Consider the following 113338-nt stretch of genomic DNA (forward strand, 5'->3'; position numbering starts at 1 on the left):
AACGCGCTCTCGCGCCGCGGCAAGGGCGTGCAGACCCGGGTGCTCGACGTCGGCGATCTCGAATACAACCTGGATACCCTGGAAGTGCGGCGTCGCGGCAAGCTGGTGCAGCTCAACCCGACCGCGCTGAAGATCCTGCAGGCGCTGATGGAGGCCTCGCCGGCGGTGGTCACCCGCCAGGACCTGGAAACCCGGGTCTGGGGCGAGGAACTGCCGGATTCGGATTCGCTGCGCGTGCACATCCACGGACTGCGCGCGGTGATCGACAAGCCCTTCGACGTGCCGCTGATCCAGACCCGCCACGGGATCGGCTACCGCATCGCCGCGCCCGATGGCGCAGCCTGACGAACCCGCGCCCGACCCGAGCGACCGCAGCAGCCAACGGGGTCGACGCTACCGCAGGCGGCTGCGCAGCCGCATCATCCTGTCGTTCGTGCTGCTGGGGCTCGGGCTGACGGCCCTGTTCGCCTTCATGACCCAGGAGGCGCGCAACCGCGTCGAGAACGCGCTGGTCGAAGACGTGATGAACCGCAACATCGACGAGGCGGCGCGCCAGTTCGCGATCAATCCGCAGGCGCCGATCGCCCCGGTCACCCAGATTCGCGCCTTCATCTACACGCCGGACCGTTTCGATTCGGTGCGAACCAACCGCCCGGAGTGGTACGACCTGCCCGATGGCATCCACGGCATCAGCGGCACCGACGAGGCCGGCCAGCCGATGGCGTACAAGCTGGCCGTGCGCAAGACGCCGGAAGCCTGGTTCTTCCTGGCCTACGACATGACCCAAGCGGTGAAGGGCGAGGAGCAGTTCCGGCGCGCGGTGTACGGCGCGGTGATCCTGTTCACCCTGCTCTCGCTGCTGATCGGTTGGTGGTCGGCGTCGAGGGTGATGAGTCCGGTGTCGGAACTGGCCAAGCGGCTCGGGCGCAGCGGTGGCAGCACCTCGCCGCAGCCGCTGGCTCCACATTTCCCCGATGACGAGGTCGGCGAACTGGCCAAGGCCCTCGACGACTACGCCGTGCGCCTGACCGAGGTGGTGCAGCGCGACCGTGAGTTCAACGCCGATGTCAGCCACGAGCTGCGCACGCCGCTGGCGGTGATCCGCGGCGCGGTCGAACTGCTGCTGTCGCGACCCGAACTCGATACCAAGACCCGCGACCGGCTGCTGCGGATCCAGCGCGCCGAACAGCAGTGCACCGACCTGATCAGCGCGCTGCTGCTGCTCTCGCGCAACGAGCGCGGCCACGGCGCGACCGACGTGGCCAAAGTGGCCGAGCAACTGTTCGACGCGCACCGCGGGCAGCTGGGCAGCAAGCCGCTGCAGCTGCGGGTCGAGGGCGTGCACGGCCAGGTGGTGGTGGACGCGCCGGAATCGGCGGTGACCGTGGCCTTGGGCAACCTGGTCGGCAACGCGGTGAAGTACACCCGCGAAGGCGAGGTCGTGGTGCGCCTGCGCGGCAATGCGGTGGACGTGGTCGATTCCGGCCCGGGCCTGAGTGCGGAAGATGCGGCGCGCCTGTTCGAGCGCGGCTACCGCGGCACCCACGCCGAGCATTCGCAGGGCGGCGGCATCGGCCTGTCGATCGTGCGCCGCCTGTGCGCGCTCTACGGCTGGCATGTGCGGGTGGTGCCGGGCCAGGTGCAGGGCGTCGTGGCGACGCTCACCTTTGCGCCGGAACAACCTCCGGCCGACTGAGACGCACTCCGGGTCCCGCCGCGCATGCCATCATCGCGGTGGGCTTGAAGGGAGGGCGGCGCGATGCCGGCATCCGGGACGGGCGGGACGGTCGGCCGCTGGCGCAGGTGGGTCATCGGCCTGCTGTGCGCGCACGCCGCCGCGTGTGCCGCGCCGGCGACCGGCGCGGGCGGCCGCGAGGTGGCGCAGCGCCAGCACATGGTCGAACAGCAGCTGGCCGGGCGCGGCATCGACGATGCGCGGGTGCTCGAGGCGATGCGCAAGGTGCCGCGGCACCGGTTCGTGCCTGCCGAATTCGCCGCCCAGGCCTATCTGGACCAGCCGCTGCCGATCGGCCACGACCAGACCATTTCGCAGCCCTACATCGTCGCGCTGATGACCCAGCTGGCGCGGCCGCAGCCGGGCGACCGCGTGCTCGAGATCGGGACCGGCTCGGGTTACCAGGCGGCCGTGCTGGCCGAACTGGCGAGCGAGGTCTACAGCATCGAGATCGTGACGCCGCTGGCCACGCGCGCGGCCCTGCTGCTGCGCAGGCTGGGCTATTCGAACTTTGCGGTGCGCAGCGGCGATGGCTACGCGGGGTGGCCGGAACACGCGCCATTCGATGCCATCGTGGTGACCGCGGCGCCCGAGCGCGTGCCGGCGCCGCTGCTGGAACAGCTGCGGCCCGGCGGGCGAATGGTCATTCCGGTCGGCCCGATCCACGCGGTCCAGGAACTGCGCGTGATCGAGAAGCGTGCCGATGGCAGCGTGCGCGAGCGCGTGGTGACGCCGGTGCGCTTCGTGCCGCTGACCGGATCGGCGGCCCAACGGGATCGCGGCGGGCCCTAGGCGGCGTCTGCCGCTCCACGACTCCACCCGGCCCGGGTGCCGCCGTGGGCGGGCGCAACCTCGGAGGAGATCGGCGCGCGTGCGACCTGTCACGCGCGGTCGAGTCCGGGCCGCGACGCGCGGCCCGGCCCGAAGTGCGTCCTACACCGCTTCCAGCCAGCCGTGCCTGTCGGGGGTGCTGCCGTCGAACAGGCCGAAGAACAGTTCCTGGATCCGGCGCGTCACGGGGCCGGCCTTGCCCGCGCCCACCTGGCGGCCGTCGACCGAACGGATCGGCGTGATCTCGGCGGCGGTTCCGCACATGAACAGTTCGTCGCACAGGTACAGGTACTCGCGCGGCAGGTCACGTTCGAACACCTCCAACCCCGCTTCGCGGGCCAGGGTGATGATCGAGTTGCGGGTGATGCCGTTGAGCAGGGCGGCGCTGACCGGCGTGGTGTGCAGCGCACCGTCGAACACCAGGAACAGGTTCTCGCCAGCGCCCTCGCTGAGCAGGCCGGTCGAGGCCAGGGCGATGCCCTCGCCGAAGCCCAGGCGCCGCGCTTCGCGTGCGACCAGGGTGCCGGAGAGATAGTTGCCGCCGGCCTTGGCGCCGGCCGGGATCGTGTTCGGCGCGAAGCGCTGCCAGCTCGACACGCAGGCGTCGATGCCGTTCTCCAGCGCCTCCTCGCCCAGGTACTTGCCCATCTTCCAGGTCGCGACCGCGACGTCCACCGGCGTCTCGGCCGACAGGCCGAAGCCGCCCAGCCCGCGGTAGGCCACCGGGCGCAGGTAGTCGGTGGTGTTGTTGTTGGCGGCGATGACCTCGCGGCAGGCCGCGTTGATCTGTTCGAGCGAGTACGGGATGTCGATCTCGTGGATCTTGGCCGACAGGTACAGGCGCCTGTTGTGGTCGTTGAGGCGGAAGATCGCCGGGCCGCTGGCGGTGTCGTAGCAGCGGATGCCCTCGAACACCGACGAGCCGTAGTGCAGCGCGTGCGACATGACGTGGGTGGTCGCCTCGGCCCAAGGCTTGATCGCGCCGTTTTGCCAGATCCATTGCGGGTACTGCATGGAACGCCTCGATACGTTTGAAACCGTCATTCTGCCCGATCGAGGGCGGCAGCCGGGCATCGCGGTGCCGTCGCACCCGCCGCGGCGGCCCGCGCATGGCGCGGGGCTAGAGGGTCAGCCACCAGCAGTCGAGGTGGCGGCGCAGCGAGAACATCGTCCGCAGCGGGGTGATGCGGTCGTTCATGCTCTGCTCGACCACCAGGCCGGTCGGCGCGCGGCGCGCGCCGGCGCTGCGGCCGGCGGCGGCCAGCACCGAGGGCGGGAGGTCCGGGGCCGCCGCAGCCGCGCCCGAGTCGGGTCCCGGCTGCGCGCGTTCGGCGGTCCGCCAGGACAGCGAGCTCCTGACCGGGGCGACCACGGCGGGCGTCGGCGGTGCGGGCTGGACCGGGACGATGCCGACCAGCGGCCGGTTCACGATCCCGTCCAGGCGGCCCATGATCGAGAGCGCGCCGCGCGAGGAGGTGCCCGGCCAGTGGTAGATGCCGGCCAGGCGATTGACGTCGCGGTTGTCGATGGCGGCGGTCAGCTCGAACACCAGGTCCTGCAGGTTGCGGCTGCAGTCGCGCCGGATCAGGCGCCCGTCCTGCTGCACCATGCCCTGGCGCGGTGCGCGCTCGGTGGCGCCCAGGTCCCTGCACTGGCGGTCGGTGTAGACGTGGCCGCCGTCCGCGGTGACGCAGCGGCGGATCTGCGCCTGCGCCTCGCCGCCGAACATCGGCAGGGCAACCAGGATGCAGCAGGCAAGCAGGACGGCACGCATCGGGCCAGCCTAGCGCCGGCACCCGCGGGCGGGAAGGGCAGCGCGTCGCGCATTCAGCGGCGTGTGCGCAACGGCTTGCTGCCAGGCGGCCTCAGCGCATGCGCGCGAGCACCGCCTGGGTCGGCCGGGCGAGGTTGAGCGTGTAGAAATGCAGGGCCGGCGCGCCGCCGGCGACCAGGCGTTCGCACAGGCGCGCCACGACATCGGCGCCGAATTCGCGGATGGCCTCGGCATCGTCGCCCAGGGCCTGCATCCTGCGGCCGATCCAGCGCGGGATCTCGGCGCCGCACTGTTCGGAGAAGCGGCGCAGCTGGGTGAAGTTGGAGATCGGCATGATGCCCGGCACGATCGGCACCTGTACCCCGAGCGCGCGCACCGCGTCGACGAAGTGGAAATAGGCGTCGGCGTTATAGAAGTACTGGGTGATCGCCGCATCGGCGCCGGCGTCGACCTTTGCCTTGAAGTGGCGCAGGTCGGCGAGCGCGTCCTCGGCCTGCGGATGGGTCTCGGGGTAGGCGCCGACCTCGATGTGGAAATGGTCGCCGTGCTCGTCGCGGATGAAGCCGATCAGGTCGGCGGCGTAGCGCAGGTCGCCCGGCTGGCCCATGCCCGAGGGCAGGTCGCCGCGCAGCGCCACGATGCGCCGACAGCCCAGTTCCCGGTACCTGTGCAGCAGCGCCGCGATCTCCGCACGCGTGCCGCCCACGCAGGACAGGTGCGGCGCCGCGTCCAGGCCGTGGGTCTGGAGCAGGCCCTGGACGGTGTCGGCGGTGTAGCTGAGGGTCGAGCCGCCGGCGCCGAAGGTGCAGGACACGTAATCGGGCGCGTGGGCCTTGAGCCTGCCCACGGTGCGGTCGAGCTGCGCGCGCTGCTCGTCGGTCTTGGGCGGGTAGAACTCGAAGCTGATCGGGGTCATCGTCGGCGGCCCGGGCGGGATCGGCGGGCATTATATCTCTATATCGCGATGGATGAGTAGAGTTGCCGGGCGAGGGAGCGGCCGCCGCCCGCGGCCCGCGGCCCGCGCGGCGCCCGGAGTTGCGGTTGCGCGCCGGCGGGAGCGGCTAAGCTGCCGGGCGGCCCCACGACCGTCTCCGCATGCGCATCATCCTCACGCCATTCGCCCGCGCCCGCCTGTTCCCGCGCGAGCCGCGCGGCAATACCGTCCGCGACTGCACGCCCGGCGAGTTCGAACAGCGCCTCAACGACGAGCCGCCGCTGAAGGTGCTGCCGGGCTATGCGCCGTTCTGCCGCCTGCACGTGCACCGCAACTGGACCTCCACCCGCTGCCTGACCGTGCCGGTCGACGACGGCAACCGGCACCTGCTGCGCTCGGGATACGAAGCGCGCACGAAGGCCGAGCTGCCGGTGCTGGTGCGCTGGTTCGAAGGCGTGGAGCCGCCGGTGGCGGCCTACTTCGTGGTGATCCTGTACAGCGCCGCGCAGCTGGAGAAGGAGGGCGCGCCGATCGACGGCGACTGGGGCATCGTCGGCTGCCTCCATACCGCGACGCCCGAAGAGATCCCGATGGCGCCGGTCACGTTGATGCGCAACGCGCTGGGCGTGGAGGAGGGCGGCTCCGGCGTGCCCCTGGACCGGGAGGCCTACCGGCGCAGCGTGGCGTTCTGGGAACACAACGCCAACTGGCGACCCTGAACGCGCGGCTCACGCCACCACCACGTCGCCCACGCGCTGCGTTCACCGCGGTTGCGGGAAGGTTCCGGTCCTGCCGTCGCTGCCGGCGGACCCCCGTCCCCCCACCGGAGAACCGCATGCTGGCCACCACCTATCGCCGTCCGCGCAGGATGCGCATCGAACACGTCGCCGAGCCGGAAATCGAACATCCCAACGACGCCATCGTGCGGGTCACCCGTTCGTGCATCTGCGGCTCGGACATCCACATCTACAACGGGCTGGTGCCCGACACGCGGGTGGGCACGATCATCGGCCACGAGTTCACCGGCGTGGTGGAGGAGGTCGGTCCGTCGGTGCAGAACCTCAAGGTCGGCGACCGCGTGCTGGTGCCGTTCAACATCTTCTGCGGCAGCTGTTACTTCTGCCAGAAGGAACTCTACGGCAACTGCCACAACACCAATTCGCAGTCCAGCGCGGTGGGCGCCTTCTACGGCTATACGCATACCGCGGGCGGTTACGACGGCGGCCAGGCCGAGTACGTGCGCGTGCCCTTTGCCGACGTCGGGCCGACCGTGATTCCCGATGACATCCACATCGAGGACGCGGTGCTGCTGACCGACGCGTTCCCGACCGGCTACCAGGCCGCCGAGATGGGCGACATCCGGGAAGGCGAAACCGTGGTCGTGTTTGGCGCCGGCCCGGTCGGCCTGTTCGCGGCCAAATGCGCCTGGTTCTTCGGCGCCGGCCGCGTGATCGTGGTCGACGAACTGGACTACCGGCTGGAGTTCGCCAGAGGTTTCGCACATTGCGAAACCGTCAACTTCCGCGAAGTCGACGACATGGCCGTGCACATCAAGAAGATGACCGACTGGCTCGGGGCGGACGTGTGCATCGACGCGGTCGGCTGCGATGCCTCCGGCAGCGCGCTGCACAGCGTGACCGGCAAGATCATGATGCTGCAGGGCGGGTCGGCGATCGCCCTGCACTGGGCCATCAACAGCGTGCGCAAGGGCGGGCGCGTGTCGATCGTGGGCGTGTACGGCCCGACATTCAACGCGATCCCGATCGGCAACGCGGTCAACAAGGGCCTGACCCTGCGCATGAACCAGGCCAGCGTGAAGCGCCACCTGCCGCGCCTGATCGAGCACATCCGCGCCGGCCACATCTCGCCGCGCGAGGTCATCACCCATCGCGTGCCGCTGGAAGACGTGGCCGACGCCTACGACATCTTCGTCAACAAGCGCGACAACTGCATCAAGCCGGTGCTGATCCCGCCGACGGCGCGTGCCAGCGCGTGACGACCGGCCCCCGACAGGAGAACACGATGGACAACGCCGCCCGCTTCAACCACATCCCCGGCTGGGGTTCGGACATCCCGCGCGAGAACCGGCCGGCCGTGCCGATGGAGCGCACGCCGCCGCGGCTCGACGTGCCGTGGAGCGACCCGCCGCCGCAGCAGCCCAGGACGGTCGAGGTGCTGCGTTCGATCGAGCGCCCCGAGCATTCGCGCACCTTCGGCACGCGCCTGCCGCCCAGGGGGCTGAGCGGCATGATCCGCCGCGCCGCGTTCCGCCACAGCGAAAACGACCTGCGGCACTGGCTCATGCTGGTCGCCGCCGACCGCGTGAACGTAGCCGAGGGGCTTTGCCAGGACGCGAAGCGTTCGCCGGTGAAGCTGGCGGCGGTGGGCGTGGGAGTCGCGGCGCTGGTGTGGTGGCTTGCCTCGGACTGATCCGCTCCAGCCCCGCGAGCGCGTCGACATAGCCGAGGAAGTGCTGCAGGTAGGCCGGCGCGGCGTCCTGCAGCAGGGCGATGGCGCGATGCACCAGCACTGTGGAATGCATGGGGCCGGCATCTTCCGGCACGTCGGCCAGGATGTGCTGGAGATGACCCGCCGTGCGCAGGCGCGACCAGGTTTCGCGGAACGCATCGAGCGCGGGCAGGGTGGCAAACCCGTTTGCATCCTGGAGTGGCAACCGGGACGCATTGGCGGCGGACGTCTCCGCCTCGACCGCGTCGGCCGCGCGCACGTGCGACGTCGTGGCGGAGGCGTTGCGGACCCGTGAAAGTCGTAGCAGCAGCGTCGACAGCGCCCTTGCGCCGGGTCTATCCGCGGCCGTCGCATCCTGCGTGGGCGTGGACGTGGACGTGGACGTAGGCGTCTTCGACTGCAGCTCCGCTTCGATCAGCGCGCGCAGCCTGTCGTCCAGCAGCTGCCGCGCGCTGCCGTTCAGGCGCGCGGCGCGTGCCGCGAGCGTCTCGATGCGATGCCGGCGCAGGGTGTCGCGCGGTGCCGCGGGGCACTCGCGCAGGGCCAGCAGCAAGCCGGCGATGTCGTCCCGCTTATCGCCCATCGCCGGCGTCGTCGCGCTGCCGCGGACGCGGCATCGGCGCAATCTCCACGCGCCGGTTGCGCGCGCGTCCGGCCTCGTCGGCGTTGGAGCTGACCGGCTGCTGCGGGCCGAAGGCCGCGGCGAACACCGAGTCGGCCGCCAGGCCCTCCTCGATCAGCACGCGCGTGACGGTGAGCGCGCGCTGCGCGGACAGCTCCCAGTTGTCGGCATAGCGGCGGTTGCCGCCCAGCACCGGGCGATCGTCGGTGAAGCCGCTGACCATCAGGATCTCCTCGCGCGCGGCGAGGTAGTCGGCCAGCGGTTCGGCCAGCTCGCCGAGCAGTTCGCGACCCTCGTCCTGCAGCGCATCGGAGTTCAGCGCGAACAGCACGTTGCCGCGGATCCCGATGCGGCCGTCGACCAGGGTGACGCGACCGGCGGCGAGCGGCACCGCCAGCGCGCGTTCCAGCGCCTGCCGCTGTGCGGCCGCGTGCGCCTGTTCGCGTTCGACCTGTTCAAGCTTCGCGGCGGTGTGCAGCTGCATGCCGACCACGCCCAGCAGGACCAGCACGAACACGCCGAGCATCACCGCCATCAGGTCGCCGAAGGCGGCCCAGATGGTCGCGGTGTCGCCGGTGTCGGCCTCGAGTCCGGCGCTCATGCCTGCGCGGCCTGGCGGCCGTCGGCCACGCGCTGCAGCTCGGCGATGATCTGTTGCTGCGACAGCACGCTCAGGTCGACCACCTCGCGCGCCTGCGCCACGTAGTAGGCAAGCTGCTCGTCGCTGCGCGCGAGCGAGCCGTCGAGCGCGCCGGCGACCTGCTGCAGGCGCTCGAGCAGGGCCTCGTTGGCCTGGCCGAAGCTCTCGACCGCCGCGCCGAAGACATCGCCCAGCCCGGCGACGTCCACCGCGCTGGCGGTGAGCTGGCCCGCGGCCACGTCCAGGCGCGCGGCTTCGGCTTCGATGCGCCCGGCCAGCTGCGCACCGGTGCGCTCGAGCAGGTCGGCCGAACTGGCGACCAGCGCGTCCACCGCGGCGCGCTGTTCGCCCGAGGCATGGTTCACCGCGTCGAGCAGGGTCTGCAGCGTGGCCAGCAGGCGCGTGCGTTCCTCCAGCATCGCGGTGTCGCGCACCATGCTCTCGGACAGCGACTGGCGCAGTTCGGCGACCACTTCGGCGGCCGCGCGCGGCGCTTCGGCGGCGGTCTGCATCAGGCGCGACACCTCGGTGATGGTGGCGCCGGCATGGACCTGCGCCTGCGCGGCCATCTCGCCCGCGGTGCGCTCCAGGGTGGCGCAGACCTCCTGCTGGCGGCTGGCGACCAGGTCGCCGGTCTGTTCCCAGCGCCCGGCGAGCTCGCCGGCCATCGTCTCGAAGGCGCCGCTCCAGGCCGCCAGCCGCGCCTCGTCGCCCGACGCCAGCGCCGCCTGCAGGTCCCCGTGCGACTGCCGCAGCGCGCCCACGAGCTGGGCGGCATGCCGTTCGAAGCCGGTCGCAGCCGCGGCCAGCGCGGCCTCGTTGCGCGCGGCGAGCGCCTCGTTCGCCGCATCCTGGCGGACCAGGGCCTCGGCCAGGGTGGTGGCGAGGCGGCTGCCGCCGGCGTCCAGGCGCGTGGACACGCCGTCCAGCAGGCCGCTGGCCTGGCGTTCGTGCGCCTGCGCCGCGCGCTCGAAGGTCTCGCGCAGTTCGCCCGCCAGCCCCGCGTTGGCGCGCTGCTGCTCGGCGAGCGCGGTGCTCCAGCTTCGCGCCGCCCGCTCGCTCGCCGCCTCGAAGCCGGTGGCGAGCGCCTGCAGCTGGCTCTGCACCGCCCCGGACACGGTCTCGCGCAGGGCGCCGGTTTCGCGGGCGATGCCGGCCAGGGTGGTTTCGATCACAGGCTGCAGCGCGCCGGTGACCGCGCGGCTGCTCTCGGCCACGCTCGCCGCCAGCGACTGGCCGACCGAACTGGCCAGCTGCGCGTAGCTGCGCTCGACGTTGGCATGGAAGGCGTCCTGGCGCGCCTGCAGCTGCGCGTCGGCGGCGCTGGCGCGGGATTCCAGGGCAAGGGTCATCGCCTGCAGGCGGTCGACCAGCGCCGGCATCAGCTCGGCCTGCCGCTGCAGCAGGACGAAGGCCTGCTCGCGCTGGTGGGCCTGCGAATGCGGGCGCAGCGGGCCGGCGATGGCCGCGTCCAGGCCGGGGACGGCCAGCAGCCGCTCGCGCCGCACGAGCGTGACCAGCATGGCCAGTGCGGCGGACGTGGCCACGCCGGCGATCGAGGTGCCGAACGCGAGCGCCAGGCCGCGCACCGGATTGGCCAGCGAGCCGCGGATCGCATCGAGGTCGACGGCGCTGTCCAGCGCCAGCCCGGTGCCGCGCAGCGTGGCCATCATGCCCAGCAGCGTGCCGAGCATGCCCAGCAGCACCAGCAGGGCCGCCAGCGATGGCGCCAGCACCGGTGCCGGCAGCGCGGCCTGCCCGCCTTCGATGCGCAGGCGGACCGGATTGCGCAGCGCCGGATGCAATCGTGCCAGCCACGCCGGCAGGTCCGCGCCGGCGGTGTCGGCGTCGTCCAGCGCGGCGGCCAGGCTGGCCGTGCCCTGGCGGTAGCGGTGCAGTTCCAGCACGCCGGCCAGGTAGCAGGCGAGGATCAACACGACCACGCCCGCGCCGAGCAGGCTGCTGCCCAGGTAGCCGGCGCCGATCCAGCCGGCGATAGCCAGGCCGGCAAGGAAGATGCAGGGAAAGAGGAGGCGGTAGGCGCGTGCGGTCATGGACTCGGGTCGGGAGTGCGAAGCGCGGCAAGCAGCGCGTCGACGGGTGAGAAACGCAGGTCGAATTCGGCGAGCAGCAGCTCGCGCATGTCGAGGCGGAAGCGGTCGAGCCACGCATGCGGCGCGGGACCCGGAGCGGATGCAGGAGGAGCCGGCGCCGCCTCGCGCATCCGCTCGAAGTGCGCGGCCAGCAGGTCGGGCACGCCGGCCAGCAGGGCGTGTTCGCGAGGGGCGAGCACCTGTTCCATCGCCGCATCCACCTCGCCCACGCGGGCGAGCGGGGGGCGCGCGGCGAGCATGTCGCGCAGGCGGCCGCGCAGGCGGCCGGTGGCGGTGAGCATCGCGCGCTGGTGGGCCAGATAGCAGCTGCGCAAGGGCGCGAAATCCGCGACGTCGCCGGCGCGCGCGGCATCGGCGCCGACAATGGCCAGCAGCGGGTCATTCGCGATCGCCTCGCGCAGCTGCGCGCGCAGCTGCAGGCAGACCGCGTCCTCCGCCGCATCGAAACGCGGACCGTCGGCGGGCGCATCGAGACGCTCGTCGAGCGCGCCCGACAGGGTCACCGCGCGCGGCCAGTCGATCCACTGGGCGAGGGTCGCCGCCAGCGGCGGCCCGTCGCCCGCACGCGCACCGGCGCCGGCCACGCGCGCCAGCAGACGCACGAAGACGGGACCGGCGAGCGGAGCCGGAGGGGAGACGCTGGTCATGCCTGGCGGGGTCCTGAAAAAGAACCGGGCGCCACGTGGCGCCCGGCTGTCGTGCCGCGGATCGCGCGGACTCAGTAGCGGTAGTGCTCCGGCTTGTACGGCCCTTCCACCGGCACGCCGAGGTAGTCGGCCTGTTCCTGGGTCAGCTTCGTCAGCTTCACGCCGATCTTCTCCAGGTGCAGGCGCGCGACTTCCTCGTCGAGCAGCTTGGGCAGGATGTAGACCTTGTTGGCGTACTCGTCCTTCTTCTCCCACAGGTCGATCTGCGCGAGCGTCTGGTTGGAGAACGAGTTCGACATCACGAAGCTCGGGTGGCCGGTGGCGCAGCCCAGGTTCACCAAGCGGCCTTCGGCGAGCAGGAACATCGCGTTGCCGTTGGCGAACACGTACTTGTCCACCTGCGGCTTGATGTTGACGATCTCCAGGCCCGGCAGCGCGCGGAGCGCATCGACCTGGATCTCGTTGTCGAAGTGGCCGATGTTGCAGACGATGGCCTGGTCCTTCATCGCGGTCATGTGCTCGACGCGGATGATGTCCTTGTTGCCGGTGGTGGTGACGTAGATGTCGGCCTCGCCGAGGGTGTCCTCGATGGTGGCGACCTCGTAACCTTCCATCGCCGCCTGCAGCGCGCAGATCGGATCGATCTCGGTGACGACCACGCGGGCGCCGTAGGCGCGCAGCGAGGCGGCGCAGCCCTTGCCCACGTCGCCATAGCCGCAGACCACGGCGACCTTGCCGGCCAGCATCACGTCGAGCGCGCGCTTGAGGCCATCGGCCAGCGACTCGCGGCAGCCGTAGAGGTTGTCGAACTTGCTCTTGGTGACCGAGTCGTTGACGTTGATCGCCGGCACCAGCAGCTTGCCGTCCTGGGCCAGCTGGTAGAGGCGGTGCACGCCGGTGGTGGTCTCTTCGGAGACGCCCTTCCAGTCGGCGACGACCCTGGTCCAGTAGCCCGGGCGCTCGCTGGCAACGCGCTTGAGCAGGTTCTTGATCACCTGCTCCTCGTGGCTGCCCGAGGGCGAGTTGACCCAGCTCTCGTCACCCTGTTCCAGCTCGTAGCCCTTGTGGATCAGCAGGGTGACGTCGCCGCCGTCGTCCACAACCAGCTGCGGGCCGAGGAAGCCGCCACGGCCGTCGGGGAAGCTCAGCGCGTCGAGCGTGCAGTCCCAGTATTCCTCCAGCGTCTCGCCCTTCCAGGCGAACACGGGGGTGCCGGTGGCCGCGATCGCGGCGGCGGCGTGGTCCTGGGTGCTGAAGATGTTGCACGAGGCCCAGCGCACGTCGGCGCCGATGTCCTTGAGCGTCTCGATCAGCACCGCGGTCTGGATGGTCATGTGCAGCGAGCCGGTCACGCGCACGCCCTTGAGCGGGGCGGTGGCGGCGTACTTGCGGCGGATCGACATCAGGCCGGGCATCTCGTGCTCGGCGATGTCCAGTTCCTTGCGGCCCCAGTCGGCCAGCGAGATGTCGGCGACCTTGTAGTCGCCTTCCTGGGAGAAGGTCTTGACCTGTGCGTTCATGTGGTGCTCCGTCTTCGGGAGTCCGCGCGGGACTCATGTTGACGGGCGCCGTTGTCGCAGATGCTGCCCGTCGAGCCTGGCCGTGGATTTCCGCGGTCGCAGCGCCCCTCGGCGGGGGCGCGAATTGTATCGCTTCCGGCCCCGGCGAGGCTGAATCGGCGGGCGCGCCGCGGTCGGTCCACCCCGGCCATGACCATCGCCATGGGGCTGCCGGCACCCGCGCCGATATGCTGCGGGGCTGGATTCCAAGAGGAGCGTCTGGCATGGCAACCGGTCTTCTGCGGCACGTCCGTCCTCTGTTGCTGCTCGCCGCGCTGGCCGCGCCGCTGCCGCTGCTGGCGCAGGCGTCCACGGCGGAAAGCGGCCAGGAGGGCGGCTACCGGCTGCCGGCGCCCGAGTTGCGGGCCATCGTCGACGCACCGGCCGCCCCGCGGCTGTCGCTGTCGCCGCGCCGCGACCTGCTCGCGCACATGCGGGTGCCGGCGCTGCCGGGCATCGAGGTGGTGGCCCAGCCCGAACTCAAGCTCGCCGGCCTGCGCATCCACCCGCGCACGCACTCGGCCAGCGCCTTCAGCTTCATCGACGATCTCAGGCTGCAGCCGGTCGACGGCGGCGCCGAGCGCCGCATCGAGGGCCTGCCGCAGCCGCTGGCCCTGTCGTCCATGCAGTGGTCGCCCGACCAGCGCCACATCGCCTTCAGCCACGTCGATCCGCGCGCCGGTCGCGTGGAGCTGTGGCTGGTGGACGTGGCCGCGGCTCGCGCCAGGCGCCTGACGGATCGACCGCTGGGCAGCGTCACCGGCAGCGGCTTCGACTGGCTGCCCGACAGCAGCGGCCTGCTCGCGCTGCTGCGTCCGCAGGGGCAGGGGGCGCCGCCGGCCGACGATGGCGTGCCCGCCGGCCCCAACATCCAGGAAACGCGCGGCGGCGGCCAGGTGCAAAGCCTGCGCACCTACCAGGACCTGCTCGGCAATGCCCATGACGAGGCCGTGTTCGCGTACTACATGACCAGCCAGCTCGCGCGCGTGGGCATCGATGGCGGCGTGCGCACGATCGGTGCACCGGAGATGTACGTGGGCGCGTCGGTGTCGCCGGACGGTCGCCATCTGCTGCGCCAGCGCATCGAGCGCCCGTTCTCCCATCTCGTGCCGTACTCGCGCTTCCCGCGCCGCATCGACGTCGCCTCGCTGGACGGCCAACTGCTGCACACGGTGGCGACCCTGCCGCTGGTGGAAGGCCTGCCGACCGGCAACGACGCCGTGGCGACCGGCGTGCGCCGTATCTCGTGGCGGGCCGATGCGCCCGCGACCCTGGTCTGGGCCGAAGCCCAGGATGGCGGCGATCCGGCGCGCGAGACGCCGGTGCGCGACCGCGTGTTCGCGCACGCGGCGCCGTTCGCTGGCGAGCCGCGGGTGCTGGCCGACCTGTCGATGCGCTACGCCGGCATCTCCTGGGGCCATGGCAGCCTGGCGCTGCTGTACGAATCGTGGTGGAAGACCCGGCAGATGCGCGAGTGGCGCCTGGCCCCGGACACCGGCGCTGCGCCCGCGCTGCTGCGCGAAGGCAGCTACGAGGACCGGTATGCCGATCCCGGTACGCCGGTCATCTGGCTCGACGAGCGCGGCTTCGCGCGCCTGCTGACCACCGACGGCGGCGAGACCATCTACCGCATCGGCGATGGCGCATCGCCCGACGGCGACAGGCCCTTCCTGGACCGCCAGGACCTGGCCGACGGCCGCACCGAACGCCTGTTCCATTCACAGGCGCCCTGGTACGAAGTGCCATTCGCCGTGCTCGATGCCGGCGCGACGCGCATCCTCACCACGCGCGAATCGCCGACCGAACCTGCGAACGTGCTGCTGCGCGACCTTGCCGATGCGGCCGAGCCGGTCGCGCTGACCGATTTCCCGCATCCGACGCCCGCGCTGCGCGACGTCGTCAAGGAGCAGATCCGCTACACCCGCGCGGATGGCGTCGAACTCACCGCCGACCTCTACCTGCCAGCCGGCCATGACGTCGCGCGCGACGGGCCGCTGCCGATGCTGATGTGGGCCTATCCGCGCGAGTTCAAATCCGCCGCCGCGGCCAGCCAGGTCCGCGGCTCGCCCTACCGCTTCAACCGCATCAGCTACTGGGGCCCGCTGGCCTACCTCGCGCAGGGCTATGCGGTACTCGATGGCCCGACCATGCCGATCGTGGGCGAGGGCGATGCCGAACCCAACGACAGCTACGTCAGGCAACTGGTGGCCAGCGCGCAGGCCGCGGTGGACGAGGTGGTGCGCCGCGGCGTGGCCGACCGCGACCGCATCGCCATCGGCGGGCATTCCTATGGTGCGTTCATGACCGCCAACCTGCTGGCGCATTCGGACCTGTTCCGCGCCGGCATCGCCCGCAGCGGCGCCTACAACCGTTCGCTGACGCCGTTCGGCTTCCAGGCCGAGGAGCGCAACTACTGGCAGGCGTCCGACACCTATCACGCGATGTCGCCGTTCAACCACGCCCACCGCATCGACGAGCCGGTGCTGATCATCCATGGCGAAGAGGACAACAACTCCGGCACGTTCCCGATGCAGAGCGAGCGGCTGTTCGCCGCGATCAAGGGCCTGGGCGGCACCGCGCGCCTGGTGATGCTGCCGCGCGAATCGCACGGCTACCGCGCCCGCGAATCGATCCTGCACATGCTGGCCGAAACCAGCGACTGGCTGGAGACCCACGTGCGCGACGCGAAGCCGCGCTAGTCGGGACAGCAGAGAACTTTCGCGATCGTCGCCGGCAGGCCGTCCGGCGGTGCCGCGCCGCTGGACGGGATCGCCGACCCATCACCCTGCACCAAAGGAAACGGGCCGCTCGCGCGGCCCGTTCCTGTTTCATGTCCGTCCTGCCGGGGCAGGCAAGCGGTTACTTCAGCTTCGCGGCCTTGCGCAGTTCCTCGGCGCGGTCGGTCTTCTCCCACGAGAACGCCGTGGCGGTGTGCTTCTTGCCGACACCGTCGACGTAGGAGATTTCCTTCGGCTTGCGGCCGAAGTGGCCGTAGGCGGCGGTGGGCTGGTAGATCGGGTGCTCCAGGTCGAGCATCCGGGTCAGGCCGTAGGGGCGCAGGTCGAAGTGGCGGCGGATCAGCTTCTCGATCACGTCGTCGGCGACCTTGCCGGTACCGAAGGTGGTGACCGAGATCGAGGTCGGCTCGGCCACGCCGATGGCGTAGCTCACCTGCACCTCGCAGCGGTCGGCCAGGCCGGCGGCCACGATGTTCTTGGCGACGTAGCGCGCGGCGTAGGCGGCCGAACGATCGACCTTGGACGGATCCTTGCCCGAGAACGCGCCGCCGCCATGGCGGGCCATGCCGCCGTAGGTGTCGACGATGATCTTGCGCCCGGTCAGGCCGCAGTCGCCCACCGGTCCGCCGATCACGAACTTGCCGGTCGGGTTGATGTGCACCTTGTTCTTCGCCAGCGCGTCGAGCCACTTCTTCGGCAGCACCGGCCTGAGGATGTGCTCGCGCACCGCCTCGACCAGGTCCTTCTGCTTGATGTCCGGATCGTGCTGGGTCGAGAGCACCACCGCGTCGAGGCCGAGCACGCTGTTGCCGTCGTAGCGCAGGGTGACCTGGCTCTTGGCGTCGGGGCGCAGCCACTTGAGCTTGCCGTTCTTGCGCACCTTGGCCTGCTGCTCGACCAGCCGGTGGCTGTAGTACAGCGGCGCGGGCATGAACTCGGGCGCCTCGTTGCAGGCGTAGCCGAACATCAGGCCCTGGTCGCCGGCGCCCTGCTGTTCGGGCTTCTTGCGGTCCACGCCCTGGTTGATGTCCGGCGACTGCTTGCCGAGCATGTTGATGATCGCGCAGGTGTGTCCATCGAAGCCGACGTTGGAGTTGTCGTAGCCGATGCCGTTGATGACCTTGCGCGCCAGGCCCTCGATGTCGACCCACGCGCTGGTGGTGACCTCGCCGGCGACGATCGCAGCGCCCGTCTTCACCAGCGTCTCGCAGGCCACGCGCGCGCGCTTGTCCTGGGCCAGGATCGCGTCCAGCACGGCATCGGAAATCTGGTCGGCGATCTTGTCCGGATGGCCTTCCGAGACCGATTCGGAAGTGAACAGGTAGCTGGACATCGGCTATATCCTTCAATTCGGATGAAAAGATGGGTGCGGATGATACACGGGCCGCCCCCGCCGCGCATCCAGGGATGGGTTCCCTTGGCAAGCCCGGCCAGGGCGCCGGGCCAGCATGCCCCCGCGGCCCGGTGCGGCTAGCCTGGGGGGAGCGTGTGTGTGGGAGCGACCTTGGTCGCGAATACCCTTCGCGCGCAAGCGCGCTCCCACGGACGCACTGCCGTTAGACGGGATATCTGGCCAGACAAGCCGCGCCGCCGGCTTCCCCAAGCCGCTCACGCACCAGCTCCAGCGGCTGCCGCCAGGCGCTGTGGTGCTGCCGTGAGCGCCCCTCCTGTACGAAGGAGGGATGCGTGAACAACCCCTCCCACTGCCGCGCCGCCGCTTCGGGCAGGGACCGGTTGACGTAGGCGAAGTGGTACCAGGCGTCGTCCTTGCAGCGGTTCATGCTCGCCAGCAGGCTGCGGTCGGCGGTGGCGGCATACGTCGGCGCCTCGTCCCAGGCCGACAGCTCGGCCGCGCACAGCGGGCTGTCCGGATCGAAGCCGTAGTGCAGCAGCAGCTTGCGGAACTGGTCGCGGGCGTGGACATGCAGCATGCGCAGGTCGGCCGCACGGCCAGGCAGCACCATGCCCGCGCCGGTGGCGGCGTTGAGCAGCACCACGAACGGCTCGCGGTCGAGGAAGTCGACGTCGGCATACCACTCGCCCAGCGGGTTGGCGGGCGGCGCCGCCGGCTCGGGTGGCCTGGCGGGCTGGCGCAGGCGCTTGCGCAGGCGCGCGGTGGCGCGGATCAGCATCGGCATGGGTTTCAGGATCTGCGACCGCTTCGACCAATGCGGCGATGATCGCCGCCGGGGGGCGCGGCAGACAAGGACAACGCGGGCAATGCCGGGAATGAACTGGATGGGCGATGCCGCCGCGCGGTACAGCGGCTGCCGTACCGCCTGCTGCGGGCGAAACAGACCGGTGTTCTGGCTGCAGACATCGAGCGACCCGCTTCTATCCCGACTTCGTGGCCGAACTCCAGGACGGGCGGCTGTTCGTGGTCGAGTACAAGGGCGCCGACCGCTGGAGCAACGACGACTCGCGCGAGAAGCGCGACATCGGAGCGGTCTGGGCGGCTGCCAGCGACGGGCGCTGCGTGTTCGCGATGGCGACCGATGCGGCCACGGCGGGCGCGCCGGTCGACGCTCAGCTGCGTGCGGCCATCGGTGCCTGAAGACGGGTTCGGACGGTTATACGCAAAACGGTATTGATTGCGTATAACTTCAGGCATAGGCTTGCCAGTGGAGTCCCCGGAGTACGCCAATGGCCCGGTTCGAACCGCTTTCGGCTTCGGCGCAGACAGCGTATGCGCAGCTGCTGGATGCCGTGCACTCGATTGAACTGGCCCGTTCGGTGGCGAACCTGCCCGGAACATTCGCGCGCAAGCGGGTGAAAGGGCGGACCTACTGGTACTACCAGTACATGGAGATCTCCGGCCGCAAGCGGCAGGTCTACGTCGGTCCCGACAACGAACGTGTCCTGGCGCTGGTGGAAAAACATGCTTCAGACGGCGCCCAGCCGGCGATCGAGCGCCTGGCGCGATCGGCGGTGGCGCTGGGCAATATGGCGGTGACGGGCCGGCACTTCCGGATCGTGCAGCGACTGGCCGACTACGGTTTCTTCCGCAGCGGAGGCGTGCTGGTCGGGACGCATGCCTTCCTCGCCTACGGGAACATGCTGGGCGTGCGCTGGAAGGATGCCCTGCGCACGCAGGACGTGGACTTCGCGCATGCCGGCAAGGCGCTGTCCATCGCGTTGCCTGCGGACCTGGAGCTCGATCTTCGCAGCGCGATCGAGTCGCTCCAGATCGGGCTGCTGCCGATCGAGCATACCGACGGCACGACCGGCGCGACGTGGCTGGATCCAAACGATCCGGAGTTCCGGATCGATTTCCTCACGCCGCTGCATCGTGGCGGCATGGAGCCGTTCCGGCATCCGCAGCTGGGCATCATGCTGCAGCCGCTGAAGTTCATGGAATATCTGCTGCAGGATGTCGAGCAGGCCGTGCTTCCGGGATCATCGAGTGCGGTGCTGGTCAACGTGCCCCATCCTGCACGCTATGCGTTGCACAAGCTGCTGGTGGCCGGCGAGCGCCCGGCATCGCGGGCCGCGAAGTCGAACAAGGACGTGCAGCAGGCCGCTTCCTTGCTGGAAGTGATGGTCGAACAGGCGAACGCCTGGCAGATGGAGGAGGCGTGGTGCGACCTGCTGCGGCGCGGGCCGGGTTGGCGCACTCGCGCGCAGGGCGGCCGAAACGCTCTTGCGCGCGCTGCGCCGGACCTGGCTCTTGACTCGCTGTTGCCCGTTCCGGGCGATTGACGGTCAACGCAGCGCGAATCGCCGGCGCAGCCCTGGTTCTGAAGGCGACGCTCCCCATGGGCTGCAGCAGCGGACCAGCTGCGACCGGGATGCGCGTCACGCCAGATGCAGCCCCGCCACCCCGGCTACGCCACTCCCTGCAGGAAGGGCAGGTGCGCTGGGGCGCGCCTAGAATGCGCGACATGGATTCACTCTCCCAACTCCTGCTCGGCGCCTCGGTCGCCGCCGCCGTGGTGCCGGCGGCGCATCGCCGCGCCGCCATGCTGGCCGGCGCCGCGCTGGGCACGCTGCCCGACCTCGACTCGTTCCCCATCGCGCTGTTCACCGACGATCCGGTCGCGCTGATGACGCTGCACCGGGGTTTCAGCCACTCGCTGTTCGTGCTGCCGCTGCTGGGATGGGCGATCTGGGCGTTCTTCCGCAGGCGCGGCGGCCGGGTGGCGCAGGCGCCGCGCGGCTGGTTCTGGGCGATCCAGCTGGCGCTGGTGACGCATCCGCTGCTGGATGCGTTCACCGTCTACGGCACCCAGCTGCTGTGGCCGCTGGCGACGCCGCCGGTGATGTGGTCGAGCGTGTTCATCATCGATCCGGGCTACACGCTGTGGCTGCTGGTGGGCGTGGTCGTGGCGGCGTTCGCGGGTCGCAGGCCGCTGGCGCGACAGGCGCTGGTGGCCGGGTTGGCGCTGAGCTGCGGCTACCTGGGCTGGTCGCTGCTGGCCAAGGGGATGGTGGAGCGCGAGGCGGCGCGCTCGCTCGCCGCGATCGGACGGCAGGACGCGCCCCGGTTCTCGGTGCCGATGCCGTTCAATACCCTGCTGTGGCGGGTGGTGGCGATGACGCCCGACGGTTTCGTCGAGGGCGAGCATTCGCTCGTCGCCGACGCACGGCCGATCGCGTTCCGCCACCATGCCTCCGAGGTGGATGCGCTGGCCGCGGCCGCGGAGATTCCGGCGGTGTCGCGGCTGGCGTGGTTCAACCGCGGCTTCATGAAGGCGCAGGTGCGCGACGGGCGCCTGGTGCTCAGTGACCTGCGCATGGGCGCCGAGCCCGACTACAGCTTCAACTTCGCCGTGGCCGAGCGCGATGGCGATGGCTGGCGCGCGATCGCGCCCGAGCAACTGGCCTGGCCCTGGGAGGCGCGCAGGCGGCTGGCGCAGATGTGGGACCGGATCTGGACCGAACCGGCCGGCCCGCCGCAGCAGGCCGGAAGCGGCTGAGTCCCGTCACGCTGGCCGGTCGCGCTGCGGCGGCTCAGCCCGGAAACCAGTAGCGGGTCAGGTGGAAGAACACCGGTGCGGCGAACACCACCGAATCCATCCGGTCCATCATGCCGCCGTGGCCTTCGATCATCCGGCCCCAGTCCTTGGCGCCCAGGCTGCGCTTGACCGCCGACAGCGCCAGCCCGCCGCAGACGCCGGCCGCCACGATCACCGCGGACATGCCCGCCGCCTGCAGCGGCGTGAACGGCGTCATCCACCACAGTGCGGTGCCGATGCCGACCGCGGCGAGGCCGCCGCCCAGCAGGCCCTCGACCGTCTTGGACGGACTCACCGTGGGCGCCAGCTTGTGGCGGCCGAACAGTTTGCCGAACACGTACTGCATGACGTCGCTGATCTGCACCACGAGCATCAGGTAGAGCAGCAGCAGCTGGCCGGTCCCGGCCGGCGCGTCCGGATGCAGGATCATCAGCGCCGGCGCATGGCTGATGCAGTAGATCGCGATCATCACGCCCCACTGGATCTTGGTGCTGCGCTCGAGGAAGTCGGTGGTGTCGCCGCCGAACACCGCCAGCACCGGCAGCGCCAGGAAGGCGTAGACCGGGATGAAGATCGCGAACAGGCCGTACCACTGGTCGAACACCAGCCAGTACTGGATCGGGATCAGCAGGTAGAACGCCGCCACCAGCGGCAGGTGGTCGCCGGCGCGCGTCGGCGTCAGGGTGATGAACTCGCGCAGCGCGAAGAACGAGATGGCGGCGAACACCACGAGCGTGGCCACCGGTCCAATGGCGAAGCAGGCGCCCAGCACCGCGACCATGCCCCACCAGGCGCGCACCCGCGCGTTGAGGTTGCGCACTCCAGGCCCGCCACCGTCCGGTCCGCGCCGCGACAGCAGCCAGCCGACCGCCGATGCCACCAGCAGCAGGGCGACGATGCCGCCGAACACATACAGCGTCTTCGTCTGCGGGCTCATGCCAGCACCTCCACCGCCGAACGGGCACGCGCCAGGAACGCCTCACGGTCCTCGCCGGGAATCCTCGCCAGCGGCGCGCCGAAGTTGACGTTGCAGTACAGCGGCAGCGGCAGCGGCAGCAGCGCGCCCTTGGGCAGGCTGCGGTGCAGGGTGTCGAGATAGACCGGCACCAGTTCGACGTGCGGATACTCGCTGGCGAGCTTGAACAGTCCGGGCTTGAACGCCTGCGGCAGCCGCTCGTTGCTGCGCGTGCCTTCCGGGAACAGGATCAGCGAGTCGCCCTGGTCGAGCGCGGCGCGGACGGGCGCCAGCGGGTCGGCCCCGGGATCGGCCCGCTGGCGGTCGATCAGGATCGCGCGCAGCACGCGCCCCGACAGCCAGCCGCGCAGGCCCGGCTTGTCCCAGTAGTCGCGCGCGGCCACGGGGCGCACATCCGCGCGCAGGTGCGGCGCCAGCGCCGACCAGATCGCCACGGTGTCGAGGTGGCTGGTGTGGTTGGCGAAATAGATGCACTGTCCCTGCGGCGGTGCGACCCGCCACTGCGCGCGTGCGCCAACCATCGTGCGGGTGAAGCCGACCAGCGCCGCGCCGCCGAGGCGCGCGATCAAGGCGCGCGCTCCAGCCGGCCGGCGATCGCCCGCAGCCGCGTGGCGCAGGTGAGCAGCGAGCCCGCCGCGACCACCAGCACCGCCACCACCAGCGCATGGCGGCTGCCCGCCAACATCGCCTCGAACGGCGCCGCCACGCAGGCCAGCGTCATCAGCGCCATGCGGTGCTGCTTGGCCATCGGTCCGCGGAAGTCCTGCGCCTGGCCCAGCGCGCCGCCGAGCGTGCGCACGTACGCGGTCGCCGCGGCCAGCAGCGCCGCCAGCCAGCCCGCCCAGGGCAGTCCGGATGCGTAGCCCAGCGCGACCAGCAGCAGGCTGTCGGCGACGCGGTCGGGCACTTCGTTGTACAGCGCGCCGGTCGGGGTGGACTTGCCGCCTTCCACCGCCACCATGCCGTCGAACAGGTTGCACAGCAGCCGCAGCTGGATGCCGAGCGCGCACAGCCACGCCCCCCACGGCGGCAGCCACAGCAGCGCGGCCGCCCCGGCAGCCGCGAAGGCGATGCTCAGCACCGAGATCGCATTGGGCGTCAGCGGCGAGCGCGTCAGCAGCGCCGCGATGCGCTGGACGAGCGCGTTGCCGCGCGCCCGGATCGGCCGGCGCGACGCGTCCGGGTCGTGGTCCCGCAATTCCATGTGCCGCTCCCCGTGCCGGTCGGTTCCCTCCGGCGCGTTGCGCATCTTGGGTGCGGTGGCGGGCGCTGGCAAGCCGGCGCAATGCTCAGGCCGCGGCGGACAGCTCCGGGGCGACGCCCGCGACCAGCGCGTCGAAGTAGTCTTCGGTCAGCCGCAACTGCGCGTCCGCCGTCTCGGCGCGGTTGACCACGCTGCGGAAGGCGGCGTTCTCCGGGCGGTCCTTCGCGTACCAGCCCAGGTGCTTGCGCGCGATGCGCACGCCGGACTGCTCGCCGTAGAAGGCGTGCAGCGCCTGCAGGTGGCCGAGCAGGATGTCGCGCACCGTGGCGGGCGAGGGTTCGGGCAGTTGGGTGCCGGTGGCAAGGAAATGCGCGACCGACGCGAAGATCCAGGGCCGGCCCTGCGCGGCACGGCCGATCATCACCGCGTCGGCGCCGGTGCGCTCGAGCACCTCGCGTGCCCTGGCCGGCGAGTCGATGTCGCCGTTGGCGATCACCGGGATGCGCAGCTGCGCCTTGATCGCGGCGATGGTCTCGTACTCGGCCTGGCCGGTGTAGTGCTGGTCGCGGGTGCGGCCGTGCACGGTGAGCGCGGCGATCCCGCTCTCCTGCGCGATGTGCGCGATGGCCGGCGCGTTGCGGTGCGCGGCATCCCAGCCGGTGCGGATCTTCAGGGTCACCGGCACGTCGACCGCGGCGACCACCGCCTCGAGGATGCGGGCGACCAGCGCCTCGTCCTGCATCAGCGCCGAGCCCGCCCAGGCATTGCACACCTTCTTGGCCGGGCAGCCCATGTTGATGTCGATGAGCTGCGCGCCCTGATCGGCGTTGTGGCGGGCGGCCTCGGCCATCACCGCCGGCACGGTGCCGGCGATCTGCACGCTGACCGGATCGGGTTCGCCGGCGTGGTCCATGCGGTGCAGCGACTTGCGTGTCGTCCAGAAGCGCGGGTCGCTGGTGGTCATCTCCGACACCGCCAGCCCGGCGCCCAGCCGCTTGCACAGCTGCCGGAACGGCTTGTCGGTGACCCCCGCCATCGGGGCGAGGACCACGCGGGGCTGGATGCGGTAGGGGCCGATCTGCATCGCGGCATTGTAGCGGTGGCGGTGCGCGCGCCGTGCCGGGGCGCAGCGGCGCGGTCCACGGCCGGGCGGACGCCGAGCGCAGGATCCCGCAGCGTCCCATGCCCATGTTCGCGCCATCGCCGTCGGGCCCCATGCGCGCGCCGATGCGCTCGGCAGGATGCCTACCGGGGTGCGGCGGCCGACAGCCTGGGCATCGAGGCGGCCGCGCCCTCGTGTTCGGTCGACAGCGCGGCGTAGTGGCTGGCGAAGCGCACGTGGTCGGCGAACACGCGGTCGGGCGCCGTGGCCAGGGAGCTGGCCAGCGCGCCATTGAAGGCATCGCCCGCGCCGGTGGTGTCGACCGTCGCGGCCTCGAAGGCCGGCACGCGGTAGTGCGCGACGTCGTCGCCGCGGCACTTGTCCTCGCGGTGCGAGATGAAGGCGCCCGCCGCGCCCAGGGTCACCACCACGGTGCCGCGCGGCAGCAGCAGCCGGCACAGCCGGTGCAGGCGCGCGTCGTCGAAACCCGCCACCCGGGCCGGGTCGACCTGCTCGCCGGCGTGCCGCGCCAGCAGCGCGGCGAACTCGGTTTCGTTGGGGGTGAGCAGGTCGGCCACCGCAAGCAGTTCGCGCGTGCTCGGGGCATTGGCCGGCGCCGGGTTGAGGATGGTGCGGATGCCTGCCGCACGCGCCAGCCGCATCGCTTCGAGCACGCTGTCGACCGGCGATTCCAGCTGCGCCAGCACGATCCGCGCGGCGGCGATGGCCGCGGCCTGGCGCGCGATGAACTCGGCCGACAGCACGCCGTTGGCGCCCGGACCGATGACGATGCTGTTGCTGCCGTCGCGGCCCACGTAAATGCCCGCGGTGCCGGTCGGCGCGTCGCCGGACTCCGCACGCAGATCGATGCCGTCGCGGGCGGCCAGGCCACGCGCGAGCTGGCCGCCCGCGTCTTCGCCCAGCGCGCACACGAAAACGGTGTTCGCGCCGCTGCGCGCGCAGGCGGTGGCTTGGTTGAAGCCCTTGCCGCCGGGGCCGGTGGCGTAGCTGCCGACCAGGGTCTCGCCCGGGCGCGGCAGCGCCTCGCAATGCCAGACGTGGTCGACGTTGAACGAGCCGACCACGACGACCTGGGCTGCAGCGGACATGGTCACGACGTCCCGCGGTCCCGGCTCACGCGCCGAGGTTGGTCAGCACGCCGGCGATGGTGGCCGTCATCAGCGTGGCGATGGTGCCGCCCAGCACCGCGCGCAGGCCGAAGCGCGCCAGGTCCTGGCGGCGGTCGGGCGCCAGTCCGCCGATACCGCCGATCTGGATCGCGATCGAGCTGAAGTTGGCGAAGCCGCACAGCGCGTAGGTCGCGATCAGCCGGCCCTGTTCGCTCAGCGCCACGCCCTCGACGCGGCCGTTGACGATCTCGGCCAGCTGCAGGTAGGCGACGAATTCGTTGATCACCACCTTCTGCCCGATCAGCGAGCCGACCACGCCCGCGTCCTGCCAGGGCACGCCGATCAGCCAGGCGATCGGCGCCAGCACCCAGCCGAAGATCGTGGCCAGGTCCAGCGGGCGGCCGATCGCCGCCTGCAGCCCGGTGATCTCGCCGAGCCAGGTCAGCGGCGCGTTGACCATGGCGATCAGCGCGATGAAGGCCAGCAGCATCGCACCGATGTTCAGCGCCAGGCGCAGGCCGTCGCCGGCGCCGGCGGCGGCGGCGTCGATCACGTTGCTGGTGGTCTTCTCGACCTCCATCTTCACCGTGCCGCGGGTCAGCGGCTCGCCGGTTTCGGGGATCAGGATCTTGGCGATCACCAGCGTGGCCGGCGCGGCCATGATCGAGGCGGCCAGCAGGTGCTTGGCGTAGTAGGCCTGCTCGACCGGATCGCCGCCGCCGAGCATGCCGACGTAGGCCGCCAGCACGCCGCCGGCGATGTGCGCCATGCCGCCGATCATCATCGTGATCAGCTCCGACTCGGTCATGCGCGAGATGTAGGGGCGCACGGTGAGCGGCGCCTCGGTCTGGCCGATGAACACGCTGGCGCAGACGCTGGTGGTCTCGGCGCCGGACACGCGCATGACCTTCGTGATCGCCAGTGCCATCACCCGCACCACGAACTGCATGACGCCCCAGTGGTAGAGCACGCCCATCAGCGCGGCGAAGAAGATGATGGTCGGCAGCACCTGGAAGGCGAAGATGAAGCCGTAGGTCTCCACGTTCATCAGGCTGCCGAAGATGAACTCCGAGCCGGCGTTGACGAAACCCAGCAGCCGCACGAAGCCGTGGCCGAGCCAGTCGAACACGTCGCGCCCGCCCGGCACCAGCAGCACCAGTGCGGCGAACGCGATCTGCAATGCGATACCGGTGGCGACCAGGGGCCAGTCGACCCGCCGCTTGTTGTTGGAGAACAACCAGACAAGCCCGATCAGCACCGCCAGCCCGAACAGGCCGAAACCGACGCGCAGCAGTGCATCCATCCCTTTCCCCGGAGCGATTTCGTGCGAAACAGACGCGGCAGCCTAGAGCAGCGGGCTGTCCGCGGCAACTGCGACGAGGCCGCGCGGGCAGGGGTTTCGAGGGTCGCGCGAAGGGTCGGCGGGCGTGATCGGGGCCTGCGCGCGTCATTCCGAACGCCGCGGTGATTCCGGCGAGGTCGAACCATCCCGCCTCGTGGCGCCAGGCGGAAGCGGCGGTTTCCCGACGCAGGGGCGAGAGCCGGGTGCCCCCGCCCGCAGTCCGCGCCGCTACGCGTCGCGCGCGATCACCCGGTTGCGGCCGGTGCGTTTGGCCTCCTGCAGGCGCCGGTCGGCGCTGCCGAGCAGGGCCGAGGCGGTGGCACCGTCCTGCGGGAACGCGGCCAGCCCGGCGCTGAAGGCCAGGGTCACCGGCTCGCCACCGCGCTCGGCGGGGAAGGGCTGGGCGGCCAGGCTGCGGCGGAAGCGGTCGATCCGCTCCCAGGCGCTGCCGATCGGGCACAGCAGCACCAGCACGAACTCCTGGCCGCCGATCCGCGCCAGGTGCTCGTCCTCGCCCAGCATCCCGCCCAGGTGCTCGGCGATGTGGCGGATCGCGCGGTCGCCGCCGAGGTGCCCGATCTGCTCATAGACGCGGCGGAAGTGGTCGACGTCGACCAGCCCAATGGTCACCGTGCGGCCGTCGCGGCGCGCGGCCTCGAACATCCTCGGCAGGCGCTGCAGCAGCCACGCCCGGTTGGGCACGCCGGTCAGGCCGTCGCGTCCGGACAGTTCGATCAGCCGCTGCATGCGGTAGACCACGGTGCTGGTGAGCAGGGTCATCATCGCCAGCAGCAGCAGGCGCTGGCCCTGTCCGGCCAGCGACGGGGCGCTGCCGTTGATCGCCGGCACCGCGGCCGGAGTGAAGGCCAGCACCACGCAGGCCAGCACCGCGTACTGGACGATCGCCAGGCCGCCGACGAACGCGGTCAGGCGCCCGTCGCTGCGCAGCGCGGTGAGCGCGATGGCGAACAGGTAGAAGCACCACACCACCAGGCTGTCCAGGCCGGCTCCCGGTTCGCCGAGCGAGAGCATGACCAGCACGCCGGTGGTGGCGGTGATGTCCCAGGCGCCGGTGGCGTAGGGCAGCCAGTGGTGGCGACGATGGTTGCGCGCCAGCGCCAGCCACACCTGCGCCATGATGTTGACGAACACGGCCGCGCCCAGGCCCAGCAGCGTACGGGTGGTGTCGGCGCCTTCGAACGCCGCGGCCAGCGGCAGCACCAGCACCAGCAGCGACAGCAGCGCCCGCACCTTGGCCACCAGCAGCTCGCCGCCGGCGCCGAGTTCGAGCATCACCTCGTCGGGGCGGCCGAACAGCGTGGCGAGGACGCGCTTGAGCGGGACGGGTTCGTGCATCCGGGCGGCATCGGTCGGCGGGATCGCCGCGCGAGGATACCGCGCGTGCCCCGCCGCGGCGCACGGCCTCGCATAGACTGTCCGCCATGACCGTGCAGGAGCAGGTGTGATGCGCTATCGCCGACTGGGGAATTCCGGCCTGCAGCTGTCGGCACTGTCGCTGGGCGCGTGGCTGACCGCGGGCACGCGCCTGGGCCGGGGCGAGGCGCGCGAGCTGGTCGCGCTGGCCTGGGACAGCGGCATCAACTTCTTCGACAACGCCGAGAACTACGCCCACGGCGAGGCCGAGCGGGTGATGGGCGACGTCATCGCCGACCTGCGCCTGCCGCGCGACGGCTTCTGCGTGTCGAGCAAGGTGCGCTTCGGCTCTGCGGCAGATCCGCGCCCGACCCAGGCCGGGCTGTCGCGCAAGCACGTGCGCGATGCCTGCCACGACGCGCTCAGGCGCCTGCGCGTGGAGTACCTGGACCTGTTCTTCTGCCATCGCCCGGATCCCGACACGCCGGTCGCCGAAACCGTGTGGGCGATGGACGCGCTGGTCCGGCAGGGCAAGGTGCTGTACTGGGGCACCTCGGAATGGCCGGCGGCGCTGATCCGCGAAGCCATCCATGTCGCCCGCAGCCACCATCTGCATGCGCCGACGATGGAGCAGCCGCAATACAACCTGCTGCGCCGCGACCGCGTCGAACTGGAGTACGCGCCGCTGTATGCCGAGCACGGCCTCGGCACCACGGTCTGGTCACCGCTGGCCTCGGGCCTGCTGACCGGCAAGTACAACGACGGGGTGCCCGAAGGCAGCCGCTTCGCCCATCTGGGCGCGGACAGCCCGCTGCACGATCGCGAGCGCGGCGCCGCGCGGCTGGAACGCGCGCGCCGCTTCACCGCGCTGGCAGCCGAGCTTGGCGCGGCGCCGGCGCAGCTGGCGATCGCCTGGTGCCTGCTCAACCCGCACGTGTCCACCGTGCTGCTTGGCGCCAGTTCCACGGCGCAGCTGCGCGAGAACCTCGGCGCGCTGGCGCTGGTCGATCGCTTCGACGAGCCGGTATGGCGTCGTCTGGAGGCGGCGACGCGATAGCGGGGTCCATCGGCGGCAGGGATGCCACCCGCGCATCGGTTCTGTCTGCCAATACGTACTTTGGCTGGGGCTTCTTTGATGGATCACGATGCGTGCTGACGATGCAGCGCCAATGCGATCCCGTTGAGCCCTACCGGCCCGCGAAATCGAGCAGCGGCGAACAGCCTTAGCCAGTGCGCCGATCGACGGCAGTTGACAGTCTAATGAGAATCATTAGCATCAACGTTCCCGCTTGCCGAGGATCCCCCGATGCTGCTGAGCCACGCGTCCCCCGCGCCGCCCGCGACCGAACCGCCGCACGAGTCCGCACGCGGCCCGGCCGCCGCGGCCGAGATCGACAGCCTGCGCCTGTTGCAGGGCCAGCGCGAGCTGCGCATCCGCCACGGCAACGAGTACTACCGCCTGCGCCACACCCGCAACGACAAGCTGATCCTCACTAAATAAGTCCAGACCCGCGGCCACCTTCCGCCGCGCCACGCCCGCAAGCCCCGACCCGCCACCGCGGCCACCGCTGCGGCGTGTCGACCTGGACGTCGGATCGCAGCTGGCGTCCGCTGCCGAGGCGCGAGTACACCAGGCGCGACGACTACAACGCGATGAACGTCCAGAACCGCCACACCGTCGTCCCCGGCGGCTGGACGCACGAGCAGGACAACACCAAGACCGTGCGCCGTGCGGACGGCAGCACCGAGAGGACGATCGCGCGCGAGTCCGGCTTCAACGATTACCAGAAGGCCACCGATGTCGATTTCGCCCCGGCGTATGCGTACTGGAACGCGACCCGCGACTACTGGGCGCGGGTGCGGGCGCGCTGGGACGCAGCCCTGGCCGACCCCGCCGGACTCCGCATGAAGACGAAGATCGACGGGATGGCGATGATCATGCCGCTGTTCAACCAGGCCGGGATCGTCGAGGCAGGCGGGACCGTGCAGGACGCCGACATCGACCGGGTGTTTGCCGAATGGGTAGAGCGGGCGGACGCGGAGTTGCCGGCCGCCGGAAAGGGGCGAGGTTCGTAGCCCGGGCGGTGGTTCGGGGGCGTCGCTCTTCGCTTCAACCGCGGCAGCCGCCCCCGCAAAACGCGCTCCGGTGTGCTGTGCTCCCGCCAGCTCAGCCCATCGCGTCGATTCCGTCCGTGGTCCCGTTCGCCAGCTCGCGCACCGCGAACCCGATACGCCCACCATCTTCCGCGTCGAATGCGACGCTGGGCGGCCGCGGCGGCGCCGGTGGCGGTGGCGCATCCATCGGGCGGGGCGCGGCCGACGGTGCGGGCGGCGCTGGCGGAGACGGCGGCGCTGGGGGTGCCGGAGGCCAGGCCAGCTTCGGCACCACCACCTGGGTTCGGCCGGGCTTGCGGTCGCGCAGGTAGTCGACCTGCACGCGTGCGCCCTCGTCCCTGCCGCGCAAGCGCGCCATCACCTCGCGCGGAGTCGTGACCGCGTCGCCGTCCACGCGCCGGATCACGTCGCCGGCCTGCAGGCCTTCCATGTCGCCGGTCGACAGCACCAGGACGCCGCTGTCGGTGCCGAAATAGCGCCCCAGCTGCGAATCGACCGCGGCCAGGTTCAGGCCGTTCCAGCGGAATGCCGACAGCAGCCGCGGCGTCCTGCAGTCCTCGCCGCTGCAGTCCGCGCCCTCGCGGCTGAGGCGGATGACCTCGCGCCGCACCTCGGGGGGGATGCCCGGTGCCGACCTGAGCGCCAGCAGTCCTGCGTCCAGTTCCTTCCGCGCCACAGCGCGCGCGTGTTCGACATGGCCGTCATCCAGCCATTCGAAACGGCCACCGTCGCCGGTGGTGAACGCGAACGCGCGGCCGCCCGGCTGCGGCGCGACCGTCGCGCTGGCGGTGCGGCCGTCGCGCAGGTAGCCCAGGCGCGCGGGCTTGCCGGACTGCAGCTTGCCCAGCAGGGTGCGCGCATTCTGCATGCGCAGTTCGCCGCTGCTGCCCAGGATCGGGGTGCCGTCCACGGACACCAGCCGGTCGCCGCTGCGCAGCCCGGCCTTCGCCGCGGCGCCGTCGGGAGTGACGCCGGTAATGCGCACGCCGGCCTGGTCGTCGCCGCTGAGCAGCACGCCGACCATTGGACGCGACCGCGCCTGTGCGATCCGCTCGCGCGCGGCTTCGGCGATAGAGCCCTGTCGCCCGGAGAGTTCGGCCACGCGCTGCGCGGCCCTGCGCAACGCGTCGTGCGCCTGCTCGAGCTCCTTCGCGGCGGCGGCATCGTGCGTGGCCTGCTGCGCAGGGTCGTTCGCCGACGCGGTGCCGGCGAGCAGGACGGCCAGGGTGGCGGCCAGCAGTGGGAGAGGTCTGGGGTTCATGGCGGATCCCGATGAGGAGAAGTCAGTCGACGAGGACCAGGGCGCCGTCGTAGCGGGTGCCCTGCGCCGCCAGCCAGCGGCGGTTGCTTTCGAAGCCGGTGAGGCTGCGCAGGCCTTCGACGCGCTGTTGCCACAGCGCCACCTGCGTTTCGCGGTCGAGCCCGGGCCGGGCCAGGGCGGCGTCGATGGCCGCCAGCCGCTCTTCATAGGCCTCGGCGAGCACGGCCGCGGTGGCGCTGGAGACGCGGTCGTCGCGCGCCACGGCAAGCAGCGCCTCGAGCTGCGCGGATTCGAAGTACAGCTGTTCGAGCGGGTCGGCCGGCGAGGTCGCCGGCGGTTGCGTCACGGCCATCGCGGGTGGCGTCGCAGGATCGATCGCCATGCGCCAGGGCAGTGCCACCGCAAGCGACAGCGCCATCGCGCCCGCCGCCCAAAGTGGCCAGCGGGCGCGCCGCCGGCTGCGCACGACGCCGTGGACGCGCGCGTCCAGCCGCGCCGACAACGCATGCCAGCCGCCGGGCGGGGGCGCTTCGGGCGGCAGCGCCGCGAACGCCTGGGACCAGTCGCGGGGCGGGGAAGGGTGGTCAGACATGGGTGGGTTCCTGTGCCGGCAACGGTTCCGGCTCCAGAAGCGCACGCAGGCGGCGTGTGCCGCGCGCAAGCTGCGATTTGGAGAAGCTGGTGGTGCGCGCCATCAGCGCGCCGATCTCTTCGTGGGTGTAGCCCTCTGCGTGGTACAGCCACAGCACGCTGCGGGTCGGCGCGGGCAGGGCGGCCAGCGCACGCTGCAGCGCCGCCGCATCGGCCGCCGCCGGTGGCGGCGCGGCGAGTTCGTCGGCCGGCTCGTGCAGCTCCAGTTCGGGTCCGTCCGGATGCAGGCGCGCGCGCCGCAGCCGCATCAGCGCCTCGTTGACCGCGATCTGGCGCAGCCAGCCCCAGAACGGACTGTCGCCGCGGAAGCCGCCGATCCGGTCGATCACCTTGAGCATCGTGTCCTGCAGCACCTCGGAAGCCTCCTCCCGGTCGCCGCAGATGCGCAGCGCCATCGTGAACACCGGCCGCTCGAACCAGCGGTAAAGCTGCTCGAGCGCCGCACGCTCGCCGGCCCGCGCGCGGACCAGCAGCGCCGCGGGCACGTCGATGGCGAAGCTGGACGGGGCTGGTGGCTGGGGCGGCATGTACGGATATGGATGCGGCAGCGGCCGGAAGCGTCGCAGGCCCGGCGCGGCGATGCGCATGGCATCGGTCGGGGGCGGTCACACCCGGCCTGCCGCCGGCGTCACCGCCCTATACTGGAAATCACCTGATCGGAGGGGTATCCCATGGCTGGAGGCGTGTTCCTGACCGCGGTGCTGCTGGTGGCGGGCATCGTGATCCTGTTCAAGACGGTGCGCATGGTGCCGCAGGGCTACGAGTGGACGGTCGAGCGCTTCGGCCGCTACACCCACACCATGACCCCCGGCCTGCACTTCCTGGTCCCGGTGGTCTACGGCGTGGGGCGCAAGGTCAACATGATGGAGCAGGTGCTGGACGTGCCCAGCCAGGAAGTCATCACCAAGGACAATGCCGCGGTGAAGGTCGACGGCGTGGTGTTCTTCCAGGTGCTCGATGCCGCCAAGGCCGCCTACGAGGTGTCCAACCTCGAGATCGCGATGATCGCCCTGGTGCAGACCAACATCCGTACCGTGATCGGTTCGATGGACCTGGACGAGTCCTTGAGCAACCGCGAGACCATCAACGCCCAGCTGCTCAACGTGGTCGACCAGGCCACCAATCCCTGGGGCATCAAGGTCACCCGCATCGAGATCCGCGACATCCAGCCGCCGCGCGACCTCATCGACTCGATGGCGCGGCAGATGAAGGCCGAACGCGAGCGCCGCGCCGTGATCCTCGAGGCCGAAGGCCATCGCCAGTCGGCGATCCTGCGCGCCGAAGGCGAGAAGCAGGCCGCGATCCTCGAGGCCGAGGGCGAGAAGGAGTCCGCCTTCCGTGAAGCCGAGGCGCGCGAGCGCCTGGCCGAGGCCGAGGCCCGGGCCACGCAGATGGTGTCGGACGCCATCGCCCAGGGCGACGTGCAGGCGATCAACTACTTCGTCGCGCAGAAGTACGTGCAGGCGTTCGAGAAGCTGGCGACCGCGCCGAACCAGAAGTTCGTGCTGATGCCGATGGAGGCGACCGGCATCATCGGCTCGATCGCGGGTGTGGCCGAACTGGCCAGGGAAGCGCTGGCCAAGCAGCAGTCGGCGCCGCCGCGCAATCCGCCGCCGCCGCGTTCGACCTTCCCCGGCGAGGGCTGAGCGATGGACCTGCGCTGGGACGTGGTGGCCTGGGCGACGGTGGCGCTGCTGCTGTTCGCGGCCGAAGCGCTCGCGCCGGGCGCCTTCATGCTGTGGATGGCCTTCGCGGCGGTCGCGGTGTTCCTCGCGGTGCTGGCGGTGCCGGGGATCCCGCTGCTGGCCCAGGTCGCCGCATTCGTGGTGCTGAGCTTCGTGTCCATCCAGGTCTACCGCACTTGGTTCCGCAGCCGTGCCCGCGAGAGCGACCATCCGACGCTGAACCGGCGCGCGTTCCAGCACATCGGCCGCGTGCTGCCGCTGGAGCAGCCGATCGTGGCCGGGCGCGGACGGGTCAAGATCGGCGACGCGTTCTGGCTGGTCGAAGGTCCGGACCTGGCGATGGGGACGCCGGTGCGCGTCGTCGGTACCGACGGCGTGGCGCTGCGCGTGGAGCCGGCGGAAGGCTGAGGAACGGACGGCGGGTAGATCCTCCGCGCCGGAAAGACGTGCGGACCGGCAGACCGGTTCTCGTCGCATCGATTCGGCCGCATCACGCCATCGGAAAGACCGCGGCTCTGCAGTGAAGAGGCGGCAGGAGCCACCGAGCACATCGAGGGCGATTGTGTAACAGCCGCCGCCATCGCTAGCGTGCCCGGCCATGGGACACGATCACGACCACGCCAGCGCCGCCAGCATCCGCCACGAAAAGCCGTTGTGGTGGGCGCTCGGGCTGATCTTCGCCTTCATGCTGGTCGAACTGGCCGCCGCCTTCGCGACCAACAGCCTGGCCCTGCTCTCGGACGCCGCGCACATGGCGACCGATGCGCTCGCGCTGGGGATCGCGCTGGTCGCGGTGCGGCTGTCGCGGCGGCCGCCCGATGCGCGACGCAGCTTCGGCTACGTACGCACCGAGGCGATGGGCGCGATGCTCAATGGCCTGCTCCTGTTCGGCCTGGCCGGCTACATCCTGTGGGAGTCGGCGCAGCGGTTCCTGCAGCCGCCCGAGGTCGCCTCGACCGGCATGCTGGTGGTGGGCGTGGCGGGCCTGGCGATCAACCTGATCGCGATGCGCCTGCTGCACGCCGGCAGCGGCGAGAGCCTGAACGTCCGCGGCGCCTACCTGGAAGTGTGGGCCGACATGATCGGCTCGGCGGGCGTGATCGCCGCTGCGCTGGTGATCCACTTCACCGGCTGGCAGCTGGCCGACCCGATCATCGCCGCCGCGATCGGGCTGTGGGTGCTGCCGCGCGCCTGGACGCTGATGCGCCAGGCCGGGCACGTGCTGATGATGGGCGTTCCCGACGGCGTCGACCTGGCCGAAGTGCGCACGGCACTGGCCCGCCTGCCCGGCGTGGCAGGGGTGCACGACCTGCACGTGTGGTCGCTGGCCTCCAGCCGGGCGGCGATGACCGCGCACCTGGTGGTGGACGCGGCGGTCGATCCGAACGCCGTGCGCCAGCGCGCCGCGAGCCTGCTGCGCGAGCGTTTCGACATCGACCACGCCACCTTGCAGATCGAGGGCGCAGGCGACTGCCATGGCAGCGGCTGCGACGCCGGTCCCGCCGCGCCCGGAGATGGCGGCCACGCCCACCACGACCACGGTCACCACCACTGAGGTGCGCGGCGGCGCCGGTCCCGCGCCGGTGCGATCTGGGATAATCGGCGCATTCCCGCAACCGGATCGCGCCATGACCCGCAAGACCATTCTCAACGACAGCCACCGTGCGCTCGGCGCCCGGATGGTCGACTTCGGCGGATGGGACATGCCGATCCACTACGGTTCGCAGATCGACGAGCACCACCAGGTCCGGCGCGATGCCGGCATGTTCGACGTCAGCCACATGACCGTGGTCGACCTGCACGGCGGGCAGGCGCGCGCCTTCCTGCGCAGGCTGGTCGCCAACTCCGTCGACAAGCTCAAGCAGCCGGGCAAGGCCCTGTATGCCTGCATGCTCAACGAGCAGGGCGGCATCATCGACGACCTGATCATCTATTACCTGGCCGAGGACTGGTTCCGCCTGGTGGTCAACGCATCCACGCGCGAGAAGGACCTGGCCTGGATCGGCGCGCAGGCCGGACCGTTCGGCGTCGAGGTGCGCGAGCGTCCGGAGCTGGCGATGATCGCGGTGCAGGGGCCGAATGCGCGCGAGCGGGTGCTGGGGCTGATCGAAGGCGAGGATGCGGAGGCAGTCGGGGCGCTCGGCAAGTTCGCCGCGCGCGATGTGCCCGGCACGCGCTTTGGCGACCTGTTCATCGCGCGCACCGGTTACACCGGCGAGGACGGCTTCGAGGTGATCGTGCCCGAGGCCGGCGCGCTGTCGCTGTGGGATGCGCTGCTGCAGGCCGGGGTGAAGCCGGCTGGCCTGGGCGCACGCGACACGCTGCGCCTGGAGGCCGGGCTGAACCTCTACGGCCAGGACATGGACGAGACGGTCTCGCCGTTCGAAGCCGCGCTCGGCTGGACCGTGGCGCTGGACGAGGGGCGCGACTTCATCGGCCGCCCGCAGCTCGAACAGCACAAGCGCGACGGCGCACCGCGGCAGATGGTCGGCCTGGTGATGGACGAGAAGGGCGTGCTGCGCCACGGCCAGCGTGTGCTGACCGGCAGCGGCGACGGCGAGATCCTCTCTGGCACCTTCTCGCCCACGCTGGGCAAGGCGATCGCGTTCGCGCGGGTGCCGGCCGGCGACGTGTCCAAGGACGTGCGCGTCGACATCCGCGGCCGCGAGGTGCCGGTGCGGGTGGTCCGCTTCCCGTTCGTCCGCGACGGCAAGGCGCTCTGACCCGATCCGACCGGCGGCGGTTGCGGCGGCGCCTCCGGCCTTGGCTACACTATCCGTCCCTTCCCCTGAAGCCCGTACGAGAGCGGAGTCCCTGATGAGCGAGATCCCTGGCGACCTGAAGTTCATGAAGTCCCACGAGTGGGCGCGTGTCGAGGGCGACGGCAAGGTCACCGTCGGCATTTCCGACCACGCGCAGGGCCTGCTCGGCGACCTGGTGTACGTGGAGCTGCCCGCGGTCGGCGACAGCGTCGAGGCCGGTACCGCCTGCGCGGTGGTGGAGTCGGTGAAGGCGGCGTCGGACGTGTACGCGCCTGTCTCGGGAACGGTCACCGCGGTCAACAACGCGCTCGCCGACAAGCCCGAGACGATCAACGAGGACGCCTACGGCGAGGGTTGGCTGTACGTGGTCGAGGTCAGCGAACCCGATCAGCTCAACGACCTGCTCGGTCCGGACGACTACGCCGAGCTGCTCGAGGAAGACGATCACTGATCCATCACGCGACGGGCGTTCGACCCGTCGCGCATGCGGACGCCGCCACTGCCGCGGCGTCCGTTTCCTGCCACCGCAGGAACACGCACCCGCCATCCGCGCTGCGACTTTGGTTCGAGCCGAACCGGCGAAACGACCTCGCGACCTCCCTTCGACGGCATCGTCCGCACCGAAAAAGTTTGCGCACTTTTCGCGCAAACGGTCTTTGTGCGCCGCGCAACGCGCCCTTTCGAAACCTTTTGTTCAACCGCCGTACCGCACCGGTCGAAGGCCTTCGGCTGCGCCTCGAAGACCTTGCGCGACGATCGACGTTGCGTGCGAGCGCGCGCACCTGTTTTTCAAAACACGCTTGTTTTACGCGCTTTCGTTTCGATGCAGCGCAACCGGCGCGAACATGCGCCAGGCTTTCGCGCGACCGCGATGCATCCCCGGCGGTGCGTGCGTGGACGACGCCGCCGGATGCGTTGCGAAGAATTCGTGGCGCGGGGTGTTGACAGTTGAAAAAACCGTGATTAGGTTTCGCCCAACAGACGTTGCCGCAGAAGCGAGTGAGTCAGCACACAGCGAAAACGCGCAGCAAAAAAAACACCTCCGCCCCGAACTTCTACAAGGTGGATGAAGGCACCGTCTCCGCTGCGAAAACAAGACCACCTCTTTCCAGACACCTGCGCCGCATCGGGCCGCAGGTGTTTTCGTGTTACCGGGACCGCGTCCCCCCGAACGCGTTGTCCCTGCCGTATCCGTTCCGGCGCGCACGGCGCGCCGGCGGTTGTGCACGGGTCCGATACCCGCGCGCTGCTTGACCACTGGGCAGTAGTACTGCAAGTCAACTGACGAGGAGAGCCATCCCATGGCCGCGAAGAAAGCTGCAAAGAAGAAAGTCGCCAAGAAGGCGACGAAGGCACCTGCCAAGAAGACCGCCAAGGTCGCGAAGAAGAAGGTAGCCAAGAAGGCCGCCAAGAAGACGGTCCGCAAGGCCGCCACCAAGAAGGTAGCCAAGAAGGCCACCAAGAAGACCGCCAAGAAGGCGGCCAAGAAGACCACCAAGAAGGCCGCCAAGAAGAAGGTAGCCAAGAAGGCGGCGAAGAAGTCGACCCGCAAGGCCGCCAAGAAGGCGACCAAGCGTCCTGCCAAGAAGGCCGCGAAGAAGGCGACCAGGAAGGTAGCCAAGAAGGCCGCCAAGAAGTCGCCGGCCAAGAAGACCGCCAAGAAGGCGGCAGCGAAGAAGACCACCAAGAAGGCAGCGGCCAAGAAGAGCCCGCGCAAGGCAGCCAAGAAGCGGACCGCCAAGAAGAGCGCGGCCGTGACCATGCCGCCGATGCCGACGCCCCTGATCTGATACCCCGATCAGCCGTAACCGAAGCTCCTTCTCCGCGTGCCCAGGCGGAGAGGGAGTTTTTTTTGGTGTCTTGCGTTCGGGTTGGCCCCGTCGGGCAAAGCCCGGATGGGGCCTGGCCATCGAAGGCCCGCAGTGGGACCCGCCGCGACCGGCTGGTCGCGTCGCTGCCAGGGCGCTTCGTCCGCGGCGGAGGTCCGCAGCGCCATGCAGCCGCGCCTCCCCGGGATCAGCCGCAGCCGTGGCGGCCTTCAAGTTCGACATGCAAGGGTATCCGGCGCGCTGTGCCGAGGCTTGTGCTCGCCGGCCGGGTTGCGATGTGCGCGACGCGGCGCCTGGTGGGCTGGGCCGACCGCTGCGTCGCGCCCGGCAACTGCGCCGGGAAACGAAACACGCGCCGACCGCGCGGACCAGCCACACGCCCGCGCAGGAAGAGGTGTCTGCTGCCTGGCCGGACTGCATCGCTGCCAGGCGTGTCCGGCTCGTCGGACGAGGTCAGCGTCGCCTGCACGCTCCGGGGGCGGCGATCTCACGCGTCGTCATGCAAGGTTGCTTTCGCGATGTGCCTGGGCTCGAGGCCAGCGCTGCCTCAGCGCGGGCCGGCTTCGGCCTTGTCCGACTGTGGGCCGCCGCTGGCCGGCGTCTCCGCGCGGTCGGAGGCGTAGAGCGTTTCCATGTCGATATCCACGTCCAGCCACTGCTGCGCGGGCAGGCCGATGGCGCGATCCAGGATCGTGGGCAGCAGCCCCGAGGGCAGCGAGCTGTTGCTGTTCCACAGCACCACCACGCCCAGGTCGCGCTCGGGCAGCATCGCCATCAGGCCCCGATAGCCCTGTACCGCGCCGCCATGGAAGACGAGGCGGTGGCCGGCATAGTCGTACACGCGCCAGCCCAGCCCGTAGCCTGCGGAGTTCAGGCGCTCGCGCCGCCAGGAGCTGCCGCGGATTTCTCCGGGTGTGCCCACGATCGGCGCCTGCAGCGTCGCCAGCAACGGCGCGGGCAGCACGTCGGGACGGTGGCCGCCCTGTGCGAGCAGCCACTGCGCCATGTCGCTGGCGCTGGCATTGACGCCCGCGGCCGGGGCCAGGCGGTAGTAGGTCGGCTTGGGCATGAGCGACTTCCAGCCGCCGCCGGCGCGCACGTGCGGCCTGGCCCAGCGCGGGCTGGCGGTGATGCCGTCCAGGCCGAGGCTGGCATCGTTCATGCCCAGCGGCTTGAAGATGCGGCGCGTCACCGACTCGCTGTAGAACTGTCCGCTGGCGGCGAAGACCACGTCGCCCACCAGGCTGAAGGCGACGTTCTGGTAGCCGTAGCATTCGCCGGGGTCGCAGGCCATCGGCGCCGCCGCGAACCGCTGCACCAGGCTGTGGTACTCGGCATTGCTCTCGATGTCGCGGTCGTAGGTGTGGTGGCGCAGGCCCACCCGGTGGCTGAGCACGTCGGCGACGGTGAGCCGCTGCGCGGCGCCCGGATCGGCGAACTGCAGGCTGGGCATGAAGTCGGCCACGCGGCTGTCCCAGCGCAGCGCGCCTTCGGCCACCAGCATGCCGGTCACGGTGCCGGCGAACGACTTGGACAGCGATGCGAGCCGGAACACGGTGTGGGCGTCCACCGGCTCGGCATCGGACACATCGGTGATGCCGTAGCCGCGCGCGCTGAGGATGCGGCCGTCGTGGACGATCGCCATCGCCAGGCCGGGCACGCGCTGGTTGGCGACCAGGTCCTGCGCCATCGCCTCGAACAGCCGTACGTCGAAGCCTTCGGCCAGGGGCAGGCGCTTGACCTCGGCCGGAAGCGGGACGGGGCGGTCGGACGGCACCACCGGGACGATCGGCGCGGGCGTCGTCACATCCGCCGCGGCGGGTGCGTCACTGGTCCACGGCAACGGTGTCTGTGCGGCGACGGTCAGTGCGATCGCCGGCAACAGGCCGAGCAGCAATGCGCGATGCAGGCGTGTGCTGCGCGGCCGGGGAAGGTTCGCTTTCATCGGGACTGCCCCCTGCGTATGCTCTCGCTGCAGGCGATCATATGCGCCTGTTACCGCACTTGCATGAACAAGGGGAGGAATCTTCGTGAGTGGATTGATTCTGCTGGCGATCCTGGTGGGATTCGCGGTGCTGCTGGGCGGTTGGGCCATCGGCATCTACAACGGCCTTGTGACCGCGCGCAACGCGTTCAGGAATGCATTCGCCCAGATCGACGTGCAGCTGCAGCGGCGCTTCGACCTGATCCCCAACCTCGTCGAGACGGTGAAGGGCTACCTGACCCACGAGCGGCAGACGCTCGAGGCGGTGATCGCCGCGCGCGGCGCCGCGGTCTCGGGCCTGTCCGCGGCCAAGGCCAATCCGGGCGATCCTGCGGCGATGGCCGAACTCGGCCAGTCGCAGGGCATGCTCAACAGCGCGCTCGGCCGGCTGCTCGCGGTGGCCGAGGCCTACCCGGACCTCAAGGCCAACCAGAACATGATGCAGCTCACAGAAGAGCTGACCAGCACCGAGAACAAGGTCGCCTTCGCCCGCCAGGCCTACAACGACTCGGTCATGGCCTACAACAACCGGCGCGAGGTGTTTCCCTCGAGCATCGTCGCGGGCATGTTCAACTTCGCGCCTGCCGCACTGCTCGACATCCCGGCCGATCGCGCCGAGGTGCGCGAGGCGCCGAAGGTGCAGTTCTGAAGAGCCGGGATTGGGGATTGGGGATTCGGGATTGGAAAAGGCGGGAGGTTGCACCCGCCGTCCGCGCTCCGGTGCGTGCCGCTCCTGACCTTCCGAATCCCCAATCCCCAATTCCGAATCCCCACGCCCGATGAACTTCTTCGAACGCCAGGCGCAGGCGCGCCGCAACACGTCGCGGCTGGTGCTGCTGTTCGCGTTGGCGGTGGTGGGGATCGTGGTGGCCGTCGACCTGGGCGTGCTGCTGGTGTTCGGCGGCGACCCCGCGCTGCTGACCCTGTCGACGCTGCTGGCACTGGGCGTGGTCGGGATCGGTTCGCTGTACCGCGTGGCCTCGCTGCGCGGCGGCGGCGAGGCGGTGGCGCAGCAGATGGGCGGGGTGCCGGTGGCCGAGGACACCACCGACCTGCACCTCCGTCGCCTGCGCAACGTGGTCGAGGAGATGTCGATCGCCTCGGGCGTGCCGGTGCCCAAGGTCTACGTGATGGAGCACGAACCGGGGATCAACGCCTTCGCGGCGGGCTATTCGACCTCCGACGCGGTGATCGCGGTCACCCGCGGCGCGCTGGACCGGCTCAACCGCGACGAGCTGCAGGGCGTGATCGCCCATGAATACAGCCACATCCTCAACGGCGACATGCGCCTGAACATCCGCCTGATCGGCGTGCTGTTCGGGATCCTGATGCTGGGCCTGATCGGCCGCAAGATCCTGCAGCACGGCGGCACCGTGCGCGGGCGCGGTGCGATGCCGGTCCTGGTCGGTGCGCTGATCGCGCTGCTGGTCGGCTACGTCGGCCTGTTCTTCGGACGCATGATCAAGGCCGCGGTCAGCCGCAGCCGCGAAGTGCTGGCTGATGCCTCGGCGGTGCAGTTCACTCGCCAGACCAGCGGCCTGGCCGGCGCATTGAAGAAGATCGCCGGGCTGCACGACGGGTCGCGCCTGGCCGAACGGGCCGACGCCGAGGAGGTCAGCCACATGCTGTTCGGCGACGGCACCGGCCTGCGCGGCCTGTTCGCCACCCACCCGCCGGTGCTGCAGCGGATCCAGGCGCTGGAGCCTTCGTTCCGGGCCGAGAGCCTGGAGCGGCTGAAGGCGCAGTGGCTCACCGTGCCACCGAGCGGTCTGGAAGAGGACGTGCAGATGGGCCTGGCGGGGCCGGGGCACGGTTCGCTGCCGCAGCTGTCTGCGCGAATCGACCTCACGCCGCCGATGGTGTCCTCCCAGGTCGCCGATCCGCGCGACGACGACTATCGTCGCGCCGACACGATCGTGGCGACGATGCCGGACGAGCTGCGCGCGATGGCCGGGCGCCGCGACGGCGCCGGGATGCTGCTGCTGGGACTGCTGCTGGATGGCGACGCCGACGTGGCCGACCGGCAGCGCAGCGAGATCGTCGCCAGGCTGGGCGTGCAGGTCGCCGCGGAAGCGCGGCGGCTGCGCGAGGAGTTCCTGGAGGCGCTGCATCCGTTGCTGCGCATGCCGCTGGCAGCGCTGGCCTTCCCGGCCATGCGCCTGCGCCCGCGTCCTGAACTCGCCACCTTCCTGGACACCGTGCACGCGGTCGTGCATGCCGACGGCCGCGTGAGCCTGTTCGAGTACTGCCTCGGCCGCCTGCTGGAAGTCCAGCTGCGCGAGGCGCTCGACCCGGGGCGTTACGCGCGCTTCGGCCGGCGCAAGCCCGGCAACGTGCGCCGGGAATTCGCCACCCTGCTTGCAGTCGTCGCCCATGCCGGCAATCCGCAGGATCCCGAGGCCGCGCGTCGCGCCTATCTGGCCGGCATGCAGCGCGTGCTGCCGCGCGACCACCTGCCGTACGCGCCGCCTGCCGAAGGCGTGCTGGCACTGGACGCGGTCTGGGAGCCGCTGGACGCGCTCGATCCGCTGGCCAAGCAGGTCACGGTCGAGGCGATCACCGCTGCGGTGTCCCACGACGGCCGCGTGTCGGTGGCCGAATCCGAGCTGCTGCGCACGATCTGCGGCGTGCTGCATTGCCCGCTGCCGCCGATGCTCGAACGTCACTGAGGCGGGCCCGGGCGCGCGTGCGGCGCGTGCGCGCAAGACAACTGGCTGCGCGGATCCGAGGCCACGGCCACAGGCACGCGGCCTCGCCCGCGAGAACGGCCACCGGCAACGCCTGCCCCTTCATTCCGGTTCGGCGAAGGAGAGCGGGGTGGCCTCCGGCGTATGCACGATTTCGACGAGGTGCTCGGCGCGGTCGTCCTCCAGCGCGATGACGAAGCCCTGCTGTTCGACGCCATCGACCCGCAGGCCGACCGGCGTCGCGCCGGCTGGCTGCTGGCGCACATGGATCCTGTAGACACTGTCGCCGTAGCGATAGCGCAGGGAATAGCCCGGCCAGCCGGCCGGGATGCACGGCGCAATCTGCAGCGTGTCGCCGCGGCGCTGCAGGCCCAGCAGCGATTCGACGACCAGCCGGTACATCCAGCCGGACGAACCGGTGTACCAGCTCCATCCGCCGCGGCCCACGTGCGGCGCGACCGCGTAGACGTCGGCCGCGACCACGTAAGGTTCGACCTTGTACGTCGCGATCCCGGCGGCGTCGCGGGCGTGGTTGATCGGGTTGATCATGCCAAGCAGTTCCCATGCCCTGGCGCTGTCGCCCACGCGGGCGAAGGCCATCGTCGCCCAGATCGCGGCATGCGTGTACTGGCCCCCGTTCTCGCGCACGCCAGGCACGTAGCCGCGGATGTAGCCCGGGTCCTGCGCGGTCGTGTCGAAGGGCGGGTCGAGCAGTTGGATCAGGCCGGCGTCTCGTCGCACCAGGTGCGCATCCAGCGACGCGAGGGCCTGTCGCGCGCGTTCGGGCGCACCGGCGCCCGACAGCACCGACCAGCTCTGGGCGATCGAGTCGATCCTGCATTCGTCGCTTTCGGTCGAGCCGAGCGGGGCGCCGTTGTCGAACCAGGCACGCCGGTACCAGGCGCCATCCCAGCCGTGCGTCTCCAGCGCCTCGCGCAGCCGCTCGGCCGCGGTCCGGCATTCATCGGCGAAGCCGTGGTCGCCGCGCATCCGCGCCAGGGGATCGAAGCGCCCGAGCGCGTCGTACAGGAAGAAGCCCAGCCAGACGCTTTCGCCGCGCCCGCGCTCGCCGACCCGGTTCATGCCGTCGTTCCAGTCGCCCGTGGCCATCAGCGGCAGGCCGCGCTCGCCCAGCAGCCGCATGCCCCGCCGCAGGGAACGCACGCAGTGCTGGTACAGGTCTTCGCTCAGGCCAGAGCGCAGCGGCAGGTCGTAGTACGACTCCTCGTCGGGATTGACCGGGCGCCCCTCGATGTAGTGCACCCGCTCGTCGAGCACGCCGGCATCGCCGGTCAGCTCCACGTAGCGCGCCGCGGCCACCGGCAGCCACAGGTAGTCATCCGAACAGCGCGTGCGGACGCCCCGGTCGAGCGGCGGATGCCACCAGTGCAGCACATCGCCTTCCGGGAACTGGTGCGCCGCGCTGCGCAGCAGGTGCTCGCGCGCGAGCTCTGGCTGGGCGTGCAGCATCGCCATGGTGTCCTGCAGCTGGTCGCGGAAGCCGAACGCACCGCCGGACTGGTAGTAGCCGCTGCGCGCCAGGTAGCGGCAGCCGATGGTCTGGTACAGCAGCCAGCCGTTGGCGAGTACGTCGACGGCGGGGTCGGGCGTCTCCACGCGCACCGTGCCGAGCGTGCGCAGCCAGTGCATGCGCAGCGCATCGAGCGCGTCGTGCGCCGCGCCGGAACCGCGCGTGCGGCGCGCCAGGGCGACCGCGTCCCCCCAGCTGCGCCCGGCTCCCAGGCGGAACACCGTCTCGGTCTCGCCGCCGATGGCGATCAGGACCGGAACCTGGATGGCGGCGCAGGGATCCAGTCCCGCGCCGAGCCGGCCCGACAGGCGCTGCCGCTGCAGGGCCGCGGGCGCCTGCATGCTGCCGTTGCGACCGAGGAATTCGACGCGGTCGGCGGTGATGCTGCGGCCCTCATGGCCGACGCCATGGGTGTCGGCATCGAAGAACGCGACCCGGTCGGCGAACTCGGTGTTGTAGGTGTTGCGGGCGGTGAGCACACCGCTCGCGCCGTCGATTTCGCTGATCACGTGCATCCGCGTCCGCGCGCCCAGGTCGCCGAGGACCCATTCCACGTAGCCGGTGGCCGACAGGCGCCTGGGCCGTCCGGACCGGTTGCGCAGGCGCAGGACGCTGTACTTCACCGCCTGCTCCAGGTCGACATAGATCCACAGTTCGCTGGCGATGCCGTCCTCGACGTGCTCGAAGACGCTGTAGCCGAAGCCGTGGCGCGTGCGGTAGCTGCCTTCGCCGCGGACCGGCCAGGGCATCGGCGACCACACCTTGCCGGTATCCTCGTCGCGCAGGTAGAACGCCTCGCCGCTGGTATCGCCGACCGGGTCGTTGTGCCAGGGGGTGAGCCGGAACTCGTGCGCGTTCTCGGCCCAGGTGTAGCCGGGCGTGCTGTCGCTGACCACGCAGCCGAAACCGGCGTTGGCCAGCACGTTCGACCACGGCGCGGGCGTGACCCCGCCCGGTCCGGGCTCGATGATGTACTCGCGGCCGTCGGCGGAGAACGCGCCGGTGCCGTTGTCGAGGATCCGCTCCTCCGTGGCGGCATCGAACGGCCACCGGTCGATGGCGTCCGCCTGCAGATCGCCGTCGCCGTCGCCGATCAGGTCGTACTGCACCGGATGGGCCACCAGCAGCGGCCCCGGCGTGGGCGCGGGCGGCCTGCGCGCGGCCTGCTCGCCGAGCGATCCGTCGGCATCGCTGACGATCACCCGTGCGACAGACTGCAGCAGGATGCGATCCTCCTGCGACAGCTGCTGGGCGGGACGCACGAAGATGCCGCCGGGGCGATCGATCACGTTGGCTTCCACGCCGGCCGCGACCAGGCCCATGATCTGGTCCTGCAGCTGCTGCCGGTAGCCGGCATGGTCCTCGTTCCAGATCACCAGGTCCACGGCCAGGCCCTTGAGCCGCCAGTAGGCGTGCGCCTGGACCATCTGCCGGACCAGTTCGATGTTGGCCCCGTCGGCGATGCGGACCAGCGCGATGGGGTGGTCGCCCGAGATCGCCTGCCCCCACAGCCCGGACTGGCCGCGCCGGTTCTGCAGCAGCACTGCGTCTTCCGCGCGCAGTGCGGCGTTGGCGAAGACCATGTGCCCGGCGAGCTGCTCGTAGAGCTGCGCGTCGGCCTCGCTGGCGTTGATCTGGCGGCGTACCACCTGGCAGTGGGTCCAGGCCAGGTCGAACACCCGGTCGGCGAGCCGGCGGTCGCGATACTTGTCCACCAGAGCATCGCAGCCGTCCCTGGCTCTGGCCACCCCGGTGACCATGTCGATGGTCGCCGCACGCCCCGGCTGCAGGGTGATCCGGCAGCGGATCGCGACCACGGGATCGAGCACCGAACCGGATGCGTTCGACAGCGACTCGGCGTGCGTCAGCGCCTGCGGCGCAAGCAGCGTGCGGCCACGCCCGAGGAAGCGCGAGCGGTCGGTCTCGTAGGAGATCGCGACGATGTCCGCGTCGTGCACCGCGAGCAGGTGGAACATCCAGGGCGGCGTTTCGCCATGCGCGCGCGGCCGCCGGGTACAGACGATCGCCTGCTTGGCCTCGACCAGCTCGGTCTGCACGAACAGGTTGCTGAAGGCGGGGTGCAGTTCGTCCGAGATGGCCGGGGCGAGCACCACCTCGGCATAGGTGGTGACTTCGATGGTGCGGGCGGTGCGCGCGTGATTGGTGATGCGCAGGCGGCGCAGCTCGATGTCGTCCTCGGGCGATATCGCGATCTCGGTGTGCGACTCGAAGCCACGTTTGCGGCCGCGGAACTCGGCCTTGGCATCGGAGAAGATCGCCTCGTAGCCGTCGACCGGCACGGCCGTGGGCTGGTAGGCGGTGGACCAGAATTCCCCGCTCTCCACGTCGCGCAGGTAGCAGAAGCTGCCCCAGTGGTCGCGGGTGCCGTCCTCGCGCCAGCGCGTGACCGCGAGGTCGCCGACGCGGCTGTAGCCGCCGCCGGCACCGGTCAGCATCACGTGGTAGCGGCCGTTGGACAGCATCTGGATCGAGGGGCGACGGGTGTCTGGCGTACGGAACACGCGGAGCTGGCCGACATCCACCTCGCCAACCGGCGCCGCCGAAGCGACCTCGGCCGAATGCGGATGGAACGCGCCGGTGCGCGGGATGCGCTCCTGCAGCAGCAGCAGGGTCGCCTGGAACTCGGGATCCTCGACGAAGCGCTTCTGCATCGGCTGGTCGCGCAGCAGGTAGTCGAGCGCCAGCAGGCCCATGCCCTGGTGGTGGGCCATGAACGAACGGACCACGGCATGGCCCTGCCCGCGCGGCAGGCGCGCAGGCGTGTAGTCGATGGCCTCGTACAGCCCGAACATCCCGCCAAAGCCGGCCGCGGCCAGCCGCTGCAGGTTCCCGCACGCGGCTTCGGGAGAGACCATCAGCGCCATCATGCTGGCGTAGGGCGCGATCACCAGGTCCTGCGACAGGCCGCGCTTGAGGCCGAGGCCGGGGACGCCGAACGCGCGGTACTGGTAGTTCATGCGCGCGTCGACGAGGTTGTAGCCGGACTCGGAGATGCCCCACGGCACGTTGCGCTGGCGTCCGTACTCGATCTGGCGTTGCACCGAATGCTTCGCGGTCTGGTCCAGCAGCGTCCCCGCGTAGCTGGGCATCACCAGCTGTGGCATCAGGTACTCGAACATCGATCCGCTCCACGACAGCAGCGTGGAGGCGCCGTCGACCTCGGTCAGCAGCCGACCGAGCGCGAACCAGCTCTCCTTCGGCAGCTGGCCCTGGGCGATGCCGACGAAGTTGGCGAGCCGCGCCTCCGATGCCAGCAGGTCGTAGTAGCCGGCATCGAGGCGATGGTCGTCGACGCTGTAGCCGATCGACAGCAGGTGGCGGCTGCGATCGTAGAGGAAGCGATGGTCCATCAGCGCGCACTGGCCGGCGATGTGGGCCAGACGCTCCAGCTCGGTGATGCGTGCCCGTGCCGCAGCGCGGGCACCGCCGCGGAGCGGGTCGGCGGGTGTGTCGCCCGTGGCCACCTCGCGCAGCGTCGGGATGTGGTCGGCCAATTCGGTCATGGGCGAATGCGTCGCGGCAGCCTGTGCGGCTGGTGCGAAACGCTGCAGATCCTCGCGCGCGGCCGCGCACTGTGCGGCGAGCGCCCGCGACCAGTACCCGGCTTCGTCCGGCCCGGTCGCCTGCTCTGCGGCCAGCGTGGCGGACAGCGCCTCGAGTTCGGCCAGCTCGCGGTGCGCCGCGGCCACCGTGCGCGCCGGTACGCTGCAGGCGGCCTCGAGGCGGTCGGCAATGGTCTCCATCGTCCCGACCGCCGGTGCGTCCGCCGCCGTTTCCACGACCAGCCCGAACGTGTCGCGCAGGCCCCCGAACACGCATGGCGAGAGCACCGGCGCCTCACGCAACGCCAGCAGCCCCTGGCGGAGCGTCAGCAGGTGGCCGGCCAGGTTGCCGCTGTCGACGGCGGAGATGTACCTCGGCGCGAGCGGCTCCAGCGTGGCGGTGTCGTACCAGTTGTAGAAATGGCCGCGGTAGCGCGGCAGCGATTCGAGCGTGCGCAGGGCATTGCCGGTGCGCTCGAGCACCCCGGCCACCGGCAGGTAGCCGAAGTCGTACGCAGCCAGGTCGGCCAGCAGCGACAGGCCGATGTTGGTCGGCGAGGTGCGGCGCGCGACGACCCGGCTCGGATGCTCCTGGACGTTGTCCGGGGGCAGCCAATGGTCCTGCGCGGTGACGTGGGTCTCGAAGAATGCCCAGGTGCGTCGTGCCAGGCGCCCGAGGAACTGCAGCTGCGAAGCGCCCAGGTGCGAGCCCGGATGGGCCCGCGGACGCCCCAGCCACCACATCAGCAGCGGCGACGCGGTCCAGAGCGCGAGCACCGGCGCCGCCACCCACAGCGCCGCCGGCTGCACGCGAAGCAGCAGCGCGAGCGTGGCTGCGGCCATCGCGGGTGCGACCCACATCGCGCGCAGGGAATCGGCAAGGGTATCGCCCAGCGTTCGCTCCACCTCGCTCGAGGGGCGCCACTGCAGCAACCGCCGCCGCGCGATGCACATCCGCCACAGCGTCCGCACGATCGCATCGAGGCTGAAGAACGCCTCATAGGGCAGGCACGCAAGGCTCACCGGCGCGTGCGCGAAATTCCGCCCCGTCGCCGCCCAGGTGTGGCGCAGGTGCGCCATCAGGGGCATGTCGGCCGGACGCTTGCACAGGTCGACCAGGGAGGCCAGCAACGCTGGCAGCAGCAGGATCGACAGCAGCCACAGCGTCCAGGCCACCGGATCGGCGGCCAGTGCCCAACCCAGGACCAGCAGGGCGGTCAGGGCGCCGGGAAACAGGCTGCGACGCAGGTTGTCGAGCAGCTTTCCCCGAGAAAGCATCGACAGCGGATTGCGCTCGCGCGCCTTCGTGGGCGCCGCCGCCGCGGGCTGCAACGGCACCAGCGGCAGCAGCCAGGGCAGCAGTTGCCAGTCGCCGCGGATCCAGCGGTGCCTGCGCTTGACATCGACGGCGTAGCGCGCAGGGTAGTCCTCGTACAGCTGGACGTCGCTCACCAGCCCGGCGCGTGCGTAGCAACCCTCGAGCAGGTCGTGGCTGAGGATGCGATTGTCCGGCATGCGCCCGGCCAGCGCATGCTCGAATGCGTCGACGTCGTAGATGCCCTTGCCGACGAACGATCCTTCGCCGAACAGGTCCTGGTACACGTCCGACACGGCCCGCGTGTAGGGATCGATGCCCGGCTCGCTGCCATACAGGCTGGCGTACCGGGAATGACGCTGCCCGCTCATGCTGATCCCCACGCGCGGCTGCAGGATTCCGTACCCGCGGGTGACCACCCGTCGGTGCGGATCGAAACGCGCACGGTTGATCGGATGGGCCAGGGTGCCGACCAGCTCGCGCGCGGCATCGCGCGGCAGCTGGGTGTCGGTGTCGAGGGTGATCACATAGCGGACGTCGCCGAGCGATGCAATGTTGCCGGCCACGCGCACGAAGGCGTGTGGCCCGCCGCCGCGGAGCAGCGCATTGAGCGCGGCGAGCTTGCCGCGCTTGCGCTCGAAGCCCATCCAGATCCGTTCGCGCGGGTTCCAGGTGCGCGGGCGATGGAACAGGAAGAACCGGTCGTGGTGCTCCGGCGCGTAGCGCGCGTTGAGCACGTCGATCCCGCGCTGCGCCGCGTCCATCAGCGCCTCGTCGCCGGGGAGCTGCTGCTCCGCGGCATCGAAGAAGTCGGTCAGCAGTGCAAAGTGCACATGGTCGTCGCGGTTGGCGAGGAAGCGCACCTCCAGGTCCTCGACCTGCGAGGCGATGCTGCCGGTACTTCCGAACATCGTCGGCACCACGACCAGGGTCCGCATCTCCGCCGGAACGCCGCTGGAATAGTCGAGTCGTGGCAAGGCATCGGGTCGGACCAGCCAGGTGGCGACCCGGTTGACCAGCGCCACGGCCAGTTCGCTGTACGCGATCACGCACAGCCCCAGCGCCAGCCAGAGCCAGCCGCGCCCGTCCGCCGGAAAGGCGCCGCGCAGGGTCGCCCAGGTGAACACCGCCACCACCAGCGCGCCGGGCACGGTATATGCCAGCAGCGGCAGGCGCCGGGCGGTCCGGCGCACGCTGCGGGTGACGCCGCGCAGCGCCAGCGCGTCCTCCAGCTCGCCGCGGCCCTCGTCGACCAGGTAGTAGCCGACGTGCGCGGCCAGCACGTGGTTGCCGTCGCGCGTGGCATGCGCCTGTGCCAGCTCCAGCACCTGGGTGGCCACCGCGCTCTCGGCCATTCCGCCGCGGCGCGCGATCAGTTCGATGTTCTGCCGGTAGTTGTCGCGGGTGGCGAAGTCCATCGCGCCATAGGTGCCCGAGGGGTCCCGCCGCAAGGTGGCGTCGACCACGCTCAGGGCCTCGACGAAATCGCGCCAGTCCATCATCGCCAGCAGCCGCAGGCTGGAGATGCTGTTGCTGATCGAGACCTGGGCCGCGGCCTGTTGCTGGGTCTCCGCCTGCACCATCTGCTCGATGCTCTGGCCGGCGTCGGCCAGCCACTGCTCGACCCAGGTCAGCGGCAGCGCCAGTTCGGAACTCCTGCCCTGCAGGCGACGCGCGAACTCGGCGACGAAGGAACTGCTCGCCGGTGGCTGCGACCGCACCATGTCCGCGATCACCAGGACCAGATGCCTTGGATCGGATTCGGCGATGTCGCACAGCCGGTCCGCCCAGACCTCGGCGTGGCTGCGATCGATGCGGTCTTCGATCACCCGCGTGCCGATCCGGCGCAGGTTCTCGATCAGCGCAAGACGCAGCATGATCGGGATCGCCCAGAGCTCGCCGAGCTTGAGCGGCGTCGTCGCCTGGTAGGCGCCGATGAACCGGATCAGGCCCTCGGCATCGAAGCGGCCGTCGCCATGGGAGATGGCGTTGAGCGCGAGGTCGTACACGCGCGGCAGGCCCGCGGACGGGCCGTGGTGGAGCTGCGGCAACTCGCGGCTGTAGCCCTTGGGCAGGTGGCGCCGGGCGATCGCGATCTGCTCTTCGACCAGGTAGATGTTGTCGAGCAGCCATTCGCCGGCGGGGGTTGCCGTCCGGCCGGCCCGCACCGCTTCGGTGAGCAGGGAGCAGGCACGGTCGAGCAGTTTCTGGTTCTCGCCCAGCCGGGCCAGCAACAGGTCCGGTCCGGACCTGCGCCTGACACGGTGGGATCTGGCCAGGATGCGGCCGTGGACCTCCATCTGCTCCGCACTGAACAACTGCGCGCGCAATGGCGGTTCGCGCGTGGCGACCTCGGCCCGCGCCATGCCGCGCAGCCGGAGCCTCCGCCACCACCGCAGGCTCCAGCGAAGCCAAAGCGCCAGTCGGTCCATCGGAGGGGCATTGCGCATTCGTCATCGTAGTGCACCGGCACGCCGCGCCCGTGAAAGGGCGCAAGCACTGCATTTCCGGTGCGGCAGCGGGCGACACGCTGTGCCCAGGCCACTGGAACGGGGAGGCAGATGGAGCGACCGCGCGCGTCGCGCCCGCTGCCGCCGCGCCCGCGAGGGAAGCGAGGTCAGGCGTGGGTGCGGATCAACGCCGCAGCGCGCTCCGCGATCATGATCGTTGGCGCGTTGGTGTTGCCGCCGGGCAGGGTCGGCATCACCGAGGCATCGACCACGCGCAAGCCTTCTACGCCGTGAACGCGCAGTTCGGGGTCGACCACGGCGGCGTCGTCCCTGCCCATCCGGCAGGTGCCGACCGGGTGGTAGACGCTCTCGGCGCGGGCGCGGATGAAGGCGGCCAGTGCGGCGTCGTCCAGGTCGTCGCGCTGCGGCTGGATCGGTGCGCCGCGGTAGGGGTCGAACGCAGCCTGCGCCAGGATGTCGCGCGAGAGGCGGGCGCATTCGACCATCATCCTCAGGTCGAATCCCTCCGCATCGGAGAGGTAGTTCGCCTCGATCCGGGGCGCGTCTCCGCCGCTGTCGCTGGCCAGCCGGATCCGGCCGCGGCTGCGCGGCCGCAGGAAGCAGGCGTGCAGGGTGTAGCCATCGCCCGCCAGGCGGCGCCGGCCGTGGTCGTCGAGCATGGCCGGCACGAAGTGGAACTGGATGTCGGGGCGCATGTCCGTGGCCAGCGACGAGCGCACGAAGCCGCCGGCCTCGGCGATGTTGCTGCTGCCTGGGCCGCGCCGGCCGCGCAGGTAGTAGTCGAAGGCCAGGCGCAGTTCGCTGGCGCGGTCGTACGACACGCGCCGGGTGGCATGCCGCAGCGTGCAGATGTCCAGGTGGTCCTGCAGGTTGGCGCCCACGCCGGGTGCGTCGTGCAGCACGCGGATGCCGTGCCGTCGTAGTTCCGCCGCCGGCCCGATGCCCGACAGCATCAGCAGCTGCGGCGAGTTGATCGCGCCGCCGCTGGCGATCACTTCGCGCGCCGCCGGCTGGTGGAATGCCCGGCCGCGCACGCTGTACACCACGCCCGTCGCGCGCCCGCGTTCGAACGTGATGCGCTGTGCCTGCGCGCCGGTGACGACGTGGAGGTTCGGCCTCTGCCGGGCAGGCCGCAGGTACGCCACCGCCGCCGAGCAGCGCGCACCGTCGCGCTGGGTCACTTGGTACAGGCCCACGCCGTCCTGCACCGGCCCGTTGAAATCGTCGTTGTGCGGGTAGCCGGCCTGCACGGCGGCTTCGATGAAGGCGCGCGACAGCGGATTGACGTGGCGCAGGTCGCACACCGACAGCGGGCCGCCGTCGCCGTGCAGCGCGTCGCTGCCGCGCGCGTTGGCCTCGCTGCGGCGGAAGTAGGGCAGCACGTTGTCCCAGTGCCAGCCCGTGGCGCCCAGCGCGGCCCAGTCGTCGTAGTCGCCAGGTACGCCACGGGTGTAGCACATGGCGTTGATCGAACTCGATCCCCCCAGCACCTTGCCGCGCGGCCACCACAGGCGCCGGCCGCCCAGCTCCGGCTCGGGGGCGGTGTCGTAGTTCCAGTTGATGTCGGTGCGGTGGACCAGGCGGGCGAGGCCCGCGGGCATGTGGATGAAGGGATGCCAGTCGCGCGGGCCGGCTTCGAGCAGCAGCACGCGCGTGCCGGGATCCTCGGACAGGCGGTTGGCGAGCACGCAACCGGCGGAGCCCGCCCCGATCACGATGTAGTCGAAGACGGGGGTGGTCGCGGAGGAGCTGATGCGCATCGGCGCACGGTAGGTCCGGGTCCTAGAGCATATGCTCGGCGGCTGGAATGCGCCGCCGCATTCGGCTACCGTTTGCGCGCCCCACGCGTGGAACCCAGATGAGCAGCGCACCCGAACACGACGTTCCCGCGGGCCGGGCGGCGCGGTTTCGCGCTGCGTTCGCCGAATCGCCGCCGCTGCTGTGGTCGTTCCTGTACTTCTTCTGCCTGCTCAGCGGCTACTACGTGCTGCGGCCGGTACGCGAGGCGATGGCCGCCTCCAGCGACGTCGAGGCGGTGTTCCCGCCGTCGCTGATCGCCTTCTTCGCCGACCGGGGCGTGGCGCTGGGCGAGTTCACGCTGCAGTTCATCTTCACCGCGGTGTTCGTGATCATGCTGCTGCTGCAGCCGGTCTACGGCTGGCTGGTCAGCCGCTTCGCGCGGCGCGTGTTCCTGCCGGTGATCTATGGCTTCTTCATCGCCACGCTCCTGGGTTTCTACGCGATGTTCGACAGCGGCATGGCCGGTCGGGGGCTGGCCTTCATCCTCTGGATCACGGTGTTCAACCTGTTCGCGGTGGCGGTGTTCTGGAGCTTCATGGCCGACGTCTACAGCAACGTCGAGGCGCGGAAGTACTACGGCTACATCGGCGCGGCGGGCACGGTCGGCGCGTTCGTGGGCCCGATCCTGACGCGGACCCTGGTCCAGCAGGTGGGGATCGCGAACATGATGCTGGTCTCGGCCGTGCTGCTGAGCCTGTGCGTGGTGTGCATCCTGCGCCTGCGCCGGTATGCGGTGGCGCGCGAACTCGAGCGTGGGCAGGCCAGCGGCGAGAAGCCGATGGGCGGCGAAGTGCTGGCCGGCCTGAAGCTGGTCGCGCGCGAGCCGCTGCTGCGCTGGCTGGCGCTGATGGTGGTGCTGGGCGTGGGCATCGGCACCCTGCTGTACAACGAGCAGAACCGGATCGCACGCACCGCCTTCGCGACCGCGGAGGAACGCGCCGCGTTCTTCTCGACCCTCGACCTGGCGGTGAATTCGCTGACCCTGCTGGTGCAGCTGCTCGTGACCCGCGCGCTGATGTCGCGCTTCGGCATCGCCCCGGCGCTGCTGATCCCGGGCGCGGCGATCATCCTGGGCTTCTCCGTCCTCTCGGCTTCGCCGCTGCCGCTGATGGTGGCGATCGTGCAGGTGGTCACGCGCGCCAGCGAGTTCTCGCTGGCCAAGCCCGCGCGCGAGACGATCTACACGCGGGTCGGCCGCGAGTGGCGCTACAAGGCCGGCGCGGCGATCGACACGGTGATCTACCGCGGCGGCGACCTCGCCTTCGTCTGGCTGCACAAGCTGCTGGCCGCGTTCGGCTCGAACGTCGTGTTCGGCGCGGGACTGGTGATTGCCTCCGGCATGACCTTCAGCGCCTGGCGGCTCCTGCGCGAGGAAGCGAAGTTGCCACCGGAACGCGCGCCACGCGCCGCCGGGCAGCGCGCCGGGACAGCCGACGCCGGCTGAGCGGATGCCGCCGCCGGCAACCGCACGCGACTCAGCCGTGCAGCAGGGGCCAGGCGAACAGCAGCGCGCCGGCGGCGAACAGGGCGGTGAGTGCGTGGACCAGCGGATGATCGATCCGCAGCCAGATCAACTGCGCCGCGACGCGGATGATCCAGAACACCGCCATGCCGGCCATGACGGCCCGTCCCAGCGGCGTGGCAACCAGCTCGGCCGGATACAGCAGGCACAGCAGGCCGACGCCGGTGAATACCCAGACCAGCTGCAGGTTCGCGATCTGGATGATCGCGCGATTGGGCCCGGTGGTGTCCTGCAGCGTGCGCGGCCAATCGAACTGCCGCCAGAAGCCGAGGTGGAACAGGGCGAAACCGAAGCTGTGCGCTGCGCAGAGCAGCAGGAGGGGATTCACGTCCATGGAACGTCCTCAGCGGCGGGAATGAAAGTGTCGTCGTCCCTGTCGCGCAGCTGCGGCACGTTCTGCGGTGGACCTCAGGTCCGGCGCGGCGACAGCCACATGCGGATGGTCGCCCGGAATACCATCTCGCCAGCGGCATCGAACACCTCCACGCGCACCGGACACTCGTGGCCTTCGCCGATCTCGCCGGCCGCTTCGGTCGGCGTCGCCACCGCGCGCATGGTGCCGCGCGCCTTCTTCAGGTATTCCACGCTCATGCCGCGCGGGATCCAGCGCATCGATGGCGGGATGCTGACCTCGGTGGTCAGCCCGCCGATGAACTCCGCCAGGTTGCACAGGGCGATGGCATGCACCGAGCCCAGGTGGTTGCTCACGCGCCGGCGGTGGCGCAGGGTGGCCTCGCCACGCCCTGGCGCAAGCGACACGATCCGTGGCGCGATGCTTGAAAAGTAGGGTGCCTTCCAGCAGACCAGGCGCGAGAACAACCACCGGCCCAGCGGCCTGGCTTCGAATGTGCGGTACAGCGACAGGATTCGGGAGGTCATGGGATCCCGCTGCGATGCGCCCTGCCCGGGCGGGGCAGGGCTGGAAGGAAGAAATACCGCCGTGGGGGCGCGACGCTCACCAGTCCGGCATGCGCGACGGAGTGCGTCGCCATCAGTGGAGACCGGCGCGGCGGCGCCACGCGGGTCTCCTCGTCCCGGCACGCGGACCGTTTGCCGCTAGGCCGCTTCGCGCGGCTGGCGCTTGTGCTGCGGCAGGTCGTAGTAGCTGGCCGCGCGCAATTCGTGCGTATCGAAATCGTCCACGGTGATGGTGTCGAGGGTCAGCTCGCGCAGCTCTTCCAGCTGCCTGCGTTCCTCGGCGGTGATCCAGCCCTCGCGCACGCCCTCGTCCAGCTGCGACTTGAAGTCCAGCGCTTCGATGTCGCTGGCCTTGAGCGCCTTCAGGAACTTGCGCTCCACCGGCTCGGCGGCGATCGCCTTGGCCAGATAGCTGTCGATGCGGCCGCCCATGTTGTTCGCGCACGGGGTCAGGAACACGCCCTGCGCCAGGCGGTCGCGCGCTTCGTTCGGCGCCATCAGCGAGGCGGCGACGCGATGGCTCAGGCGGTCGCCCGGCGGCACGGCGCGGCGGCCCAGCGGGAACACCACCGGCCACAGCAGCCAGCCCAGCGGCTTGATCGGGAAGTTGCGCAGCGCCTGCGACAGCGCCAGTTCGATCTGGTGCGCGCTGTTGTGGAAGGCCCAGGCCAGCAGCTGGTTGTCCGATTCCGGCGCGCCGGCGTCGTGGTGGCGCTTGAGCACCGCGCTCATCATGTACAGGTGGCTGAGCACGTCGCCCAGGCGTCCCGACAGCGATTCCTTGAACTTCAGCTTGCCGCCGAGCGCGCCGAGCGACACGTCGGTGAGCAGCGCGAGGTTCGCCGCATAGCGGTCCAGCCGGCGGAAGTAGCGGCGGGTGTTGGCATCGCCCGGCGCCGCACCGATCTTCGAGCCGGTCAGGCCGAACCAGAACGAGCGCACCGCGTTGGAGATGGCGGCGCCGACGTGGCTATAGAGCGCGTCGTCCAGCGCCTCCAGGCCGGCCTTGCGGTCGGGATGCTGCGCCGCCTTCATCTCCTTCATGATGTACGGGTGGCACAGGATCGAACCCTGCCCGAAGATCAGCAGGCTGCGGGTCATGATGTTGGCGCCTTCGACCGTGATCGCGATCGGCGAGGCTTGCCAGGCGCGGCCGCCGAGGTTGCGCGGCCCCAGGATGATGCCCTTGCCGCCGATGATGTCCATGAAGTCGCTGGCGACCTCACGGCCCATCGAGGTGCAGTGGTACTTGGCGATCGCCGATGGCACCGACGGCACGTCGCCGCGATCGACCGCCGCGGCCGTGGCCTGCGACAGCGCGCTGATCGCATAGGCCTTGCCGCCGATGCGTGCCAGCGCCTCTTCCACGCCCTCGAAGCGGCCGACCGACAGGCCGAACTGCTTGCGGATGCGCGCATAGGCGCCACCCACCACGGCCGCGAACTTCGCGCCGCCGCTGGCGGTGGAGGGCAGGGTGATCGAGCGGCCCACGGCCAGGCACTCGTTGAGCATGTTCCAGCCCAGGCCGGCCTTTTCCACGCCGCCGATCAGCTGGTCCAGCGGCAGGAACACTTCCTGGCCGCGGACGGGTCCGTTCTGGAACGGCGAATTGAGCGGGAAGTGGCGGCGGCCGACGTCGACGCCTTCGGTGTCGCGCGGCAGCAGGGCCAGGGTGATGCCGATGTCGCGGGTGTCGCCGATCAGGCCGTCCGGGTCGTACATGCGGAAGGCCAGGCCGATGATCGTGGCCACCGGCGCCAGGGTGATGTAGCGCTTGTCGAAGGTGAGCTTGACGCCCAGCACCTGCGTGCCGTTCCACTCGCCCTTGCAGACGATGCCGAAGTCCGGGATCGAGGTCGCGTCGGATCCGGCGAAGGGTCCGGTCAGGCCGAAGCAGGGCACTTCCTGGCCGACCGCGAGGCGCGGCAGGTAGTAGTCCTTCTGCTCCTGGGTGCCGTAGTGCATCAGCAGCTCGCCGGGACCCAGCGAGTTGGGCACGCCGACGGTCGAGCTGACCACGCTCGAGGCCGAGGCCAGCTTCTGGATCACCTTGTGATGGGCGAGCGCCGAAAAGCCCAGGCCGCCGTATTCCTTCGGGATGATCATCCCGAAGAACTTGTTGCGCTTGATGAAATCCCACAGCTCCGGCGGCAGGTCGGCGTGGACGTGGTTGATCTCCCACTCGTTGGTCATCCGGCACAGCTCTTCGACCGGGCCGTCGAGGAAGGCCTGCTCTTCGGAAGTGAGTTCGGGCCTGGGGTAGGCCAGCAGCGTGTTCCAGTCCGGGTCGCCGGAGAACAGCTCGCCCTCGAAACCCACCGAACCGGTTTCCAGCGCGATGCGTTCGGTCTGCGACAGCGGCGGCAGCGCCTTGCGCAGGAAGCCCAGGGCCGGCGCGGTGAGCAGCGGCTTGCGCACGAACGGCAGCAGCAGCGGCACGGCGACCAGCGCGAGCAGTGCGCCGGCGACCACGGTGGCGGTGCGGTCGGCGCCGAGAAACCAGCATGCGACCAGCGCGGCGGCGCTGATTGCGACCCAGGTCGTGAGGCGCACGCGATGGTAGGCCGCGAATGCGCCGACAAGCAGCAGTGCGATGAAGGGAACGACGACGCTCATCCGATGCCTCCAGAAAGGAAATATTGGCCCGCGCACCAGCAAACCGCCGTGACGGGCTGACCGTACGGTCGAGTATGGTCAGGCGGACTGGACTTGTCAACGCACCGCATGATGGGCCACGATACGCTTCCCGACGGCAGCGTATGGACAACGATCGACATGGCCAGATCCGCACCCAAGGCCGCTGCCAGCGCGCCCGCCGAGTCCGCTGCAGCCGCCGCTTCCAAGCCCGAGCGCACCGGTCGACTGAGCGCCGAGGACTGGGCCCAGGCCGCGCTGGAGTTGATTGCCGAGCAGGGCGTGGCAGCCGTGGCGGTCGAGCCGCTGGCACGCCGGCTGGGCGTGACCAAGGGCAGCTTCTACTGGCATTTCCCGTCGCGCGAGGCCCTGCTGCAGGCGGCGCTGGAGCGCTGGGAGACGGTCGAGCAGCAGGCCGTGTTCGGCACCCTGGAGCGGGTGCCCGATCCGCGCGAGCGCTTGCGTTCGCTGTTCCAGATGGTCGCGCACGAGTACCAGTCGCACGTGATCTACAGCGCCCTGCTCAAGGCGCTGGACCATCCGGCCGTACAGCCGGTGATCGACCGCGTGTCGAAGCGGCGGCTCGACTACCTGACCGCCTCGTTCCGGCAGACCGGACTGGGCCGCGAGGACGCGCTGCATCGTGCGCGGCTGACCTATGCCGCCTACGTCGGCTTCCTCCAGCTCAACCTGCAGCTGCACCAGGCGCGCATGCCGCAGGAGGAGTTCGAGGCCTACGTCGAACACCTCACGGCCACGCTCGTCCCGGCCTGACGGCAGGCATGGGGCGCGCCGCCATGGTGCCTTCCGGGCGTGCCGCGCGGGCCGCGGCGCGATGAGCGTTTCGATCGATCTCGTCAGCGCGCTCAAGCGCGGGCTGCGCGCGCAGGGCCTGACCTACCGCGAACTCGCGCAGCGGATCGGGCTGAGCGAGGCGGCGGTCAAGCGCATGTTCTCGCGCCGGGCGATGAGCCTGCTGCGCCTGGAGCAGATCTGCGAGGTGCTCGGCATCGGGCTGGCCGAACTCGGCGCCGATGCCGGCCGCGGCGCCGAACCCATGGCGCGCCTCAGCGAGGCGCAGGAACGGGCCCTGGTCGACGATCCGGCCCTGATGCTGGCGATGTTCCTGAGCATCAACCGCTGGCGGCAGGACGACGTGATGGCGCATTTCGCCTTCACCCTGCCGCAGTGGACGGGCCTGCTGGTGCGTCTCGACCGGCTGGGCATCATCGAACTGCAGCCCGGCAACCGCGCGCGGCCGCTGACCGCGCGCAATTTCCGCTGGCTGACCGACGGGCCGATGGAGCGCCATTTCCGCGGCACCCTGCTCGGCGACTACTTCGCCGATCCTTTCGACGGCGAACAGGACCGGCTGCTGCTGCTCTCGGGCGCGCTCAGCCCCGAAGGCGTCAAGCAGATGAAACAGCGGCTGGAAGAGGTGGCCCGCGAATTCGACGGGCTGCTGGCGCGCGATGCCGCGCTGCCCGCCGAACGGCGCGTGGGCGTGAGCCTGGTGCTGGCGCAGAAGCCGTGGCTGCTCAGGCTATTCGCACCCTACCGCCGCGCGCGCGACTGATAACGCTGTCATCCGGTTTGTGCGGCGTTGCAGCGAGCGCGCCCGTCCTCCCCACGCATAGACTGTTTCAATTGAGTTGCACTTTGCCGGCGATTCGCCGGACTTTTGGAGAGGACATCGATGAATGCACTTCCGCGCCCGCAGGCAGCGCCTGCGTCGGGCAGTCGTCTGGCCGCGCTCAACGACTGGGTGGCCGGGATCGCGGCCCTGACCCGCCCCGACCACGTGCACTGGTGCGACGGCAGCGACGCCGAATACCGGGCGCTGGTCACCGGCATGCTGGCCGACGGCACCCTGGTCGAGCTCGACCAGGCCACGCACCCGGGCTGCTACCTGCACCGCTCCGACCCGGACGACGTGGCGCGCGTGGAGCACCTGACCTTCGTCTGCACCCGCGAACGCGACGACGCCGGTCCCAACAACCACTGGATGGCGCCAGGGCAGGCGCACGCGAAGATGGATGCGCTGTTCGCCGGCTGCATGCGCGGGCGCACGCTGTACGTGGTGCCGTACTGCATGGGTCCGATCGACTCGCCGCTGTCGCGCTGCGGGGTGGAGATCACCGACTCGCCCTACGTGGTGGCCAACATGCGGCTGATGACGCGCATGGGCGCCGCCGCGCTGGAGCGCATCGAGCGCGAGGGCGCGCAGGGCCAGCCGTTCGTGCGCGGCCTGCACTCGACCGGCGAACTCGACCCGGACCGCCGCTTCATCATGCATTTCCCCGAAGAGCTGTCGATCAAATCCTACGGCTCGGGCTACGGTGGCAACGCGCTGCTGGGCAAGAAGTGCCATGCGCTGCGCATCGCCTCATGGCAGGCGCGGCAGGAAGGCTGGCTGGCCGAACACATGCTGATCCTGGGCGTGGAGACCCCGCAGGGGCAGACGCACTACATCGCCGCCGCCTTCCCCAGCGCCTGCGGCAAGACCAACCTGGCCATGCTGATCCCGCCCCAGGCCTACCGCGAGCAGGGCTGGAAGGTGTGGACGGTGGGCGACGACATCTGCTGGATGCACCCGGGCGAGGATGGCCGGCTGTGGGCGATCAACCCCGAAGCCGGCTTCTTCGGCGTTGCCCCCGGCACCTCGGCCAGCACCAACCCCAACGCCCTGGCGACGATCCAGCGCGATACGATCTTCACCAACGTCGCGGTCACCGCCGACAACCAGCCCTGGTGGGAAGGCCTCGACGACCGCGTCCCGGCGCTGGACTGGCAGGGCCGCCCCTTTGATCCGGCCAACGGTCCGGCCGCGCATCCCAACTCCCGCTTCACCGTCAGCGCCAGGCAGTGCCCGAGCTGGTCCCCCCATGCCGAAGACGCGCAGGGCGTGCCGATCTCCGCGATCGTGTTCGGCGGCCGCCGCGCCACGCTGATGCCGCTGGTGTTCGAGGCGCGTGACTGGGTCCATGGCGTGCGCACCGGGGCCTCGATGGGCTCGGAAACCACGGCCGCGGCGACGGGTGCGGTCGGCGTGATGCGCCGCGACCCGATGGCGATGAAGCCGTTCTGCGGCTACCACTTCGGCGACTACTTCGCGCACTGGCTGTCGTTCGACAGGCCCGGCGCGCGGCTGCCGAAGATCTTCCACGTCAACTGGTTCCGCAAGGACGCCGACGGCTGCTTCCTGTGGCCGGGCTTCGGCGAGAACATGCGCGTGCTGGAGTGGATGGTGAAGCGCGTGGAGGGCCGGGCCGCCGCCGTCGACAGCCCGATCGGACTGTTGCCGGAGGCGGGCGCGATCGCCTCGCCTGCCTGCAGTACGGAGGACTTGGAACGCGTGCTGCAGGTCGATGCCGCTGCGCTCAGGCAGGAACAGGTCGAAATCGCACAGCACCTGCACGGCTTCGGGCAGCGGCTGCCGCCCTCGCTGGCCTGATCGGCGAAGGCCGGGCGGACGGCGGCCTTGGCCCCGTCGTCGCGGCACGACGCGCCTCCCTGGCGCGCGCTGGTCAAACCGGCGCGCGCTCTGGATAGAATGCGGCAACTCTCCTGGAGGCGTCGGGTGTCCGAGACCACGCAACTGGCGTCAATGGTGGACGCGGCCGGAGCAGCGGCGGCGGCCGGTCGTTGGCAGGAGGCCGAGCAGCTGTGGTCGCGCGTCCACGCCGCCGACCCGGGCCATGTGCAGGCGCTCTTCAGCCTCGGTGTCCACGCGTTCCAGCGTGGCGACGCACAGGCGGCGCTGGAATACCTGCAGCGGGCACGCGCACGCGCTCCGCGCGATCCGATGATCCTGCTGACCATCGGTCGGGTCCATCGAGAGGCCGGGGAGACGGAGCTGGAGTGGGGCTGGCTCATCGGCGCGCTGGAGATCGACCCGTACTTCCTGCCCGCGCTGCTGGGCAAGGCCGAGTTCCTCGAGCGGCAGGGCCGGGCGCGGGTGGCGGCCGCGGCTTTCCGTGACGTGCTCAAGGTCGCACCCGATGAAGCCGCATGGCCGGCGCCGCTTCGACGACGGCTGTCGCACGCGCGCGGGGTCGTCGAGCAGGACACGCGGGAACTCGCGGAGTTCCTCGGCCATCGCGTGGCAGCCACGCAGGCCACCATCGATCGCGCATCGTCCGCGCGCTGGGACGAGGCGGTCTCGATCCTCGCCGGGCGGACCCGGCCGTACCACTCGCATTGCAACCAGCTGCACGTGCCGCGGCTGCCTGCCATCACCTTCTACGATGATGCCCTGTTCCCATGGATGCGCGAACTCGAATCGCGCACCGGCGCGATCAAGACCGAACTGCAGGAGATGCTCGCCAGCAAGGGCGAGGACTTCGTACCGTACATCCAGTACCGCCCGGGCGACCCCGTGAACCAGTGGGACAAGCTCAACCACTCGCGCAACTGGAGCGGATTCCACCTCTACGCGCATGGCGAACCGGTGGCCGAACACCTGGCGCAGTGTCCCCTCACGGCGGAGGCGCTGGCGTTGGTGGACGCGGTGGACATCGCCGGCCTGTGCCCGAATGCGATGTTCTCGGCGCTGGCGCCGGGCGCCCACATCCCGCCGCACACCGGCGAGACCAATGCGCGCCTGGTCGGGCACCTGCCGCTGGTGGTGCCGGAACGGTGCAGCTACCGCGTCGGCTACGACTGGCGGCAGTGGCAGGAAGGCAAGTGCTGGGTGTTCGACGACACGATCGAGCACGAGGCGCGCAACGAGAGCGACCAGCTGCGCGTGATCCTGATGTTCGACGTATGGAACCCGCTGCTCAGCCAGGCGGAGCGGGAGATGGCAACGGCAATGGCGAGCGCCATGCGCGACTGGCGAGCGGCTGGCGATCCCGCCGCGACCACGGAGCAAACCGGATGAGGAAGATGCGGACGGTCCTGACCACGATCCTGGTGTTTGCGGCGGCGCCGCTGGCCGCGCAGCCGGCGGGCCATGCCTGTGCGATGCAGCCCGACCCGACCGCCCGCCTCGCGTGCTACGACCGGGCGTTCCCGCCGCCGCCGGAGGTGCAGGAGGCCGCCAGGCAGCAGGCGGAAGCCGGGTTCGGCCTGGGGTCGGCAAAGGCCCGACAGGATGTCAGTGAGCCGGTGGCTGTTGGGGAAGACGCGGACAGCATGCAAGCCCGCGTCGAGAGAGTGGACTACCACGGCGGTGGGCTCCGGGTGTTCGTGCTCGAGAACGGGCAGTCCTGGATGCAGACCGATTCGCGGAGCATGGGGCACGTCCAGCCGGGCGACCAGGTGCTGGTTCGAAAGGGCCTCATGGGTGGCTACCTGCTGGTCATGCCCAATGGGGTCGCTGTTCGCGTGAAGCGCCTACGCTGAGCCGGGACGTGACGGCGTTCCGCGCACAGGCCCTCGACGGAGCCGGGGCCGCGCGCTTCCGGCATGCCGCAAGCCTGTTGCAGGCAGGGGAGACCGCGAAAGCGCTTGCCATCGCCGAACACCTGGCTGCGCAGACGCCGCATGCCGCGGACGCCTGGCAGCTGCTCGGCATGTGTCTGGACGGAAGTGGCCGTCATGCGCAGGCCGTGCTCGCCTTCGAGCGGGCACTCGGGCTTGCCCCAGGTAACGCGGTGGTGGTGAAGAACTACGGCCTGTGTCTGGCGCGCCAAGGGCGTGCGCTGCGGACTGATGGGCAACTGGAGGCCGCGGCGCCCGTGCTGCGCAGGGCCGTGGCGCTCGCGCCATACCAGGTGTCGGCCTGGGTGGACCTCGGCGCCGTGCTGCGGATGCTGGGGCATATCGACGAGGGGCTGGTCGCGTTCCGCAGGGCCGAGGAACTGCTGCGCGGACGAGGGCCTGTTCCAGCCGAACTGCGCGATGCGATCAACGGCACCCTGGTCGATGCGGGGCGCCCGACGGAGGCCCTTCCCGCGGCGCGTGCGCTGGTCGCGGAAAATCCCGGCTATGCGCCTGCGCACGAAACGCTGGCCCACCTGTTGTGGGAGTACGGGCGGGCGCTGGCGCCAGACGAGGATCCGCTGTCGACTTTCCTCATGGCAGCCCGCGACCGGCCGGATAACCGTGAATTGCAGCTGGCGCTCGCGCGCATGCTGGTGTCGGCCCAGCGCGCCGACGAGGCGCTGGAGATCGTGCGTGCGCAGCGGGAGCACGAACCGGACGATCCGCACCTGCAGTGGTTTGCCGCCGATGCACTGGATGCGCTGGGACGCCACGACGAAGCGTTCGCGCTGTACGAGCGGGCCGCACGCAGCGGTCTTGCCGATGTGCCCGCGTTTCTCAACGCCTGGGCTCGGCATGCATTCCGGACGCGGCGCATCGAACTGGCCGGCGAATGCGCGCAGCGGGTCTTACGGATCGATCCCTGCAATCAGGAAGGCTGGAGTCACCTGGCGATCGTGTGGCGGCTTGCCGGCGACGAACGGGAACACTGGTTGTGCGACTACGAGCGGCTGGTTGGCCAAGTCTGGATCGAACCCCCGGCCGGGTTCGATGATCTCGAGGCATTTCTTGCTGCGCTCTCGACGACCCTTGAACCCCTGCATGGCGCGGGGCGCGAGCCGGTCAATCAGAGCGTGCGCGGCGGGACGCAGACCGCCGGCCGCCTGTTCGGGCGGAATGATCGCGTCATCGGCGCCGCCGAAGAATCGGTCCACGCCGCAGTCGAGCGATGGTTGGCCGGGCTTCCCGATGACCCTTCACATCCATTCCTGTCGCGCAAGGGTGCTTGCGCGCGCTTTGTGGGCTCTTGGTCGGTTCGACTGCAGTCGTCGGGGCGGCACGCCAACCATATCCATGCCGAGGGCTGGCTGAGCTCGGCCTTCTACGTGGCGCTTCCACGCAGCGTGCTGGCAGCGGATGGTGGATCGCAGGCAGGCTGGATCCAGTTCGGGCAGCCCCTGGAGGAACTGCGACTCGACCTGTCGCCCCGCTGCTGCATCCGCCCTGCACCGGGCCGTCTGGTCCTGTTCCCCTCCTACATCTGGCACGGTACGGTGCCATTCGAGGACTCGCACCCCAGGCTGACCATTGCCTTCGACATGCAGCCGGGCAGCCCGGCTTGAGTCGCAAGGTGGCAGCCACGCGACACCGGCCGGACCCTCGTGATATACCGGCCGGACCGCCCAGATCGCGGTCATATTCGAGCATCGAGGATACTGCCATGCGCCTTCTTTTCCCCGTCCCCCGTTCCCGGGCGTTTTTCCGCTCGGGCTTCCTGTACTGCGGCCTCGTCGTGGCGACGACCCTGTCTGGTTTCGGCCAGGTATCGGCGGCCGTCCAGAACGCCGCCGAGCAGGACGACGTGACTGAGGCCGGATCCAGGCCCAATGTGGACAAGAAGGGAAAGATCTGCAGAACCGAGGAAGTCACCGGCAGCAGGATGCCCAAGCGCGTCTGCCACACGCCTGAGCAGTGGGAGGCACGCGAGAGGGCGGGGCGCGAAGCCGTGCGTGAACTCGATGCACGATCGGTCGGTCGACAGGAAGGCGCCTGACCGCACCGCGCCGACCCGCCTCGACGGCGACCGGCATTGCAAAAGAAAGGCGGCGGGCTGGGCCCGCCGCCTTCTTTACATCGACTAGCTACGACTCCGGATCAGAACTTCAGCGACACGCTGCCGAAGACGTAACGGCCGACCTGGTCGTAGCCACCCAGCGCGTTGGCGTTGGCGGACAGGCCGCTGTCGCCAGTGAACGGAGGCTCCTTGTCGAACACGTTGTTCACGCCCAGAGTCACCGTGGCCTGGCCGAAGCTCACGCTGCCGTTCAGGTCGAGGTAGTTGTAGGACGGAACGCCGCCCTCGATCCAGATGACGTCGCTGAGCGGGGTGCCGTCCACGTCGTTGTAGTCCATGCCGGCGATATGGCGCCAGCGCATGCCCACGGCGTAGCGATCCCACGAGTAGCGCACCGAGGCGACATGGCGCCAGTCAGGCGTCTGACACAGGAAGGTGTCGTTCACCAAGCCCTTGCAGTCGTAGCCGGTGCTCGGCTCGGCCGCCAGCGTCTGGGTGAAGTCGTCCAGAACGTAGTTGCCCACCAGCCCCGCGTTCAGGCGGCCCACGCCCAGTGCGAAGGAGTAGTCGACAGCCAGGTCCAAGCCGGAACGCTTGTACACGCCGATGTTGTCGGGCAGGTTGTTGATGTGCCCGGTGCCCGGATCGGAAGCGAGGCCCACCCAGAGGTCGTACTCGCCAGCGCGGGCGTCACGGCGGATACGGTCGCAGTACAGCCCCTGTTCCATGCACAGGATCTGGATCGTGTTGTAGCCGATGCCGCCGATCGCACCTTCGATCTCGACGTTGTACCAGTCCAGCGACAGATTGAGGTTCTCGATCGGCTCGACCGCGAAGCCGAACGTGTAGGTGTCGGCCACTTCCGGTGCCAGGCTCGGGTTGCCGCCCGTCTGCATGTTGTACTGGTTGGCGGGGTTGCTCGGGACCGACCCGTATGCAGAGAGCGGAACGCCGGTGCGGGCGCACTGCTCGGCCGTGTATGCCGGGTTGACGCCAGCACACAGGTCCGTACCGCCGGCGTTGAGTGCGATGCGCTGCGTGTAGTACAGGTCGTTCAGGCCCGGAGCACGCACCGCACGGTTGTAGCCTGCGCGCAGCAGCAGCTTGCTGTCCCACAACATGCTGCTCAGGCCGAGCTTGTAGGTGTCGTAGTTGCCCGAGGTCTCGTCGTCCGAGTAGCGATAGCCCAACGAGGCGTCGAAGCGGTTGAAGGCACCGTCTCCACCCACGTAGATCGGCAACGCGGCTTCGAGGAAGAAGTCGTTGACGCGGTTGGACGCGTTGACCGGCAGGCTGGCGGCGCCGGCGCCGGCGAAGTTGCCCGCCGCCGAGTCGCCGTCGTATTCGGTGTAGTAGGAGTAGTCGCGCTGCTCCATACCCACCGCCAGGCCGATTTCCTCTCCGGCAGCAGACGGGAAGCCGAAACCCAGGTAGCCGTTCGCTTCCGCCGAGAACGCGCGGTAGCTGGTCTTGTAGATGCTGAAGCTGGTGCCAGCCATCGCCGCAGCAGCCTCGGGGGTGATCTCGTCGGTCCAGATGTCGTACGGCTGGCAGCCCGGGAACGTGCCGTACACCGGGTCGGTGCAACCCAGTGCGGCGGCCGAGATCCTGGAGATCAGGAAGTCGTTCTTGCCGATGTCGATGGTCTTGGTCTTGCCGGACAGCAGCGAGACGTCGTAGGTCCAGGACGAGTCGAACAGAGCGCCACGGACGCCCGCGGTGATGCGGTGGGTGCTGTCATCGCTGTTGCTGGCGCGCGGGCCGCCTTCCACGTTGCGCTTCCACATCGTGATGCGGGCCATGTCCGTGGCGACGCCGGCGTCGGCGCAGAGAGTGCCGATCAGCGGGTTGTCGCAGGACACGTTGACCGGGACGCCGAAAGCGCCTGATTCCGCGATCTGCAAGTCGGAGCTACGCTCGAGGAACAGTGCCTCGATATAGGGCTCGAAATGCTCGTTGATCTCGTAGCTGCCCATGAAGCCGGCAGTGATGCGCTTGTCGGGACGCTGGTAGAAGTTGATCGGCGCGTAGTTGTAAACATACGTGCCGTTCTCGTAACCACTGCCGTTCCAGATGTAGTTGGCGTTCGTGCCGGTCGGCCACGGAACGACGGCGCCGTCCTGATACTGGTTGACGGTGAAGCGGCCGGGGTCGGCCGTGCCGGAGCCACCGCATTGCGGTGCGTCGAACCAGACCGAACAGTGGGAGTAGTCGCGCTGGCCGTGATAGAGGGCATCGTTCTCGCGCCAGGTCAGCCAGCCGACCGCGTGACCCTTGTTCTCGGCAAAGCTGCCACCGACCACGATGTCGGCATTGCGGCTGATGCCGTCGAAGCCGGAGTTGCCCGTCGGAGCTTGGTAGCCCGCTTCCTCGTTGAGGCCCTGAAAGTAGGAGTTGTCGTTGTCGTGCTGGTAGGCCGAGTAGCCGAAGTTGAGGCTCACGCCCTCGAACTTGTCGTCCAGCACGAAGTTGACCACGCCGGCCACGGCGTCGGCGCCGTAGATGGCCGAGGCACCGCCGGACAGGATGTCCACGCGCTTGATCATCGCCGCCGGAACGATCGACGGATCGGTGACCTCGTTGCGGCTGGCAGGCAGACGGCGGCCGTTGACCAGCGTCAGCGTGCGCTCCGGACCCAGGCCGCGCATCGAAATGGTCGCATGGCCGTAGGAACCGTTGTTCTCGAAGTTGTCGAAACTCAGGTCGACCTGCGGGTACTGGTTGACCAGGTCTTCCACCGTGGTGGCGCCGACCTGGTTGAACTCCTCAGCAGTGATTTCAGTAATCGGACTGGAGGCGGTGAAGGTCTGGCTCTTGATGCGCGAGCCGGTGACGGTGATGGTGTCAAGGCTCGTCGGAGTCTGCTGTGTCTGCTGTTCGCTGGAGTCTTGGGCGACTGCCGTGCCGGTGCCCGCGAGTACGAGGGCGCTGGCCGCAAGCGAGAACGCAATTGCATCGCGAAGCTTGTTCCTCTTCAGTCTCATCTCTCTCTCCAAGTGAGCTGGGAGTTATCCCAGAGGGAACCCGGCCGATGGAGTCAAATAAGACGCCAAATCCGGCAGGGTTGCACCCGATACTAGCGGGGTTCAGCTTGGAATTAAATACTCGTTAAAAAGAAACTTTTCGTTAAATCGTGTGTCGCGCTGCGTGGTAGGACGACACGTTCGCGACGGCAGACGCCCAGTAGGGACAAAAGGCGTGGACGAGGGGTGGTGCGGGCAAGCGATGTTCGTACGCGCGGCAGCCTTGTCAGCCCGCGGGTCCGGGCATCATGGCTTGCATGTCGATTCCGGCCGCGGCGAGCGAATCCCTCAAAGGAGCCAGCTGCCTTTCGTAGCGCTTCCAGCGCCCGATCGACGAGCTGTACAGCGGCCTTCGCACCTGGGCGGCGCTGGCTGTGGCTACGGGACTGGTGTTCTCCTGAAATGCCAGGCAACGTTCGTCCCATTCCAGGCCGCAATGGGACAGGATCACGCGGCTGTTGGTTTCCTGGTCTTTGACCAGTTGCTCGTAGCTGACTTCAAGGATTCTTCCGGGGAATATCCGGTTCCAGTGCGTCATCAGCCTGTGGAACAGGACGTAGTAGTGCCCGATGTCGAGCAGGTCGTACGAGTAATCGAAATAGGGCGATTCGGGTGCGAACAGTTGCCTGAAGTTGCTCAGGCACGTGTCCAGCGGATGTCTGCGAACGCAGACCAGCCGGGCGTTGGGAAGCGCATTTGCGATGTACCCAAGGTAGAGGTAGTTCTGCGGAAGCTTGTCGGTGAAGAATGGCAGCGCTCCCCTGAGGGCACGTGTACTCTCGATGTAGTCCTTACCGAGCTGGTGCCAGTCCATGGGGCGTCTTCCCGCAGCGAGAATGTGGTCAGGGTTGAACATCTCGAACGAAGGGCCCCCCATCGAACGCTTCCATGCTGATGGGAAGTTGTGCAGTTCCCCTGCCGATTGCACCAGCGGATGGCTCGACAATATCCGGTCGACCAGCGTTGTCCCGGTGCGGGGCATCCCGACGATGAAGATCGGATCGGGCGACTCCTCGCCCTTGCCTGACGGATGCCGGTGGGGAGGGAGGCCTGCCGACAGGGCGTGGAAGAGCGCCGCTTCCTTGTCCCTCGAGTATCGGAGCAGCTTCCTGGGGGCGCTCTTGCCAACGGTATAGCACTGGAAGGCGCGGTCGTAGTCACCGAGGTCCTCCAGCTCCTTGCCCAGTGCCATGTTCAGGAAGGTCGTAGCAGTAACCCGGCCGCTCGACTGCGCCGCCAGGTCGGTCAGACGCCTGACGTGATTGGACCCGGTCGTCTGTTTGCGCAGATGTGACAGTGAGTGATGCGCACGCCAGTGGTGGGGGTCGATCCCGACCGCGGCTTCAAGCTCCCGCTCGGCCCCGGCCAGATCCCCGTTGAAGGTGAGAGCCGTTCCCAGGTTGAACCGTATTGCCGCATCGTCAGGTGCCAGCTCGCTGGCACGGCCGAACGCCTGCACCGCCTGCGCATAGGCGTGGCACTGCACGAGGACGACTCCGAGCATGTCGAAGCCCGCGGCGTTATCGGGCGCCAACAGATTCTCGGCCCTGTTGGCCGCATCCAGCGCGGCGCGATACTGCTGCGATGCCGCGCATGCCCGCGCAAGGTACAGGCTGAAATCGGAGCGGGCCGGGTCCATCGCCACGGCGTGTTGCAGATGATCCTGCGCAGCGCGCGCATCGCCCAGTTCAAGCGATGCAACGCCAGCGATAAAACGCAGCTCAGGGTCCAGTGAGTCGAGGCCAATCAGGTGCGACGCAAGTTCGAGAGCCTCGCTCCAGCTTCGACGATTGAGGCTCTCTATAGCCTGCCTTTTGGGACTACGGGGGGCGATGGTCATGTGGATCACCAGGTCTGGGCGCAGTGGCCGGCGCACGGGCGCCGCGGCAGCGGAAATCGTTGTCGCGCAAAAAACTACAGCCCCTTGCGGGGCTGTAGTCAAACGTCAGCGAAGCTCGATGGATCAGAACTTCTGCTGGTAACGCGCGTAGACGAAGCGGCCGATGTCATGACCACCGTAGAACGCGTAGCCAGAGTTCGGCGCCGAGTAGTAGATCGGCGGATCGCGATCGAACACGTTGTTCGCACCGAATGCGATGCGCGCGTTCCAGGGCGTGGCCACGCTGAACTGCAGGTCGTGGAACGTGATCGAGCCCACTTCGTTCTGCGGGACGATCGTGCCGAGCGTATCCGGCGCCTGGTAGTTCGGGATCGAGCAACGCTCCTCGAAGTAGCACTCTTCCTTGGTGCCGGAGTTGTAGCGCATGCCCCAGTTGACCGAGAAGTCGTTGAGGGTCCAGCCCAGGTTGAGGTTGGAACGCACCCGGAAGCTGCCTTCGAAACCGTTCTCCTGCGACGGCACTTCGTCGATGTCGTTGGTGGACTTGGTCTCGTACTTGCTGACGTAGGTGGTCGCCCACTTGGCGTCGAAGCGGCCGTAGTCCGTGTCCAGACGATAGTTCATGTCCAGATCGTAGCCTTCGGTATCTTCGTAGCCCGAGTTCCGGCCGCCATAGGCCAGGTTCGCGACGATATTGCCCAGGCTCGGATCACGCGAGAACAGCGCGCAGCGGCTTTCGATCAGCGCGACGTAGCAGTCGTTCATGATCTCGTTCGGCGTGTCGGCGACGATCGTGTTTTCGATCTTGATCGTCCACCAGTCCAGTGCCACCGAGAAGCCCTCGACGTAGCTCGGGCTGTAGACCAGGCCGACCGTCTTCGACTTCGAGAACTCGGGCTGCAGGAACGGGTTGGAGCCCGAGGTGAACGGAACTGGCGTCTGCGCCGCCGGACCGTTCGTGGGCACGAAGCCCTGCTGCAGCTGGCGGTAATCGGCCGGCACGTCCTGGAGGCAGCGGGCGGAGCCGCGGGCTTCGCCGTAGACGCTGTCGCAGGGATCGCGGAAGCCCGTGGTGAAGGTATCGGACGTTCCGCCGTACAGGTCGCCGATCGTCGGAGCACGGAAGCCCTCGGCATAGGTGCCGCGGACCAGCAGGTCGTCCATCGGACGCCACTTGACGCCGAACTTGCTGTTGGTCGTGTCACCGAAGGTGTCGAAGTCCGAGTAACGCGTCGCCAGGCTCAGGCTCAGCTCCTGCGCGAATGCAGCGTCGGCGAGCACCGGAATGCTGAGCTCGGCATAGACCTCGTCCAGCGAGTACGAGCCGTAGGTGGGGCCCGACGCCAGGTTGGTCGAATCGCCGGACTGCGCGATCGCATCCGGAGTGAAGCCGCCCTCTTCCTTGCGGTGTTCGACGCCGACAGCGAAGCCCAGCTCACCTGCGGGCAGAGTCCACAGCGAACCGGCCAGGTTGGCGAAATAGTTGTTGGTCTCGGTCCTGCCCAGCGCGTGTTCCTGCTTGTAAAGGAACGCCTGCACTTCCGGATCGGCCAGCGAGTTGGTCACGGCGCCGGTGCCGAAGCCCGCGAAGGGGTTCCACGGCACGCAGCCGGCAACCACGTTGCCCGGGGTGCCGCAGACGATCTGACCCTGGCCGTTCATGAAGGACGGGCCGACGGCAAGGCGGATGTTCGGGATGTACAGGTTGCCGTTGTTGACGATCTGGGTATCGTTCTCGTTGAACATGTACCCGACGTCCCAGTCGAAGAAGCGCTCGCCGATCTCGAACGAACCCTCGAGGGCGGCGGTGAACCGCCACGTGGTCTGTTCGGTGTCGGTCGTGCGCGGCACTTCCCAGCCGCGGCGACGCCAGTTGACCGCGGACGCGCCGCCGGTCGGGTTGAAGTAGCTCAGCGCCGACATCGGAGCACGGATCGCGGCTGCCGTCGACTGGGTCGGATAACCCGCGATCTGGCGCGAAGACTCACGCTTGGTGTAGCTCATGTCGGCCACGAAGCGCACGTTGTCGGTCAGGTCATAGGTGGCGCTGGTGAACAGCGAACGACGCTCGAGCGGCGTCATCAGGTGCATCTGGTCGCTGGCCTTGCTGGTGTCGGCGGTGGTCTGCTCGTGCCATCCATCGGTGCCCAGCGCGTCGCTGCCGCGATCGGCCACGAACCAGGGGTCGGTCGCTGCGGCGCCGGGCAGACGCCAGTTGCCCCACTGGCCAACGACCGTGGTGCTGTACTGCGGATAGCCCGGGTAGCTGTCGTTGGAGAACCAGCGGTCGCGGGCCCAGACGCCGTCTTCCTTGTGATACTCCGCGCCGATGGTCAGCGAGCCGCGCTCGCCAGCCATGCCGATGACGAAGTCGTAGGTCTGCTTCTGGCCGTCGCCCTGGTCGTACTGGCCGAAGTAGGCATTGGCTTCGGCGCCTTCGAAGTTGCGGCGGGTGATGATGTTGATCACGCCGGCCATCGCGTCCGAACCGTAGATCGACGAAGCGCCGTCCTTGAGGACGTCGATGCGCTCGACCATGGCAGTCGGGATGGTGGAAACGTCCTGGAAGCCGTCGGGGCTGATGCCCAGGCGCTTGCCGTTCACGAGGACCAGGGTGCGCTGGGCGCCCAGGTTGCGCAGGTCGATGTACTGGCCGCCCGCTTCCTGGTTGGCGGTGAGCGGAGACGTGCGGCTGAAAGTGGGCGAGCCGGCAGAGGGGATGTTCTGCAGGATGTCGGCAACGGTGTTGAAGCCACCGGCCTGGATTTCCTCGCGGCCGATCGTCACGACCGGCTGGGCGGTCTCGACGTCAACCTGGCGGATGCGCGAACCCGTCACCTGGATCCGATCCAGGGTGGTTGCAGGCTCGGCTGCGGTTTCCTGGGCGAAAGCCGCTCCAGTGCCGGCGATCGTGGTGATGCCCGCGGCGAGCGCGAATGTAATCGCGTCGCGGAGCTTGGTGGTCTTCAAAGTCATCTTTCTCTCCGAGTGAGTCTTGCTACGTCTCAGGGCACCTGCCGCGGCGTCAAAGACGACACCAAAGCCGGCAAGGTTGCGGCCGATACTACAAGTGCTCGGGGAAAAATTAAAGTGTCGTTAACAATTCGCCTGTAATTCGTGACGACAGGCGAGGGGCGACTGGAACGCGTTACAGATCCTGCTCGTACCGCACGTAGGGCACGGCGCCCTCGTCGCTCGTCTCGCCATTCGGCGAGAACGGATTGCGGCCGCGGGTAATCACGTTTTCCGCGCCCACGGTGAGCTGGCCGCTCCACGGGGTGCGCCAGGTGACGCCAAGGCCCAGGCCCTCGAAGCGGGGCTGGCCGGGGGTTTCGATGACGCGGCCGATCACGTTGGCGCTGAAGGCGCCATAGCCGCCGCCCACCGTGAGGCTCTTGCTGCTCCAGCGGTCGCTGATATCGGCAGGCGCCTCGGCGTAGGGGATCAGCGTGGCCTTGGCCACGGTCCCGGCGATGGTGACGTAGGCGGCGTCGCCGATGTTCTTCTGGGCGAAGACGGTCAGGTCGTTGAGATCGAGCTCCTGCGCGCCCTGCTGTGCATCGCGCGTCAGCCAGACCGGCAGGCTCTGGCTGCCCTGGCCCAGGCTGACGCCGAAACCGCCGCCGGGCCGGTGGAATGCGGCCGTGGCGCTGGCGCGGTGATTGCCCTCGGACCCGCCCACGGAAGCCAGCTGGCAATGGTCGACCAGGCTGCTGACGGCGCTGAACACGCCGCTGCGCTGGTTGCACAGCAGGGCCAGCGAGTTGCCCGACTCCAGTCCGAAGGTGGCGTCGAGCGAACTGGCGCCGGAGCGCCAGCGGGCGCCGGCGCGGTTGCCTTCGCTGGTGGGTTCGAGCAGGAGGTAGGCCTGCACCTTGCCGCTGCTGTGGTCGACGACCGGAAGCACCGTCTGGTCACGCTTGACCTGCGCATGCGCGCCCGCTGCGAAGCCGAGGGCCAGCAGGAGGGCGGTCATCAGTCGGGCAGGGCGGCGTGGCATGTTGGCTATCGACCCGCGAGCGGGGCAGGAGTTCCTTCTCGATCCGGGAAACGATGCTAGCGCATTTATGTTTATTTAACAATCATCCCGCACAACCTACCTGCACCCCTACTGAACGCGGTCGGGGGCGGCCGTATCCGGCTGGGGCGCGGAGAGCAGTTCCTCGACTTCGGGACCGGTGAATTCATGGCGTTGCCCGCAGAATTCGCAGCGGATCCGGGCCGCGCCATCGATCACCGAGGCGCGCGCCTCGTTCGCACCCAGGCTGCGCAGCATGCCTGCCACCCGTTCGCGCGAGCACGAACAGCCGAACGCCAGCGCACGTCCGCCCAGGGACTGCACGCCTTCCTCGTGGAACAGGCGCGCCAGCAGGGTCTCGCCGGGGGTATCGAGCAGTTCGGCCGGGGGCAGCGTGTCGAACAGCGCGCCGGCGCGGGTCCAGCCGTCGGGGTCGCCCTCGTCGCCCGGCAGCTTCTGCAGCATCAGGCCGGCGGCGCGGTCCTGGTCGGCCGCCAGCAGCAGGCGGGTCGGCAACTGTTCGGACTGGCGGAAGTAGTCCTCGAACGCACCGGCCAGCGAATCCGACTCCAGCGGCACCAGCCCCTGGTAGCGCGCGGGATCGCGCCCGTGCCGCCCCGGGTTCTCGATGGTGATGGCGAGCAGGGCGCCGTTGCCGAGTTCGCGCAGGTCGCGCGAGACCGGCGTGGGGTCGTCCTCGGACAGCTGCGCGATCGCACGCAGCGTGCCGGACGCCGTGCACTCGGCGAACAGCGCGCGCAGCCGGTGCTGGCCGCGCAGTTGCACCGACAGCCGCCCTTCCACCTTGGCATGGCCGGTGAACAGGGCCGAGGCGGCGACCGCCTCGCCAAGCAACTCGGCCACCGCCGCGGGATAGTCGTCGCGGCTGCGGATCGGCTGCCAGGCCTGCTCCAGGTGCACGTGCACGCCGCGCACGCCGGCGCCGGGCAGGAGGAACCGGGTCAGCCGGTCGCTGGCCGCGGAATCAGGGGAATCGGTCATCGGGTTCGCTTCGTACGGGCGGGGCATGGTCGAATAGTGCGGGCGCAAATGTCGCGCCGGAGTCGAGATTGGGGCGAACAGACCATGCCGCAAGCCTTGCCGGGAGGCATCCCGACCGAGCCTGCCACGCGACCGCGCAGGCGCTGGCTGCGCAGGCTGTTGCTGTTGCCGCTGTGGCTGCTGCTGTTCACGGTGCTGCAGGTAGTCGCGCTGCGCTTCGTGGACCCGCCGTTCTCCGCGTTCATGGCGATCCGCCAGGTCGAGGCCTGGATGCAGGGCGAAGGCGGCTACCGGATCGCCCATGACTGGCGGGACCTCGAGGACATGGCGCCGTCGCTGCCGGTGGCGCTGATCGCGGCCGAGGACCAGAACTTCGCGATCCACTCCGGCTTCGACCTGCGCGCGATCGAGCAGGCCCGCAAGCGCAACGAGCGCGGCGGGCGCCTGCGCGGCGGCAGCACGATCAGCCAGCAGCTGGCGAAGAACCTGTTCCTGTGGCAGGGCTCGAGTCCGCCCTCCCGCTGGCTGCGCAAGGGCGTCGAGACCTGGTACACGGTGCTGCTCGAAGCGCTCTGGCCGAAGCGCCGGATCCTGGAGGTCTATGCCAACGTCGCGGAGTTCGGCGACGGGGTGTACGGAGCGCAGGCCGCGGCGCGCACCTTCTTCGGCCGCGACGCGTCCGCGCTGGGCACGGCCCAGAGCGCGCGACTGGCGGCGGTCCTGCCGAGTCCCAAACGCTACAGCGCGGCCAACCCGGGCCCCTACGTCCAGCGGCGCACGCGTGCGATCGAGCGCAACATGCGCCAGATCGGCGGGACGTCCTATGTCGACGCGCTGGATTGAGGCGCTTCGACAAGGCCGGCACGAAACCGCGCCCGCCTCGGCTACGATGCGCGCCATGAGCCATGACCTGCTGACCGTCGTCATTGCCGCGCGGGACGAAGCCCAGGCGCTGCCGCTGCTGCACGTGCGCCTGGCGCGGGTGCTGGATGCGCTGGCGGACGACCATGTGGAAGGCCGGATCCTGTACGTGGACGACGGCAGCCGCGACGGCACCTGGGACGTGATGCGCGGCCTGGCCAATGGCGACCGTCGCGTCGCGCTGCTGCGGCTGTCGCGCAACTTCGGCAAGGAGGCGGCGCTTACCGCCGGCCTCGACCGGGTCGAGGAAGGGGCGGCGATCATCCTCGACGCCGATGGGCAGGACCCGCCGGAACTTCTGCCGCGTTTCGTGGCGCTCTGGCGGCAGGGCTACGACGATGTCTACGGCATGCGCGAACAGCGCGATGGCGAGGGCTGGCTCAAGCGCGCCAGCGCCCATGTCTTCTACCGCGTGATCCAGCGGCTGTCGAGAACGCCCATTCCGACCGACACCGGCGATTTCCGCCTGCTGTCGCCGCGCGCGCTGGCGGCCTTGCGGCAGTTGCGCGAGCGCCACCGGTTCATGAAGGGGCTGTTCGGCTGGATCGGCTACAACCGCGTCGCGCTGCCCTACCGGCGCGAGGCGCGGGTGGCCGGGCACAGCAAGTTCAACCTGTGGAAGCTGTGGAACTTCGCGCTCGAGGGCATCACCAGCTTCTCGACCGCACCGCTGCGGCTGGCCACCTACCTGGGCCTTTTCGTGGCGCTGCTCGCCTTCGCGTACGCGCTCATGATCGTGACCAAGGCGCTGTTCTACGGCGACCCGGTGGCGGGCTGGCCGACGATGATGTCGGTGATCCTGTTCCTGGGCGGCGTGCAGCTGGTGGCGCTGGGCCTGATCGGCGAATACCTGGGCCGGCTGTACGAGGAGTCCAAGCAGCGCCCGCTGTACCTGGTCGAGGACTGGCGTCCCACGCCCGCCGGAGTATGCTCGGCCGCATCGCAGCCATCGGGAGGGAAGCGCCATGCGTACGGTGCGTCAACTACTGGAAGCCAAGACGCCTGAACTGTTCGCCGTCGCCCCGGACGCACCGGTCATCGATGCGATCCGGCTGATGGCGGCCAAGGGCATCGGCGCGGTGCTGGTGATGGACGGCTCCCGCCTGGTCGGGATCCTGTCCGAGCGCGACTATGCGCGCAAAATCGTGCTCGAGGGGCGTTCGTCGAAGGACACCCCGGTCAGCGCGATCATGACCGCGCAGGTGATCACCGTCGGCCCCGACCATGGCGTCCCGGGTTGCATGCAGCTGGTCACGCACAACCGGATCAGGCACCTGCCGGTGATCGAGCAGGGCGCGGTGGTGGGCATGATCTCGATCGGCGACCTCGTGGCCGCGGTGATCGAGGACCAGCAGCACGAACTCGACCAGCTGCAGCGCTACATCGCCGGCTGAGCGTCAGCGCGTGATGTCGTAGTGGAAGGGCATCCGGAATCGGACGACGACCGCTTCCCCGGACCGCGTCGCCGGCTCGAAACGCCAGTACTGCAGGGCGAACAGCGCATGTGCGCACATCTTTTCGTCTGCATCGGGATCGGGTGAAGCGTCGCTGGCACGGCCGTCGACATCGATGCTGAAGCTCACATGGCAGCTGCCGGTCTTGCCGGACAACAGGCGGCTTGCCGGGTAGATCGGCACGAAGGCTTCAAGCACCCGGGGCGGCGTGTCATAGGTGTCGGAGGACTGCCCGCCGAGTACGGTGTTGAGCTGCTCGATCTGCGGCGCCGTGAGGGGAGTCAGTTCCCGCGGAACGCGGTCGAGCGCGTGCGTCGCCGAGGCGAATGAGGCAAACAGGCAGGCGATGGCCAATGCGTTGCGGAACATGGGTCGCTTCTCCTGGCGGATGGATGGCGTCCGGTATTGTCGTGGATCGGCGCCTACTTCGCGTAATCGCCGCCGCAGTTGCTGTCCTCGCCCGGTCCCAGTTCCAGCGTGGCCAGCAATGCAGCCGGTGGCGCGATGCTGCCCAGTGCCAGGGCGAAGGCCCCGCGCAGCCCGAGGCGGGCGAAGTCGGGGCGGAAGCTGGGATCGGCGAAGGTTCCGCCCACGTGCAGGGGCGAGCGCAGGGCGAGGATGCTCCGGTCCTTGGGGCGCGGGCGCAGTTCCAGATCCAGGGTTTCCTCGCCCAGGTCGATCTGGCCCTTGCCCACGATGATGGTGTCGGTGGTGTCGAAGGCCAGCGCGCGCGAATCCATCACGCCCTGCTTGACGCCGAAATCGGCGAAGGCGCAACGCACGGGCACCTTGCGGTCCTTGCCGATGAGGTACTTCACCGTCTCGTAGATGTCGATGCCGGCGAGTTCCACGAGCAGGTTGCTGATCTCGCCGCGGCCCATGCCCACCGCCACGTCGCCATCGGCGCTGGCCAGCATGGCCGCGACCGAATTGCCGGTGCCGGCGAGGTTGAAGCTGCCGGCCAGGCGGCCGACCGTGTCCTTGGCCAGTTCCACGTCAGGGAACAGCCGGGCCAGCTCGACCTGGCGAAGCGCGGCCTTGACCCGGGTGTGGATGGTGTCGCGACGCGCATCCATCCGGACGTCGGCGCGGATCTCGCCGCCGGCGATGCCGAAGTTGAGCGGGTCCAGGCGCAGCAGCCCGGCTTCCAGCAGCAGGTGCGCGTCCATGTCGTCGATGGGCAGGTCCGGCGCGTTGATGCGGCGCGCGCGCAGGCGTACGTCCGCGTCCATCGAGCGCAGCTTGTGCAGCTGATAGGGGTGCGAAGGCAGGACCTTGCCCCGGGCGGCCTGTTCCGCGGCCTGGGCGGCGAGGACCGGGTCGAGCTGCTCGCCTTCGGCGTCCGGGGCCGCGCCGACGAAGCCGGCGAGATCGTCGAAGTCCAGGCGGTCGGATACCAAGTCGGCCTTGAAGAACAGGCGTTCGCCGCCGGTAGTGACCGCGGCCGACCCGCCCAGGTCGCTCTGGCCGACCTTGCCGGTGAACGTGTCGTAGTGCCAGGTAGTGCCGTCGCGGGTGAGGCGGCCATCGACCGAGTAGGGCGGTGAATCCGGGAGCGCGAGGCCCAGCAGCGGATACAGGTGGGCGAGGTTGCGGCCGGAGAGCGCGAACTGCACGTCGAAATCGCGCAGCCGGAACGGATCGATCAGACTGCCGCGGGCGTGCGCGCGGGTGGCGCCGGCGCGCGCGCGCAGGTCGAGACGATAGGGACGTTCGGTGTCCTGCAGTTCGAGCGGCGATTCGGCGGTGCCCTCCAGGCTGAACTCGTTGCCGCTCCACTCGCCGCTTCCCTCGAGCGCCATGGACGGCGCCGCGCCCGCTTTCGATGCTTCCTGGCTGGCCAGCTCGATGTCGATGGCGGTCTCGCTGCGCGCATCCTCGAAGCGCAGGCGGCCCTCGTCGACCCACAGCCTGCGCAGCTGCAGCGGTTCGCCGCCGTCATCGTCGAAGCCGAAATCCCAGTTGCCGGGTCCGCCTTCGGGGCCGGTTTCCAGGCGCACATCGGGCCGCAGCAGGCGCAGTTCGGGCAGGCGCAGCCTGCCGATGAGCAGCGGCCAGAACTCGAACTGCAGCACCAGCCGCTCGGTGGTGGCCATGTCCGCATGCGCCGACCACTCCGGGTTGCCCAGGCGCAGGCGGTCCGCGGTGACCGTGATGACGCGGCCCAGGTCGACGTCGAGGTCGCCGGCAATCTCGAATTCGCGACCGGTGCGCGCTTCGACGACGGCCTCGACCGGCGGCTTGAACCAGTTCCAGTCCCAGAGCAACACCAGCAGCACGAGCAGCGCGGCGATCACGCCCAGCACCGCCAGCGTGCGTCGTGATGGCCGGCGGAACCGGATCGCGCTGCGCGCGTTGGGGGCTGGGGTGGGGCTGGACATGGCGCCAGACTTGCGCGCGTCGCGTCATCCCTGCGCGAAAGCGATGCGAAGGGTTCAGTTTCGCGAGGCCCGCGTGGTCAGGGCTGGGGCACCACCTGGGCCAGCACCGCCACGTAGTGGCAGACGCTGCCGCCAATGCAGAACAGGTGCCAGATGGCGTGCGCGTAGGGCAGGGATTCGCGGTGGTAGAAGAACGTGCCCAGGGTGTAGAACGCGCCGCCAGCGATCAGCCAGCCGAAGGTCCAGGCGTCGAGCGTGGCCATCACCGGCTTGATCGCCACCAGGACCAGCCAGCCCATCGCCACGTAGATGAGCGTGGACAGCCGCTTGAAACGGCCGGTGTAGAACAGCTTGAACACCACGCCGGCCAGGGCCAGCGTCCAGATCGCGGCAAACAGGCCCCAGCCCCAGGATCCGCGCAGTCCGATCAGCGTGAAGGGGGTGTAGGTGCCGGCGATCAGGAGGTAGATCGCACAGTGGTCGAAGACCTTGAGCCGGCCTTTGGCGACCGGATGCTGGATCGAGTGGTACAGCGTGGACGCCAGGTAGAGCAGCAGCAGGGTGACGCCGAACACGATGGCCGCGCCCAGCTGCCAGCCGTCGCCGTGGATCGCGGCCAGCGTGATCAGGACCGCGCCGCCGGCCAGCGCCGCGGCAGCGCCGAAGCCGTGGGTCAGCGCGCTGGCGACCTCGTCGCGCAGATGCGCAAGGCGTGCGGCGCGCCGGCGCGCGCGCACTGCGCGGAACTCGCTGTGGGGAGTGCTCACGTCCATACGTTACCGCATTGCCGCGGGGCGTGGGAGCGCCACCGGGCTGCGTTCACGGCTGGCCCGGTGCCTGGGGTCGGGCGGCCCGGGACGTGGCGGCGGCGCTCGCTTCGACGTCCTCAGCCGGCCGCCACCGAATGCGCGTGCTCACGGGTAGCCATGAACTCGACGCCGGGCGAACGTTCCTGGGCCAGCTGCAGGTTGACCCGGGTCGGCGCGAGGTAGACCAGCTCGCCGGCGGCGTCGATCGAGAGGTTCAGCGCGTGCTTGTCGCGGAACTCCTCCAGCTTCTTCCCGTCGTCGCACTTCACCCAGCGTGCGGTCGCCACCTGCACCGGCTCGAAGATCGCGTCCACGCCGTACTCGTCCTTGAGCCGGTAGGCGACCACGTCGAACTGCAGCACGCCGACCGCGCCCAGGATCAGGTCGTTGCTCATCAGCGGGCGGAAGAACTGGGTGGCGCCCTCTTCCGACAGCTGCGCCAGGCCCTTCTGCAGCTGCTTGAGCTTGAGCGGGTCGCGCAGACGTGCGCGGCGGAACAGCTCCGGCGCGAAGTTCGGGATGCCGGTGAAGCTCAGCGACTCGCCCTCGGTGAAGGTGTCGCCGATCGAGATGGTGCCGTGGTTGTGGATGCCGATCACATCCCCGGGCCAGGCCTCGGCCGCGATCTCGCGGTCGCTGGCCATGAAGGTCAGCGCATTGGCGAGCTTCAGTTCCTTGCCGCTGCGCACGTGGAAGGCCTTCATGCCGGCGGAAAAGCGCCCCGAGCACACGCGCATGAAGGCGACGCGGTCGCGGTGCTGCGGGTCCATGTTGGCCTGGATCTTGAACACGAAGCCGGTCAGCCTGTCTTCCTGCGGCGCCACTTCGCGCCCGGTGGTCGCACGCGGCCGCGGCGACGGCGCGTGCTCGACGAAGAAGTCCAGCAGCGGCTGCACGCCGAAGTTGTTCACGCCCGAACCGAAGAACACCGGCGTCTGCCTGCCCTCGAGGTAGGCCTGCTTGTCGAACGGATGGCTGGCGCCCTGCACCAGCTCGAGCTCGTCGCGCAGGTTGGCCAGCATGTCCGCGCCGATCCGGGCGGCGAGCTCGGGCGCGTCGAGCGAGGGAAAGATGGTCGAATCCTGGCGGGTGAAGTTGCGGCCCTGCTCGTACAGGTGCACTTCGCCGGTGAGCAGGTGGACCACGCCCTTCAGGCGCTGGCCCATGCCGATCGGCCAGGTCACCGGCGCGCACTGGATGCCGAGCACCGATTCGACCTCGTCGAGCAGGTCGATCGGATCCTTGCCCTCGCGGTCGAGCTTGTTGATGAAGGTCATGATCGGCGTGTCGCGCATGCGGCACACCTCCATCAGCTTGATCGTGCGCTCCTCCACGCCCTTGGCCACGTCGATCACCATCAGCGCGCTGTCCACCGCGGTAAGCACGCGGTAGGTGTCCTCGCCGAAGTCGGCGTGGCCGGGGGTGTCGAGCAGGTTGATGATGCGGCCCTCGTAGGGGAACTGCATCACCGAGGAGGTGACCGAGATGCCGCGCTCCTTCTCCAGCGCCATCCAGTCGGAGGTCGCGTGGCGCGAGGTCTTGCGCGACTTGACCGAGCCGGCCATCTGGATCGCGCCGCCGAACAGCAGCAGCTTCTCGGTCAGCGTGGTCTTGCCCGCGTCGGGGTGGGAGATGATGGCGAAGGTGCGGCGGCGCGCGGCTTCAGTGGCAACGTCGGGCATGGCGATACCCGCCGCGGTGGCGCCGGGAGGTCTGCGGAAAGCCGGAAATTATACGGCCACGCGCGGTGAAGGGCCGGCTGGGGATACGGGCGTGCCGGATGCGGCCCGCGGCGTCCGCCTGCTGCATGCGGCCGCGACGTCGCCCACTGGCGTGGACCCGCACCGCCGTGCCCCAGCTTCCTCCGATCCGGTGTCGCCCGTCGGGCCTGGCGGTCCGGCCTGTGGTGGCGACCCGCGACGATCGAGGATCCCGCCCGAAAAGCCCGCCGCGCCTACCCGCCCGGCGTGGCCTCGAAGCGCAGGATGCCCTGCGGCCCGAACATCCGGAACGGCACCGACTCCAGGCGCATGCCGCGGTTGGCGTGGACCACGAAATGCAGGTGCGGGGCGGTGCTCAGCCCGGTGTTGCCGGAGCGGCCGATGGTCTGGCCGCGACGCACGTGCTGGCCGGTGCGGACCAGTACGCCGCCGGTCTGCAGGTGGGCGTACAGGGCCATCGTGCCGTCGTCGTGCAGCACGCGGATGAAGTTGGCGCGCGCCAGCAGCGCGGCCTCGTCCTCGTCGGCCCCGGCCTCGTCGAAACGGGCCTCGGCCTGCATCACCACGCCGTCGCGTGCGGCGACCACCGGGGTGCCGACCGGTGCGGCAAAGTCGACCGCATGGCGGTTCTCTGCGTCGTGGTGGCTGTAGCCGCCGCCCCAGGCCTGCTGGATGCGCAACGGTGCCGACGCCAGGGGCCAGGCGTATTCGACGTCGCGCGGCCGCGCGTTCGGCGATCCCGGCACCGCGACCACGCGCAGGCGCGGGTTGCCCCGCGCGATGCGCGCCAGCAGCGTGGCCGAGCGCGGCTGCACGGTGCCGCGCGCGGGCAGGGGCGGATCGCTGGCGACGGCCGCCTCGCCCTCGGCGTGCAGCATCACCTCGATCGGGCCGGCGAGCAGGTTGTCGATCCAGGCGAGGGCGCCGTCGGCGTCCGGCTCCACGCGCAGGCGGGCCACCGCGGCGGCTTCGGCCGGCAGGGCGAGGCGCTCGACGGCGCCGGCGCGCGGGGTGCCGTCGACCCGGTCGGCGTAGTGGACGCGGCCCTGCGCGTCGGTCCAGCGATAGACCGTCGAGGCCTGCGCGGCGGCGGCCATCGCCAGCGCCAGCGCCGCAGTGGCGATCGCCAGCCGGTGCCGGCTCATTGGATGCAGGCCGGGTCCAGGTCGAGCGCGCGGGCGACATCGCGCAGGTCGAAAGCGGCGACCGCGCGGTCGCTGTGGACGGCGAACAGGGCGCCGGCCGGAAAGCGCGCGGTGGAGGCCGCGTGCAGCACGACGCCGTCGGTCCAGGCGGTGACCTGCCCGCTGAACGCCCCGCGTGGGGCCAGGCTGACCCGGTCGAAGACCCGGAACACCGTCAGCGGCCGCAGCTGGTCGACGGCGATCCAGTAGCCGGTCCCGGCGGTGCAGGCCCACAGCGCGATGCCCTCGGGTTCGGCCAGGAACGTCCCGGGCTGCAGCCCGCCACCGGTGAAGCGGCCGTCCAGGGTGTATTCGCGCAGCGCCGTGCCCTGCCGCGCATCCTCGTCGGCGACCAGCAGGCGGTCATGCGCCGGGTCGCCGTGCAGCGATTCGACGATGTGCAGCGCGGTTGCGGGCGCGGTGTCGCCGAACGCGCCCAGGTGGTGCGCCTGCGGCGGATCCCCGATCTGCAGGTCGATGCGGAAGCGGTGCACGCGACGGTCGAGCTGCGACAGCGGCGGCACGGTCCTGAAATCGGCCCCGTCCATGAAGCTGTCGGTGACATAGACCTGGAGTTCGCCGGGTTCGGGTTCATGCGCCCACAGCCCGTAGGGGCTGCGCAGCAGGCCTTCGCCGAAGCTGCCGAGCGGGCGGAAACCGGGCAGCGACAGCATCTGCACGCGGCGGTTGTCGCGTTCGGATACCAGCAGCAGGTCGCCGTGGACGAACACGCCGTTGGGCCGCAGGAACTCGCCTTCGCCGCTGCCGCGGCGGCCGACGCCGCGCAGCTGCTCGCCGCTGTCGGCGTCGAACACCACCAGTTCGTGGGTGTTCTTGGCGGTGGCGATCAGCCACACCGCGCCGTCCTCGGTGGGCCAGGTGGCGAGCGAGTCGAGCTCGTCGTCAGGATTCTCGATGGTGACGTACCGCTCGGGCACGGTGGCGACCTCCGCCGGCGGCGGGGTCGCAGGGCCGGTGGCGATCACCGGGACGCGCGGAGTCGCGCAGGCAGCCAGCAGCAGGGCCGCCACGAAGGGGAGGGCAGGACGCATGGCGCGGATTATCGCCGCAAGTGCGGCCCAAACGAAGTATCGCTTCATCGGCATGAAGCGATTGACAAGCGGCCGGGACGCTGGCAACCTGCACGCATCCATCGAGACCGGCTGAGGGACAGGCCCGAAGAAGCCGGGGCAACCTGATGGAGGCGACCGCAAGGTCGGCTCTGTCGCGGTGCCAAGTCCTGCGGGGACCTGTGCGTCCACCGGAAGATGGTTGTGCGGCGCCCCTCGCGGGTGGATGCGCATCTGGCCGGCCAGCCCGGCAATCTTCCGATCCCCGCAAGCCTCGTTGGCCCTTGCTGCCAACCGGATTGCGCCATGGGTCTTGTCCACGCCACCGCCAGCCACCGTCCGCCGCCTGCCGCGGCGACGACGGATGCGCGCGTGCCTGGCGCCGAGGTGGCCGGGCCGCGTCGCGGCGTGCTGGAACCGACCCTGGCGCTGCGCCATGCCGGGCCGCGCCAGGTGCGCCTGGCCTGGGAGCTCAGCGGACCGGCCGGTGCGCCGGTGGTGCTGGTGGCCGGCGGCATTTCCGCGCACCGCCACATCGCGGCCAACGCCGGATTTCCCGAGGCCGGCTGGGCCAACGACCTGGTGGGCGCCGGGCGCACGCTCGATCCGGCGCGCTGGCGCATCCTGGGCTTCGACTACGTCGGCGCCGATGGCCGGCTCGACACGCCGATCGACACCGCCGACCAGGCCGACGCCGTCGCCGCCCTGCTCGATGCGCTGGGCATCGGCGCGCTGCGCGCCTTCGTCGGGTACTCGTACGGCGCCCTGGTCGGATTGCAGTTCGCGATCCGCCACCCGCAGCGGCTGGACCGGCTGGTCGCGGTCAGCGGTGCGCACCGCGCCCACCCCTACGCCGCGGCCTGGCGCGCGCTGCAGCGCAAGGCGGTCGCGCTCGGCCAGCTGCAGTGCGCCGACGTGCAGGGGCTGTCGTTGGCGCGCCAGTTCGCGATGCTCAGCTACCGCACGCCCGAAGAGTTCGAGGAGCGCTTCGACGCGCCGCCCGAAGTGGTCAACGGCCGCGTGCGCGTGGCCGCCGAGGACTACCTCGACGCCGCCGGCGCGCGCTTCGTGGCGCGCACGCCGGTCAACGCCTGGCTGCGCCTGTCCGAATCGATCGACCTGCACCGCATCGACCCCGCGCAGGTGCGCGTGCCGACCCTGGTGGTCGCGGTCGAGGGCGATCGCCTGGTGCCGCTGTCCGATTCGGTGGCGCTGGTCGAGGCGCTCGGCATTCCCGGCCAGCTGCGCGTGCTGCGCTCGCCGTATGGCCACGACGCCTTCCTGAAGGAAACCGACCGCATCGACGGCATCCTCGCCGGCGCGCTGCGCAACCCTGGAGAACCCGCATGACCGCCAGTTCCACGCCCGTTGCCAGCCACGGGGCCTGTCGTCCCGCCACCAGCGCGGTGCGCGCCGGCATCGACCGCGATACCGCGCATGGTGCGGTGACGCCGCCGATCGTGCTGTCGAGCAACTTCAGCTTCGAGAGTTTCGGCAACAAGCGCGAGTACGACTACACCCGCAGCGGCAACCCGACCCGCGACCTGCTCGGCGAAGCGCTGGCCGAACTCGAGGGCGGCGCCGGCGGCGTGGTCACCGCCACCGGCATGGGCGCGATCACCTTGGTGCTCAACGCGCTGCTGGCGCCGGGCGAGAAGCTGGTGGTGCCGCACGACGCCTACGGCGGCAGCTGGCGCCTGTTCAACGCGCTGGCGGGCAAGGGCCATTTCGAACTGATCACCGCCGACCTCACCGATCCGCGTTCGCTGGCCGCGGCGCTGGCGCAGTCGCCGAAGCTGGTGCTGATCGAAACGCCCTCCAACCCGCTGCTGCGGGTCACCGACCTGCGCTTCGTGATCGAGGCCGCGCATCGCGCGGGCGCGCTGGCGGTGGTCGACAACACCTTCCTGTCGCCGGCGCTGCAGAAGCCGATCGCGTTCGGCGCCGACGTGGTGCTGCACTCGACCACCAAGTACATCAACGGCCACAGCGACGTCGTCGGCGGCGCCGTGGTCGCCGCCACGCCCGAACTGCACGAGCGGTTCACCTGGTGGGCCAACGCCCTGGGCATCACCGGCTCGCCGTTCGACAGCTTCCTCACCCTGCGCGGGCTGCGCACGCTGGACGCGCGGCTGCGCGTGCACCAGGAGAACGCGCAGGCGATCGCCGCACAGCTCGATGCGCACCCGGCGGTGGCGAAGGTGCATTACCCGGGCCTGGCCTCGCATCCGGGGCACGCGGTGGCGGCGCGCCAGCAGAACGGCTTCGGCGCGATGCTCTCGCTCGAACTCGACGGTGGCGTCGATGCGGTGCGCGCCTTCGTCGACGGGCTGCGCCATTTCACCCTGGCCGAGTCGCTGGGCGGCGTGGAAAGCCTGGTCGCGCATCCGGCCTCGATGACGCATGCGGCGATGACCGCCGAGGCGCGCGCGGCGGCGGGGATTCCCGATGGCCTGGTGCGGCTGTCGATCGGCATCGAGGCCTGCGAGGACCTGCAGGCCGACCTGGCCGCCGCCCTCGATCGCGCGCTCGCGCAGACCCGGCCCGGCGCTGCTGGCTTGCGGGTGGACGCATGAGCACGGTGACCCCGATCCGTCCCTCGGCCCCCGCGCGCAGCGGACGCCTGGCGCTGCTGGGTACCGGCGTGGTCGGCAGCGCGGTGGTCGAGCGCTACCGCCAGCTGGTGGAGCGCGGCGTGCCGCTGCCGGCGTTCGCCTGGCTGAGCAACTCGCGGGTACAGGTGGCGGCCGGCGACTCGCCGGATGCAGCCATCGTGCAGGCGCGCTCGGCGCCGCGCAGCGCCACCCAGGTGCCGCCGTGGGCCGAGGGCGAATCGCTGGCGCGCGGCGACATCGTCATCGATGCCACCGCCAGCGACACCGTGGCCGGTTGGCATCCCGAATGGCTGCTGCGCGGGATCCACGTGGTGACCGCCAACAAGCTCGGCAACGGCGGCGACCTGGCGCGCGCGCAGGCCATCGTCGATGCGCAGCGCGAGGGCGCGCGCTACGGCGATTCGGCGACGGTCGGCGCGGGCCTGCCGCTGCTGCGCCTGATCCGCGAGCTGGTCGCGGGCGGCGACCGCATCCATGCGGTGGAGGGCGTGCTGTCGGGTTCGCTGGCCTGGCTGTTGTCGCGCTACGACGACACCCGGCCGTTCTCCGACCTGGTACGCGAGGCCCGCGACGCCGGCTATGCCGAGCCTGACCCGCGCCAGGACCTGTCGGGCGAGGACGTGCGTCGCAAGCTGCTGATCCTGGCGCGCGCCGCCGGGCTGCCGCTCGAGGCGCGCGAGATCCGGGTGTCCTCGCTGGTGCCGGACGCGCTGCGCGATGCCGCCGCCGACGCGGTCGACGCCCAGCTCGCGGCGCTGGACGCGCCGCTGCGCGAGCGCTTCCTCAATGCCTACCGCAACGACGCCCGGCTGTGCTTCGTTGGCCGCTTCGACGCCGAACGCGGTGCCAGCGTCGGCCTGCGCGCGCTGCCGCTGTCGCACCCGCTGGCCAGCGGAAGCGGCACCGACAACCGCGCGGCGATCTTCAGCGACCGCTACAGCGAGCAGCCGCTGGTGCTGCAGGGGCCGGGCGCCGGTGCGAAAGTGACTGCGGCGGCGCTGCTGGACGACGTGCTGCGGATCGCGAACGGCTGAGGGAGCGGCCGCACACTTCCCTGCGGCTGATGGCGGCGCGGGGAAGTTTCCGCGAAGGGGGGCAGGCGCGACGTGACGTGCGCCCTCGCGACCTCCCTCTCCCTCCGCTGCGAGGCGGAGAGCGAGGCACCGCGGACCTCAGCACTCGATGATGTTCACCGCCAGCCCGCCGCGGCTGGTTTCCTTGTACTTGTCCTGCATGTCGCGGCCGGTCTGGCGCATGGTGCGGATCACCTTGTCCAGGCTCACCTTGTGCTGGCCATCGCCGCGCAGGGCCATGCGGCTGGCGTTGATCGCCTTCACCGATCCCATCGCATTGCGCTCGATGCAGGGAATCTGCACCAGTCCGCCGATCGGGTCGCAGGTCAGGCCGAGGTTGTGTTCCATGCCGATCTCCGCCGCGTTCTCGATCTGGCCCGGGGTGCCGCCCAGCGCGGCGGTCAGGCCGGCGGCGGCCATCGAGCAGGCCACGCCGACCTCGCCCTGGCAGCCGACCTCGGCGCCGGAGATGCTGGCGTTCTCCTTGTAGAGGATGCCCACGGCCGCGGCGGTGAGCAGGAACTCGAACACGCCGCGTTCGCTGCTGCCGGGGCAGAAATGGTGGTAGTAGTGCAGTACCGCCGGGATGATGCCGGCCGCGCCGTTGGTGGGCGCGGTGACCACGCGGCCGCCGGCGGCGTTCTCTTCGTTGACCGCCAGCGCGTACAGGTTGACCCAGTCGAGCACGGTCAGCGGATCGCGCATCGCCGCCTCGGGACGCGCGACCAGCTCCTTGTGCAGCGCCGGCGCGCGACGGACCACGTGGAGGCCGCCGGGCAGGGTGCCTTCCTCGCGGATGCCGCGCGCCACGCAGGCCTGCATTGCCGCCCACAGCTCGCGCAGGCCCTGCGCGATCTCGGCCTCGCTGCGCCAGCTCTTCTCGTTCTCCAGCATCAGCGCGGCGATGCTCAGGCCGTGCGCCTGCGCCTGGGCGAGCAGTTCGTCGCCGCTGCGGAACGGGTAGGGCAGCGGCGTGGTGTCGGCGACGATGCGATCCTTCGCCGCCTCGTCCTGGTTGACCACGAAGCCGCCGCCGACCGAGTAGTAGTCGCGCGTGGCGATCACCGCGCCGGCCGCGTCCCAGGCGGTGAAGCGCATGCCGTTGGTATGGTGCGGCAGCTTCTGGCGCTTGTTCATCGCCAGGTCCTGCTTCTCGTCGAAGGCGATCCGGTGGGTGCCGCCCAGGACGATGCACCGCTCCCCGCGGATGCGCTCGAGCGCGGCGGGGATGATGTCCGGGTCGATCAGGTTGGGCAGGTGCCCTTCCAGTCCCATCAGCAGCGCCTTGTCGGTGCCGTGGCCGCGGCCGGTGAGGGCCAGCGAGCCGAACACCTCGGCGCGCACCCGCGCCACCTCGTGCAGCCGCCCGGGCTCGACCAGCCAGCGTTCCACGAAGCGTGCGGCCGCGCGCATCGGGCCGACCGTGTGCGAGGAGCTGGGGCCGATGCCGATCTTGTAGAGGTCGAAGGTGCTGACGGACATTCCGGCGTTCCTGGTGCGAGCGGCCATTGTATTGGTTGCTGCCGTAACGGCTGCGCTACGGTGCCGGGCGCCGGCCGGTCCGTTACGCTTCGCCGGTCCCTTCCGCCCGGCGCCCCGCATGTCCCGCTACATCCTCTACCAGCGCGACGACTGCCATCTGTGCGACCAGGCCCTCGAACTGCTGGCGCGGGCCCGCTTCGCCGAGCCGCGCAGCGTGTTCATCGACGACGATCCGGAACTGGAGGCGCGCTACGGCCAGCGCGTGCCGGTATTGCGCGACACGGCCACCGGCAGCGAACTGGACTGGCCGTTCGATCCGGCTGGCCTGCAGCAGGCCGCCGGCCGGTGAAGGCGATGGCGCTGCTGGCGGGCATGGCGTTCGCCGCGGGCGCGACCGGCGCCGACGTGCACCTGGGCAAGCCTGGCGGCGGCGAACCGTCGCGTTGGCAGGGGCTGACGGTGGGCGCGGTGCTCGATCCGGCGCAGGTGGAACGCATCATCGTGCTGCGCGCGGTGACCAGCGCCCCGCGCGAACTGGACCTGGCCAACCTGCGCCGCATGCTTGCCGACAGCGCCCACCTGCCGCTGCAGCCGCCGTCGATGGCGCCAGCGCCGCCGTGGCGGCCGCGCGACGGCATCTGGCATGCGGTCGTGCTGATGCGGTCGGGGCAGGTGTTCGACCTGGAGCTGCATGCCGACGGGGCCGGGCTGCGCGCCTGCCTCGCCGCCGAGGATGGCGCGCGCGGCTGCTTCCAACCCCCGCCCGCGGCCTGATCAGGGTGCCGGGTGCAGGTACACGCGCGTGCTGATCGCCACTTCGTCGGGAATCACGCCGGTGTCGGACCAGTCGCCGCCGCCCACGCCGAATTCCAGGCGCCTGACCGTGGCATGGCCGGAGAGCAGGGCCGGCGTGCCCGCCGTCCAGGTGAACTCCAGCGTCACCGGCCGGCTCACCCCGCGCAGGCTGAGGGTGCCCTCGGCCGCGTAGCGGTTGCCGCCGAGGGCGCGGAAGGTCTCGGCCACGTAGCGGGCGCGCGCGAACCGGGCGACGTCGAAGAAGTCGCCGCCCGACAGGGTCGAATCGCGGTCGGCGTTGCCGGTGCTGGTGCCGGCCAGTTCGATGGTGACATCGAGCCGCGAATCGCCAAGCCGCTCCGGATCGAAGCTCAGGCGGGTGTCGAAGCCGCCGAAGCGGCCGGTGAACACCTCGCCGTCGTACCTGGTGGCGAAGGCCAGCGAGGACCCGGGCGCCTGCACGTACTCGGCGGCATCCGCGGGCGCGGCCAGCATCGCCACCAGCATGGCGGTGACGGCGGCGGGCGTGGTGAGTCGGTTGGACATGATCAGGATTCCGGGCCGGGGCGGGGGCGCGTGCTGCGGCGGGGCAACATGCGCACGAGGGTGTCGTCACGCTGGAAAAGGTGGTGGTAGAACGCGGCGCCCGCATGCGCGGCCACGGCCGCGACCAGCACCCAGAACAGCAGGCCATGGGCGTCGCGGGCGAGGTCGGCCAGCCATTCGTTGGGTCCGGCCAGCTTGGGCATGTCGAACTGGCCGAAGTAGCGGAACGGGCGCAGTCCGCTGGCCGAATCGTAGAGCCAGCCCGACAGCGGCATGGCCAGCACCAGCGCGTACAGCAGCCAGTGGGTGAGGTTGGCGATGGCCGCCTGCCAGCCCGGCGTGCCGGCGACCGGCGCCGGCGCGCCCGCATACAGCCGCCATCCCAGGCGCGCGAGCATCAGCGCCAGCACGGTGATGCCCAGCGACTTGTGCGCGGTGTACACCCAGAAATACTTCGGCGTGCGCGGCAGTTCGCCCATGGTCAGGCCGACGATCGCCAGGACCAGGATCAGCAGCACGATCAGCCAGTGGAACGCCTGGCTGACGGCGCCCCAGTGTTCGCGGGAGTTGCGCAGGCTCACGGTCGGGGCTCCGGTTCGGGAATGGGGGGCGGGTCGGTCCGGTCCCGGGCCGCATCGTCCGCTTCGGCTGCCTCTGCTGCCTCTGCTGCCTCTGCTGCAGGGGCATCGGCCGGTTCGCTGCCGGCGTCCTCGCCGGCGTCGGTGCCGCGCACGCGCGTGGCCTCGGCCTCGATCCGCAGCTCGACCGTATCGCCGATCATCGAACGCCAGGCGGTGATCCCGAAGTCCGCGCGGCTGAGCGTCGCCGTCGCCGAAAAGCCGACGGTGCGCCGGAACGGCGGCAGCGGGTGGCGACGGGCGCCATTGAGCCGCACCTCCAGCGCCACCTCGCGGCTCACGCCGCGCAGCGCGAGCAGTCCATGGACGATGGCCCGCTGCGCGTCCAGCGGCTCGACGCGGGTCGAACGGAAGGTCGCGACCGGATGCGCGTCGGCATCGAGCAGGTTGCGCGCCAGCGTGGCGCGGTTCCAGTCCTCGTCGCCGAAATCCAGGCGCTGCAGCGGGATCTCCACCTCCACGCGCGCGCCGGCCCAGTCGCCGGGGCTGAAGCGCAGGATGCCGCTGCTGCCGGAAATCGTGCCCAGCGCGGTGGAGAAGCCGGCATGGTCGACCGCCACCAGCACCCGCGTATGCACCGGATCGAGGGCGTAGCGGGCCGGCTCGGCATGCACGATTCCGGCCAGGCCCAGCATCAGCCAGGCGATCGCGGACAGGCGCGGCAGGAAACGGGGCATCGGCGGCTCGCGGGGCGGACGGATCCGTGGCCTGCATTCTAGGCCGCCGCGGCGGGCGGCATCCGGGCTTGCGCCGGCAACGGAGCGTTGCGAGGATGCGGGGCCGCGTGCGCAGGCGCGCCAGGGACAGGCACGGCGAGCGGGGAGGCCGGATGCGGGCGATCGCCTTGACAGTGGTGGTGTGGTGGCTGGCGCTGGCCGGCGGCCCGGCCGCTGCCGTGGAACCGCTGTCGCCGCCGCAGCTGCCGATGCCGCGCCAGATCAGCGTCTACGAAGGGCTGCCCTCGAACCGGATCAATGCGCTTGCCGAGGATCGCCAGGGCTATCTGTGGATCGCCACCCGCGACGGCCTCGCGCGCTACGACGGCGTCGGCTACCGGATCTGGCGCGTCGGCGACGGCCTGAACGACAACCATGTCTGGATCGTGTTCGTCGACGCTCGCGACCGGGTCTGGGTGGGCACGCAGAACGGTGGCCTGGCGATGCTCGATGCGCGGCGTCGCGGTTTCGTCCATTTCGACCGCAGCACGCACCCGCAGATCGGCAGCAACGATGTCTGGTCGGTGGCGCAGACGCCCGATGGCGCGATCTGGTTCGGCACCGCCGACGGCGGCCTGCACCGGATCGACGAGGACGGCAGCATCCGCCGCTTCATGCCCGAGGCGGGCAACCCGCGCAGCCTGCCTTCGCCGGCGATCACCTGGCTGCGCGTGGACCGTCGCGGCCGGCTGTGGGTGGGCACCTACCAGGGCCTGGCGCGCTGGACCGGCGACGGCTTCGACCGCCTGCTGCAGGACGTGCAGCCCGCCCCCCCGGTCAACGCGCTGGTGCTCGACCGGGACGGCGACCTGTGGATCGGGACCACCAGCAGCGCCTGGGTCTACCGCGACGCCAGCGGCAGGATCGAGGCCGCACCCTGGCGCGACCCGGTGCTGGGCCAGCCGGTGCTGAGCATGCTGGTGCAGGACCGCCAGGGGGCGCGCTGGCTGGATACGCGCAGTGGGCTGGCGCTGGAGCGGGGAGGGCGGATCGAGGACGTGCCGCTCTACAGCAACACCAGCCGCGGCCTGGTGCGGCCGGCCTGGTCGACGGCGCTGGAGGATCGCGAAGGCGGCCTGTGGCTCGCCAGTTCCGAGGCCGGCCTCTGGCACCTGCCGGCCAACTGGCGCAACTTCACCGTGTTGCGGCGCCGGCTCGATGACCCGGCATCCTCCGGCAACGCCTTCGTCCACAGCGCCGCGCCGGCCATCGACGGCGGGTTCTGGCTGGTCGGTACCGGCGGCGTGCTCGACTGGCTGGACCCGCACACGGCCCAGGTGGAGCACCGCGCCAGCGGCGTCTGCGGCGACATGCTGCCGTACGCCGTGCGCGAGGTGCGCGATCGCAGCGTGTGGATCGGCTGCCTCGGCTCGGTGACCCGCTACGAACCGCGCAGCGGCAAGTTGCAGCGCTGGCATCACGGCGATGCGGTCGATCCGGCATCCGCGGGCGTGGTCTCGCAGATCGTCGAGGAGCCGGACGGGTCGATCTGGGTGGCATCGGCCGACGCGCTGCAGCTGCGCGCACCCGACGGCCGCGTGCTCCAGGCGATGCCGGCGGGCGGCCCCGAAGGATTCCCGGCAGGCAACGCCCTGCAGCAGGTCTCGCGCGGTCCCGATGGCGCGCTGTGGCTGGCGACCGCGCAGGGGCTGCTGATGTGGAACGCAGGCGCGCGCATGTTCGAACCGGTGCCGGGCGGGCCGGGCTGGCAGGTGTTCGCCTTCGGTTACGCCCCCGACGACACGGTCTGGGTCGGCGGCAGCGGCATGCTGGTGTCGTACCGCTGGACCGGCGCGGAACTGGTCGCCGAACGCACCGTCGATGCGCGCCATGGCCTGCCGGCGGTCGCGCCGGGCGGACTGGCGGTGGATGCGCTGGGCGTGGTGTGGATGAGCACGCCGCGCGGACTGGTGCGCTACGACGCCCAGCGCGAACGCCTGCGCGTGTACAGCGTGCTCGACGGCCTGCCCAGCCAGCAGTTCAGCGACTATCCGTTCGAGCCCTCGGCGCGCGGCCACATCGCGGTCGGCACCGCCGATGGCCTGCTGCTGTTCCATCCGCGCCACGTGCAGGTCGGCGAAGGCACGCCGACGCTGGCGATCGAGTCGGTGCGTGCGCGCCGGGGCGAGGAATTGCTGGATTTCCCCGCCGACGCGCCCATCGTCCTGCGCCACGACGACCGCGACCTGACCGTGGTCGCGCGCCTGCTCTCGTTCACCGATGCGCACGCGCACCGCTACCGCTACCGGCTCGAGGGCTACGACCCGGACTGGGTGGAGGTCGGCGCGTCGGGCGAGCGCATGTTCCCGAGCCTGCGCCACGGCACCTACGCGCTGGAAGTGCAGGCCCGCACCGCCGACGACGAATGGACGCCGGTGCAGCGCCTGGATTTCGTGGTCGACGAACCCTGGTGGCGTACCGGCCTGGCGACCGCGGTCTGGATCCTGGGCGCGCTGGCGCTGCTGGGGCTGCTGGCCAGCCAGTACCGCGCCCGGCTCAAGCGCCGCCATGCCTGGCAACTGGCCGAGCACAAGCGTGAGCTGGCCGAGCAGGCCTCGCTGGCCAAGACCCGCTTCCTGGCCACGCTGGGCCACGAAGTGCGCACGCCGATGACCGGCGTGCTGGGCATGAGCGAACTGCTGGCCGCCACCGACCTCGACGCGCGCCAGCGCGGCCACGTCGAGTCGATTCGCCGCGCCGGCGAGCACCTGCTGCGCCTGGTCAACGACGCGCTCGATCTTGCCCGCATCGAGGCCGACCGCCTGCAGCTCGACCAGCAGCCGTTCGACCTGCACGCGCTGGTGCGCGAGACCGTGGCGTTCTGCGCGCCGCAGGCGCAGCAGCGCGGACTGGCATTCGACGAGGAGATCGCCGCCGACGTGCCGCACTGGGTGCTGGGCGACGCCGGCCGCGTGCGCCAGATCCTGCTCAACCTGCTGGGCAACGCGGTCAAGTTCACCGAGCGCGGCAGCGTCGGCCTGCAGGTGCAGGCGATGCAGCCCCCGGGCGTGCGACTGACCGTGCGCGACACCGGGCCCGGACTCAACGAGGAGCAGAAGCAGCGGCTGTTCCGGCGCTTCGAGCAGGCCGAGGGCGCCCGCACCAGCGCCCGCTATGGCGGCAGCGGACTGGGCCTGGCGATCTCGCAGGAGCTGGCCGCGGCGATGGGCGGGCGCATCGACATCGACAGCGCGCCGGGCCGCGGGACCGCCTTCATCGTCGAACTGCCCCTGCAGCCCTGCGCGCCACCGTCGGCGCTGCCCGAACCGCAGGCGGTCGCCAGCGCGGGCGAACTGTCGCTGCTGCTGGTCGAGGACGACCCGACCATCGCCCGCGTGGTCAGCGGGCTGCTGGAAGCGCAGGGCCATCGCGTCGTGCACGTCGCGCACGGGCTGGCGGCGCTGTCGGAGATGCCGCTCCACGCCTTCGATGCCGCCCTGCTGGACCTCGACCTGCCGGGCATCGATGGCCTGACCCTGGCCCGGCTGATGCGCGCAAACGGCTTCGGCGCGCCGCTGATCGCGGTCACCGCGCGCGCCGATGGCGAAGCGGAAGCCGCGACGGCCGACGCCGGCTTCGATGCCTTCCTGCGCAAGCCGGTGACCGGCGCGATGCTCGCCGCCGTGCTGGCCGAGACGGTCCGGCGCTGACCGCGGGCCTGCGCGGCGGGGCGTTTTCCTACGCCATCCGCCGCGCCTGCCCGATGTCGCCGATGGCACCGGGCCGGCGAGACTCGGGTCCGTCATCGCTCCGGACTTCCGCCATGCCGGTCCGCCTCGCCGTGCTGCTGTCGCTCCTGCTGGCCCTGTGCGCCGTTCCCGGCCGCGCGCAGCCGCCGTCGCTCATGCTCGCCCGGGATTACCAGGCCGGCGTCGCGGTCGGCGACTACTGGGTCAGCGAGAAGTTCGACGGGGTGCGCGGACGCTGGGACGGGCGCGCGCTGTGGACGCGCGGCGGCGGACGGATCGCGGCGCCGGACTGGTTCGTCGCGAACTGGCCGCCGGTGCCGATGGACGGCGAACTGTGGATCGGGCGCGGCCGGTTCGACGAGGTGAGCGCGCTGGTGCGCGCGCAGCGTCCGGACGACGCGGCGTGGCGACGGGTGCGCTTCATGGTGTTCGACCTGCCCGCACACCCCGGCGGCTTCGACCAGCGGCTGCAGCGCCTGCGCGTCCTGCTCGCGGGCGCGGGCGTGGCCTGGCTGCGGCCCGTCCCGCAACAGCGTTTCGCCGATGCCGCGGCGCTCGAGGCGCGGCTGCAGGCGGTGGTCTCGGCCGGTGGCGAAGGCCTGATGCTGCATCACCGGCACGCGCTGTACCGGGCCGGCCGCAGCGACGGGCTGCTCAAGCTCAAGCCCTGGCAGGATGCGGAGGCCCGCGTGGTCGGCCACACCGCCGGCCGCGGCAAGTACGCGGGCATGCTCGGTGCGCTGGTGGTGGAGCGGCCGGACGGATTGCGCTTCCGCCTGGGCAGCGGCTTGTCCGATGCGCAGCGCGCGTCGCCGCCCGCGGTGGGCAGCCACGTGACCTATCGCTACAACGGCCTCACCGGCAAGGGCGTCCCGCGCTTCGCGCGGTTCCTGCGCGTGCGCCACGAACTGCCGCCGCCCGATCCCGAGTAGGAATCCGGGCACGCGCCCGCCGCGAGGCGGGACGCGACGCCGTCGCTCAACGCGCGCTGTAGGCGTGCACTTCGTCGACCAGCGCCGCGACGTGGTCGGGGTTCATGTCCGGCGACATGCCGTGGCCGAGGTTGAACACGTGGCCGTCGCGCGAGCCGCCATTGCCGTCGCGCCAGCTGTCCAGCGCCCGCCGCACCTCGCGGCGGACCGCGTCGGGCGAACCGTACAGCGTGGTCGGGTCGAGGTTGCCCTGCACGGCGACCTTGCCGCCGGTCCGGCGCGCGGCCTCGCCAAGTTCCACCAGCCAGTCCACGCCCACGCCCTCGGCACCGCTGGCGGCCAGGTCTTCCAGGTAGGCGGCGTTGCCCTTGCCGAACAGGATCAGCGGTGCGCGCGCCTCGCCGTCGCCGCGCTCGAGCTCGCGCGCGATGCGCTGCAGGTAGGGCAGCGAGAACTCGCGGTACATCGCCGGCGACAGGACGCCGCCCCAGGTGTCGAACACCTGCAGCGCCTGCGCGCCGGCCGCGCGCTGCGCGGCCAGGTAGGCGATCACCGCGTCGGTGTTGACCGACAGCAGGGCATGCAGCGCCTGCGGGTCGTTGAGTGCCATCGCCTTGATCCGCGCGAAGTCCTTGCTGCCGCCGCCCTCGACCATGTAGCAGGCCAGCGTCCAGGGGCTGCCGGAGAAGCCGATCAGCGGCACCGCGCCGTCGAGTTCGCGCCGGATCACCCGCACCGCGTCCATCACGTAGCGCAGTCCGGTTTCCATGTCCGGCACGCCGAGCTTCGCCACGTCGGCGGCGCTGCGCACCGGGCGCTCGAACTTGGGGCCTTCGCCCTCGACGAAATACAGGCCCAGGCCCATCGCATCGGGAATGGTGAGGATGTCGGAAAACAGGATCGCCGCGTCCAGCGGGAAGCGGCGCAGCGGCTGCAGCGTGACCTCGCAGGCGATGTCCGGGTTCTTGGCCATGGCCAGGAAGCTGCCGGCCTGGCGGCGCGTCTCGCGGTACTCGGGCAGGTAGCGCCCGGCCTGGCGCATCAGCCAGACGGGAGTGTGGTCCACGGGCTCGCGGCGCAGGGCGCGCAGGAATCGGGCGTTCTTCAGGGGGCTGGTCATGGCGTTTCCGTGTCCGGCGATCGATCCGGACCTGTGATGGGGGGAGGGGCCGCGCAGCGCGACCGGGATCCGCCGGGCATGGACGGATCCTGCATGTCGTCGGGATAGGCGGGGGATGAGGCTTGTTGTCGCCGCCGCCGGTACGCCGCAGCCGTCACCTGGGCGCACCCGCGCCTTCGGCGTACATCAGCTGGAATCCGCGCTTGAGCTGCACGTCGCGCGCGTGTTCGAGCGCGGCCAGGGCGCTGGCGTGGTCCAGGTACTGCTCGCGCCGCAGGGTGCTGCGGCCGCCGGTCTGGCCGGTTTCGCGCAGCAGCGTCCACGCCCCCAGCAGGTCCTGCTGCAAGGTCAGCTGGACGAAGCGCGGGGCTTCGCGGCCATCGGGGCGTTGTTGCAGGAGCAGGCGCATGGGGCGGGCATTGTACGTCGCGCGGTGGCACGGGCCGGCCGCGGGCCGGGTCTCAGGCCCGCAGCACGTCCCGCACCACGTCCTCGGGCACGTCGGCCTCGACCCGGGCGCGGCCGGCGGCCTCCCAGACGATGAAGCGCAGGCCGCCGGCCTGGGCCTTCTTGTCCAGGCGCATGTGGCCCAGCAGGGCTCCCGTGTCCAGGCCAGCGGGCGGATCGACCGGCAGGCCGAAGCGCTGCAGCAGGCCACGCAGGCGCGCGGTGTCGGCTGCGCCGGCCAGGCCCAGGCGTTCGGACAGGCGCGCGGCCTGGACCATCCCCACGGCCACCGCCTCGCCGTGGATCAGCCCGCCATACCCCTGTTCGGTCTCGATCGCATGGCCGAAGGTGTGGCCGAAGTTGAGCAGGGCGCGCTCGCCGTGCTCGAACGGATCGCGCTCGACGATCGCGGCCTTGTGCGCGCAGCTGCGCGCGATCGCCTCGGCCAGCGCGCCGTCGTCCATCGCCAGCAGCGCCGCGGCATTGGCGTCGAGCCAGTCGAGGAAGGCGGCATCGATGATGGCCCCGTACTTCACCACCTCGGCCAGGCCGGCGCGCAGTTCGCGCGCGGGCAGGGTGCGCAGGGTGGCGGTGTCGGCCAGCACCGCGCGCGGTGGATGGAAGGCGCCGACCAGGTTCTTGCCCTGCGGCAGGTCGACCGCGGTCTTGCCGCCCACCGAGGAGTCGACCATCGCCAGCAGGGTGGTCGGCAGCTGCACGCAGTCGACGCCGCGCATCCAGGCCGCCGCGGCGAAGCCGGCCAAGTCGCCGACCACGCCGCCGCCCAGGGCGTACACGGTGGCGTCGCGGCGCGCGCCGGCGCGGGCGATCGCGTCGATGGCCTCGCCGAAGCGCGCCAGCGTCTTGGAGGCCTCGCCGGCCGGCAGCGTCCAGTGTCCGACCCGCAGGCCCGGGCGCGCCGACCGTAGCGCGTCGAGCACGCGCTGCAGGTAGAGCGGGGCGACCGCGTCGTCGCTGACCACGAAGGCGTCGCCGCCGCGCAGGGTGGCGGCGAGCAGGGCGCCGTCGTCGAGCAGGCCGGGGCCGATGGTGATGGTGTAGGCGCGGTCGCCGCCGACGGCGACCTCGCGACGTGGCTGGGTCATGCGCTGGCGGTGTCCTTCAGCTGCGGATCCGGGCCGCGATGCCAGCGCGCCTGCAGCAGGCGCGCCAGCTGCACGGCCGCCTGCGGCGGGAACCAGGGGTCGGTGTCGAAACGCAGGTCGGCGATCTCCTCGTACAGCGGTGCGCGCTGCGCGGACAGGCGCTGCAGCACCTGCTCGCGGTCGTCCCCGGCGATCAGCGGGCGGCTGCGGTCGCGGGCCAGGCGGTCGAGCTGGCGCGCCAGACTGACCTGCAGGTACACCACGAAGGCGCGCTCGCGCATGCGCTGGCGGCTGCCGGCATCGAGCACCGCGCCGCCACCGGTGGCGATCACCTGGCCCTCGTCCAGCAGAAGGTGCGCCAGCGTCGCCGATTCGCGCGCGCGGAAGCCGGCCTCGCCCTCGCATTCGAAGATGGTGGGGATGGTGGTGCCCGTCCGCGTCTCGATCTCGCGGTCGGCATCCACGAACGCCAGGCCGAAGCGCCCGGCCAGGCGCCTGCCGATCGAGGATTTGCCGGCGCCCATCGGACCGACCAGCAAGAGGTTGGGGGCGGGATTCATGGTCCGGATCGTAGCAGGCGCCGGTCGCCGCCGACCGCGCCGGAGCAGTCGCCCATGGGTCCGGGATGAACCTCCGGATCGCATGAAACAACTTGTCTCACATGCAACTTCATCGTCCCGTGATGCGGGGACACGTCGTCGCTTGCGCGATCGCGGCTGAAGCCGCGCCGCGGCGTGCGGACAAGGGCATAGGCGTTGCCTTAACACCGGTCGTCGCATCCTGTCGCCACCGTGGCACTGTCGCCGCAATGCAAGGGAGCCACGCCATGGCGGTCGCCAAGATCATCGAAATCAATTCGTCGTCGAAGACCAGCGTCGAGGATGCGGTGCGTTCGGGCCTGAAGAAGTCCGCCGAAACCGTCAAGAACATCCAGGGCGCCTGGCTCAACGAAACCAAGGTCGTCACCGACCCGGACGGCAACATCGTCGAGTGGCGCGTGAACATGCGGGTGACGTTCGTGGTGGAGTGACGCGGTCAATCGCCGCCGGCTGGATCTCCTTCGGCCAGCAGTGCCTGCAGGCCCGCGATTTCATCGGCGTCCTCGCTGCCGAGTGCGACCAATTCAGGCACCGCGTCCGCGAGCAGGCGGCGGCCGTTCCCAATGTCGCCTGAATGCATCAGGATCCGGCCCCGAAGCGCGTTCAGGCGGTGTTCCCAGCCCGGTCTGGAGTCGCCGGCGGTGAGCGCGGCGATATCAAGACCGTCCAGCATGTCCAATGCCTGGGCGAAGTGGCCGTCGTCGACCAGCATCGTCACCAGCGAATAGCGGAAGCTGTGCGCGGCGACGTTGTCCTCGCCGTAGTGCTCACGCAGGCCGCGTTCGGCCTGGCGGATGTAGTCGAGCCCGGCCTCGCGGTCGCCACAGTCGCGTTCCTTGAAGCCGAGGTTTCCGGTTTCAACCAGCGTCGATTGCAGGTGCTCGCCGTAACGCGCGGCCATGCGTTCGCGCACCATGCGTGCGATCGGCAGCGCCAGCGTGCAGTCGCCTGCGGCATCGTGGATGCTGGCGACAGTAGACATCTGGATCAGCGTGGAATAGTGATCCTCGCCGAGGGTGCGTTCCGAAGTGGCCGCTGCGGCCATCGCCAGAGGCAAAGCCTCGTCGTAACGGCCAAGGTTGCGCAGCGCTCGCGCCAGCATGATCTGATGGCCGGCGACCCGGTTCTCGCCGATGCGCCCGGCATCGAACAGCGGGTCTTCGAGCATCGCGCGAAGCAGCGCGATGCCTTCCTCCGGCTGCCCCTGCCGGATCGTGCTGTCGGCAAGGTTCTCCCGGATCGTGGCGGCGGTCGATGCGGCGTCCGGCGCGACGACGCGTTGCAGTTCGTCGGCGCGACGGAAGGCTTGCAGCGCCGGTTCGATTTGCAGCTTCTGGAAATGGAAGACGCCACGCGCGTAGGCCGCCTCCAGTGCGATTTCGTTCTCGCCCTGCAGTCGCGTTCCGGCGGCGGTGTCAGTGTCGTCCAGCAGTTCCAGTGCTTCGGCAAACTGGTCGGCTGCGTTGGCGTAGGCCAGGCTGCGCACCAGCAAGTAGCGGGTCTTGAGAGTGATGTCGTCCGTGGCGCCGAAGGCGTCGGTGTGGTTGCGCGTGGCCTCGCGCAGGTGGTGGACGCCACGGTCGCGCTCGCCGAGCGCCTGCCAAGCCTGGCCGAGCACCGAGTGCACGCCGCCGCGCGTGGCGGGATCGTCGGCGAAGCGCGCGCCGATCCGGCTGGACGCACGTTCCAGCACGTCGTGCATGCGCGGATCCGGCGCGAAACCAGACGGCCCGGGCACGGCCATGCCAAGCAGGTCGTCGGCGAGGAAGCGCGTTACCGCCTCGGCGCGCGCAGCCTGCATCGCGGCAGCTTCGCGCTCCCGCTCGCTGCGGTACCAGAACAGACTGCTGGCCAGCAGGCCGATGCCGAGCACGGCAATCGTGGCGGCGATCCACGGCCGCCGCGTGCGGGTGCGTTCCAGCGCCTGGCGCATGGCGACGGCCGCGCGTTCATCCGTCTCGAGGCGGATACGTTCGGCGCGACGCTCGGGCAGGTGCCGCAGGCGCCCGGCCAGTTCAGCGGCGTCGGCGATGCGCCGTGCCGGGTCGCTGTCGGTGGCCTGGGCGATGTCCTCGCGCAGCAGCGGGTCGTCGATCTCGCGCTCCCAGCCCGGCGCCATCGGCCGGCGCAGGTCGCCGACCAGCCATTGGTAGAGGATCACGCCCAGGGCATAGACGTCGCTGCGCACCGTCGGCGGCTGCCCGGCGACCAGTTCCGGGGCCAGGTACAGGGGAGTGCCGGAAGAGCCGGAAGCATCGTCGACGGTCATGCCCAGGCGGGTGATGCCCAGTTCCTCCAGCCGCTCGGGCTGCAGCAGGCGGCTGCTGCCGAAGTCGGTGAGCCGCGGCCGCCAGCCGTCGCCCTGCGGCGCGACCAGGACGTTGGCCGGCTTCAGGTCCTTGTGCAGCACGCCGACGCTGAGCGCGGCGGCGGCCGCGTCGGCGATCCCGATGAAGAAGGCGATGCGCGCGTCGCGGTCCATCGCCGCCAGCCGATCATTCTCCGCGGCCCATTCCGGCAGCGCCTGGCCGCCGTACTCGCATTCGAGGAAGAACGGTTGGGTCTCGAAGTTCCAGTCGATCACGCGCACGAAATCGTCGCGCTCGCCCAGGGTGTCGCGCAGCACCCGCATCAGCGTGGCTTCGCGCTTGATCGCGGCGAGGTGCTCGCCGGCGAGGCTGAACTTGAACACGCGCGCCTCGCGGCTGCGCGGCTGGCGCGCCAGCCACACCTCGCTGCCCAGGGTCCGCCCCAGCGCGCGCTCGAGTACGAAGTGCGGGCGTCCGGGCACGGGCTGGCCGGCCTCGAACTCCAGTTCGCCGGCCAGGCGCTCACCGACGGCGATCCGCTCGACCGGCCCGTCGAAGCGGTAACCCACACGCGGCACGGTGACGATGCGGGTCTCGCCGCCGGCGTCAAGCACCTTGCGCAGCTTGCCCACCGCCGTCGCCAGCACGTGGTCGACGGTGACCCGCCCCGCCCAGACGGTCTCGAACAGCTCGTCCTTGGTCACCACCTCGCCGGCGTGCTGCAGCAGCAGGGCCAGGACCTGCAGCGGCCGCTGCTCGACGTCCACCGGCAGGCCGGAGACCCGCAGCTCGAAGCGGGCCTCGTCGAACTCGATGCTGCCGAAGCGCCAGCGGTAGAGATGGGGGCGAGGCGTGGGCGCGGACATGTGCCGATCATAGCCGGTGCGCCAAGCGATTGATTGTCCTGGCGTATCGACGGGCTTGAAGGTTCCTTGAAGGTGCCGTGAGGACAACGCCGGTCCTGCTCCCGAAGCATTGCGCCGTCGCCGCTCCCGGCGGTCGGGCAAGTGCGCCGATGAAGCACGCGTGGTCGAGGCCGACCACACCGATCGCCACCATGCCCACCAGGAAATCGATGCCATGAATCTTCCGTTGCGAGCCCTCGTCCAGTGCTCTGCCCTGTCACTCCTGGCATTGGCATGCGCCAGTGCGCTGGCCCAGCGCGCCGCCGTGCCCGTATCGCCTGCCGGTGCCGCTACCGGCTACGCCGACTATCTGCCCGGTTGCAAGCAGCGACTCGGCGTCGGCTATCCGGATGCGGAACGCCGGTGCAAGGCGCAGTGGGAGAAGGTCCAGGCTGCAATGCCGCTGGCGGAAGCCATCCACCAGGCGCTTGGGCTGGCGACAAAGGGCGTGTCCGATGCGGCCTTGCCGCAGTCATTGACCAGCGTGTCGTGGCGGGGGCCTGCCAGGGTGGGTGCGCCGCGCGAGGGCGGGATCGGTGATCTGGAGGTGCAGTTGCCCGGACTCGACGATGAAGGTCGGCCGCAACCGCGGCTTCTGGTGTTCCAGAAATGGGCTGAACCGGACGGAGAGGTTCCTTTGGGCGTGGCATTGCCGGAAGCGCTGCATGCGCGAGGTGATGCGCTGGAGCAGATCGGCTGCTGGGGTGGCGGCGGCTCCGGCGTGGAGGTGTTTCGCCTGACAGGAAGCGGCAGCGGAGGTCGCGCCTTCGCGTTGCAGATCAACAGCAACTTCGGCCGTGCAGGCAACGACACCACCATCAGTGTGGCACTGGATGGGCACATTCCCACCCGCCAGCAGTTGCAGGCCGAGTACGAGTACTACAACGCCTGTGATTGAGCCGGCCCGATGCGCCGCACCCTTCTTCCCTGAAGGGGGGGCTTGACCTGCGGCGCCATCGGCAGGGCTTGAATCGGAGGTGAGCATGGCCGAATCACAACCGCGTCGCCAAACGATTGATTGTCCTGGCGGATCGACACGCTTGAAGGTTTCTTGAAGGCAACGTGAGGACGGCGCCGACGCCGGTTCGCAAGCATGGCGCCGTCGCCAGTCCGGGCGGCTCGACCAGGGCAGGGCATGGACAGGATGGGAGGGGTGAAGGTGAGGGGATTGGTGATGTGGCTTTTGCTGATGGTGCTGACGGGGTGCGGCTTCGAACCTTCCGGTGAGTACGTCGGGGCCTCGGACGCGGAGATGGCGGTGCTGGTGTTCAACGCGGAGGACAAAAGGGTTCTGATGGTGGGCCACCAGACCAACCAGCATGGCGTCAGGATCCTGCGCAACGAGGAAGGGGTGTCGTTTCGTGCGGATGGAAGGCCGGTGTCGATGGGTGACCTGCTGTTCGGGAAACAGGTCAGGAAGGCCGGCGGATATCACGTGAGGAAAGGAGACGTGGTGATCACCGCGACGCTGGATCAGTACACGCTGCGCAAGAAATTCGGCGGTTGCCTGGAGGGCGTCACCGGGCTCAAAGGCGTGTACTGCAGACAATGACGGGGCCGGTCCAGGCGCTTCCCTGGTCCGCATGGACGCGCGGCAAGCCAGGCGGCTTCAGGTGGAAGCCGCCAGTCGCGGGAGGCGCGATCCGCGCTGTTCACCGGGCACGAAGGACATGCCGCTCGCCATGGCCGAACGACAACCAAAGGGGATTGCACAATGATCGATGAAGGAAAGTCCTCTGCCCGCATGTCGGCGATCCACAGGATTTCCGGCCTGGCATTGCTCGTCCTGAGCGGATACATGCTTGTCTACGGAGGATGGAAATTCCTGGCCTTCACGTTCGCAGGCTTCTCGCACGCCGGAGCCGGCGTCGCCTTCGCCCTGCAGCTATTCCCGATGCTCTGGCTGGGCATGTTCGGCGTCTGGGGGTGTGTCCGGCCAGCCCCGGGGCGGCACCGGTGACACAGGGCGCTGACCCTGCAGATCCCGGCCTGTCCACCATGGCCATTGCTGCCGTGGGGGCGCAGGTGGACTCATGCGCAACTGCTACGTGTCGTCTGACATGTCCTCAATCGCCGGTGAGATCGACGAGTTCGGTCAACAGGACGGATACCGCTTCCGCTCGCAGGGCGTGCACGCCTTCGTCCTGGACGGCGCCGGTTCCATGGCGGCAGCGGTGGCTGACGCCGTCGGCGGCGCAGGTGCAAGCGCCGTCCCCATTTTCGCTGATTGTCCACAGGAGAGAACCATGAACCTGAATTGTCCGAAATGCGGTGGCGAAGACACTCGCAAACTCACCTTGGTGATGGATCAGGGTGGGGCAGCGGAGAAGGGCGCACGACTTGGCATGGCCTACGGCTACAACTTCATGCTGCCGATGTTCACCATCATCTTCGCCGTCATGTTCGGGATCGTCTTCGCCATGATGAACGGTTACCTCGGCCTCATTGTGTTCGCCGGCATCCTCTACGGCGGATTCATGCTCAGGAAAATGTTCAAGAACAAGGTCAGGTCCAAGTATGCGGATCTGCCGGCCGAAATGCGGCAGAACGGCTTTCAGTGCAATCGCTGCGAGCACCAGTTCATTCCCGGCTGACTCATCCTGAAAAATGGCGGCGGAGCAAATCGGGCGCTGCCGTCCGTGCGCGCCGCGAGCCGAAGCCGAGGTCATGCCCCATCCGCACCGGAGAACACGCTTGAAGACCATGACCGCGATTGCGCCGCTGGTGCTGTCCGGGTTGCTCGGCTGCCAACCCGGTTCTGCCGGCGCCGCAGCGGAAGTGGCCGCCTCGGCCGGCGAAGCGCCGGCGGCGGAGGCGCGCGTGGTGGACAGGCTGCCGTTGCAGCCCGGCTACTACGTCAGCACCGATACGCCCTGTGCAAAGGCGTCCAACGCCAGCCTGCACGTAATGAGGGAAGACGGTAGCGGCTACGGCGGCTACACCACGCCGCCGTACTTCTGCCGGTTCGTGCGGATCGAGCAGACCGGCCCGTCCAGCTACCGGGTGACGGAAACCTGCGAGAGCGCCTATGGTGACGATGAGGAGGCCCCCGTCAGCGTCTCCAGCTACGAGATATCGAGCCGGACCAGCTACCGCGCGAAGAACGGGGACGGCTGGGAGAGCAGTTCCCGCCGCTGTCCCCGCCGGGAACTGCCGGCGCTGTGGCGCGAAAGCGACATCGGCGATTTCGTCGATTGACCTTCCACTCGCCTTTCCTCTCCGGAGCGGCGAGCCCACCAGGAGACATGCAGATGCAGAGGTCAGGGTTTCCGGCAGCCGTGCTGGCAGGGTTCCTGGCGCTGTACGCCGGACCGTCCACCGCCATCGAGGTCGAGAACCTCGACGGATTCGAGGAACACTTCGGCCGCTACGCGCCGGGCGGCGACTGCGCGACGCAGCCGCAGGTCGTCGTCGATCGCGAGGGCTTCGCCTTCACCGGCGGCCCGGACCTGCCGAAGGCGACGCGACCCGAATACGCGGCGAGCTACATGGGCAACTTCTACGAAGGGATCGGGCACTGGTTCTTCCCGTACCGCAGCGAACCGCGCCCCTACGTGCTGACGCTCAACGCGGACGAAACACCCGGCAAGCTGGCGCTGGAAGTCTACGAGTTCGACTACCAGGGCGGACCGAAGCTGCCGGAGAAATATCGTCCCTACGTCGCTGCGTCGCCCTACCTCAAATGCCGCTGATCCCGTAGAGCGGTTTGCGATCGGCATCGAGCGCGACGACGACGTCGGCGATCTCCGGCAGGGTCCGCAGCGCCTGCCGGCTCACGCGCTCGTAGTGCTGCACGAAGCGCGCGACCTGCTCGCGCGTCATGCCGGCACGCGAGGGATTGCGCGCCTGCAGCGCCTGCTCCTGCTGCCAGCGCCAAGCCGGCACGACGTCGAAGCCCGGCGGCTGCAGGAACAGCAGGCGGTCGATGCGCCGCCACAGCGCGGGATAGTCCCGGGCGAGGGCCGCGTTGACGTGGCGCCGCCAGCGTCCGTCCGCGTCCTCGTCGCGTTCGAGCGCGTTGGCCGGCGTCTGCAGCGCGGCCTCCGGTTCGGCAGGCGTGCCCAGGAACCAGCCTTCGAACACCACCAGGTCCGCCGCCTCGCAGCGCCAACTGGGACGCGGCAGGCGCCGGTCGGCCAGCTTGTCGAAGGCAGGTACGGCGACCGCGCGTCCGCAACGCAGGGCGTCGAGCGTGCCGCAGGCCAGCGCGAGGTCGTGGGTGCCCGGCGGGCCGCGCGTGGCCAGGAGCGGATGGACCTCGCGCGCCAGGCGCCGGCGTTCGGGCAGGTCGAGATAGAAGTCGTCGATGGACACCGCCACCGCGCGCAACCCCCGCGCCTGCGCCGCCGCGACCAGCTGCGCGGCGAGCGTCGACTTGCCGCTGCCCTGCAGGCCCGAGATGCCGTAGACCTTCGCGCCCGCCACCAGCGCGTCGTCGAGCACGCGCGCGACCAGCGCATCCGGGAATCCGTGCGGCGGAGCGGCGTGCGCATCGGGAGGCATCGCGCCACAATAGCCCAATGAGCTGCGCAGACCTGCAGGCCGAGGCCCTGGCCACCTTCGATGCCCTGTTCGCCGAGGCGCTGGCGGCCGGGGAGCCCGATCCGACCGCGATGACCGTGGCCACCGCCACGCGCGAGGCGGTGCCTTCCGCGCGCACGGTGCTGCTCAAGGCGCACGACGCGCGCGGCTTCGTGTTCTACACCCACCTGGACGGGCGCAAGGGACGCGAGCTGCAGGGCAATCCGCAGGCCGCGCTGCTGTTCCATTGGCCGCGCGTGCGCAACGGCGTGCAGGTGCGGATCGAAGGCCCGGTCGAGATCGTCGAGGAAGCGGAGGCCGACGCCTACTTCGCCTCGCGCCCGCGCGTGAGCCAGCTCGGGGCGTGGGCGTCGAAGCAGTCCGAGACCCTCGAGTCGCGCGAAGCCTTCGAGCTGGGCATGGCCGCGCTGGAAGCCGAATTCGCCGGTCGCGAGGTGCCACGGCCGCCGCGCTGGACCGGGCTGCGCGTGCGCCCGGACCGGATCGAGTTCTGGTACGGCGCGCAGTTCCGCCTGCACGAGCGCTGGCTCTACGAGTTCGACCTGACCGGGCACTGCAGCAAGCGGATGCTCTATCCGTGACCGGGCGGGATTCGGGATTGGAGATTGGGAATTCGGAGAAGGCAAGCGCTTTCCGCTTTTCCGAATCCCCAAACCCCAATCTCCAATCCCGTCGGTCCAGCGGACCGACCCGCATCGTCTGCCTCACCGAGGAACCGACCGAGGTCCTCTACGCGCTGGGCGAACAGGACCGGATCGTCGGCATCAGCGGCTTCACCGTGCGCCCCCTACGCGCACGCCGGGAGAAGCCGAAGGTCAGCGCCTTCACCAGCGCCAGGATCGAGGCGATCCTCGCACTGCAACCCGACTTCGTGGTCGGGTTCTCCGACATCCAGGCCGACATCGCCGCCGAGCTGGTGCGGCGCGGGGTGGAGGTCTGGATCAGCAACCACCGCAGCGTCGCCGGCATCCTCGACTACGTGCGCCGGCTCGGCGCGCTGGTCGGCGCCGGCGCGCGCGCCGAGGCCTATGCCTCCAAACTCGAGCGCGGGCTGGACGAGATCGCGGCCGAGGCGGCCTCGCTGCCGCTGCGGCCGAAGGTGTATTTCGAGGAATGGGACGAGCCGATCATCACCGGCATCCGCTGGGTGGCCGAACTCGTCCGCGTCGCCGGAGGCGACGACATCTTCCCGGAGCTGGCGGCGCAGCCGCTGGCGAAGGCGCGCATCCTCGCCAGCGGCGATCCGGTGATCGCGCGTGCGCCGGACATCATCCTGGGCTCGTGGTGCGGCAAGAAGTTCCGCCCCGAACGGGTGGCCGCGCGTCCGGGCTGGGACGCGATCCCGGCGGTGCGCGACGGCGAACTGCACGAGATCAAGTCGCCGCTGATCCTGCAGCCCGGGCCTGCGGCAGTGACCGACGGGGTGCGCGAGATCGCCGGGATCATCCGGCGCTGGGCGCTCGAGCGGCGTTAGCGGGCGGCCGTCCGTCCGGCCGCGGCGGGCGGATCGGTCCTAGCGCGCGAACACGTCGCGGCTGAAGCGCAGGATGTCGGGCGCGGCGACGCCCGGGCGATGCACGGTGACCTCGAACGCCAGCGTATCGGGCGGTGCCACCCGCACGGTGCCGACGTAGTCGATGAAGCCATCGCTGCGCACCTCGCGCATGGCCACGTCCTGCCAGACGCCGCGCAGGTCGCGCGCGCGGACGCCGACCCGCGCCTGCAGCGATGTTTCGGCGTGCGCCGGACCCTGGCGCAGGCCGACGAGCAGCAGCTGGCTGCCACGATCCGGGGCGACGCCATAGCGCGCGGCGATGGCAGGACTGAGCGAGGCGGACGGCGCCACGCTCGCATCGATGCGCACGTCTCCGGCCTGCAGCGTGGCGGGCTGGCGCGATTCCGCGCTCTGCGCGGCGAGTTCGGCCTGTCCGCCCGGACTGCCGCCGCAGCCTGCGAGCAGGCACAGCGCCAGCAGCGGCGGCGCCAGGTGTCGCGTGGCCATCGACTCAGTCATTGGCGGCCGACAGTTCGGCGCCGCGCCGCGTCGCGGCATCGATCGCCTGCGACACGAGCTGGCGGAAGCCGCCGGCCTCGAAGGTTTCGATCGCCGCCTGCGTGGTGCCATTGGGCGAGGTGACGCGGCGGCGCAGTTCGGCCGGGGGCTCGCCCGATCCGGTGAGCATGCGCGCCGCGCCGAGGATGGTCTGCTGCGCCAGCGTGCGCGCGGCCTGCGGCGGCAGGCCCTGCGCGATGGCGGCGTCCTCCATCGCCTCGGCCAGCAGGAACACGTAGGCCGGGCCGCTGCCGGACGTGGCGGTGACCGCGTCCATCAGCGATTCCCCGGCGATCCACACCGTCTGCCCGGCGCTGGCCAGCAGGCGCGTCGCGCGCTCGCGACCGCGCTCGTCCACCTGCGCATTGGCGAACAGGCCGGTCACGCCCGCGCCCAGCAGCGCGGGCGTGTTCGGCATCGCGCGCACAACCGGCAGGCCGCCGCCCAGCCAGCGGTCGAGCTGCGAGGCGGTGATGCCGGCGGCGATCGAGACCACCAGCGGCTGTTCCGATTGCGCGGCGCTGGCCAGGGTTTCGCAGACCTGGCGCATCACCTGCGGCTTGACCGCGAACACCCAGGTCGCGGCCCCCGGCACGGCCTCCTCCGCGCTGGCGAAGCAGGCCACGCCGAAGTCCTCGGCCAGCCCGGCACGCGTGCGCGCATCGGGTTCGGCCACGCGGATGCGGGCCCGGTCGGCGCCGGCGACGACCAGCCCGCCGACCAAGCTGCGGGCCATGTTGCCGCCGCCGATGAAGGCGATCGGGGAAGCGGAGGGCGCGGGCGGGTCGGTCGGGGTCATGGCGGCGAGGTGCGGATCCGGAAAACGCCACCCTAGCGCGAACGCGGCCGGCTGGCATGTCGCAGCCAGGTCGCAGAGGCGAGGGGCCGGGTCGCTCCGCGCTCCGGATCGGCTGCGGGCACGGGGGCGGGTGCGCCGGTCGCGCGGCCGCCGGAGCAGCGGACGCCTGGACCCGCATGGCGCCCGGTGCGTCCGCTGCGTCGTCGGGGCGTCGCGCTCCAGTAACCGGCCTGTCGCCCTCCGGCCGGCATGCGGCAGCCGCGGACAGGGCCGGATCGGCCGGTTTTGTGATCCGCGTACATGGCTATACTGCCAGCCGGGGATAGGCTGTCGACCACGGTCGTGGCGGCCGCATCACGACATACTGCAGCCGCAGGGGAGCTTGCATGGATATCGCCGAACTACTGGCGTTCTCGGTCAAGAACAAGGCCTCGGACCTTCATTTGTCCGCGGGCCTGCCGCCGATGATTCGGGTCGATGGCGACGTGCGCCGGATCAACATCCCGGCGCTGGAACACAAGCAGGTGCACGCGCTGGTCTACGACATCATGTCGGACAAGCAGCGCCGCGACTTCGAAGAGTTCCTCGAAACCGACTTCTCGTTCGAGATCCCGGGGCTGGCGCGCTTCCGCGTCAACGCCTTCAACCAGAACCGCGGCGCCGGCGCGGTGTTCCGCACCATTCCGTCCGAGGTGCTGACGCTCGAGGACCTGGGCTGCCCGCCGATCTTCCGCGAGCTGATCGAACAGCCGCAGGGCCTGATCCTGGTGACCGGGCCGACCGGTTCGGGCAAGTCGACCACGCTCGCGGCGATGATCGACCACATCAACAAGAACGAGTACGGGCACATCCTCACCATCGAGGATCCGATCGAGTTCGTGCACACCTCGCAGAAGTGCCTGATCAACCAGCGCGAGGTGCACCGCGACACGCACGGCTTCAGCGAGGCGCTGCGTTCGGCGCTGCGCGAGGACCCGGACATCGTGCTGGTGGGCGAGCTGCGCGACCTGGAGACCATCCGCCTGGCGCTGACCGCCGCGGAAACCGGCCACCTGGTGTTCGGCACCCTGCACACCAGTTCGGCGGCCAAGACCATCGACCGCATCATCGACGTGTTCCCCGCCGGCGAGAAGCCGATGGTGCGCTCGATGCTGTCCGAGTCGCTGCGCGCGGT

The 113338-nt window shown here is 70.2% G+C and carries 96 protein-coding genes, 2 pseudogenes and 2 riboswitches (2 of these 100 running past the window's edge); of the genes and pseudogenes, 49 read left to right on the forward strand and 49 right to left on the reverse strand.

All coding sequences use genetic code 11. The features are described from left to right. The 3 genes from Q0863_RS01000 to Q0863_RS01010 all read left to right on the forward strand — a co-directional run. Nucleotides 1-345 carry the 3' portion of a response regulator transcription factor gene (locus Q0863_RS01000; protein ID WP_298573695.1) on the forward strand. 339 nt of this gene lie to the left of the window's left edge, so the window shows 345 of its 684 coding nt (coding positions 340-684); its start codon lies beyond the left edge, outside the window; its stop codon occupies nt 343-345. Further along, nucleotides 332-1696, forward strand: coding sequence for a HAMP domain-containing sensor histidine kinase (locus Q0863_RS01005; protein ID WP_298573696.1), 1365 nt, complete (start codon nt 332-334; stop codon nt 1694-1696). Before Q0863_RS01000 ends, Q0863_RS01005 begins: the two co-directional genes overlap by 14 nt. A gap of 198 nt (nt 1697-1894) precedes the next feature. Beyond that, nucleotides 1895-2527, forward strand: coding sequence for a protein-L-isoaspartate(D-aspartate) O-methyltransferase (locus Q0863_RS01010; protein WP_345780508.1), 633 nt, complete (start codon nt 1895-1897; stop codon nt 2525-2527). Between the two features lie 141 nt (nt 2528-2668). Here the strand turns inward: Q0863_RS01010 and Q0863_RS01015 are convergent, their stop codons facing one another. From Q0863_RS01015 to metF, 3 genes are all read right to left on the reverse strand, one after another. Next, nucleotides 2669-3580, reverse strand: a complete 912-nt coding sequence (locus tag Q0863_RS01015; protein ID WP_298573698.1) for a branched-chain amino acid transaminase — start codon at nt 3578-3580, stop codon at nt 2669-2671. A gap of 106 nt (nt 3581-3686) precedes the next feature. Continuing rightward, complete coding sequence (locus Q0863_RS01020; RefSeq protein WP_298573699.1) at nt 3687-4340, reverse strand: hypothetical protein; 654 nt, start codon at nt 4338-4340, stop codon at nt 3687-3689. Nucleotides 4341-4431: 91 nt separating this feature from the next. Continuing rightward, a complete protein-coding gene (metF, locus tag Q0863_RS01025) occupies nt 4432-5256 on the reverse strand; it encodes a methylenetetrahydrofolate reductase [NAD(P)H] (protein WP_298573700.1) in 825 nt (274 codons plus the stop codon). Nucleotides 5257-5435: 179 nt separating this feature from the next. Here metF and Q0863_RS01030 point away from each other — a divergent pair, with 179 nt between their 5' ends. From Q0863_RS01030 to Q0863_RS01040, 3 genes are all read left to right on the forward strand, one after another. Further along, entirely contained in the window at nt 5436-5993 is a 558-nt protein-coding gene (locus tag Q0863_RS01030; RefSeq protein ID WP_298573701.1) for a DUF3228 family protein, read from the forward strand. A gap of 116 nt (nt 5994-6109) precedes the next feature. Next, on the forward strand, nt 6110-7270 hold the full coding sequence (locus Q0863_RS01035) for a zinc-dependent alcohol dehydrogenase (RefSeq protein WP_298573702.1): 1161 nt from the start codon (nt 6110-6112) through the stop codon (nt 7268-7270). Nucleotides 7271-7296: 26 nt separating this feature from the next. Continuing rightward, nucleotides 7297-7704: a hypothetical protein gene (locus Q0863_RS01040; RefSeq protein WP_298573703.1), complete on the forward strand. Its 408-nt coding sequence runs from the start codon at nt 7297-7299 to the stop codon at nt 7702-7704. 55 nt (nt 7705-7759) lie between these two features. On the opposite strand, the pseudogene Q0863_RS01045 reads toward Q0863_RS01040, so the two are convergent. From Q0863_RS01045 to ahcY, 5 genes and pseudogenes are all read right to left on the reverse strand, one after another. Continuing rightward, nucleotides 7760-8326, reverse strand: a pseudogene (locus Q0863_RS01045) (DUF2894 domain-containing protein); the annotation flags it as partial. Next, nucleotides 8316-8966 carry an OmpA family protein gene (locus Q0863_RS01050; protein WP_298573704.1) on the reverse strand — a complete coding sequence of 217 codons (651 nt, stop codon included), beginning with the start codon at nt 8964-8966 and terminating at the stop codon, nt 8316-8318. The pseudogene Q0863_RS01045 and the gene Q0863_RS01050, both read right to left, overlap by 11 nt. Beyond that, nucleotides 8963-11059: a DUF802 domain-containing protein gene (locus tag Q0863_RS01055; protein WP_298573705.1), complete on the reverse strand. Its 2097-nt coding sequence runs from the start codon at nt 11057-11059 to the stop codon at nt 8963-8965. Before Q0863_RS01055 ends, Q0863_RS01050 begins: the two co-directional genes overlap by 4 nt. Continuing rightward, on the reverse strand, nt 11056-11766 hold the full coding sequence (locus Q0863_RS01060) for a DUF3348 family protein (protein WP_298573706.1): 711 nt from the start codon (nt 11764-11766) through the stop codon (nt 11056-11058). Before Q0863_RS01060 ends, Q0863_RS01055 begins: the two co-directional genes overlap by 4 nt. Nucleotides 11767-11837: 71 nt before the next feature. Further along, nucleotides 11838-13286 (reverse strand): adenosylhomocysteinase, encoded by a 1449-nt coding sequence (ahcY, locus tag Q0863_RS01065; RefSeq protein ID WP_298573707.1) that lies wholly within the window; start codon nt 13284-13286, stop codon nt 11838-11840. 36 nt (nt 13287-13322) lie between these two features. Beyond that, nucleotides 13323-13402, reverse strand: a riboswitch (S-adenosyl-L-homocysteine riboswitch). 147 nt (nt 13403-13549) lie between these two features. On the opposite strand from ahcY, the gene Q0863_RS01070 reads away from it, so the two are divergent. After that, the gene (locus Q0863_RS01070) at nt 13550-16024 is read left to right on the forward strand and encodes a prolyl oligopeptidase family serine peptidase (protein WP_298573708.1); all 2475 of its coding nucleotides are present in this window, start codon (nt 13550-13552) and stop codon (nt 16022-16024) included. A 160-nt stretch (nt 16025-16184) separates the two neighbouring features. Here Q0863_RS01070 and metK read toward each other — a convergent pair whose 3' ends face one another. Further along, entirely contained in the window at nt 16185-17396 is a 1212-nt protein-coding gene (gene metK, locus Q0863_RS01075; RefSeq protein WP_298573709.1) for a methionine adenosyltransferase, read from the reverse strand. A 223-nt stretch (nt 17397-17619) separates the two neighbouring features. Further along, a complete protein-coding gene (locus Q0863_RS01080; RefSeq protein WP_298573710.1) occupies nt 17620-18201 on the reverse strand; it encodes a hypothetical protein in 582 nt (193 codons plus the stop codon). 209 nt (nt 18202-18410) lie between these two features. Here Q0863_RS01080 and Q0863_RS01085 point away from each other — a divergent pair, with 209 nt between their 5' ends. From Q0863_RS01085 to Q0863_RS01095, 3 genes are all read left to right on the forward strand, one after another. Then, entirely contained in the window at nt 18411-18617 is a 207-nt protein-coding gene (locus Q0863_RS01085; RefSeq protein WP_298573711.1) for a hypothetical protein, read from the forward strand. Nucleotides 18618-18706: 89 nt separating this feature from the next. Further along, on the forward strand, nt 18707-19762 hold the full coding sequence (locus Q0863_RS01090) for a nucleotidyltransferase domain-containing protein (protein ID WP_298573712.1): 1056 nt from the start codon (nt 18707-18709) through the stop codon (nt 19760-19762). Nucleotides 19763-19944: 182 nt separating this feature from the next. Then, nucleotides 19945-20979, forward strand: coding sequence for a metal-dependent hydrolase (locus Q0863_RS01095; RefSeq protein ID WP_298573713.1), 1035 nt, complete (start codon nt 19945-19947; stop codon nt 20977-20979). 34 nt (nt 20980-21013) lie between these two features. Here Q0863_RS01095 and Q0863_RS01100 read toward each other — a convergent pair whose 3' ends face one another. The 7 genes from Q0863_RS01100 to Q0863_RS01130 all read right to left on the reverse strand — a co-directional run bounded on the left by Q0863_RS01100 (nt 21014) and on the right by Q0863_RS01130 (nt 28128). Next, the gene (locus Q0863_RS01100) at nt 21014-21955 is read right to left on the reverse strand and encodes a phosphatidate cytidylyltransferase (RefSeq protein WP_298573714.1); all 942 of its coding nucleotides are present in this window, start codon (nt 21953-21955) and stop codon (nt 21014-21016) included. Then, nucleotides 21952-22515 (reverse strand): lysophospholipid acyltransferase family protein, encoded by a 564-nt coding sequence (locus Q0863_RS01105; protein ID WP_345780509.1) that lies wholly within the window; start codon nt 22513-22515, stop codon nt 21952-21954. Before Q0863_RS01105 ends, Q0863_RS01100 begins: the two co-directional genes overlap by 4 nt. 44 nt (nt 22516-22559) lie before the next feature. Beyond that, the gene (locus tag Q0863_RS01110; RefSeq protein WP_298573716.1) at nt 22560-23198 is read right to left on the reverse strand and encodes a CDP-alcohol phosphatidyltransferase family protein; all 639 of its coding nucleotides are present in this window, start codon (nt 23196-23198) and stop codon (nt 22560-22562) included. Between the two features lie 85 nt (nt 23199-23283). Next, nucleotides 23284-24282 (reverse strand): tRNA dihydrouridine synthase DusB, encoded by a 999-nt coding sequence (gene dusB / locus Q0863_RS01115; RefSeq protein WP_298573717.1) that lies wholly within the window; start codon nt 24280-24282, stop codon nt 23284-23286. 161 nt (nt 24283-24443) lie between these two features. After that, the gene (locus tag Q0863_RS01120; RefSeq protein ID WP_298573718.1) at nt 24444-25409 is read right to left on the reverse strand and encodes a ribokinase; all 966 of its coding nucleotides are present in this window, start codon (nt 25407-25409) and stop codon (nt 24444-24446) included. A 25-nt stretch (nt 25410-25434) separates the two neighbouring features. Further along, the gene (locus Q0863_RS01125; protein ID WP_298573719.1) at nt 25435-26733 is read right to left on the reverse strand and encodes a nucleoside transporter C-terminal domain-containing protein; all 1299 of its coding nucleotides are present in this window, start codon (nt 26731-26733) and stop codon (nt 25435-25437) included. Between the two features lie 267 nt (nt 26734-27000). After that, nucleotides 27001-28128 carry a GGDEF domain-containing protein gene (locus tag Q0863_RS01130; RefSeq protein ID WP_298573720.1) on the reverse strand — a complete coding sequence of 376 codons (1128 nt, stop codon included), beginning with the start codon at nt 28126-28128 and terminating at the stop codon, nt 27001-27003. 109 nt (nt 28129-28237) lie between these two features. On the opposite strand from Q0863_RS01130, the gene Q0863_RS01135 reads away from it, so the two are divergent. The 3 genes and pseudogenes from Q0863_RS01135 to Q0863_RS01145 all read left to right on the forward strand — a co-directional run. Further along, complete coding sequence (locus Q0863_RS01135) at nt 28238-29203, forward strand: aldo/keto reductase (RefSeq protein WP_298573721.1); 966 nt, start codon at nt 28238-28240, stop codon at nt 29201-29203. A gap of 249 nt (nt 29204-29452) precedes the next feature. Then, nucleotides 29453-29647: a hemin uptake protein HemP gene (locus Q0863_RS01140; protein ID WP_298573722.1), complete on the forward strand. Its 195-nt coding sequence runs from the start codon at nt 29453-29455 to the stop codon at nt 29645-29647. Between the two features lie 71 nt (nt 29648-29718). Continuing rightward, nucleotides 29719-30222: pseudogene (locus Q0863_RS01145) on the forward strand (DUF6607 family protein); the annotation flags it as partial. 91 nt (nt 30223-30313) lie between these two features. Here the strand turns inward: Q0863_RS01145 and Q0863_RS01150 are convergent. The 3 genes from Q0863_RS01150 to Q0863_RS01160 are packed head-to-tail and all read right to left on the reverse strand — an operon-like array spanning nt 30314 to nt 32760. Continuing rightward, nucleotides 30314-31522: a PDZ domain-containing protein gene (locus Q0863_RS01150; protein WP_298573723.1), complete on the reverse strand. Its 1209-nt coding sequence runs from the start codon at nt 31520-31522 to the stop codon at nt 30314-30316. A gap of 22 nt (nt 31523-31544) precedes the next feature. After that, entirely contained in the window at nt 31545-32114 is a 570-nt protein-coding gene (locus Q0863_RS01155; protein WP_298573724.1) for a hypothetical protein, read from the reverse strand. Next, a complete protein-coding gene (locus Q0863_RS01160; protein WP_298573725.1) occupies nt 32107-32760 on the reverse strand; it encodes a sigma-70 family RNA polymerase sigma factor in 654 nt (217 codons plus the stop codon). The genes Q0863_RS01155 and Q0863_RS01160 overlap by 8 nt, the downstream gene beginning before the upstream one ends. 84 nt (nt 32761-32844) lie before the next feature. Between Q0863_RS01160 and Q0863_RS01165 the strand changes: the two genes are divergently transcribed. The 6 genes from Q0863_RS01165 to Q0863_RS01190 all read left to right on the forward strand — a co-directional run bounded on the left by Q0863_RS01165 (nt 32845) and on the right by Q0863_RS01190 (nt 38410). Continuing rightward, on the forward strand, nt 32845-33819 hold the full coding sequence (locus tag Q0863_RS01165; RefSeq protein WP_298573726.1) for an SPFH domain-containing protein: 975 nt from the start codon (nt 32845-32847) through the stop codon (nt 33817-33819). Nucleotides 33820-33828: 9 nt separating this feature from the next. Continuing rightward, nucleotides 33829-34266, forward strand: a complete 438-nt coding sequence (locus Q0863_RS01170; RefSeq protein WP_298575811.1) for an NfeD family protein — start codon at nt 33829-33831, stop codon at nt 34264-34266. A gap of 190 nt (nt 34267-34456) precedes the next feature. After that, the gene (locus Q0863_RS01175; protein ID WP_298573727.1) at nt 34457-35413 is read left to right on the forward strand and encodes a cation diffusion facilitator family transporter; all 957 of its coding nucleotides are present in this window, start codon (nt 34457-34459) and stop codon (nt 35411-35413) included. A gap of 73 nt (nt 35414-35486) precedes the next feature. Beyond that, nucleotides 35487-36581: a glycine cleavage system aminomethyltransferase GcvT gene (gene gcvT, locus Q0863_RS01180; protein ID WP_298573728.1), complete on the forward strand. Its 1095-nt coding sequence runs from the start codon at nt 35487-35489 to the stop codon at nt 36579-36581. Between the two features lie 94 nt (nt 36582-36675). Further along, nucleotides 36676-37071, forward strand: a complete 396-nt coding sequence (gcvH, locus tag Q0863_RS01185; RefSeq protein ID WP_298573729.1) for a glycine cleavage system protein GcvH — start codon at nt 36676-36678, stop codon at nt 37069-37071. A gap of 850 nt (nt 37072-37921) precedes the next feature. Beyond that, nucleotides 37922-38410, forward strand: coding sequence for a hypothetical protein (locus tag Q0863_RS01190; RefSeq protein ID WP_298573730.1), 489 nt, complete (start codon nt 37922-37924; stop codon nt 38408-38410). Between the two features lie 586 nt (nt 38411-38996). Here Q0863_RS01190 and Q0863_RS01195 read toward each other — a convergent pair. Beyond that, nucleotides 38997-40394 carry a serine hydrolase domain-containing protein gene (locus tag Q0863_RS01195; protein WP_298573731.1) on the reverse strand — a complete coding sequence of 466 codons (1398 nt, stop codon included), beginning with the start codon at nt 40392-40394 and terminating at the stop codon, nt 38997-38999. A gap of 85 nt (nt 40395-40479) precedes the next feature. On the opposite strand from Q0863_RS01195, the gene Q0863_RS01200 reads away from it, so the two are divergent. Continuing rightward, nucleotides 40480-41082, forward strand: a complete 603-nt coding sequence (locus tag Q0863_RS01200; RefSeq protein WP_298573732.1) for a LemA family protein — start codon at nt 40480-40482, stop codon at nt 41080-41082. Between the two features lie 130 nt (nt 41083-41212). Continuing rightward, nucleotides 41213-43102, forward strand: coding sequence for a M48 family metallopeptidase (locus Q0863_RS01205; protein WP_298573733.1), 1890 nt, complete (start codon nt 41213-41215; stop codon nt 43100-43102). Between the two features lie 120 nt (nt 43103-43222). On the opposite strand, the gene Q0863_RS01210 is transcribed toward Q0863_RS01205, so the two are convergent. Together Q0863_RS01210 and Q0863_RS01215 are read right to left on the reverse strand one after the other, a co-directional pair. Beyond that, the gene (locus Q0863_RS01210; RefSeq protein WP_298573734.1) at nt 43223-51895 is read right to left on the reverse strand and encodes a glycoside hydrolase family 94 protein; all 8673 of its coding nucleotides are present in this window, start codon (nt 51893-51895) and stop codon (nt 43223-43225) included. A 251-nt stretch (nt 51896-52146) separates the two neighbouring features. Beyond that, complete coding sequence (locus Q0863_RS01215) at nt 52147-53760, reverse strand: choline dehydrogenase (protein WP_298573735.1); 1614 nt, start codon at nt 53758-53760, stop codon at nt 52147-52149. Nucleotides 53761-53858: 98 nt separating this feature from the next. Between Q0863_RS01215 and Q0863_RS01220 the strand changes: the two genes are divergently transcribed. After that, nucleotides 53859-55244: an MFS transporter gene (locus Q0863_RS01220; RefSeq protein WP_298573736.1), complete on the forward strand. Its 1386-nt coding sequence runs from the start codon at nt 53859-53861 to the stop codon at nt 55242-55244. A gap of 31 nt (nt 55245-55275) precedes the next feature. On the opposite strand, the gene Q0863_RS01225 is transcribed toward Q0863_RS01220, so the two are convergent. The 3 genes from Q0863_RS01225 to Q0863_RS01235 form a co-directional block, all read right to left on the reverse strand. After that, nucleotides 55276-55656, reverse strand: coding sequence for a hypothetical protein (locus Q0863_RS01225; protein WP_298573737.1), 381 nt, complete (start codon nt 55654-55656; stop codon nt 55276-55278). Between the two features lie 74 nt (nt 55657-55730). Next, nucleotides 55731-56201, reverse strand: coding sequence for a hotdog fold domain-containing protein (locus Q0863_RS01230; RefSeq protein WP_298573738.1), 471 nt, complete (start codon nt 56199-56201; stop codon nt 55731-55733). A gap of 177 nt (nt 56202-56378) precedes the next feature. Further along, nucleotides 56379-58856 carry an acyl-CoA dehydrogenase gene (locus Q0863_RS01235; protein WP_298573739.1) on the reverse strand — a complete coding sequence of 826 codons (2478 nt, stop codon included), beginning with the start codon at nt 58854-58856 and terminating at the stop codon, nt 56379-56381. 159 nt (nt 58857-59015) lie between these two features. Here Q0863_RS01235 and Q0863_RS01240 point away from each other — a divergent pair, with 159 nt between their 5' ends. From Q0863_RS01240 to Q0863_RS01270, 7 genes are all read left to right on the forward strand, one after another. Further along, nucleotides 59016-59648 (forward strand): TetR/AcrR family transcriptional regulator, encoded by a 633-nt coding sequence (locus tag Q0863_RS01240; protein WP_298573740.1) that lies wholly within the window; start codon nt 59016-59018, stop codon nt 59646-59648. A 61-nt stretch (nt 59649-59709) separates the two neighbouring features. Further along, nucleotides 59710-60450, forward strand: a complete 741-nt coding sequence (locus Q0863_RS01245; protein WP_298573741.1) for a helix-turn-helix transcriptional regulator — start codon at nt 59710-59712, stop codon at nt 60448-60450. A 120-nt stretch (nt 60451-60570) separates the two neighbouring features. Beyond that, a complete protein-coding gene (locus Q0863_RS01250; RefSeq protein ID WP_298573742.1) occupies nt 60571-62328 on the forward strand; it encodes a phosphoenolpyruvate carboxykinase (GTP) in 1758 nt (585 codons plus the stop codon). A 126-nt stretch (nt 62329-62454) separates the two neighbouring features. Next, nucleotides 62455-63756, forward strand: coding sequence for an aspartyl/asparaginyl beta-hydroxylase domain-containing protein (locus Q0863_RS01255; RefSeq protein ID WP_298573743.1), 1302 nt, complete (start codon nt 62455-62457; stop codon nt 63754-63756). 5 nt (nt 63757-63761) lie between these two features. Continuing rightward, complete coding sequence (locus Q0863_RS01260) at nt 63762-64220, forward strand: hypothetical protein (protein WP_298573744.1); 459 nt, start codon at nt 63762-63764, stop codon at nt 64218-64220. 8 nt (nt 64221-64228) lie between these two features. Then, complete coding sequence (locus tag Q0863_RS01265) at nt 64229-65923, forward strand: tetratricopeptide repeat protein (protein ID WP_298573745.1); 1695 nt, start codon at nt 64229-64231, stop codon at nt 65921-65923. A gap of 98 nt (nt 65924-66021) precedes the next feature. Continuing rightward, nucleotides 66022-66354: a hypothetical protein gene (locus tag Q0863_RS01270; protein WP_298573746.1), complete on the forward strand. Its 333-nt coding sequence runs from the start codon at nt 66022-66024 to the stop codon at nt 66352-66354. A 101-nt stretch (nt 66355-66455) separates the two neighbouring features. On the opposite strand, the gene Q0863_RS01275 is transcribed toward Q0863_RS01270, so the two are convergent. The 5 genes from Q0863_RS01275 to Q0863_RS01295 all read right to left on the reverse strand — a co-directional run bounded on the left by Q0863_RS01275 (nt 66456) and on the right by Q0863_RS01295 (nt 76258). Further along, entirely contained in the window at nt 66456-69359 is a 2904-nt protein-coding gene (locus tag Q0863_RS01275; RefSeq protein WP_298573747.1) for a TonB-dependent receptor, read from the reverse strand. Nucleotides 69360-69624: 265 nt separating this feature from the next. Beyond that, nucleotides 69625-71238 (reverse strand): tetratricopeptide repeat-containing sulfotransferase family protein, encoded by a 1614-nt coding sequence (locus tag Q0863_RS01280; protein ID WP_298573748.1) that lies wholly within the window; start codon nt 71236-71238, stop codon nt 69625-69627. Nucleotides 71239-71361: 123 nt separating this feature from the next. Continuing rightward, a complete protein-coding gene (locus tag Q0863_RS01285) occupies nt 71362-74214 on the reverse strand; it encodes a TonB-dependent receptor (RefSeq protein ID WP_298573749.1) in 2853 nt (950 codons plus the stop codon). A 172-nt stretch (nt 74215-74386) separates the two neighbouring features. Then, the gene (locus Q0863_RS01290; RefSeq protein ID WP_298575814.1) at nt 74387-75202 is read right to left on the reverse strand and encodes a hypothetical protein; all 816 of its coding nucleotides are present in this window, start codon (nt 75200-75202) and stop codon (nt 74387-74389) included. Nucleotides 75203-75346: 144 nt separating this feature from the next. Beyond that, a complete protein-coding gene (locus Q0863_RS01295; RefSeq protein WP_298573750.1) occupies nt 75347-76258 on the reverse strand; it encodes an Hsp33 family molecular chaperone HslO in 912 nt (303 codons plus the stop codon). Nucleotides 76259-76342: 84 nt separating this feature from the next. Between Q0863_RS01295 and mtgA the strand changes: the two genes are divergently transcribed. The 3 genes from mtgA to Q0863_RS01310 are packed head-to-tail and all read left to right on the forward strand — an operon-like array spanning nt 76343 to nt 78573. Next, nucleotides 76343-77101 (forward strand): monofunctional biosynthetic peptidoglycan transglycosylase, encoded by a 759-nt coding sequence (gene mtgA, locus Q0863_RS01300; RefSeq protein WP_298573751.1) that lies wholly within the window; start codon nt 76343-76345, stop codon nt 77099-77101. A gap of 55 nt (nt 77102-77156) precedes the next feature. Continuing rightward, nucleotides 77157-78185, forward strand: a complete 1029-nt coding sequence (locus tag Q0863_RS01305) for a glycosyltransferase family 2 protein (RefSeq protein ID WP_298573752.1) — start codon at nt 77157-77159, stop codon at nt 78183-78185. Then, nucleotides 78145-78573: a CBS domain-containing protein gene (locus Q0863_RS01310; RefSeq protein WP_298573753.1), complete on the forward strand. Its 429-nt coding sequence runs from the start codon at nt 78145-78147 to the stop codon at nt 78571-78573. Before Q0863_RS01305 ends, Q0863_RS01310 begins: the two co-directional genes overlap by 41 nt. A 3-nt stretch (nt 78574-78576) precedes the next feature. Here the strand turns inward: Q0863_RS01310 and Q0863_RS01315 are convergent, their stop codons facing one another. From Q0863_RS01315 to Q0863_RS01340, 6 genes are all read right to left on the reverse strand, one after another. Further along, nucleotides 78577-79002: a TonB family protein gene (locus Q0863_RS01315; protein WP_298573754.1), complete on the reverse strand. Its 426-nt coding sequence runs from the start codon at nt 79000-79002 to the stop codon at nt 78577-78579. 53 nt (nt 79003-79055) lie between these two features. Beyond that, on the reverse strand, nt 79056-81014 hold the full coding sequence (locus tag Q0863_RS01320) for an AsmA family protein (RefSeq protein WP_298573755.1): 1959 nt from the start codon (nt 81012-81014) through the stop codon (nt 79056-79058). Between the two features lie 77 nt (nt 81015-81091). Then, nucleotides 81092-81751: a hemolysin III family protein gene (locus Q0863_RS01325; RefSeq protein WP_298575817.1), complete on the reverse strand. Its 660-nt coding sequence runs from the start codon at nt 81749-81751 to the stop codon at nt 81092-81094. A gap of 149 nt (nt 81752-81900) precedes the next feature. Continuing rightward, on the reverse strand, nt 81901-83505 hold the full coding sequence (locus Q0863_RS01330; RefSeq protein ID WP_298573756.1) for a peptide chain release factor 3: 1605 nt from the start codon (nt 83503-83505) through the stop codon (nt 81901-81903). A 272-nt stretch (nt 83506-83777) separates the two neighbouring features. Continuing rightward, nucleotides 83778-84689, reverse strand: a complete 912-nt coding sequence (locus Q0863_RS01335) for a M23 family metallopeptidase (RefSeq protein WP_298573757.1) — start codon at nt 84687-84689, stop codon at nt 83778-83780. Then, a complete protein-coding gene (locus Q0863_RS01340; RefSeq protein WP_298573758.1) occupies nt 84686-85780 on the reverse strand; it encodes a phytase in 1095 nt (364 codons plus the stop codon). The genes Q0863_RS01335 and Q0863_RS01340 overlap by 4 nt, the downstream gene beginning before the upstream one ends. A 95-nt stretch (nt 85781-85875) precedes the next feature. Beyond that, nucleotides 85876-86003, forward strand: a riboswitch (SAM riboswitch). A 101-nt stretch (nt 86004-86104) separates the two neighbouring features. On the opposite strand from Q0863_RS01340, the gene Q0863_RS01345 reads away from it, so the two are divergent. The 3 genes from Q0863_RS01345 to Q0863_RS01355 are packed head-to-tail and all read left to right on the forward strand — an operon-like array spanning nt 86105 to nt 89447. Beyond that, a complete protein-coding gene (locus Q0863_RS01345; protein ID WP_298573759.1) occupies nt 86105-87148 on the forward strand; it encodes a homoserine O-succinyltransferase in 1044 nt (347 codons plus the stop codon). Continuing rightward, nucleotides 87145-88374 (forward strand): O-succinylhomoserine (thiol)-lyase, encoded by a 1230-nt coding sequence (locus Q0863_RS01350; protein ID WP_298573760.1) that lies wholly within the window; start codon nt 87145-87147, stop codon nt 88372-88374. The genes Q0863_RS01345 and Q0863_RS01350 overlap by 4 nt, the downstream gene beginning before the upstream one ends. Then, entirely contained in the window at nt 88371-89447 is a 1077-nt protein-coding gene (locus Q0863_RS01355) for a homoserine dehydrogenase (protein WP_298573761.1), read from the forward strand. The genes Q0863_RS01350 and Q0863_RS01355 overlap by 4 nt, the downstream gene beginning before the upstream one ends. Before the next feature lie 138 nt (nt 89448-89585). Here Q0863_RS01355 and Q0863_RS01360 read toward each other — a convergent pair whose 3' ends face one another. After that, nucleotides 89586-90968 (reverse strand): L-serine ammonia-lyase, encoded by a 1383-nt coding sequence (locus Q0863_RS01360; RefSeq protein WP_298573762.1) that lies wholly within the window; start codon nt 90966-90968, stop codon nt 89586-89588. 118 nt (nt 90969-91086) lie between these two features. On the opposite strand from Q0863_RS01360, the gene Q0863_RS01365 reads away from it, so the two are divergent. Together Q0863_RS01365 and Q0863_RS01370 are read left to right on the forward strand one after the other, a co-directional pair. Continuing rightward, a complete protein-coding gene (locus tag Q0863_RS01365) occupies nt 91087-91317 on the forward strand; it encodes a glutaredoxin family protein (RefSeq protein ID WP_298573763.1) in 231 nt (76 codons plus the stop codon). Between the two features lie 5 nt (nt 91318-91322). Further along, nucleotides 91323-91742 (forward strand): hypothetical protein, encoded by a 420-nt coding sequence (locus tag Q0863_RS01370; RefSeq protein WP_298573764.1) that lies wholly within the window; start codon nt 91323-91325, stop codon nt 91740-91742. On the opposite strand, the gene Q0863_RS01375 is transcribed toward Q0863_RS01370, so the two are convergent. The 3 genes from Q0863_RS01375 to Q0863_RS01385 are packed head-to-tail and all read right to left on the reverse strand — an operon-like array spanning nt 91743 to nt 93582. After that, a complete protein-coding gene (locus Q0863_RS01375) occupies nt 91743-92309 on the reverse strand; it encodes a YceI family protein (RefSeq protein ID WP_298573765.1) in 567 nt (188 codons plus the stop codon). A gap of 2 nt (nt 92310-92311) precedes the next feature. Continuing rightward, on the reverse strand, nt 92312-92890 hold the full coding sequence (locus tag Q0863_RS01380) for a cytochrome b (RefSeq protein WP_298573766.1): 579 nt from the start codon (nt 92888-92890) through the stop codon (nt 92312-92314). Then, a complete protein-coding gene (locus Q0863_RS01385; protein WP_298575819.1) occupies nt 92887-93582 on the reverse strand; it encodes a YceI family protein in 696 nt (231 codons plus the stop codon). Before Q0863_RS01385 ends, Q0863_RS01380 begins: the two co-directional genes overlap by 4 nt. A 194-nt stretch (nt 93583-93776) precedes the next feature. On the opposite strand from Q0863_RS01385, the gene Q0863_RS01390 reads away from it, so the two are divergent. Next, nucleotides 93777-97313, forward strand: a complete 3537-nt coding sequence (locus Q0863_RS01390) for a two-component regulator propeller domain-containing protein (protein ID WP_298573767.1) — start codon at nt 93777-93779, stop codon at nt 97311-97313. A gap of 113 nt (nt 97314-97426) precedes the next feature. After that, nucleotides 97427-98284, forward strand: a complete 858-nt coding sequence (locus Q0863_RS01395) for a DNA ligase (protein WP_298573768.1) — start codon at nt 97427-97429, stop codon at nt 98282-98284. A 46-nt stretch (nt 98285-98330) separates the two neighbouring features. Here the strand turns inward: Q0863_RS01395 and hemE are convergent, their stop codons facing one another. The 4 genes from hemE to Q0863_RS01415 form a co-directional block, all read right to left on the reverse strand. Further along, nucleotides 98331-99404, reverse strand: coding sequence for a uroporphyrinogen decarboxylase (hemE, locus tag Q0863_RS01400; protein ID WP_298573769.1), 1074 nt, complete (start codon nt 99402-99404; stop codon nt 98331-98333). A 154-nt stretch (nt 99405-99558) separates the two neighbouring features. After that, on the reverse strand, nt 99559-99813 hold the full coding sequence (locus Q0863_RS01405; RefSeq protein ID WP_298573770.1) for a WGR domain-containing protein: 255 nt from the start codon (nt 99811-99813) through the stop codon (nt 99559-99561). Nucleotides 99814-99865: 52 nt separating this feature from the next. Beyond that, entirely contained in the window at nt 99866-100957 is a 1092-nt protein-coding gene (gene aroB, locus Q0863_RS01410) for a 3-dehydroquinate synthase (RefSeq protein WP_298573771.1), read from the reverse strand. Continuing rightward, nucleotides 100954-101517, reverse strand: a complete 564-nt coding sequence (locus Q0863_RS01415; protein ID WP_298573772.1) for a shikimate kinase — start codon at nt 101515-101517, stop codon at nt 100954-100956. The genes aroB and Q0863_RS01415 overlap by 4 nt, the downstream gene beginning before the upstream one ends. A 266-nt stretch (nt 101518-101783) precedes the next feature. On the opposite strand from Q0863_RS01415, the gene Q0863_RS01420 reads away from it, so the two are divergent. Continuing rightward, nucleotides 101784-101987 carry a dodecin family protein gene (locus Q0863_RS01420; protein ID WP_146386688.1) on the forward strand — a complete coding sequence of 68 codons (204 nt, stop codon included), beginning with the start codon at nt 101784-101786 and terminating at the stop codon, nt 101985-101987. 5 nt (nt 101988-101992) lie between these two features. Here the strand turns inward: Q0863_RS01420 and Q0863_RS01425 are convergent, their stop codons facing one another. Beyond that, nucleotides 101993-104731, reverse strand: coding sequence for a winged helix-turn-helix domain-containing protein (locus Q0863_RS01425; RefSeq protein WP_298573773.1), 2739 nt, complete (start codon nt 104729-104731; stop codon nt 101993-101995). 160 nt (nt 104732-104891) lie between these two features. On the opposite strand from Q0863_RS01425, the gene Q0863_RS01430 reads away from it, so the two are divergent. From Q0863_RS01430 to Q0863_RS01455, 6 genes are all read left to right on the forward strand, one after another. After that, nucleotides 104892-105668 carry a hypothetical protein gene (locus Q0863_RS01430; RefSeq protein WP_298573774.1) on the forward strand — a complete coding sequence of 259 codons (777 nt, stop codon included), beginning with the start codon at nt 104892-104894 and terminating at the stop codon, nt 105666-105668. Nucleotides 105669-105944: 276 nt separating this feature from the next. Further along, complete coding sequence (locus Q0863_RS01435; protein ID WP_298573775.1) at nt 105945-106322, forward strand: hypothetical protein; 378 nt, start codon at nt 105945-105947, stop codon at nt 106320-106322. Between the two features lie 162 nt (nt 106323-106484). Then, a complete protein-coding gene (locus tag Q0863_RS01440) occupies nt 106485-106730 on the forward strand; it encodes a hypothetical protein (protein WP_298573777.1) in 246 nt (81 codons plus the stop codon). A gap of 73 nt (nt 106731-106803) precedes the next feature. Continuing rightward, nucleotides 106804-107364: a hypothetical protein gene (locus Q0863_RS01445; RefSeq protein WP_298573779.1), complete on the forward strand. Its 561-nt coding sequence runs from the start codon at nt 106804-106806 to the stop codon at nt 107362-107364. 100 nt (nt 107365-107464) lie between these two features. Then, on the forward strand, nt 107465-107968 hold the full coding sequence (locus tag Q0863_RS01450; protein ID WP_298573781.1) for a hypothetical protein: 504 nt from the start codon (nt 107465-107467) through the stop codon (nt 107966-107968). A gap of 53 nt (nt 107969-108021) precedes the next feature. Further along, complete coding sequence (locus Q0863_RS01455) at nt 108022-108462, forward strand: hypothetical protein (protein WP_298573783.1); 441 nt, start codon at nt 108022-108024, stop codon at nt 108460-108462. Here the strand turns inward: Q0863_RS01455 and Q0863_RS01460 are convergent. Further along, nucleotides 108449-109273, reverse strand: a complete 825-nt coding sequence (locus tag Q0863_RS01460; RefSeq protein WP_298573785.1) for a kinase — start codon at nt 109271-109273, stop codon at nt 108449-108451. The two genes, Q0863_RS01455 and Q0863_RS01460, sit on opposite strands and share 14 nt — an antisense overlap. A 17-nt stretch (nt 109274-109290) precedes the next feature. Between Q0863_RS01460 and pdxH the strand changes: the two genes are divergently transcribed. Continuing rightward, on the forward strand, nt 109291-109893 hold the full coding sequence (pdxH, locus tag Q0863_RS01465; RefSeq protein ID WP_298573787.1) for a pyridoxamine 5'-phosphate oxidase: 603 nt from the start codon (nt 109291-109293) through the stop codon (nt 109891-109893). Nucleotides 109894-110006: 113 nt separating this feature from the next. Next, nucleotides 110007-110786 carry a cobalamin-binding protein gene (locus Q0863_RS01470; RefSeq protein WP_298575822.1) on the forward strand — a complete coding sequence of 260 codons (780 nt, stop codon included), beginning with the start codon at nt 110007-110009 and terminating at the stop codon, nt 110784-110786. Nucleotides 110787-110825: 39 nt separating this feature from the next. Here Q0863_RS01470 and Q0863_RS01475 read toward each other — a convergent pair whose 3' ends face one another. Together Q0863_RS01475 and proC are read right to left on the reverse strand one after the other, a co-directional pair. Then, nucleotides 110826-111314, reverse strand: a complete 489-nt coding sequence (locus Q0863_RS01475; protein WP_298573794.1) for a DUF4426 domain-containing protein — start codon at nt 111312-111314, stop codon at nt 110826-110828. Between the two features lie 4 nt (nt 111315-111318). Further along, complete coding sequence (proC, locus tag Q0863_RS01480) at nt 111319-112164, reverse strand: pyrroline-5-carboxylate reductase (RefSeq protein WP_298573799.1); 846 nt, start codon at nt 112162-112164, stop codon at nt 111319-111321. A gap of 386 nt (nt 112165-112550) precedes the next feature. Here proC and Q0863_RS01485 point away from each other — a divergent pair, with 386 nt between their 5' ends. Then, nucleotides 112551-113338: the 5' portion of a type IV pilus twitching motility protein PilT gene (locus Q0863_RS01485; protein ID WP_298573801.1), read on the forward strand. It continues 250 nt past the right edge of the window; 788 of the gene's 1038 nt are visible here — the first part of the coding sequence; its start codon is at nt 112551-112553; the stop codon falls past the right edge of the window.

Source organism: uncultured Luteimonas sp. (genome assembly GCF_947492465.1).
Classification (GTDB): domain Bacteria; phylum Pseudomonadota; class Gammaproteobacteria; order Xanthomonadales; family Xanthomonadaceae; genus Luteimonas.

Coding starts and splice junctions, on each gene's coding strand:
- Q0863_RS01175 (WP_298573727.1), top strand. CDS start 34,457: ATGGGACACGATCACGACCACGCCAGCGCCGCCAGCATCCGCCACGAA.
- Q0863_RS01435 (WP_298573775.1), top strand. CDS start 105,945: ATGTGGCTTTTGCTGATGGTGCTGACGGGGTGCGGCTTCGAACCTTCC.
- Q0863_RS01125 (WP_298573719.1), bottom strand. CDS start 26,733: ATGGATGCACTGCTGCGCGTCGGTTTCGGCCTGTTCGGGCTGGCGGTG.
- Q0863_RS01080 (WP_298573710.1), bottom strand. CDS start 18,201: ATGCCGATGCTGATCCGCGCCACCGCGCGCCTGCGCAAGCGCCTGCGC.
- metF (WP_298573700.1), bottom strand. CDS start 5,256: ATGACCCCGATCAGCTTCGAGTTCTACCCGCCCAAGACCGACGAGCAG.
- Q0863_RS01295 (WP_298573750.1), bottom strand. CDS start 76,258: ATGACCGATTCCCCTGATTCCGCGGCCAGCGACCGGCTGACCCGGTTC.
- Q0863_RS01445 (WP_298573779.1), top strand. CDS start 106,804: ATGCGCAACTGCTACGTGTCGTCTGACATGTCCTCAATCGCCGGTGAG.
- Q0863_RS01230 (WP_298573738.1), bottom strand. CDS start 56,201: ATGACCTCCCGAATCCTGTCGCTGTACCGCACATTCGAAGCCAGGCCG.
- Q0863_RS01250 (WP_298573742.1), top strand. CDS start 60,571: ATGAATGCACTTCCGCGCCCGCAGGCAGCGCCTGCGTCGGGCAGTCGT.
- Q0863_RS01090 (WP_298573712.1), top strand. CDS start 18,707: ATGGCCCGGTTCGAACCGCTTTCGGCTTCGGCGCAGACAGCGTATGCG.
- Q0863_RS01005 (WP_298573696.1), top strand. CDS start 332: ATGGCGCAGCCTGACGAACCCGCGCCCGACCCGAGCGACCGCAGCAGC.
- Q0863_RS01215 (WP_298573735.1), bottom strand. CDS start 53,760: ATGCGCATCAGCTCCTCCGCGACCACCCCCGTCTTCGACTACATCGTG.
- Q0863_RS01340 (WP_298573758.1), bottom strand. CDS start 85,780: ATGCGTCCTGCCCTCCCCTTCGTGGCGGCCCTGCTGCTGGCTGCCTGC.
- Q0863_RS01305 (WP_298573752.1), top strand. CDS start 77,157: ATGAGCCATGACCTGCTGACCGTCGTCATTGCCGCGCGGGACGAAGCC.
- Q0863_RS01440 (WP_298573777.1), top strand. CDS start 106,485: ATGATCGATGAAGGAAAGTCCTCTGCCCGCATGTCGGCGATCCACAGG.
- Q0863_RS01155 (WP_298573724.1), bottom strand. CDS start 32,114: ATGTCTGACCACCCTTCCCCGCCCCGCGACTGGTCCCAGGCGTTCGCG.
- Q0863_RS01240 (WP_298573740.1), top strand. CDS start 59,016: ATGGCCAGATCCGCACCCAAGGCCGCTGCCAGCGCGCCCGCCGAGTCC.
- Q0863_RS01220 (WP_298573736.1), top strand. CDS start 53,859: ATGAGCAGCGCACCCGAACACGACGTTCCCGCGGGCCGGGCGGCGCGG.
- Q0863_RS01235 (WP_298573739.1), bottom strand. CDS start 58,856: ATGAGCGTCGTCGTTCCCTTCATCGCACTGCTGCTTGTCGGCGCATTC.
- Q0863_RS01225 (WP_298573737.1), bottom strand. CDS start 55,656: ATGGACGTGAATCCCCTCCTGCTGCTCTGCGCAGCGCACAGCTTCGGT.
- Q0863_RS01165 (WP_298573726.1), top strand. CDS start 32,845: ATGGCTGGAGGCGTGTTCCTGACCGCGGTGCTGCTGGTGGCGGGCATC.
- Q0863_RS01415 (WP_298573772.1), bottom strand. CDS start 101,517: ATGAATCCCGCCCCCAACCTCTTGCTGGTCGGTCCGATGGGCGCCGGC.
- Q0863_RS01280 (WP_298573748.1), bottom strand. CDS start 71,238: ATGACCATCGCCCCCCGTAGTCCCAAAAGGCAGGCTATAGAGAGCCTC.
- Q0863_RS01335 (WP_298573757.1), bottom strand. CDS start 84,689: ATGAGCCGGCACCGGCTGGCGATCGCCACTGCGGCGCTGGCGCTGGCG.
- Q0863_RS01315 (WP_298573754.1), bottom strand. CDS start 79,002: ATGTTCCGCAACGCATTGGCCATCGCCTGCCTGTTTGCCTCATTCGCC.
- Q0863_RS01320 (WP_298573755.1), bottom strand. CDS start 81,014: ATGTCCAGCCCCACCCCAGCCCCCAACGCGCGCAGCGCGATCCGGTTC.
- ahcY (WP_298573707.1), bottom strand. CDS start 13,286: ATGAACGCACAGGTCAAGACCTTCTCCCAGGAAGGCGACTACAAGGTC.
- Q0863_RS01285 (WP_298573749.1), bottom strand. CDS start 74,214: ATGACTTTGAAGACCACCAAGCTCCGCGACGCGATTACATTCGCGCTC.
- Q0863_RS01190 (WP_298573730.1), top strand. CDS start 37,922: ATGGCCGCGAAGAAAGCTGCAAAGAAGAAAGTCGCCAAGAAGGCGACG.
- Q0863_RS01040 (WP_298573703.1), top strand. CDS start 7,297: ATGGACAACGCCGCCCGCTTCAACCACATCCCCGGCTGGGGTTCGGAC.
- Q0863_RS01355 (WP_298573761.1), top strand. CDS start 88,371: ATGAGCACGGTGACCCCGATCCGTCCCTCGGCCCCCGCGCGCAGCGGA.
- Q0863_RS01390 (WP_298573767.1), top strand. CDS start 93,777: ATGCGGGCGATCGCCTTGACAGTGGTGGTGTGGTGGCTGGCGCTGGCC.
- Q0863_RS01105 (WP_345780509.1), bottom strand. CDS start 22,515: ATGGTTGGCGCACGCGCGCAGTGGCGGGTCGCACCGCCGCAGGGACAG.
- Q0863_RS01350 (WP_298573760.1), top strand. CDS start 87,145: ATGACCGCCAGTTCCACGCCCGTTGCCAGCCACGGGGCCTGTCGTCCC.
- Q0863_RS01140 (WP_298573722.1), top strand. CDS start 29,453: ATGCTGCTGAGCCACGCGTCCCCCGCGCCGCCCGCGACCGAACCGCCG.
- Q0863_RS01120 (WP_298573718.1), bottom strand. CDS start 25,409: ATGTCCGCTGCAGCCCAGGTCGTCGTGGTCGGCTCGTTCAACGTCGAC.
- pdxH (WP_298573787.1), top strand. CDS start 109,291: ATGAGCTGCGCAGACCTGCAGGCCGAGGCCCTGGCCACCTTCGATGCC.
- Q0863_RS01375 (WP_298573765.1), bottom strand. CDS start 92,309: ATGTCCAACCGACTCACCACGCCCGCCGCCGTCACCGCCATGCTGGTG.
- hemE (WP_298573769.1), bottom strand. CDS start 99,404: ATGACCAGCCCCCTGAAGAACGCCCGATTCCTGCGCGCCCTGCGCCGC.
- Q0863_RS01365 (WP_298573763.1), top strand. CDS start 91,087: ATGTCCCGCTACATCCTCTACCAGCGCGACGACTGCCATCTGTGCGAC.
- Q0863_RS01275 (WP_298573747.1), bottom strand. CDS start 69,359: ATGAGACTGAAGAGGAACAAGCTTCGCGATGCAATTGCGTTCTCGCTT.
- mtgA (WP_298573751.1), top strand. CDS start 76,343: ATGCCGCAAGCCTTGCCGGGAGGCATCCCGACCGAGCCTGCCACGCGA.
- Q0863_RS01455 (WP_298573783.1), top strand. CDS start 108,022: ATGCAGAGGTCAGGGTTTCCGGCAGCCGTGCTGGCAGGGTTCCTGGCG.
- Q0863_RS01135 (WP_298573721.1), top strand. CDS start 28,238: ATGCGCTATCGCCGACTGGGGAATTCCGGCCTGCAGCTGTCGGCACTG.
- Q0863_RS01420 (WP_146386688.1), top strand. CDS start 101,784: ATGGCGGTCGCCAAGATCATCGAAATCAATTCGTCGTCGAAGACCAGC.
- Q0863_RS01395 (WP_298573768.1), top strand. CDS start 97,427: ATGCCGGTCCGCCTCGCCGTGCTGCTGTCGCTCCTGCTGGCCCTGTGC.
- gcvH (WP_298573729.1), top strand. CDS start 36,676: ATGAGCGAGATCCCTGGCGACCTGAAGTTCATGAAGTCCCACGAGTGG.
- Q0863_RS01100 (WP_298573714.1), bottom strand. CDS start 21,955: ATGAGCCCGCAGACGAAGACGCTGTATGTGTTCGGCGGCATCGTCGCC.
- Q0863_RS01130 (WP_298573720.1), bottom strand. CDS start 28,128: ATGCACGAACCCGTCCCGCTCAAGCGCGTCCTCGCCACGCTGTTCGGC.
- Q0863_RS01405 (WP_298573770.1), bottom strand. CDS start 99,813: ATGCGCCTGCTCCTGCAACAACGCCCCGATGGCCGCGAAGCCCCGCGC.
- Q0863_RS01015 (WP_298573698.1), bottom strand. CDS start 3,580: ATGCAGTACCCGCAATGGATCTGGCAAAACGGCGCGATCAAGCCTTGG.
- Q0863_RS01425 (WP_298573773.1), bottom strand. CDS start 104,731: ATGTCCGCGCCCACGCCTCGCCCCCATCTCTACCGCTGGCGCTTCGGC.
- dusB (WP_298573717.1), bottom strand. CDS start 24,282: ATGCAGATCGGCCCCTACCGCATCCAGCCCCGCGTGGTCCTCGCCCCG.
- Q0863_RS01195 (WP_298573731.1), bottom strand. CDS start 40,394: ATGAAAGCGAACCTTCCCCGGCCGCGCAGCACACGCCTGCATCGCGCA.
- Q0863_RS01110 (WP_298573716.1), bottom strand. CDS start 23,198: ATGGAATTGCGGGACCACGACCCGGACGCGTCGCGCCGGCCGATCCGG.
- Q0863_RS01345 (WP_298573759.1), top strand. CDS start 86,105: ATGGGTCTTGTCCACGCCACCGCCAGCCACCGTCCGCCGCCTGCCGCG.
- Q0863_RS01050 (WP_298573704.1), bottom strand. CDS start 8,966: ATGAGCGCCGGACTCGAGGCCGACACCGGCGACACCGCGACCATCTGG.
- Q0863_RS01475 (WP_298573794.1), bottom strand. CDS start 111,314: ATGGCCACGCGACACCTGGCGCCGCCGCTGCTGGCGCTGTGCCTGCTC.
- Q0863_RS01310 (WP_298573753.1), top strand. CDS start 78,145: ATGCGTACGGTGCGTCAACTACTGGAAGCCAAGACGCCTGAACTGTTC.
- Q0863_RS01370 (WP_298573764.1), top strand. CDS start 91,323: ATGGCGCTGCTGGCGGGCATGGCGTTCGCCGCGGGCGCGACCGGCGCC.
- proC (WP_298573799.1), bottom strand. CDS start 112,164: ATGACCCCGACCGACCCGCCCGCGCCCTCCGCTTCCCCGATCGCCTTC.
- Q0863_RS01260 (WP_298573744.1), top strand. CDS start 63,762: ATGCGGACGGTCCTGACCACGATCCTGGTGTTTGCGGCGGCGCCGCTG.
- Q0863_RS01070 (WP_298573708.1), top strand. CDS start 13,550: ATGGCAACCGGTCTTCTGCGGCACGTCCGTCCTCTGTTGCTGCTCGCC.
- Q0863_RS01330 (WP_298573756.1), bottom strand. CDS start 83,505: ATGCCCGACGTTGCCACTGAAGCCGCGCGCCGCCGCACCTTCGCCATC.
- Q0863_RS01160 (WP_298573725.1), bottom strand. CDS start 32,760: ATGCGCATCGCCGCGCCGGGCCTGCGACGCTTCCGGCCGCTGCCGCAT.
- Q0863_RS01030 (WP_298573701.1), top strand. CDS start 5,436: ATGCGCATCATCCTCACGCCATTCGCCCGCGCCCGCCTGTTCCCGCGC.
- Q0863_RS01385 (WP_298575819.1), bottom strand. CDS start 93,582: ATGCTGGGCCTGGCCGGAATCGTGCATGCCGAGCCGGCCCGCTACGCC.
- Q0863_RS01020 (WP_298573699.1), bottom strand. CDS start 4,340: ATGCGTGCCGTCCTGCTTGCCTGCTGCATCCTGGTTGCCCTGCCGATG.
- gcvT (WP_298573728.1), top strand. CDS start 35,487: ATGACCCGCAAGACCATTCTCAACGACAGCCACCGTGCGCTCGGCGCC.
- Q0863_RS01055 (WP_298573705.1), bottom strand. CDS start 11,059: ATGACCGCACGCGCCTACCGCCTCCTCTTTCCCTGCATCTTCCTTGCC.
- Q0863_RS01360 (WP_298573762.1), bottom strand. CDS start 90,968: ATGTCCGTCAGCACCTTCGACCTCTACAAGATCGGCATCGGCCCCAGC.
- aroB (WP_298573771.1), bottom strand. CDS start 100,957: ATGACCCAGCCACGTCGCGAGGTCGCCGTCGGCGGCGACCGCGCCTAC.
- Q0863_RS01460 (WP_298573785.1), bottom strand. CDS start 109,273: ATGCCTCCCGATGCGCACGCCGCTCCGCCGCACGGATTCCCGGATGCG.
- metK (WP_298573709.1), bottom strand. CDS start 17,396: ATGTCCAGCTACCTGTTCACTTCCGAATCGGTCTCGGAAGGCCATCCG.
- Q0863_RS01095 (WP_298573713.1), top strand. CDS start 19,945: ATGGATTCACTCTCCCAACTCCTGCTCGGCGCCTCGGTCGCCGCCGCC.
- Q0863_RS01245 (WP_298573741.1), top strand. CDS start 59,710: ATGAGCGTTTCGATCGATCTCGTCAGCGCGCTCAAGCGCGGGCTGCGC.
- Q0863_RS01060 (WP_298573706.1), bottom strand. CDS start 11,766: ATGACCAGCGTCTCCCCTCCGGCTCCGCTCGCCGGTCCCGTCTTCGTG.
- Q0863_RS01010 (WP_345780508.1), top strand. CDS start 1,895: ATGGTCGAACAGCAGCTGGCCGGGCGCGGCATCGACGATGCGCGGGTG.
- Q0863_RS01150 (WP_298573723.1), bottom strand. CDS start 31,522: ATGAACCCCAGACCTCTCCCACTGCTGGCCGCCACCCTGGCCGTCCTG.
- Q0863_RS01205 (WP_298573733.1), top strand. CDS start 41,213: ATGAACTTCTTCGAACGCCAGGCGCAGGCGCGCCGCAACACGTCGCGG.
- Q0863_RS01035 (WP_298573702.1), top strand. CDS start 6,110: ATGCTGGCCACCACCTATCGCCGTCCGCGCAGGATGCGCATCGAACAC.
- Q0863_RS01210 (WP_298573734.1), bottom strand. CDS start 51,895: ATGGCGCGGGCCGAGGTCGCCACGCGCGAACCGCCATTGCGCGCGCAG.
- Q0863_RS01270 (WP_298573746.1), top strand. CDS start 66,022: ATGCGCCTTCTTTTCCCCGTCCCCCGTTCCCGGGCGTTTTTCCGCTCG.